The following is a 112339-nucleotide window of genomic DNA, read 5'->3' on the forward strand; positions in this document are numbered from 1 at the left end:
GGCGCCTTCGTGCTTTCGCCCACGCGCACCGAGCGCGCGGTGGCTGCGCTGGACTGGGCGCTGCAGCCCGGCCCGAGCCGGAGCGAGCCGCTGCGCTCCGAGGCCGCGCGCCGGCTGCCGCCCAACGCCATCGCCGACGCCTTGCCCGTCTTCGAAGCCCTGGCGCGGCTGGAGACGGGCGAGCCCCAGTCGCTCGCCCTGCCGCTGTCGGCCCAACTTTCACTGGTGTTGCGGCTTGCGCCGCTGGAGTAGCTGGAATGACGATGTCCCCCACGCACGACGTGATCATCATGGGTGGGGGCCTCGCAGGCCTGACCCTGGCCCTGCAACTGCGCCAGTGCTTCCCCGACATCGACGTGCTGGTGCTGGAGCGCCGCGCGCACCCCGTGCCGCATGCCACGCACAAGGTGGGCGAGTCCTCGGTCGAGATCGGCGCCCATTACTTCGACACGGTGCTGGGCCTCAAGGAGCACATGCAGCAGGCGCAGCTGCGCAAGTTCGGCTTCCGCTTCTTCTTCTCGGAAGGGCGGCGCGACCTGGACGGCGTGACCGAGATCGGCGTGAGCCACTACCTGAGCACGCCCAGCTACCAGATCGACCGCGGCATCTTCGAGAACCACCTGGCCGAACTCGCGCGCGAGCGCGGCGTGCGCTTCGTGGACAACGCAATGGTCAAGCAGCTGACGCTCAGCGAGGACGATGCGCCGCACCGCATCAGCTGGCGCGAAGGCGAAACCATGCGCGAGGCCCAATGCCGCTGGGTGGTGGACGCCTGCGGCCGGGCCGGGCTGATCAAGCGCAAGCTGGACCTGGCGCAACCCAACGACCACCACGCGCACGCCGTGTGGTTTCGCATCGGCGACCGGCTCATGGTCGACGAATGGAGCGAGGACCCGCAGTGGCGCACGCGCTGCGACCCGCAGGCGCGCTGGCTGTCGACCAACCACCTCGTGGGCGCGGGCTACTGGGTGTGGCTGATTCCGCTGGCCTCGGGCTCGCATTCAGTCGGCATCGTGGCCGACCCGGCGATCCATCCGCTGGACACCATGGACAGCTTCGACAAGGCCATGGAATGGTTCCGCCAGTACCAGCCGCGCCTTTTCGACGCACTGGACGGCCGGCGCCACCTGCTGCAGGACTTCATGCAGCTGCGCAAGTTCTCCTACGGCTGCAAGCAGGTCTTCTCGGACCGGCGCTGGGCGCTCACGGGCGAAGCCGGCCTGTTCCTGGACCCTTTCTATTCGCCGGGCAGCGACTTCATCGCCATCAGCAACACCTACATCTGCGACCTGGTGGCGCACGACCGGCAGGGCCATTCGCTGCGCGCCCGGGCCCAGGTCTACGACCAGATGTACCAGTCCTTCTACCAGAGCACGCTGGCCCTGTATGAAGGCCAGTACCCGCTGTTCGGCGACCCCGAGGTGCTGCCCGTGAAGGTGATCTGGGACTACACCTACTACTGGGGCGTGCTCGCGCAGATCTTCTTCCAGCATCGGCTCACCGACCTGGCGCACCTGGGCCAGGTCAGCGATGAGCTGCGCCACGCCCAGACGCTGGGGCTGGCGATGCAGCAACTGCTGCGCGAGTGGTCCGGGCACAGCGAGAAGAAGAACCTGCCGGGCATGCTCGACCAGGCGCGCCTGCCCTGGTTTGCCGCGCTCAACGCGAGCCTGCGCGAGCGCTGCGCCGACGGCCCGGCCTTCCTGGCCCGGCTGCGCGCCTGCCTGGGCCAGCTGCGCACGCTGGCGCACCAGATCCATGGCCGCGCCTGCGACGCCTACCCGGCCCTGGCCGGCAGCAGCGCGGCGCTGGCCGTGCAGGCGCTGCTGGAGAAAGAGCTGCCACACGCGCCCATCGACCTTGACGCAGAGCCCATGCTCTTTGCGTTGACCGAAACCGCGTAGGTTTACGCAACTTTACGAGGGCTACAACGGCACTTGCTGCCGTTGCGAGAGGATGGCCGAACCATGAGTACTCCCCAGCTCCTGATGATCGAGGACGATGCGCGGCTCGCGCAGATGGTCAGCGAATACCTCACGCAGTCCGGCTTTGCCGTGAGCCATGCCGGCGACGGCGCCAGCGGACTGGCTCAGTTGCAGGAACGCGCACCCGACCTGGTCATCCTCGACCTGATGCTGCCCGACACCGACGGGCTCGACGTATGCCGCCGCATCCGCGCACTGCCCGGCCCGCTGGCGAAGGTGCCCGTGCTCATGCTTACGGCCAAGGGCGATCCGATGGACCGCATCATCGGCCTGGAACTGGGCGCCGACGACTACCTGCCCAAGCCTTTCGAGCCGCGCGAGCTGCTCGCGCGCATCCGCGCCGTGCTGCGCCGCCGGGCCGAGGCGAGCGCGCCGGCCGCCGCCTCGGCGCACAGCGTGATGCGCTTCGGCTCGCTGGAGATCGACCGCGATGCGCGCTCGGTCACCGTGGCCGGCCAGGGCGCGGAACTCACCTCCTACCAGTTCGACCTGCTCGTGACCATGGCCGAGCGCGCGGGCCGCGTGCTCACGCGCGACCAGATCATGGAAGCCGTGCGCGGCCGCGAGCTGGAGGCCTTCGACCGTTCCATCGACGTGCACATGGGCCGCATCCGCGCCGCCATCGAGGTGGACCCCAAGAACCCCAAGCGCATCCTCACGGTGCGCGGCGTGGGCTACGTCTTCGCCAAGCAGCAGGACTAGCGCGGCGCCGGGGCCCGGGCTCTTTTCATGATCCAGCTGTTCATCCGGCACCTGTACCTGCGCATCTGGCTGGCGTCGCTGGCCGGCGTGGCCGTGGTGGTGATCGCGGCGGGCTGGGCCTGGCAGATCTCGGAGGAACAGCGCAGCACGCCGCTGCCGCGCGAAGTGACGCTGCGCGATGACAAGCACGAGATCTCGGGCCGCGGCACGTCGCTGCGCACCAGCCGGCCCGGCGAGGGGCTGGAGTTCGAGATCACGCTCGAGGACGGGCGCCGCTTCACGATGGAGTTCGGCCCCCGCTACGACCGGCGCAGCCCGCCGCCGTGGCTGCATCCGCAGACGGGCATCTTCTGGCTGCTGGGCATGGTGGGCCTGGCCACGGGCGTGGGCCTGTTCCCCATCGTGCGCCGGCTCACGCAGCGGCTCGAAAGCCTGCAGCGCGGCGTGCAGCGCTGGGGCGAGGGCGATCTTTCGGCCCGCGTGCCCGAGGACGGCGAGGACGAGGTGGCCGACCTGGCCCAGCGCTTCAACGACGCCGCCACGCGCATCGAGCAACTGATCCGTTCGCACAAGTCGCTGCTGGCCAATGCCTCGCACGAGCTGCGCTCGCCGCTCACGCGCATCCGCATGAGCCTGGAGTTGATGGCGCCCCCATCCGGCAGCCCTGTTGGCAGCGCCCAGAAGGCTGCGATTGCCGAAGTGGCGCGCAGCATTGCCGAGCTGGACCAGTTGATCGACGAGATCCTCCTGGCCAGCCGCCTCGATGCGCGCGAGGCCGACATGGGCACCGTGGAAAGCGTGGACCTGATGGGCCTGGCGGCCGAGGAATGCGCCCACACCGGCGCCGAGCTGGGCGTGGCCGAAGGCACGAAGCTGGAAGCGCTCACCGTGCCCGGCGTGCCGCGCCTGCTGCGCCGCGCCGTGCGCAACCTGCTGGAGAACGCGCGCCGCTACGGCGGTCAGCAGGGCGTGGAGGTGGACCTGTCCGCCGATGCGCGCCACGCGCTGGTGCGCGTGATGGACCGCGGCCCGGGCGTGCCCGAAGCCCTGCGCGAGCGCATCTTCGAGCCCTTCTACCGACTGCCCGGCGCCAGCGAGCGCGAGGGTGGCGTGGGCCTGGGCCTGGCGCTGGTCAAGTCCATCATCGAACGCCATGGCGGCCAGGTGCGCTGCGAAGGCCGCGAGGGCGGCGGCGCCTGCTTCGTGATCGCGTTGCCGCACTGAGCGGCGCGTTGGTGGCGGCAAGCCGCAATTCATCATTTCCACAATTATCGAACCGTGGATATGATGCGCCATGGACGAAACCCAGGTCATCACGGCGCTCGGCGCCCTTGCGCATCCGATGCGGCTGCGCGCCTTCCGCGCGCTCGTCGTGGCCGGCCAGGAAGGCCTGACGCCCGGCGTCATGGGCGAAGCGCTGGGCACGCCCAACGCCACCCTGTCCTTCCACCTCAAGGAACTGGCCCATGCCGGCCTGGTCACGCAGGAGCGAGCCAGCCGCAACGTGGTCTACCGCGCCGCCTTCGAGCGCATGAACGGCCTGCTGGACTACCTCACGCAGAACTGCTGCGAGGGCGCCGGCTGTGCCGTGCAGGCGCAGACCTGCCAATGCTGAGCCGGTAAGCCTGCGTCATCCCCACCCACTCATCCGGTGCGCGGTTCAGCCGTGCGCCTGTCTCAAGCTGCGCCCTCAAGACCATGACCACCCCGACCCCGCCACTGAACGTGCTCTTCCTGTGCACCCACAACTCGGCGCGCAGCATCCTGGCCGAGGCGCTGCTCAACCACATCGGCGCGGGCCGCTTCAGGGCGTTTTCGGCCGGCAGCAGTCCGCGCGAGCACCAGCAGCCCCACCCGCTGGCGCTGCAGGCCCTGCAGTCGGCCGGCGTGCCGACGAAAGGGTTGCGCAGCAAGAGCTGGGACGAGTTCGGGACGGACGCTGCGCCGCAGATGGACCTGGTCATCACCGTGTGCGACAACGCCGCCGGCGAGGCCTGCCCCTACTGGCCGGGCCATCCGGCCACGGCCCACTGGGGCTACCCCGATCCGTCCGGGGTCGAGGGCAGTGAGGCGCAAAGGCTCGCGGCCTTCCACAAGACCCTGCTGGCCATCCGCCAGCGACTGGAGTTCCTCATCGGCCTGCCAGCCGAGGGCCTGGACCGGCTCGCGCTGCAGCAGCACGCGCGCGCGCTGGCGCAACGCTGAGGGCGGCGAACATGCTGCTGGCTCTGCTGGTTTTTCTGGCCACCCTGGTCTTCGTCATCTGGCAGCCGCGCGGCCTGGGCATCGGGTGGAGCGCCTCGGCCGGCGCGCTGGCCGCGCTGGCGCTGGGCGTGGTGCAGCTCGCGGACATCCCGGTGGTCTGGGGCATCGTCTGGAATGCCACCGCCACCTTCGTGGCCGTCATCATCATCAGCCTGCTGCTCGACGAGGCTGGCTTCTTCGAGTGGGCCGCCCTGCACGTCGCGCGCTGGGGCCGGGGCAGCGGCGTGCGGCTGTTCGCCTTCATCGTGCTGCTGGGCGCGGCCGTGTCGGCCGTGTTCGCGAACGACGGCGCGGCCCTCATCCTCACGCCCATCGTGATGGCGATGCTGGTGGCGCTGGGCTTCTCGCCGGCGGCCACGCTGGCCTTCGTGATGGCCGCGGGCTTCATCGCCGACACGGCCAGCCTGCCGCTGGTCGTGTCCAACCTGGTGAACATCGTCTCGGCCGACTTCTTCGACATCGGCTTCAACCGCTACGCCTCGGTGATGCTGCCGGTGTACCTGGCCTCGGTGGCCGCCAGCCTGGGCGTGCTGTGCCTGTTCTTCGGCCGCGACATCCCTGCGCGCTACGACCTGCGGCAGCTCAAGGCGCCCGAGGCGGCGATCCGCGACCGGGCCACCTTCCGCGCGGGCTGGGCCGTGCTCGCGCTGCTCCTGCTGGGCTTCTTCGGCCTGGAGCCGCTGGGCGTTCCGGTCAGCGCGGTGGCCGCCGCATGCGCGGCCATCCTCTTTGCCGTGGCCGCCAGGGGCCATGTCATCGGCACGCGCAAGGTGCTGCGTGGCGCGCCCTGGCAGATCGTCGTCTTCTCGCTGGGCATGTACCTGGTGGTGTACGGGCTGCGCAACGCCGGGCTCACGGGCCACCTTGCGGCGGCGCTGGAGCGCTTCGCGGCGGGCGGCGTGTGGGGCGCGGCCTTCGGCACGGGCTTCCTGAGCGCGGGGCTGTCCTCGGTCATGAACAACATGCCCACGGTGCTGGTCGGCGCCCTGTCCATCGAGCAGTCGTCGGCCACCGGCCTGGTGAAGGAGGCCATGGTCTACGCCAACATCATCGGCTGCGACCTGGGCCCCAAGATCACGCCCATCGGCAGCCTGGCCACGCTGCTGTGGCTGCACGTGCTGGCCCGCAAGGGCACCACCATCGGCTGGGACTACTACCTGCGCGTGGGCGCGGTGCTGACGCTGCCCGTGCTGGCCGCCGCCCTGGCCGCGCTGGCCTTGCGGCTGGGCGCAGCTTAGGGGCGGCACGCGGGGCGGCGGCAGGGGCTTGCCTAGAATCCGGCCCCACATGCGAGCACTCTTTCCGACCCGCGCCGCAGCCTGCCTGTGGGGCGCGGTGGTGTTCATGCCCGTGGGGCTGAACTACCTTGGCTTCTTCCTGCTTCTGCTGGCCATGCTGCTGACGGGCGGCATGGGCGAACGCATCGCGCGGCTGCGCGCGCACCCCATGTGGTGGCCGCTGGTGGCCCTGACGCTGTGGCAGGCGCTGGTGCTGCTGGCGCGGCCGCACTACCCGGAGACCGGGCAGAACGCGGTGCACGGGCTGCGCATCTCGCTCACGGTGGCGCTGGCGCTGGCGCTGCGGCGCGACGAGCTGGTGTGGGCGCTGCGCGGCTTCGTCGCCATCACGGCCTTTAACCTCCTCTACATCGTCATCTTCTACACCCTGCTGTTGAAGTTCGGCATCTTCCCGCCCATGCCCGACGTGCTGCAGCCCATGATCATGCTGGTGGGCAACAAGTCCATCAACAACGCGCTGATCTTCACCATCGCCGCGGCGGCCACGGCGGCCGTGGGCCTGGCGCTGCTGGTGCGGCGGCGGCCGGCGGCGGCGGCAGGCGCCTTCGCCATCACGGCACTGGTGCTGGTGATCATCAACACCACCCTGCCCTCGCGCACCTCGCTGCTGGCGCTGCTGGTGGTGCTGCCGCTGCTGTGCGTGCACCAGTGGCGCCAGCGCTGGCGCGCGCTGCTGGTGGCGCTGGCCCTGGGCGGCGTGCTGGTGGGCGTGGCGGCCTGGAACGCGCCGCCCCATGTGCGCCAGCTGGTGAGCCTGGGCGTGCAGGAGCTGGAAGCCGCGCAGCAGGGAGCCGTGTCGGAAGGCAGCTGGGTGGTGCGCTATCACATGTACAAGCAGACGGCGCAGATGGTGGCCGAGAAGCCGCTGCTGGGCTGGGGCATCGGCGCCTGGAACAGCGAATGGCGCAAGCGCGGCCCGGCCCTGCTGGCCGACTACAACATGCCGCACAACGACTACCTGTGGATGGGCTCGCAGACCGGACTGCCCGGTGCGCTGCTGCTGCTGGCGCTGATGCTCACCGGCCTGTGGGCGGCCTGGCGGCGCACCGACCTGACCGGCCGCGTGGCCTTCGGCGCCATGCTGATCCTGCTGCTGGCCACGTCCGTGAACTCGGCACTGCGCGACGCGCAGATCGGCCTGTCGCTGCTGTGGGCGGCGCTGCTGTTTTTGCGCATGGCCGGCGAGAGCGGCTGCGCGTGGGCCGAAGTGCTGCCGCAACGTTGGCGAGGAACACTCCCAACGGCGTGAGCTCGCCGCCGCGTCCCGGCGGCCCCGCGGCCCGCAGGGCAAGGTGATGCGCCCCCAGGCGCAGCTCGCAGCAGGTGCTGAGTCAAGAAATCACCGCGGTTCAGTCAACTGCGGCGCCAGGACTGTCTCTACGATGAAGGCGCCCAACCGGTCTCGGCCGGTCACGCTTTCATCGACAACGATCGCCGGCCCCGGGCCGGCGCCTGGAGACAGACATGCCACGCCTTGAACTCACCCGCACGGCCCGTGCGGCCCTGTGCGCCGTCGCCCTCGCCAGCGGCTCCCTCGCCACCGCCGCAGACACGGTCAGGATCGCCTTCATCGAGGTGCTGTCAGGCCCCTTCGCGCAGACGGGCCAGGGCTCGCTGAACCAGTTGCGCGACGTGGTCAGCCAGCTCAACGCCACCGCCCGGGCCGACGACCCGAAGTTCGAAGTCGTGCCCTTCGACGGCAAGGGCACGCCGCAGGAAAGCACCAACGTGCTGCGCGCGGCCTTCGACCAGAACATCCGCTATGTCACACAGGGCGGCGGCTCCGGCGTGGCCTTCGCGCTGGTCGACGCGATCAACAAGCAGGCCCGGCGCGATCCCAACGGCGCGATGGTCTACCTGAACTACTCGGCCATGGACCCGGGCCTGACCAACGACAAGTGCAGCTTCTGGCACTTCCGCTTCTACCCGTCGAGCGAGATGAAGATCGAGGCGCTGACCACCTACCTGCAGGGCAAGCCCGAGGTGAAGAAGGTCTACCTGCTGAACCAGAACTACACGCACGGCCAGCAGACGGCCAAGGCCTCGCGCGCCTACCTGGCGAAGAAGCGCCCGGACATCGAGATCGTGGGCGAGCATTACCTGCCAATTGCCACCGTGCGCGACTTCGCGCCCTACATCGCGAACATCGCGTCCTCGGGCGCCGACACCGTGATCACCTCCAACTGGGGCAGCGACCTGGGTCTGCTGCTCAAGGCCGCACGCGACTTCGGCCTGAACATCAATTTCTACACGATGAACGCCAACAACCCCGGCATTCCCACACAGATGGGGCCCTGGGGCGTGGACAAGGTGGGCGTGATCTGGAACTGGGGCTCCAACGCGCCCACGCCCGAGCTGGAAAAGATCGCCGTGGCCTACAAGGAGAAGTCGGGCGAGGACTTCATCTATGCCGCCCACTGGAACAGCATGCACATGCTGCGCGACGCCATGCGCACCGCCAAGTCCACCGATCCGAAGAAGGTGGCCTACGCGCTGGAAGGCATGAAGTACAAGAGCCCGATGGGCGAGGTGGAAATGCGCAAGGACGACCACCAGCTGCAGGCGCCGCTGTACTTGGGCATGTGGGCCAGGAAGGGCAGCCCCGGCGTGAAGCACGAGGCCGAGAACACGGGCTACGGCTTCCGCTCCGAGAAGGTCTGGAGCCCGGCCGAAAGCGCGCAGCCCACCACCTGCCAAATGGCCCGTCCACCGGCCTGAGCCTGAGCCCGAGAAGACCCGCATGACGACGACGAAACCCTGGCTGAACGCCTATCCGCCCGGCACGCGCTGGGACGCGCCGCTGCGCACCACCGCCCTCACGGCGGTGCTGGATGAAGCGGTGGCCCGCTGGCCAGAGCGAACCGCGCTGCGCTTCGAAGGCGCAGCGTTGAGCTACGCGCAGCTCGACGCCGCCTGTGACCGCTTCGCGCGTGCCCTGGCGCGCCTGGGCGTGCGCCCGGGCTCGCATGTGGGGCTGTACCTGCCCAACACGCCACACTATGTGATCGGCTTCTTCGCAGCGCTGCGCGCCGGCGCCACCGTCGTCAACTACTCGCCGCTGGACGCCGGCGCCGTGCTGGCCCACAAGATCGAGGACAGCCGCACCGACCTGATCCTGACCCTGGACGTGCCCGAGCTGGCGGGCAGGATGCGCGGCTTTCTGGACAGCACGCGGCTGGCCACACTGGTGCTGGGCGTGGTGGATGATTTCCTGCCGGCCGCGGCCACCGCGCGTGCCCCTGCCGATGAGCCGGATGCGCGCTGCTTCCGCTTCGCCGAGCTGATGGCCGCCGAAGCCGCGGCCGAAGCACAGGGGGTCGCCGGCCTGCCGGTCCTGCCTACGCGCGTGGCCGACCTGCAGGCCCTGGCCGTGCTGCAGTACACCGGTGGCACCACCGGCCACCCTAAGGGCGCGATGCTCACGCACGCCAACCTCAGCAGCGCCCTGGCGCAACTGCGCGAGATCTGGCTGCACGGTGGCCTGGTGGCCGAGGGCGAGGAACGCTTTCTGGTCGTGCTGCCGCTGTTCCATATCTATTCGCTGGTGGCCAACATGCTGCTGGGCCTGAGCCTGGGCGCCGAGCTGACGCTGCACCAGCGCTTCGAGACGCAGAGCGCGGTGGACACGATCGCGGGCCAGCGCATCAGCGTTTTCTTCGGTGTGCCCACCATCTTCGTCGCGTTGGCCACGCACGAGACGCTCACGCGGGAGCAACTGGCCTCGCTCAAGTTCTGCAACTCGGGGGGTGCGCCCATCGCCATCGAAAGCTACAGGCGCTTCGTCGACAAGGCGCAATGCCGCCTGCTCGAAGGCTGGGGCATGACCGAGACCTGCGGCCTGGGCACGCTGTCGACCGGCTACGGCGAGCACCCCATCGGCTCGGCTGGCGTGCCGGTGCCCCGCGCCGACGTGCGCTTCCTCGACCTGCAGACCGGCCAGGAAGTGCCCCTGGGCGAAAAGGGCGAGCTGTGCATCCGCGGGCCCAACGTGATGGCGGGCTACTGGCAGCGCCCCGACGCCACCGCCGAGAGCTGCACGGCCGATGGCTACCTGCGCACCGGCGACGTCGGCTACATGACGCGCGACGGCGTGGTCTACCTCGTGGACCGCACCAAGGACATGCTGATCTGCGGGGGCTTCAACGTGTACCCGCGCAACATCGAAGAGGCGATCTACAGGCATCCCTCGGTCGAGGAAGTGATCGTCATCGGCATCCCCGACGCCTACCGCGGCCAATCGCCCAAGGCCTTCGTCAAGCTCAAGGCGGGGGCGTCGCCGCTGTCGCTCGACGATCTGCGCGCGTTCCTCAAGGACCATCTGGGCAAGCATGAGATGCCCTCGGCCCTGGAGCTGCGCGAGGCGCTGCCCAAGACGCCCGTGGGCAAGCTGTCGAAAAAGGAGCTGCACGCCGAAGTGGCGCAGGGCGCGGTGGCGGTGGTGGCCTGAACGCTGCGCCTCAGCGTGCGCGCGCCGGGTGTTTGAGCTCGGTGCGCAGCTCGCCCGGGGTCACGCCGAAGCGGCGCTTGAAGCGGCGGGAGAAATGCGCGGGGTCGTTGAAGCCGGCCTCGTAGGCCAGTGCCTGGATCGGCACGCGCCTGCGGCGCGGATCGCTCAGCAGGCGGCGCGCCAGCTCCAGGCGCTCTTCAAAGATCGTTTGCTCCACGCCCATGTCGAAGCCGCGGAACACCTCGTGCAGATAGCCCATGGAGATGCCGCAGGCCTGGGCCACGCGCGCGGGGCTCAGGTCCGGGTCGGCGGCCTGGGCGCGGATGTGCTGCAAGGCCCGCTGGCGATGGCCGGCGCGCATGGCGGACTCGGAGGACTCGCACGGGCTGGCTGCGGCGCTGCCGCTGCCCAGAAAGAGCGCCAGCAGGTCCAGGAACTGATCGGACAGCGTGCACACCTCGTCCGCCGACCAGTCCGCCGCGCCCTGCGCCAGGTGCTTGGCGAAGGTGTGGATCAGACCCAGGCCGCCTGAGCTTCCGATGCATTCGGTCAGCGCGTAGAAATGCCGCAGGTCGCGCACGCGCTGGCGCAGCAGCCGACCCGGAAAGGCGATGGTGCGCGTCTTGTACGCGCTGGGCGGCTGGGTGCGGTAGGTGGCAGCGTGGTTGAACAGGTAGGCCTGCCCGCCCTGCAGCGTGAGCGCACGTCCGTCCCGCTCCACATGCAGGCTGCAGGAAGGCAAGGTGAGCGAAAGCGCGAACAGCTCCTGGTTCATCTTCGCCACGTCCACGGGACGCCGCCACAGTCGCATGCCGCTGTAGCGCAGGTCGTAGAAGAAGAAGGAGCCGCGCCGGATGGAGCTCAGTTCGCCCGAGAAGTCCTCGCCGGGAATCGGGTCGACGTGAATGGGTCCGCCGACGCTGGAAAGCGCCTGCTCCCAGGCTTCGATCCGGTCGCGCTCCGGAAGGGTTCGGGTATCGACAGCCAAGTGTTCCACGAAGGCCATTCTTGTCCCCGCCCCCAGGGTCACTCCCCCGCAGTTACCCCAGCTTGGGGCGGCGCGTGTCGCCCAGGTGCCTGCCGCAGCGCGTCAGCGCGTGGGGTTGAACAGCCGCCCCAGCGCATCGCCCGCCTTCTCGCGCCAGGAGCGCGACGCGCCCAGTTCGGCGTGTTCGCGCCGCAGTGCGGCCAGCAGCGTGTCGCCCAGCGTCCTGGGCGGCAGGGCCAGCAGCGCCTGGTAGGCGGCGAGGGCCGCGTCGCGCTGGCCCGCCTCGCGGTGGCCGCGGGCGATCTGCACCCGCAACTTCTCGAGCTGCTCGGCGAAGTCCGGATGGGTCTCGTGCGCGAGCTGCGCCAGAGCGCCCTCGCAGCCCGATGCCGCTTCGGCCGCACGCCCGGTGCGGCGCAGCAGCACGCCCAGGTTCACCGCGGCCTTGGCGGCGGGCAGGCGCACGGTCATCTCGGGCGCATGGAGAAAGCGCTCCAGCGTCTCGCGGTAGGCCGCCTCGGCCGCGGCGGCATCGCTGTCGGCCAGCGTGATGCCCTTGGCCTGCAGGGCACGGGCCACGCGCATGCGCAGGTCGGCCACGGTGGCGTCGCGCCAGCGCTCGATGATGCGGTCGTAGACCACCAGTTCCTCGTCGTGCCGCCCCAGCCGGTCGAGTTCGACCGCGCTGTTCGCCAGGGCCAGGGCCACGTCCTTCTCGGCGGTGATGTTGCTTTCGTGGCCGTAGCGCTCCACCACCTCGCCGTACACCGCCAGCGCCTGTTCGGCCTGCCCGAGCCGGCCCAGGCAGAAGCCCTTGTTCACCATCGCGTCCAGGCACAGGCGGCGCAGCTCGGGGTGGGCCGAGGCCACATGCGCGCCCAGGATGCCGTCGTACAGCTCGATGGCCTGGCGGTACTGCTTCGTGCCGTGGTGCGCGCGCGCCTGCTCGATGCGCGCCCACAGCGCGTCGCGCTGCTCCAGCGGCAGGTCTTCCACGGCGTCGCCGTATGACACCGCGGCGCCGCGGCGCTGCAGCCGGTTCAGGCAGGTCAGCCGGCTGGCGCTGAGCTTGGCCATCACCTCGCGCAGGCGCGGCTCGGTGCGCGCGCCAAAGCGCTCCAGCATGCGGTCGTAGACCGGCAGCGCATCTTCCTCGCGGCCCATCAGCATCATCAGCAGATAGCCCAGGTTGAGCCCGGCGCTGGCCGTGCGAAAGACGATTTCCGGGTCCTCGTCGTCCAGGAAAAGGTCGATGCGCTGCTGGTTGCTGGCGCGGGCGGCCTCGTAGTGCAGGCGGTCGCGCTGGTGCACCGCCAGGTTGTAGAGCCTGTAGGCCAGCCGCTGGCGGATGCGCGGGCTGTCGTCCGCACCGAAGCGCTCGGCCATCACGGCCACGGTGCGGGCGCAGTGCGCTTCCGCGGGCGTGAGTTCGCCCACCTCGGCCGGCGGGTGCTCGCCATCAGCCACGGCACCAGGCGCGGGCGGGGCCTGCAGCGCCCACAGGTCGGCCCGGGTGTCCAGGTGCATCAGCTGCAGCCAGCGCTCGGGTTCTTCCTCGGCCGGCGCTTCTTCTTCGTCCGGCGTCTCGAGCAGCGCCAGCGCCTCGTCGAAGCGCCCGGCCTGGCCCAGCCAGTGGGCGCGGGTGCAGGCCAGCTCGCGCAGGGGGCGCTGCACGGCGGGCTGCGTGTCCTTGCCAAAGCGCTGCTGGGCGGCGTCCAGCGTGGCCAGGGCCTGCGGCGCCAGCCCCGCCGCGTGTTGCAGATAGGCGATGTCGATCCACACCTGCAGCAGGGGGCTTTGCAGGGGCGCGGCCGGGTCGTCGCCGATGCGCTGCAGCACGGCCTGCCAGGCGGCGAGCTGCTCGGCCGGCGCGGCGGCCTGCTGCCGGATCCCGTCGCAGTGGGCGAGCAGCGCGTGGCGCCGGGTGGGCGCGTCCGGGTGCTCGCCGTAGTCGGCCCACAGGCGCTCGGTCAGGGCGCGGGCCTGCGCATCCAGCGCCTGCGCAGCCGCTGCGCCGCCGGCCTCGCGCATCCGGCGGGCCTGCTCGTGCAGCAGGTCGGCGTGCAGGCAGACGCATTGGCTCAGGCAGCGGTCGACCAGGGCCGGCCGCGGCGTGCGCGCCAGCGGGAAGCGCGCCTGCATCGCCTCGCAGGCCAGGCCCAGCTGTTCCTGCGCGGTGCTGCCCTCGGGCGCTTCGGGCTCTTCGCCGTGCCACCAGAGGATGGCGTCGAGCTGGGCGAGCGCCAGGGTCTCGAGGCTGCCCGGGTGCTCGGTGGCCGCCAGCCGCTCGACCAGCGAGCGCTGGATCGCCAGCGCCTCGGGCCAGCGCTCCAGCGAGGCCAGCAGGCGCATCTGCGCCAGCCGCCCGTCGGCCGCCGCCTCGCGCACCTCGTCATGGGGCGATGCGCCGCCATCACGCCACAGCGCTTCCCAGGCCGCCAGCGCCTCCTCGGGGTCGTCCAGCTCGGCCAGCAGCGCGGCCTGGCGCAGGCGCAACTGCGCCACCAGGGTGCGGGTGGCGGGCCAGTCGTCGTCGGCAAAGCGCGTGGCGAGGCGGTGCGCGTGCCGCACCATGTCCACCTTGGCAAAGGTGGCGCCATGGTGGGCGCGCAGATTCACCTCCGCCAGGCCGGCGCGGGCCAGCCACTGGCGCACCGGCAGGGCCTCGGCGTGCTCGAAGCGCTGCTGCACCTGCGCCAGCACCGCCAGCGCGGCCTCGATGTCGCCCGTGCCGGACAAAGCCCGGCCCTTGGCGACCAGCGCCCGCGCCACCTGGGGCCAGCGTTCCAGCGGCAGGGTGCCCGGCGCGGCGTCGCCGTCGCCCAGGTGGCGCAGCCAGTCGTCGGCGGCCGCCACCGCCTCGTCGGCACGGCCTGCCCCGGCAAGGGCCTGGACCTGCTCTTCCCACGCGGCGCCGAGGTGGTCGAGCAGCTCAGGCTGGGCGGGCTGGCCGGCGCGCGTCAACGGGACCAGGCGATCAAGGACGGCTTGCGCGCGCGCCAGCGCCTCTTCGGGTGATGAAGCGATGTGTGACATGGGCGGATTGTGGGCCGCGCCCGCCCGCTGCGTCACCTGCTGCGGGTCAGAGCCCCGTCTCGACCATGTGCAGCAGGCGCTGCCCCAGGGCTGCGCGCATGGCCTGTGGCGCGCGGCGCAGCGGGCCGTCGATGACCAGCAGCGCCATGCCATGGACCGCGGACCAGGCCAGGAACTCGGCGCCCAGGCGCCGCTCGGGCGGCAGCACGCCGGCCTGCACCAGGGCGTCCAGCGCATGGGCCAGCAGTTCGAAGGGATTGAGCCCCTTGTCGCCGGTGCGCGCGGGGTCGGGCGGCAGCTCGACATCGAAAGGGCCCGAAGCGAAGGCGGCGCGGAACCAGCCGGTTTCGGACTGCGCGAAACCCAGGTAGCCGCGCCCCACCGCGGCCAGCAGGGCGCGCGCACGCTCGGGCGCGTCGGGCAGGGCCTCGGCCTGACGCATTTCCTGCTCGATGGCCAGCGCCAGCGCGCCCAGGGCCGACGCGCGCACGGCGTCGAACAGGGCCTGGTGGTTGGCGAAATGGCGGTAGGCCGCGTTGGGTGCCACGCCTGCGCGGCGCGTGGCCTCGCGCAGCACGACCGCCTGCGGGCCGCCTTCGCGCGCCAGTGCGAGGCCGGCCTCGATCAGGCTCGCGCGCAAGTCGCCGTGGTGGTAGGTCTTGCGGGGCGGGGGGCGGCGGGCCTTGGGCATCGTGCTCAGCGAAACAGAAATTCACAGCCAAAAAGGCCGTCGATGTGGACAGTGTCCATCTTAGCGCCTAGGATGTGAACACCGTCCACACAAACCCGCTGCGCGCGCTCTCGCGCAAGGCCCACCCGGAGACACCATGCAGTTCGTTCCCTACCTCAACTTCGACGGCAATTGCGCGCAGGCCATGGCCTTCTACGCCAGGCTGTTCGGCGGCCAGATCGTTTTTCAGTCCACCTTCGGCGAGATGCCGCCCGACCCGGGCATGCCCCCGCTGCCCGAGGAGGCCAGGAACCGGCTGATGCACGCGATGCTGCAGATCGGCAGCCAGAGCCTGATGGCCTCGGACACCATGCCCGCCATGCCGGGCGTGGACCCCGAGACCTGCGGCGGCGCCTACCGCCCGCCGCAGGGCATGTGGGTATCGATCGGCGTCGAGACCGAGGCCGAAGGCCGGCGCGTGTTCGACGGGCTCGCCGAAGGCGGCCAGGTCACCATGCGCTTTGACAAGACCTTCTGGTCGCCCGGCTTCGGCATGGTGACCGACCGCTTCGGCACGCCCTGGATGGTGAACGTCGCGGCGCAGCCCTGACGCGCCGGCAGCTTCGGCCGGCCTCCCTTCCTTTCTTTGCGCTCAATCACGAAACAAGGAGACATGCATGCATTACGTCGATGGATTTGTGCTGCCCGTGCCGCGGGCCAATCTGGATGCCTACCGCGCGCTCGCGCAGAAGGCCGGCGAGGTCTGGCTGGAATACGGCGCGCTGCAGTACTTCGAATGCGTGGGCGATGACGTGCAGCCCGGCAAGCTCACCTCCTTCCCGCAGGCCGTGCAGCTCAAGGACGACGAGGTCCCGGTCTTCTCGTGGATCGTCTACACCTCGCGCGCCGAGCGTGACCGCATCAACGCGCTGGTGATGAAGGACCCGCGCATCGACTGCAAGCCCGAGGACATGCCTTTCGACGGCATGCGCATGTTCTGGGGCGGCTTCACCGGCCTGGTGGAGATGGGCTGGGGCGCAGGGCCCAAGGGCTGAGGCCGGCATGAGCCAGCAGCAGCAACAGCAGCCCTACCGCTGGGTCATCGTCGCCGCCGGCGGCCTGCTGGGCTGCGTGGCCGCGGGCGCGATGTTCTCGCTGCCCGTCTTCCTGCGGCCCATGGCGCAGGACACCGGCTGGTCGGTCACCGGCATTTCGACCGCGATGACCTTCGGCTTCCTGGCCATGGCGCTGGCCAGCCTCGGCTGGGGCCATCTGTCCGACCGCATCGGCCCACGCCCCGTGGTGCTGGCGGGCTCGGTGGTGCTGGCGGGCAGCCTGGCGCTGGCCAGCCGCGCGCAGTCGCTGGCGGGCTTCCAGCTGCTGTTCGGTCTGCTGGTGGGCGGCGCCACGGCCGCCGTCTTCGCACCCATGATGGCCTGCGTCACCGGCTGGTTCGACACGCAGCGCGGGCTGGCCGTCTCGCTGGTGTCGGCGGGCATGGGCATGGCACCGATGACCATGGCCCCGCTGGCCGCCTGGCTGGTCACCGAACAGGGGTGGCGCAGCGCGATGCTGGTGATCGCCGGCGTCGCGGCGCTGCTGATGATCCCCGCGGCCCTGCTGGTGCGCCGCCCGCCTGCGCTGGAGGGCGATGCGGCCGCCTCGGGGCCCGTGGCCGGCGCGCCACCCGACATGGCGCTGGGCCAGGCGCTGCGCTCGCGCCAGTTCATCCTGCTCATGCTGGCCAACTTCTTCTGCTGCGCCACGCACTCGGGCCCGATCTTCCACACCGTCAGCTATGCCGTGACCTGCGGCATCCCGATGATCGCGGCCGTGACGATCTACAGCGTCGAGGGCCTGGCCGGCATGGCCGGGCGCATCGGCTTCGGCCTGGCCGGGGACCGCTTCGGCGCGCAGCGGGTGCTGGTCATCGGCCTGCTGGCCCAGGCCTTCGCCGTGCTGGCCTACGCCAGCGTGAGCCAGCTCGGCAGCTTCTACGCGGTGGCCGTGGTGGTCGGCTTCATCTATGCGGGCACGATGCCGCTGTACGCGGTGATCATCCGCGAGAACTTCCCGCTGCGCATGATGGGCACCATCATCGGCGGCACGGCGCTGGCCGGCAGCCTGGGCATGTCCACCGGGCCGCTGCTCGGCGGCCTGGTCTACGACCGGCTGGGCAGCTACACGCTGATGTACGTCGCCTCCTGGGGCATGGGGCTGGCGGCCATGGCGGTGCTGATGGCTTTTCGGCCCTTCCCGTTGCGCAAGATGGCGGGCGCACCGGCCTAAAGAAAAAGCCGCGCCGCTTTGCAGCGGCGCGGCTTGGGCTTGAGGCTGGCGCGCTCAGTGACCGCCGCCGAAGTGCTCGCCGGCCTTGAGGCGATACACGGTGCCGCAGTACGGGCACTTGGCTTCGCCGGTGCGGGCGACGTCGAGGTACACCTTGGGGTGGGTGTTCCAGAGCTTCATGTCGGCCTTGGGGCTGGGGCAGAACACGCCGCCCTGGTGGTTCAAGTCCTTGGCGGCCAGTTCCACGAGCGACCGGCGGTCTGCCGACTTCACCTGGTCCACGAGCGAGCTGTTGGAAATAGACATGATGGGGCTGCTCCTGCGTTTCAGACCGGCGTCAGCCAGTGGGCGTACTTGGGGTTGCGGCCGTTCACGATGTCGAAGAAGGCGCTCTGGATCTTTTCGGTGATGGGGCCGCGCGAGCCGATGCCGATCTGCACGCGGTCCAGTTCGCGGATGGGGGTCACTTCGGCCGCGGTGCCGGTGAAGAAGGCTTCCTCGGCGATGTAGACCTCGTCGCGCGTGATGCGCTTTTGCACCACTTCGATGCCCAGATCCTTGGCGATGTGCAGGATGGTGTTGCGCGTGATGCCGTTGAGCGCGCCGGCCGACAGGTCGGGCGTGTAGATCACGCCGCCCTTGACCACGAACACGTTCTCGCCCGCGCCTTCGCTGACGAAGCCCGAGGCGTCGAGCAGCAGCGCCTCGTCGTAGCCGTCTTCCGTCGCTTCCATGTTGGCCAGGATGGAGTTGCTGTAGTTGCTCACCGCCTTGGCCTGCGTCATCGTGATGTTGACGTGGTGGCGCGTGTAGCTGGAAGTCTTGACGCGGATGCCGCGCTTGAGCCCTTCCTCGCCCAGGTAGGCGCCCCAGGCCCAGGCCGCCACCATGGCGTGGATGGTGTTGCCCTTGGGGCTCACGCCCAGCTTTTCGGAACCGATCCACACCAGCGGACGCAGGTAGCAGCTCTCGAGCTGGTTCTCGCGCACCACCTGCTTCTGCGCCTCGTTGAGCTGCTCCTTGCTGAAGGGCATGGGCATGCGCAGGATCTTGGCGCTGTTGAACAGGCGTTCGGTGTGCTCTTCGAGGCGGAAGATCGCCGTGCCCTTGTCGGTCTTGTAGGCGCGCACGCCTTCGAAGGCGCCGCAGCCGTAGTGCAAGGTGTGGGTCAGCACATGGATCTTGGCGTCGCGCCAGTCGACGAGTTCGCCGTCCATCCAGATCTTGCCGTCGCGGTCGGCCAGCGAGGGAATCGCGCTCATGAGGGGTCCTTGGGGGTCTGTCGGGGGAAGGCGGCGATTTTACGGCGGCCGTTTTCCTGCCTGTGCTGACGGGCCGTTACAGCCCTGCGGCCCGCCACGCCCGCTCAGGCAACGCACAATCACCGGCTTTTGCTGCCGCTGCTGTCCGACCCGTGCCCCGCTTCAAGAACGCCCTCGCCTATCGCCTCGAACCCTCGTGGGTTCCCGACTTCAACGCCGCACAGGACGCGCTGGACGCCCAGCGCTTCGCGCCCTGCGGCCCCTCGCAGGAAAGCTCGGCCGGCTTCGTCGCGCCCCGGGGGCAGGAACATGGCCTGCTGCTCGAATCCGTGGGCGGCCAGTGGCTGCTGGAATACATGGTCGAGAGCAAGACCGTGCCGGCCTCGGTGATCCGCCGCAAGGTCGACGAGCGCGCGGCCGAGATCGAGAAGACCACGGGCCGCGCGCCCGGCAAGAAGGAAAAGAAGCAGCTCAAGGAAGACGTCACGCACGAGTTGCTGCCGCTGGCCTTCACGCGGCACGCGCGCATCTCGGTGTGGATCGACCCCGAGGCGCGGCGCCTGACGCTGGACACCTCCAACGCCGCGCGCGCCGACGGCGTGGTGACGGCGCTGGTGCAGGCCCTGCCGGGCTTCGCGGTGGCGCCCTTCCACACCCAGCAGGAACCGGCCAGCGCCATGGCCGGCTGGCTGGCCAGCTACGAGCCGCCCGCGGGCTTTTCCATCGACCGCGACTGCGAACTCAAGGCCAGCGACGAGTCCAAGGCCGTGGTGCGCTATGCCAAGCACCCGCTGGACATCGAGGAAGTGCGCCAGCACATCGAGGCCGGCAAGCGCCCCACGCGCCTGGCCATGACCTGGGAAGACCGCGTGAGCTTCGAGCTGACCGAAGGCTTCACGCTGCGCAAGCTGGCCTTCCTGGAAGGCGTGCTCGATGATGCCGGCGTGGGCGGCGACGCGAAAAAGGGTGAGGAAAACTTCGACACCGACGCCGCCATCGTGACCGGCGAGCTGCGGCAGTTGCTGCCGGCGCTGCTGGAGGCGCTGGGCGGCGAGATGCAGCTGGGCCAGGCGGCCGCAGCGCCGCGCGATGCAAGCCCCGCCGCCCCCAAGGCGGCACAAGCCAAGGCCGCAGCCGCCGTGGTGGAAGCGGCCGACGACGACCCACCGTTCTGACCCAGGAAAGCCAGACGCGCAGAAGCAAGAAGGCCGGCAATTCGCCGGCCTTTCTTTTCTTCCTTGCTTACTTGTTGAGCTTGCGCGGCCGACCGGCCTTGAGCGGCGTCAGCGCGTCCAGTGCCTTCTTGAGCTGCGCATCGCTCAGCTTCGCCAGCACCTGCAGGCCGGCGCGCAGCAGCTCGCTCTTCTTGGCCGGGCGCTTGAAGGCCAGCGCGCGTTCCTTCATCTGCGCGATCAGGCCGAAGTCCTGCGGCGGCATGGTGAAGCTGTCACGCACCAGCTTTTCCTTGGCGGGCTTGGCAAGCTTGACGGGCTTTTCGGCCTTCACGGCTTTCACGGCCTTGGGGCTCTTGCCCACTTGAGCGGGCGCAGCAGGCCGAGCTGGTGCGGCGGCCTTCTTCACGGGTGCCTTGGCAGGCACCTTCGTCGGCGCAGCCGCCTTCTTCGCTGCAGTGCGCTTGCGCGGTGCAGCGGCGGGCTTCCTGGCAGCCGGTTCAGGGGCAGCAGCAGCGGCGGCTTCAGCGGAGGCGTCGGTCACGGGGTCGGTGTGGAGGTTCATGGGCGGCTGAACGGTGCTGGGCATCGAATCGATGTAAATGATTTACACGATTTTATGGCCGCCCCGGCCTCCAGGTCATCCCCACGCGCAGGCGCGGGTTGGCGAAAACGGCTCAGGCGTCGCGGGCCGGCGCCTCGGCGGGCACCACCGCGCCCTCTTCCTGCGCAGGCGCCGCTTCGGCCGCCGGCGCAGGCCGCGTCAGCTGCCACTGCACCAGCTTGCCTTCGGCGAAGGTGGCGTCCACGTAGGACTCGCCGTTGTCGCGCCAGCGGTAGACCTCGGGCTGCGTGTCGGGCGGCGACTGCAGCTCGCCCAGCGAGCGCGTCATGGCCACCACGTGCAGCAAAGCCATCTTGGGCTTGAGCTTGGCATTGAGCATCACGGCGCTGCCCACGTAGCCGATGGGCCGGTCGGCCGCGCGGCGCATCACCTGCATGGTGCGCGTGAAATGCAGCAGCAGGAACATGAGCAGCCCGCCCGTCACGGCGAACACGCCCATCCAGCCCCAGCTGCGGTAGCCGAGCACAAGCAACACCAGGCCGCCCAGCGGCACCAAGACTTTCTGCAGATTCATGGGGCGGCATTGTCGCCGCGCCACGGCAAGGCCCGGCCGGGCTGCGCCCCGCGCCTCACTCCTTGACCATCTCGCGCATCTTGCGCCGCAACGCGCGCTCGCGCCTGTCCTCGGCCTGCCAGTCCTGCCGGATGGCCAGCGTCACGGAGACGGCCATCAGCAGCAGCACCACCGAAAAGGGCAGTGCGAAGACGATGGTGGCCGTCTGCACCGCGCCCAGCCCGCCGGCCAGCAGCAGGCTCAGCGCGATGGCCGCCACCAGCACGCCCCAGATGACCTTCACGCGATTGGGTGGATTGGGGTTGCCCTGCGTGCTCATGGTGCCCAGCACCAGGGTGGCCGAATCGCCCGAGGTGACGAAGAAGACGAACACCAGCACCGTGGCCACGATGGACAGCAGCAGCCCCCCGGGCATCGCCTCGAACATCACGAACATGGTGGTGGCGACGTTGCCGGCCACGGCCTCAGCCAGCGGGACGCCGCGGAAGATCTCGAAGTTCAGCGCCGTGCCGCCGAAGATGGAGAACCACACGAAGCCCAGCAGGCTGGGCGCCAGCACCGTGCCGGCCAGGAACTGGCGCACCGTGCGCCCGCGCGAGACGCGCGCGATGAACAGGCCCACGAAGGGCGACCAGGCCAGCCACCAGGCCCAGTAGAAGATGGTCCAGTCGCCGATCCAGGAGTTCTCGCGGAAGGGCGACATGCGCAGGCTCATGCGCACGAACTCGCTGATGTAGCTGCCCAGCGTGGTGGTCAGCGTGTCGACGATGGCGATGGTCGGGCCCAGGCACAGCACCACCAGCGCCAGCGCGCCGGCCAGCCAGAGGTTGCCGATGGACAGCCACTTGACGCCGCGCTCCACGCCCGTGACGGCCGAGAGGATGAACAAGGTGGCGGTGACCACGATGATGATCGACTGCGGCCACGGGCCCACCGGCAGGCCGAAGGCCGCGTTCAGGCCGCTGTTGATCTGCGTCGCGCCCATGCCCAGCGAGGCCGCCACGCCGAAGGCCGTGGCCACCACCGCCAGCACGTTGAAAAGCGGCGACAGGCGCTGCACGAAGCGCCACGGCAGGGCCTCGGTGGCCGAGCTGACCAGCGGCAGCGCCTTGCGCCGGAAGCGGAAGAAGCTGATGGCCAGGCCCACGATGCCGTAGATGGCCCAGGGGTGGAAGCCCCAGTGGAAGAAGGCATAGCGCATGGCGGCGTTGGCGGCCTCGGGCGTGCCGGGTGCGATGCCCGGCGGCGGCTTCATGTAGTGGGACACGGGTTCGGACACGCCCCAGAACACCAGCCCGATGCCCATGCCCGCGGCAAAGAGCATGGCGAACCAGGCGCCGACCGAAAACTCGGGCTCGTCGTCTTCGTCGCCGAGCTTGAGATTGCCGTAACGCGTGACGGCCAGGAAGATCGCCAGCCCCACCAGCCCCAGCACCACCCAGAGGTAGAACCAGCCGAAGGTGCGCGTGACGTCGGCCAGCAGGGTGTTGAAGAAGCTGCCCAGGGTGGCTGGCGAGATCAGTCCCCAGATCACCACGGACGCGATGATCGCGGCGGAGACGAGCAGTTGCATGGGCAGGTTCCTTGTCGGCGGCTGCTCGGCCCCGGGCGGCCGAAGCGCAAGCCGTGTTCAGAAAGAAAAGGCCGCGCAAGCATGCGCCACCTGGGCGGCTGCGGCAAGGCAGGGCTGCGGCGGATGCTGTAGGACCGCCGCCAGATCGGCGCGCAGGCGCCATGCAGCCCGTCAGTCGAAGCGCGCCACCACGCGGTCCGCGGCCCGCGCCTGGCAGCCCGCGTCCATCGGCGCCCAGCCCTCGCGCGCCAGCACCTGGTGCCGCTCCAGGCACAGCTCCACGCGCCGCGCCTGCGGCCAGCGCGCGTGGACGAAGGCTTCGAGGGCCGCGGGCAGGCTCACGTCCAGCGTCATGCCCAGCTGCGCATCGCTCGGGTGGTCGTCCAGGTGCAAAAGCGGCATGAAGCCGCCCGCGAACTTGGTCAGGTGCGAATCGATGTGCACCGGCGTGGGCCGGTAGTGCTCGGCGCGCAGCCAGTCCTGCGCGCGCTGGCGCAGGTCAGGGCCGTCGGGCAGCGCGCCCCAGGCCGTGGCCAGCAACTCGGCCACCCACTGGTTGCAGTTCTGGTAGCGCAGGCTGAAGGGATAGGCGTTGGCGCTGTAGGTGGCGGCCAGCAGGCGCAGCGCGCGCTGGCGGTCCTGCGCGGCGAGCAGCAGCGCATCGGCCGCCTCGCGCGGCAGGAAGACGATGGACACATGGGCCAGGTCGGGCGAATCGGCGCTCATCAGAAAGCCCGCCAGGCCTTGGTCGAACAGGCGCGGGCGGCCTTCGTCGCAATCGAAGTAGAGCTGGCGCACCGACCAGGGCACCTCGCCGCCGTCCTTGAGCATCACGCCGGCATGCGAGTAGCGCAGGCCGAAGCGCCGCAGGTCCAGCCCGCTGCGCGAGATCAGCGCCACCTCCTGGCCGCTGGCGGAAAGCACTTCCTGCACCGCGCCGGCAAAGCGCAGCACGCGGTCCTGCGCGCCGGGGCGCTGCGTTTTCGTGGGTTGGCAAAAGGGGGTGAGCAGGCCGCTGTGAAAGCCCACCGCCGTGCCGATGCCGCTGGCCTGCGCAGCCAGACAGGCGCCCGCGGCCAGGCCGGCGGCCAGCGCGCGCCGCAGGCTCAAGGCGTGACGGGGCGCGAGCGCAGTTGCTGGTCCCAGCTGTCGGCCAGCACGAGCAGGAAGGGCTCGGGGGCCGCCGCGCGCGTGAACTGCACGCCATAGACGCGCTGGCGCGACTGCACGATGTCGCCCACCGCGGGGGCCTGGCCACCCAGCGCCTTCAGCGGCACGTCCAGCGTGAACGGCCGGGCCTGCGCGATGCCCTGCGGCTCCAGGCTCAGGCGCAGCTTGTTGCCGGCCTGGTCGGGCACGGGTGCAACGGCAGTCACTCGCCAGTCGCCGTCCTTGATGGCGGCGGTCTTGTCGGCGCCGCTGCTGCTGTTGCTGGAGCTGGAGATCGAATCCGAGGAGGCCGAACCCGCGCTGCTGGCGGAGGAACCGGCGCTGGAGGCCGAGGCGGTGAGGCTGTCGGCCCGGGCCGGCAGGGTGAAGGCGCCGGCCAGGGCCAGCGCCGCGAAGAAGACAGGGGCTTTCATGGACATCGGGTCTGCGGGATGAAGGTGCAGCATACGCGAGCACCATGGCAGGGCCGCACGCCGCGCTGACCGATCAGTCCAGCCCGCGCACCACGTCCAGCGCCTGCTCGATGCGCTCGACGCCGTGCACCGTCAGGCCCTCGAATTCGCGGCTGCCCTTCTTGGGCATGTTGGCCTTGGGCACCACCGCCACCGAGAAGCCCAGCTTGGCGGCCTCCTTGAGCCGCTCCTGGCCGCGCGGCGCGGGCCGCACTTCGCCGGCCAGGCCCACTTCGCCAAAGGCCACGAAGCCCTTGGGCAGGGCCTTGCCGCGCAGGCTGCTGGTGATGGCCAGCAGCACGGCCAGGTCGGCCGCGGGCTCGCCGATGCGCACGCCGCCCACGGCGTTGACGAACACGTCCTGGTCCATGCAGGCCACGCCCGCATGGCGGTGCAGCACGGCCAGCAGCATGGCCAGCCGGTCGCGCTCCAGGCCCACCGACAGGCGGCGCGGGCTGGGTCCGCCGTCGTCCACCAGCGCCTGGATCTCCACCAGCATCGGCCGCGTGCCTTCGAGCGTGACCATCACCACGCTGCCGGGCACGGGCTCGGGGTGCTGGCTCAGGAAGATGGCGCTCGGGTTGGTCACGCCGCGCAGGCCCTTTTCGGTCATGGCGAAGACGCCGATCTCATTCACGGCGCCAAAGCGGTTCTTGATGGCGCGCACGAGCCGAAAGCTCGAATGCGTGTCGCCCTCGAAGTACAGCACCGTGTCGACCATGTGCTCCAGCACGCGCGGGCCGGCCAGCGCACCTTCCTTGGTCACATGGCCCACCAGCACCACGGCGGTGCCGCTGGCCTTGGCAAAGCGCGTGAGGTGCGCCGCGCATTCGCGCACCTGCGCCACCGAGCCCGGCGCCGAACTAAGCTGGTCGGAGTACACGGTCTGGATCGAATCGATGACCGCGATGGCCGGGCGCTGGGCGTCCAGCGTGGCCAGGATCTTCTCGAGCTGGATCTCGGCCATCACCTGCACCTGCGAGCGCTCCAGCCCCAGCCGGCGCGCGCGCAGCGCCACCTGCGCGCCACTTTCCTCGCCCGTCACGTACAGCGCGAGCTGGCCGGCGTTCTGCAGCGCGTCGGTGGCCTGCAGCAAAAGCGTGGATTTGCCGATGCCCGGATCGCCGCCGATGAGCGTGACGCCGCCCGAGACGATGCCGCCGCCCAGCACGCGGTCCAGCTCTTCCAGGCCGGTGGGCGTGCGCGCCACGTCGCGGGCCTCGATCTCGGACAGCACCGTCAGCTCGGTGGCGCCGGCCAGCGAGGCAAAGGGCATGGCGCCATAGCGGTTCTGGCCGCCCGCGGCCGCGGGCGCTGCACTCGCCTGTTCGATCAGCGTGTTCCAGGCGCCGCAGGCCGGGCACTTGCCCAGCCACTTCGGGCTGCTGCCCCCACATTCGCTGCACACATAGACGGTCTTTTCCTTGGCCATCGCTCGAGTGTAGAAAGGGCGCGGCCACGCGCGGCGCGCTTTCGCAGCACACTTGCGCCCTCCATCTTTCTTCTTGCCCCACGCGCCAGACCGGATACGCCCATGCAGACCCCCGCCAACCTCTTCAAGCAAGCCATGGCCGACGGCCAGACCCGCATCGGCCTGTGGGTCGGCCTGGCCGACGCCTATGTCACCGAACTGCTGGCCGGCACCGGCTACGACTGGCTGCTGATCGACGGCGAGCACGCGCCCAATGACCTGCGCCTGGTCCTGGCGCAGCTGCAGGCCGTGGCCAGCGCCTGCTCGGCCCTGCCGGCCGATGCGCCGCGCCCGCACCCCATCGTGCGCCTGCCCGTGGGCGAAACGCCGCTGATCAAGCAGTACCTGGACATCGGCGCGCAGACCCTGCTGGTGCCCATGGTGGACACGGCCGAACAGGCCGCCGCGCTGGCGCAGGCCATGCGCTACCCGCCCGAAGGCGTGCGCGGCATGGGCGCCGGGCTGGCCCGGGCCTCGCGCTGGAATGCCTACCCCCAATACATCCACGAGGCCAATGCCCAGGCCTGCCTGCTGGTGCAGGCCGAAACGGTGGAGGCGATGAAGAACCTCGATGCGATCGCGGCCACGCCGGGCGTGGACGGCGTGTTCATCGGCCCGGCCGACCTGTCGGCCTCCATGGGCTTCGTGGGGCAGCCCAACCACCCCGAAGTGCAGGCCGCCATCCTTGACGGCATCGCGCGCATCCGCCGTGCGGGCAAGGCGGCCGGCATCCTGGCCACGACCGAGGGCCCCGCGCAGCAGTGGCTGGCAGCGGGCGCGCAGTTCGTGGCCGTGGGCATCGACACGGCCCTGCTGACCAGCGCCGCCAAGGCGCTGCGCGCGCGCTTCCCGGGCGGCACGCCCGCAGGCGCGGCGGGCACCAGCGGCTACTGAAATTAGCCCCCACGCGCCCCCGCTTCGCGCGGTCCGCTGCCCCCCGAGGGGGCTTTTTCATCTTGGGGCGGCCCGGCGATGAAAAAACGCGCGCCCGACCGGCCCCGCGCGGATTGGCGTAAACGCGGGGGCGGCGGCAAGTCACTTTCAGAAACAATGGCGCCCTTTGTGCGCCGCACACCTGCGCGCGCCAGCAGCCATTCCGGAGACAAACGACCATGCATTTCACCCGCCGCCATCTGCTGCAGACCACGGGCGCCTCGGCCCTGCTGGCCAGCATCGGCCAGCAGGCCTTCGCGCAGGCCGCCGCGCTGGAGACCACCAACATCATCACCGGCTTCGCGGCCGGCGGCACCTCCGACACCATCTGCCGCCGCGTGGCGCAGAAGCTGCAGCCGGCCTTTGCCAAGGCCGCCGTAGTGGAGAACCGCACCGGCGCCGGTGGCCAGATCGCGATCAGCTACGTCAAGGGCCGCCCGGCCGACGGCGGCACGATCCTGCAGACGCCCACGTCGATGCTGACGATCTACCCGCACATCTACAGCAAGCTGCCCTACGACCCGGTCAACGACCTGACGCCGCTGTCGCTGGGCTGCGTGTTCGACTTCGGCTTTGCCGTCGGCCCGGCCGTGCCGGCCAGCGTGAAGAACATCGCCGACTTCCTGGCCTGGGCCAAGGCCAATCCGGCCGGCGCCAACTTCGGCTCGCCGGCCGCCGGCTCCACGCCGCACTTCGTGGGCGCGCTGATCGGCCAGCACGGCGGCGTCGAACTCAAGCACGCGGCCTACCGCGGCACGCAGCCGGCCATGCTCGACCTGCTGGGCGGCAACATCTCGGCCGTCTCGGGCCCCATCGGCGACATCACGCAGCATCTGGCCAGCGGCAAGATCCGCATCCTGAGCGTGTCGGGCGCCAAGCGCAGCCGCTTCGCACCGGAGGTGCCCACGCTGGTCGAGCAGGGCCTGCCCGACATGGCGCACAGCGAATGGTTCGCCTTCTTCCTGCCGGCCAAGGCCTCGCCCGAGCTGGTGACGCGCCTGAACGGCCACATGAAGACCGCGCTGGCCTCGCAGGACGTGATCGACGGCCTGGCCACCTTCGGCCTGGAAGCCATGTCCTCCTCCCCGCAGGAGCTGGCCGAGATCCTGAAGAAGGACACGGCCAAGTGGGGCCCCATCGTCAAGAAGGTGGGCTTCAAGGCCGAGAGCTGATCCGGCACCGGCCGACGTCATCGGGGCCGCCTGCGGGCGGCCCTTTTTCTGGCGCGCGCGGCCTTCTGCACAATGGCCGCCACGACCTTCACGCGCTCGACGCAACGCACATCCTCATGAAGACATGCATCTACGGAGCCGGCGCCATCGGCGGCTGGATCGGCAACGCACTGGCCCAGGCCGGTGAACGGATCAACGTGGTGGCCCGCGGCGCCACATTGCAGGCCCTGCAGCAGGGCGGCCTGCAGCTGCAGCGCCCCGACGGCGTGCGCCAGCGCACGCCGGTGCATGCCGTGGCCGACCCCGCCGAGCTGGGCCCGCAGGACCTGGTGGTGGTGGCCGTGAAGGGCCCCGCGCTCGAGGCCGTGGCGCAGCAGATCGCGCCGCTGCTGGGGCCCGACACGCTGGTGCTGACGGCGATGAATGGCGTGCCCTGGTGGTTCCTCGAAGGCGGCTTCGGCGGCCCGCTGGCCGGGCGCCGGCTGCATGCGGTCGACCCCAGGGGCGCGATCGCCACGGCCATTCCGGCCGCGCAGGTGATCGGCGGCGTGGTGCATGCCAGCTGCTCGCTGGATGCGCCGGGCGTGGTGCGCCATCACTTTGGCCATGGCCTGATCCTGGGCGAGCCGTCGGGCGAGGCCACGCCGCGCGTGCAGCAGCTGGCTGACAAGCTGCAGCGCGGCGGCATCGAGGCCACGGTGTCGCCGCAGATCCAGCGCGACATCTGGTTCAAGCTGTGGGGCAACATGACCATGAACCCCATCAGCGCGCTGACCGGCGCCACCACCGACCGCATCCTGGACGACGAGCTGGTGCGCGGCTTCATCTCTGCGGTGATGCTGGAGGCGCGCGACATCGGTGCGCGCATCGGCATCCCCATCGACCAAAGCCCCGAAGACCGCCATGCCGTCACGCGCAAGCTGGGCGCCTTCAAGACCTCGATGCTGCAGGACGTGGAGGCCAAGCGCCCGGTGGAGCTGGACGCGCTGGTGAGCGTGGTGCGCGAACTGGGCGCCGGCCTGGGCCTGGCCACCCCCTTCACCGACGCACTGCTGGGCCTGGCGCGGCTGCGCGCGCGCGAACTGGGCCTCTACCCGGCCTGATCGCCTGCCGCGGCCAGGGCGCGCCGCGCGCGCTTGACCTGGTACATGGCCTCGTCGGCCGCGCGCAGGGTCTGCACGGCGTCGAGCGTGCCGGGCGCGACGCTGACCACGCCCACGCTGGCGCCGGCATACGAAAGGCACAGCCCGCGGCCCAGCGGGTAGTCGCCCGCCGTGGCCTGCTCCACGCGCGCGCCAAAGGCCTGCTCGGCCGCGTGCCTGGCTTCTTCTGCCCGCTGCTGCGCCTGCGGCTCGGGGCCCCAGCCCAGCACCACGAACTCGTCGCCGCCGATGCGGGCCGCGACTTCGCCTGCCTGCAGCACCGCGCGCAGCCGCTCGCCCAGGGCGATCAGGAACTGGTCGCCGGCGTCATGGCCGTGGACGTCGTTGATGGCCTTGAAGCCGTCCAGGTCGACGAAGGCCAGCATCAGCGGCCGCCCCGACGGGTCACCGCCTAGCCGGCGGCCCAGCTCCTGCTGCAGGGCGCGGCGGTTGGCCAGCTGCGTGAGCGGGTCGGTGGTGGCAAAGGCCCTCAGCCGGCCATTGGCCTCGATCAGCTGCTGCAACAGCTGCTCGCGCTCCACCTGCTGCGCGATCAGGGTGGCGAACAGTGCGAGCATGCGCTGCGCCCGCGGCGACAGCGTGTGACGCGTGCCGCTGGCCGCGCACAAGGTGCCATACAGCGAGCCGTCGGCCAGGCGCACCGGCGTGCTCAGATAGGTCTGGATGCCCAGTTCGCGCGCGGCGGCCGAATCGCCCCAGCGCTCGGGCACGTCGTTGCAGAAACTCTGGCCTTCGTCGAGCGCGCGCCGGCACAGCGTGTCGCCCCAGGGCACCCACAGGCCCTCGGGGATCTTCAGCTCGCCGGCGTTGCGCGCGTACAGCACGTTCTGCACGCTGCGCTGCAGGTCCACCGTGGTCAGGTAGGTCGACTCCAGTCCCGTGACCGACTCCAGCATCTCCAGCATGGGTCGCGTCAGCTCCTCCAGCGTGCGGGCGCCGGCGACGGTTTCGGATATCTGGTCGAGCAGCTTGTCCATCGCTTCTATTCTGACCCGGCGTCTTTTCATGCGGATGAGAAGCAAGGGTGCTTTGCGTGACAGTTTCGTCGCGCAGGCCCCCTACCATGGGTGATCCGAACCCCTCAGCCACCCAGGAGCCCCGCATGAGCACCGCCCGCAGCTACGCCGCCACGGCCGCCGATTCGCCGCTTGCCCCTTTCACCTTCGAACGCCGCGAACCGCTCGCGCGCGACGTGCTCATCGACATCCTGCACTGCGGCGTGTGCCATTCGGACCTGCACACCGCGCGCAACGAATGGGGCGGCACGCGCTACCCCGTGGTGCCGGGCCACGAGATCGTGGGCCGCGTGCGCGCCGTGGGACCCGGGGTCTCCAAATTCAAGGTCGGCGACGTGGTCGGCGTGGGCTGCATGGTCGACAGCTGCCAGCAATGCAACCCCTGCAGCGAAGGCCTGGAGCAGTACTGCGACAAGGGCTTCACAGACACCTACAACGGCCGCGAGCAAGGCAGCAAGGCCAACACCTATGGCGGCTACTCCGACCACATCGTGGTGCATGAGAAGTTCGTGCTGCGCGTGACGCACGACGAATCGCAGCTGGCGGCCGTGGCGCCGCTGCTGTGCGCGGGCATCACCACCTGGTCGCCGCTGCGCCAGTGGAAGGTGGGGCCGGGCCAGAAGGTGGGCATCGTGGGCCTGGGCGGGCTGGGCCACATGGGCGTGAAGCTGGCGGCGGCACTGGGCGCGCATGTGGTGCTGTTCACCACCTCGCCGGGCAAGCGCGAGGACGCACTGCGGCTGGGCGCGCACGAAGTGGTGGTGTCGAAGAACGCCGACGAGATGAAGGCGCACCGCGCGAGCTTCGACTTCATCCTCAACACCGTGGCCGCGCCGCACGAGCTGGACCCTTTCATTCAGTTGCTCAAGCTGGACGGCACGATGACGCTGGTGGGCGCGCCGGCTTCGCCGCACCCTTCGCCCAATGTCTTCGGCTTCATCTTCAAGCGCCGCCGCCTGGCCGGCTCGCTGATCGGCGGCATTGCCGAGACGCAGGAGATGCTGGATTTCTGCGCCGGGCACGGCATCGTCTCGGACATCGAGTCCATCCGCGCCGACCAGATCGAAGAGGCTTACGAGCGCATGCTCAAGAGCGACGTGAAGTACCGCTTCGTGATCGACCTGGCGACGCTGCCGGCCGCGGCCTGAAGAAGGCCTCAGCCCAGGCGCATCAAACGCAAAGCCTCGGGCAGCGAGTTGGCCTGGGGCAGGAAGTGGTCGATGGCCAGGCCCAGCAGCACGGCGCAGGCCAGCGCGCCCAGCAGCGGCTTCCAGGTCAGGCGCACGGCAGCCGTGAGCCAGCCCTCGCGCGAGACGCGCACCGCCGTGCGCGCGGCGGTGTATGAAAAAGCCACCTCGATGGCCACGGCCAAGAGCGCATCGACGCCGAAATACATGACGACCAGCGAGCCGGCGCCAAACAGGATGGCCGCGCCGATCAGGAACACGGCCACCACGGGCACGACCACCACCGCGCCTTCGTCGGCGCTGCCCGCGGCATCGAGGGCGCCGCTGGCGACGTCGCCCAGGCCCAGGCCGCCTTCGGCTGCGTCCGTCGTCTGGCTGAGCGCCTGCACGGGCGCGCTGTCGAAATCGCCCGAGGCACCGCCGCCCGCGTAGTCCCCGCCCCTGCCGCTGCGCATGGGCACCGAGGCATCGGTGCCTGAGCCTGAGCCGTGCGAGCCCGAACCCTCAAAGCTGCCGCCGTCCAGCCCCGGATCGTCCAGGCCGTCGCGCCGCACCAGGTGCTGCGCCCACCAGCGCAGCACCAGCAGGTACGCCAGGTAGCCCACGCCCAAGGTCAGCGCGTAGCGCAGCGCCAGGGACTGCACGCCCAGGTGCATCTGCAGCGCCGCCACAGCCCACATCAACAGCAGCATCAAGGTGCCGATGACGAAGCCGTGGACGCGCAGGCTGTGGCGCTGGTGCAGCTCGCGCTCGAACTGCGTTTCCCACAGGCGCACGGCGCGCCAGCTGGACAGGACCTTCAAGTGCGCGGCTCCAGCGGCGGCTGATGCTGCTGCGCCTCGACCGCCACGGGCACGCGCGGCGCCACGGCGCACATCAGCTCATAGCCCACGGTACCGGCCGCCTGCGCCACTTCGTCGATGGGCAGCAGGGCGCCGCGCTGCGTGCTGCCGGCCAGCGTGCCGGCGCGGCCCCACAGCGTGACTTCGCTGCCCACGCCGGCGTCGGGCACGGGCGTGAGGTCCACGGTCACCATGTCCATGCTCACGCGGCCCACCAGTTGCGTGCGCACGCCGTCGACCAGCACCGGCGTGCCCGTGGGCGCCACGCGCGGGTAGCCGTCGGCATAGCCCACGGCCGCAATGCCGATGCGCATGGGCCGCTCGGCCACGAAGCGCGAGCCATAGCCCACGCTGTCGCCGACTTGCAGCTGCTGCACGCCGATCAGCCGCGTGGCCAGCGTCTGCGTGGGCTGCAGCTGCCAGTGCGCGGCGTCGTGCTCCGGGAAGTCGGGCGCGCTGCCGTACAGCACGATGCCGGGGCGCACCCAGTCGGCGCGCGTGCGCTCGGCATGGCGCAGCACGGCCGCGCTGTTGGCCAGGCTGCGCTCGCCAGAGAGGTCGCGCGTGGCCTCGTCGAAGGCGGCCAGCGCGGCGTCGATGCCCTTGGGCCCGTCGGCATCGCTGAAGTGCATCATCAGCGAAACCTCGTCCACCTGCGTCAGCGCATTCAGGCGCGCCCAGGCGCTGCGCAGCCGCTCGGGCGCGAAGCCCAGCCGGTTCATGCCCGAGTTCATCTTCAGGAACACGCGATGCGGCTGCTGCGTCTTGTGCGCGGCCAGCCAGTCGATCTGCGCGTCGCAGTGCACCGTGTGCCACAAGCCCAGGCGCGAGCACAGCTCCAGGTCGCGCGGCTCGAACACGCCTTCGAGCAGCAGGATCGGGCCGCGCCAGCCCAACGCGCGCACGCGCTCGGCCTCGGCCAGGTCCAGCAGCGCAAAGCCGTCGGCGGCGCGCAGGGCATCGAAGACCCGCTCGATCCCGTGCCCGTAGGCATTGGCCTTGACCACGGCCCACACGCGCGATTGAAGGGCATGGCGGCGCACCTGCGTGAGGTTGTGCTGCAGGGCGGCGGGATGGACGGTGGCGAGGATCGGACGCGGCATGTCGGAACTGTGTCCCAGTGTGGCTCACAAGCGGGGAAACACCCCCGCGGCCAAGGGAATGCAGGCCATTTTGGCACCTGGGGTGCGTGCTATAAACCACGGCCTCGCGCCTGTACGGCCGGGGGTGACCAGCCCTTTCAACCGCACCTGCAAGCCCTGCCCCACGGCCAGCCAGCCTATCGATGAAGCGCGGTTTCTACACCATCATGTCGGCCCAGTTCTTCTCGTCACTGGCCGACCAGGCGCTGTTCGTGGCCGCTGTCGAGTTGTTGCGCATCGCCGGTGCGCCGGAATGGCAGCGTGCCGCGCTGGTGCCCATCTTCGCGGTGTTCTACGTGGGCCTGGCGCCGCTGGTGGGTGCTTTTGCCGACGCCCTGCCCAAGGGCCGCGTGATGTTCATCAGCAACGCCATCAAGGTGGCGGGCTGCCTGATGATGCTCTTCGGCGGCCATCCGCTGATGGCCTATGCCGTGGTGGGCCTGGGCGCGGCGGCGTACTCGCCGGCCAAGTACGGCATCCTCACCGAACTGCTGCCGGCCTCGCAGCTGGTCAAGGCCAACGGCTGGATCGAAGGCCTGACCATCGCCTCCATCATCCTGGGCATCGTGCTGGGCGGCCAGCTCATCGGGCCGGCCGTCTCGCAGCATCTGCTGGCCTTCAATTTCCCCTTCTTCGACTTCGGCATCGACACCGCGCCCGAGGCCGCCATCCTGGTGCTGATCCTGGTGTACATGCTGGCAGCCTGGTTCAACACGCGCATTCCGCACACCGGCGTGGAGATGCGCCCGCTGCGCGCCGACCCGCAGCGCGGCCTGGTGCCCAGCCTGCTGCAGCTGCTGCCCGACTTCTGGACCTGCAACGCACGCCTGTGGCGCGACCGGCTGGGCCAGATCTCGCTGGCCACCACCACGCTGTTCTGGGGCGCCAGCGGCAACCTCAAGTACATCGTGCTGCCCTGGGCCGCGCTGGCGCTGGGCTATGACACGACCCGGGCCTCGGCCCTGACGGGCGTGCTGGCAGTGGGCACGGCGGTGGGCGCCGTGGTGGCGTCGGTGTACATGCGGCTGGACATCGCCACCCGCGTCATCCCGCTGGGCATCGCCATGGGCGTGCTGGTGATGGGCATGAATTTCGTCGACAGCGTGTGGATCGCGATCCCGTTCTTGATGCTGCTGGGCGGGCTGGGCGGCTTCGTGGTGGTGCCCATGAACGCGCTGCTGCAGCACCGCGGCCACAACCTGATGGGCGCGGGCCGCTCCATCGCCGTGCAGAACTTCAATGAGCAGGCCTGCATCCTGCTGCTGGGCGCCTTCTACGTGCTGTGCACCTGGGCCGGCCTGACGGCCTTCGGCGCCATCACGGCCTTCGGCGGCGTGGTGGCGGCTTTCATGGTCTTGATCTGGTGGTGGCACCGGCGCAACCTGCGCATGCATGCCGAAGAGGTGGAGCATCTGCTGCACATTGCCCGTAGCGATAAGCATCACTAACAACCCCCAGGCCGCTTCGCGGCTCCCCCTGCTGGTTCCCGAAGGGGGCGCACCCAGAGGCCTGGCAAAGCCAGTTCCTCGGGTGCCCTGAGGGCTTCGCTTCGCTTGCCGGCTGGGCTGAAGAAAAGCGCCAGCCACTTCCCCCTGTTTCCGTTCATGCCCGTCCTAGCAATTCTCTTCAACGCCTTCGTCTGGGGTCTGTCCTGGGTGCCGTTCCGTCAGGTGGGGGCGCTGGGCTGGCATCCGCTGTGGACGACGGCGATCGTCTATCTGTGCATCATCGCGGTGGTGCTGGTGTTGCGGCGCGGCACGCTGCGCGGGGCGCTGGGCGAGCCGCGGCTGTGGTGGCTGGGGCTGGCGGCAGGGCTGACCAACGCAGGCTTCAACTGGGGCGTGACGCAGGGCGATGTGCTGCGGGTGGTGCTGCTGTTCTACCTGATGCCGCTGTGGATGGTGCTGCTGGCCTGGGCACTGCTGGGCGAACGCCCCACGCGCGCGGCCCTGGCGCGCATGGCGCTGGCGCTGGCCGGCGTGGCACTGGTGCTCAAGACGCCGGGCAGCGAATGGCCGCTGCCCGCGAGCCTGCCGGACTGGCTGGGCCTGGGCGCAGGCTTCGGCTTTGCGCTGACCAACGTCTTCCTGCGCCGGGCCGCCCACGCGCCCGGCGAATGGCGCGCCATGGCCATGTTCGTGGGCTGCGCGGGCGTGTCCCTGGGCGCGGCGCTGCTGCTGGGCGGCCTGGCCGGCCCGCTGCCGCCGCCGGCGCTGACGGCCACCCTGGACTGGCTGCCCTGGGTGGCGATGCTGGCCATCGGCTTTGCGGTGGCCAACGTGGCCCTGCAATACGGCGCGGTGCGGCTGGCGGCCGGCACGGTGTCGGTGCTGCTGCTGTCGGAGGTGCTGTTCGCCACCGTGTCGTCCGTGGCCGCTGGCGCCGCGCAACTGACGCCGCGCGTGGCCGCCGGCGGGCTGCTGCTGATGGCGGCGGCACTGTGGGCCGCCATTGCCCGGCCGCCCGCACCGCGCGATCATGAGCCCCTTTCCGCCACCTGAGAGCGCCCCATGACCACCACCCTGCACGACTTCGAGGCCCAGCGCCTGGACGGCACGCCCGTCGCCCTGAAGGACTACGCCGGCCAGGTGCTGCTGATCGTCAACACCGCCAGCCAGTGCGGCTTCACGCCGCAGTTCGCGGGCCTGGAGGCGCTGTACCGCCAGTACCAGGGCCAGGGCTTTGCGGTGCTGGGCTTTCCGAGCAACCAGTTCGGCCACCAGGACCCGGGCAGCAACGCCGAGATCGGCGCCTTCTGCCAGAAGAACTACGGCGTGAGCTTCCCGATGATGGCCAAGGTCGAAGTCAACGGCCCCGGCGCGCTGCCGCTGTACCAGTGGCTGACGCAGGAGAAGCCGGGCTTTCTGGGCAGCACCGCCATCAAGTGGAATTTCACCAAGTTCCTGGTGGGCCGCGACGGTCGCGTGATCCGCCGCTATGCGCCGCTGGACAAGCCCGAATCGCTGGCCGCCGACATCGAGCGGGCCCTGGCCGCCACAGCCTGATACGCTGCCCTGCGCTGGAAGCAGGGACAATGGTCGCCTGCCTGAAGGGGGGCGCCAGGCCCCCGAAGATTGATGCGCTGCTGGAAATGTCCGCTCTTTCCTCTTCTTTTGCCCTCTCCGACATCGAAGCCGAGATCCGGCGCCTCACACGCGAACGCGAAGCGCTGCAGGAGCAGCGGCAGAAGCTGCGCGTGGAAGAACTCAAGACGCTGGCCGACGCCTATGCGCGCAAGCTGCAGGCCGCCGGCTTCAGCGTGGCCGAAGGCCTGGCCGCGCTCAGGCCCTATGCCAGCGTGCGCCTGCAAGCCGCGCCAGACGCAGGCGCCGCCCCCGCCGCGAGCGCAGCGCCCGCTGCGCCGGCCCCCGCGGCTGCGTCGCCGGCAGCTTCCGCCCAGCCCCCGCAGCGCGCCGCGCTGAGCCTGGGCCTGGACGCGCTGCACAACCGCGCCGCCCAGGTGCTGGGCGACGACGCCCACCGCTGGCTGCGGCGCGCGCATTCGCTGCTGGGCGGCCAGACGCCGCTGCAGCTGGCTTCCACCCCGCAGGGGCTGGAGCGCGTGCATGCGCTGCTGGCCGCCTACGCGCGCGGCGCCTGAGCCGGCCGGCACTGCGGCCCGCCGCCCTGCCCATGCGCATCGCCGACCTGAAGCAACGCCTGCGCACCGCCGGCGCAGGCCCCAGCCACGAGCACCGCGTGCTGCGCCTGTGGAGTCACGCACAGCCGCGCGACAGCGGCCGGCGCCTGCCGGGCACCTTCTTTCCGGCCCCGCTGCTGGCCGAGCTGCCGGCCATCGAGGCCGAGCTGGCGGCGCTCGCCCGCGTCCATTCGGCACACCCGGCGGCCGACGGCTCGGAACGCCTGCTGGTCCAGCTGCAGGACGGCCAGATGGTCGAAAGCGTGCTGCTGCCGCGCGGCGGGCTGTGCGTGTCCTCGCAGGTGGGCTGCGCGGTGGGCTGCCGCTTCTGCATGACCGGCCGCGACGGGCTGCTGCGCCAGGTGGGCAGCGCCGAGATCGTGGCCCAGGTGGCGCTGGCGCGCCTGCGCCGGCCCGTGCGCAAGGTGGTGTTCATGGGCATGGGCGAGCCGGCCCACAACCTGGACAACGTGCTCGAGGCCATCGACCTGCTGGGCACGGTGGGCAACATCGGCCACAAGAACCTGGTCTTTTCCACCGTGGGCGATCCGCGCGCCTTCGAGCGGCTGCACCGCCAGAGCGTGAAACCCGCGCTGGCCCTGTCGCTGCACAGCAGCGATGCGGCGCGGCGCCGGCACCTGCTGCCGCGCGCGCCCGACCTGAGCCCCGAGCAGCTGGTGGAGGAATGCGAGCGCTATGCGCAAAGCACCGGCCACCCGGTGCAATACCAGTGGACGCTGCTGAAGGGCGTGAACGACGGGCCCGACGAGATCGAGGGCCTGGTGCGCCTGCTCGCGGGCCGCAAGGGCATCCTGAACCTGATTCCCTTCAACACCGTGGACGGCGCCGGCTTCAGCCGGCCCGACTGGGCGCAGTGCGAGGCGCTGGCCCGGACGCTGAAGGCCCGCGGCATCCTCACGAAGCTGCGCGATTCGGCGGGGCAGGACGTGGACGGCGGCTGCGGCCAGCTGCGGGCGCGGGCCGAAAACCTGCGCCGCGGCGGCCAGCGCGTGGCGATGCCCCAGCCGCTCAATCAGGCAGGCTGAGCCGTCCAGTCGCCCGACTTGCCGCCGCGCTTTTCTTCCACGCGCACGCCGGTGATGGTCATGCCGCGGTCGGCGGCCTTGCACATGTCGTAGACCGTGAGCAGGGCCACCTGCACGGCCGTGAGCGCTTCCATTTCCACGCCCGTGGGGCCCACGGTCTCGACGGTGGCCGTGCAGTGGACGGCCGGCACGGGCTCCGGGCGGGTCTCGAAGGCCAGCGCCACGCGCGTGATGGCCAGCGGGTGGCACAGCGGGATCAGCTCGCTGGTCTTCTTGGCCGCCTGGATGCCGGCGATGCGCGCCACGCCCAGCACGTCGCCCTTCTTGGCACTGCCGCTGTCGATCAGCGACAGCGTCGCGGCCTGCATCTCGATGCGACCGCTGGCCACGGCCACGCGGTGCGTCGCGGCCTTGGCCGCCACATCCACCATGTGGGCCTGGCCCTGGGCGTCGAAATGGGTGAGCGGCGAATGGGGCATCGTGTGAACGTTCCGGTCGGTGGCGCATCATACGGGGCCCGACGTCCTCGTTCGGGGCGCCGCCGCGCCGGCGCCCCCTGCTGCCGATGCCTCTGCCACGCCTGTCGTCTTTCCCGTCCAGCCGCCGGCCCTCGCGCCGCCATCCGCGCCTGCGGCCCGCACTGCTGGCGGCCCTGCTGGCCCTGAGCCAGGCCCTGGCGCCCGCACCGGCGCTGGCGCAGGGCCTGCCCGGCCTGGGCGATGCCGTGGACATGGGCGTGGGCGCCGAGCGCCGGCTTGGCGACAGCATCGCACGCGAGCTGTACCGCGACCCCGACTACCTCGAGGACCCGGTGCTGGACGACTACGTGCAGGGCATCTGGCAGCCGCTGCTGGCGGCCGCGCGCACGCGCGGCGAGCTCACGCCCGAGCTGGAGGAACGCTTTGCCTGGGAGCTGATGATCGGCCGCGACCGCAGCGTCAACGCCTTTGCGCTGCCCGGCGGCTACTTCGGCCTGCACACGGGGCTGATCGCCATCACCGGCAGCCGCGACGAGCTGGCCTCGGTGCTGGGGCATGAGCTGTCGCACGTCACGCAGCGGCACATCGCCCGCATCATGACCAGCCAGAGCCGCCAGGCGCCGATGCTGCTTGCGGCAATGATCCTGGGCGCGCTGGCGGCCAGCAAGAGCGGACGCAGCAGCGGCGACCTGGGCCAGGCCATGATCATGGGCGGCCAGGCCATGGCGATGCAGAAGCAGCTGGACTTCTCTCGCGACATGGAACGCGAGGCCGACCGCATCGGCTATGGCGTGATGACCCAGGCCGGCTTCTCGCCGCAGGGCGCGGCCATCATGTTCGAGCGGCTGCAGCACGCCTCGCGGCTCAACGACAACGGCTCCTTCCCCTACCTGCGCAGCCACCCGCTCAACAGCGAGCGCATCACCGACATGCAGGCGCGCTTCCAGTTCAGGGCCGACGCGCCGCGCGGCGGCCTGCCGCTGCAGGCCGAGCACGCCATGATGGCCGCGCGTGCGCGCATCCTGGGCCGCCCGGGCGTGGATTCGCTGCGCGCCTGGGTGCGCGCGGCCGAAGGCGATCTGGCGGGCCAGAGCCCCGCCGCGCGGGCCGGTACGCTCTACGCGGCCGCCTTCTCGGCCGCGCAGCTCAACGACTTCAACGCCGCGCGCGCCGCCGCCACCCGGCTGCGCGAAGCCACGCAGGCCGAGCCCGCGGCCGCGCGCATGGCGCGCCTGCTGTCGGTGGAAGTGGAACTGCTGGGCCGCAACCCGCAGGCCGCGCAGGCCCTCCTGGCGCCGCCGACGGGCGCCGAGCCCGACAAGAGCCGCGCCCACCTGCTGTTGGCCGCGCAGGTGGCGCAGGCCACGCGCCAGCCCGGGCCGATGATCCCGCCGCTGCGCGACTGGGTGGCCGTGCATCCGCGCGATGCCTCGGGCTGGCGGGCGCTGGCCGGGCTGTACCACGCGGCCAACGACCCGCTGCGGGCCATCCGCGCCGAGGCCGAGGCCAACGTCGCCATCCTCGATTACGTGGGTGCGCGCGACCGCTTCAAGGCCGCACAGGATCTGGTGCGCAACAACGCGGGCGGGCGCGGGCCGGTGCGCATCGACCACTACGAGGCGTCGATCATCGACACCCGCGCGCGCGAGAACGAAGTGAAGGTCAGGGAGCAGGCCGAGGAGCTCAAGCAGCAGCAACAGCAGCGCTGAGCCGGGGCAAGTGCCGGACCTATCGCTTGAACACGTCGCCGACCACGCGGTCGATCAGCAGGTTCAGCAGCGAGTAGATCAGCGAACCCAGCAGCGCCGCCCAGAAGCCGTCCACATGGAAGCCGCCCAGCAGGCCCGAGGCGGACCAGAACATCAGCGCGTTGATGACGAACAGGAACAGCCCCAGCGTCACCACCGTGACCGGCAGCGTGAGCACCACCAGGATGGGCCGCACGACCATGTTGAGCAGGCCGATGACGGCGGCGGCGATCAGCGCACTCGTGAAGCTGTCCACGCGCACGCCGCTGTAGAGGTAGGTGACGGCCAGCAGCGCCAGGGCGCTCAACAGCCATTGGATGATCAGTCGCATGGCGCGCAGCATAGCCGCTGCGCGCGGCGCGGCCGTGTAGTCGCGCAGCCCGTGTGCGGCCTGGCGCCTATTCGGCCAGCGTCTGGGCCAGCACCATCAGGGCGCCCACGCCCAGCGCGCCGCCCGACAGCGCGCCGTTGTTGCGACCCGGCGCGCGCGGTGCGGCCTCGGCGGAGCCGGACTGCACGGGCTCCAGCACCGCACCCACCTTGGGCCGGCGCAGGTCGATGACACGCGCCGCCCCATGGGCCAGCAGGAGCTGCTGCGTGAGCACCAGCAGCGGGCCTTGCGCCAGCACGGCAGTGAACTCGGCGCCGTCCGCCTGCAGCGCGGGCGCCAGCGTCTCCTGCAGCCGCGCGAACCACTTCACGCGCCAGTTCTCGCGCGCGCTGTGGCTGACCCACTTGCTGATGCGGCTGGTCATGCGCGGCGCGCAGGCGGCCAGCACCCAGTGCGTGGGCCGCAGGCCCGAGGCGCGCAGCTGTTCAAGCTGCCCCAGCGCATGGGTCGCATCGTCCACATAGAGGATCACTCGTTCCATCGGAATCCTTGTCAAGGCGGCGTTTTTCATCTTGGGAAGGCCCCGCGATGAAAAAACGGCACCCCTGCACTGTGAGGCAAGGGTGCCGTCTGCTCAGCCGATCAACCGTGCGCTGCGGCGGGCTTCTTGCGCGAAGCGAAGAACTTGCCCAGCGCCAGCACCAGCAGGGCGCCAAGGATGTGCGAGACCCAGTAGGTGGTCGTGGAGATCACGGCCATGCCCTTCTCGTCCATCGTGCCGAACTTGGGCAGGAAGGTCCACTTGTCGGGGTTGACGAAGGCCGGGTCGGTGACCAGCATGCCACCGGCGATCCAGCCCAGCAGCATGCCTCCCAGCGTGATGATCAGCGGGAAGCGCTCCATGAGCTTGATGACCAGCTGGCTGCCCCAGACGATGATCGGGATGGAGATCAGCAGGCCCAGGATCACCAGCAGCAGCGAATGCTCGCCCGCATTCTGCGCGGCGCCGGCGATGGCGATCACGTTGTCCACGCTCATCACCAGGTCGGCCACGATGATGGTCTTGATGGCCGCGAACAGCTTGTCGCTGCCCTGGATGTCGCCATGCCCCTCTTCCTCGGGCACCAGCAGCTTCACGCCGATCCAGATCAGCAGGATCGCGCCCACGAACTTCAGGAAGGGCACCATGAGCAGCGTCATCGCGAAGGCGATGAGGATCACCCGCAGGACGATGGCGCCGGCGGTGCCGAAGATGATGCCCTTCTTGCGCTGCTCGGGCGGCAGCTTGCGGCAGGCCAGCGCGATCACGACCGCGTTGTCCCCGCCCAGCAGGATGTCGATGATGATGATCTGGCCGAGTGCGACCCAGAACGCGGGAGAAGTCAGGAAATCCATAGAATCCTCAGTTTCTTGTCATGAATGGGAACGTGGCACCCCGCCACATTCCAGCTTGACCGCCCGCTGAGGAGGATCGAGGACATTCGTTGGCCGCACACGACTGCGTCATGCGCGAAACGAAACCACGGCCTTGATCTGCCCGCAGGTGGGCCTATCAAAGGTCTTGCTCGGCCCCTGTTCTGCTGTTTGCCGTGGTGGCCAACGCAAGTCAGGTACCCCGGTCCGCCGGAAGCTCGCGCTTCGTACTGACGACGGACCAACAGCCTCTGGCCAGGCACGGCAGCAGGGCCGCCATGCAAAACCGGGCTGGGGCTACTCCCCCTCGAGAGCGCCGATTGGACCACATCGGGCAAGTCGCGCGCAAGACATCTGCGGCTGCAAGCAAACCCGTCGGTGGCCGACACCGGCGCATGACGGCAGGCGGCTAAGATCGCCGCCCCGCATTTGCATGCGTTTTTCCATCGTGTCTCGCTTTCATGGCCGGCATCCACATCACTGACATCGAAGCCGCCATCAACTTCTGGCGCGAGCGCAAGCCATCGCCCGACGGCGTGACGCTGGCGCCCGAAGTCCGCGCGCTCGCGGAAGTCTATGCATTGATGGTTTTCTACCGCGAGGACGAGGTGGAGGACCAGGGCTTCCCGCCCGCGGCCTGGCAGGCCTGGATGGCCTGGTACGAAAGCACGCCCGACACGCCCTGCATCGCCATCTGCTCGACCAGCCAGGGCGACGACCAGTGCAAGGGCTGCGGGCGCAATTTTGACGAAGTGCAGCACTGGCCCTCGATGAGCCCGGCGGAAAAGCGCCAGACCTGGCGCCGCATCACGATGGAAGACACGGCCTGGCGCTTCAACCGCTATGCGGAACGTGCGCGCGAAGCCACGCCGGCCGCCGAGCCTGCGCCAGACGACACGCCACCCCAGCCCTGAGCGGGCGCCCACATTCACGATCCACCGACTGCCATGCAGCGCCTGGCCCAAGCCCCGAACCTGGCCCTGGCCACGCTGTGGGCCGACGCGCTGCGGGCGCAGGGCATCGGCGCCAGCGTGCAGCGTGAATTCCTCGGCGCCGCCGTCGGCCATCTACCGCCCGACCAGTGCCTGCCCGAAGTGTGGATCGACGACCAGGCGCAACAGGCACGCGCCCTGGCATTTCTGGACGCGCTGCGCTCGCCGCCGCAACGCCTGTGGCATTGCAGTTGCGGCGAACGCATTGAGGGTGGTTTTGAGCAGTGCTGGCAGTGTGGGCGGCTGATGCCGGGGTCGGGGTCTGACACACCTGAGCGCTGATCCAGCTCCTGCCCAGCGCAGTCAGCCAAGGCGGGTGCTGAAGGGCGGCATCCATCCAGCATATTTCGGGCGGCCTAAATCCAAAATCACGGATGCTTTTGGCGATTGTGCAGGGCATCACAGGCAGCTGCGTTGACTTAGGCCGTGGGGGCTGCCCTGGATGCGTTGGACTAAATCTAGCTAGGCAGCGGCCCACGGGCCATATCGCACGCCAATCTGATCATTGCGGTCTGACAAAGTGCTGAGCCGATCGGCCCGCTTCGCGGCGCTTGGGCCAGTTCGCCTCAGTCCGGCACGAACCTCGTATTGAACCTCCCCACATCCGCCTCATCCTCCAGCGTCACCAGTTGCCCCATCTTCCCGTCCGACAACCGGCAGGCGGCAAAAAGGCTGTAGCGGCCCTTGAGGTCGTAGCTGGGCAGGTCGATCAGCGCATAGGGCTGCGGCACGAACACCTGGTGTTCGAACACGATGCGGTGCTCGTTGCGCGGCGAGGGGAAGAGCTTGTAGTCGGCGGTGTCGAAGGAGCGTGCGGTGGCCATGGCGGCATTGTCGCGGGCGCAGCCGCTTCAGCTTTGCTCAACAGCCCTTGAAGAATCTTCAAACCGCGGCCCGCGCCCAGCGCCTACAGTGCCGCACCCCTTCGCGACAGGCGCGCGGGGGCGGGGCCGTGCCATCATGGCGGCCCATGGGCCGGGCTCGGGGGTTGCCCCGCACCGGCCGCAGGAGACTCCCCCGATGAACGCCCCAGAATCCCCCACGCAGGCCCAGGCCCTGCAGCGCGCCGATCGCGCGGCCCGGCAGGCCGAGGTGGTGCGCGCCTTGCAGGCGCACCTGCCCGCGCATGCGCTGCTCTGGCATGCCGAAGACACCGTGCCCTATGAGTGCGACGGCCTGACGGCCTACCGCCAGCGGCCGCTGGTGGTGGCCCTGCCCGAGAACGAGGCCCAGGTCGCGGCGGCGCTCAAGGCCTGCCATGCGCTGGGCGTGCCGGTGGTGGCGCGCGGCGCGGGCACGGGGCTTTCGGGCGGCGCCATGCCGCACGAGCTGGGCGTGACCTTGTCGCTGGCCAAGTTCAACAAGATCCTCGAGGTCGATCCGGTGTCGCGCACGGCCACGGTGCAGTGCGGCGTGCGCAACCTGGCCATCAGCGAGGCCGCGGCGCCCTACAACCTGTATTACGCGCCCGATCCGTCGAGCCAGATCGCCTGCACCATCGGCGGCAACGTGGCCGAGAACTCGGGCGGCGTGCACTGCCTCAAGTACGGCCTGACCCTGCACAACGTGATGCGCGTGCGCGGCTTCACGGCCGAGGGCGAGCCGGTGGAGTTCGGCAGCAACGCGCTGGACTGCGCGGGGCTGGACCTGCTGGCGCTGGTGATCGGCAGCGAAGGCATGCTGGCCGTGACCACCGAGGTCACCGTCCGCCTGGTGCCCAAGCCGCAGCTGGCGCGCTGCATCATGGCCAGCTTCGACGACGTGCGCAAAGCCGGCGATGCGGTGGCGGCAGTGGTGGCGGCCGGCATCATCCCGGCCGGGCTGGAGATGATGGACAAGCCCATGACCGCGGCGGTGGAAGACTTCGTGCATGCGGGCTACGACCTGAATGCCGAGGCCATCCTTTTGTGCGAATCGGACGGCACGCCCGAAGAGGTGGAGGAAGAGATCGGCCGCATGAGCGCCGTGCTGCGCGGCTGCGGCGCCACGGCCATCGCCGTGAGCGAAAGCGAGGAAGAGCGCCTGCGCTTCTGGAGCGGGCGCAAGAACGCGTTTCCTGCGTCGGGCCGCATCAGCCCCGACTACATGTGCCTCGATTCGACCATCCCGCGCAAGCGCCTGGCCGACATCCTGCTGGCCATCCAGCAGATGGAGAAGAAGTACGGCCTGCGCTGCTGCAACGTCTTCCACGCGGGCGACGGCAACCTGCATCCGCTGGTGCTGTTCGACGCCAACGACCCCGACGAGCTGCACCGCTGCGAGCTGTTCGGCGCGGACATCCTGGAAACCAGCGTGGCCATGGGCGGCACCGTGAGCGGCGAGCATGGCGTGGGCGTGGAAAAGCTCAACAGCATGTGCGTGCAGTTCACGGCCGAAGAGAACGCGCAGATGTTCGGCATCAAGGCCGCCTTCGACCCTGCCGGCGGCCTGAACCCCGGCAAGGTGATTCCCACGCTGCAGCGCTGCGCCGAATACGGCAAGCAGGTGGTGCGCGGCGGCGTGCTGCCGCATTCCGACCTTCCTCGTTTTTGAGCACCACGCGATGCTGAATCACTACATCGACCGCATCCGCGCCGCGGGCGCTGACGGCACGCCGCTCGTCATCCGCGGCGGCGGCAGCAAGGATTTCTATGGCGAACCCGTGACGGCAGGCGCGCTGCTGGACACGCGCGCGCTCACGGGCGTGCTGAGCTACGAGCCCAGCGAGCTGGTGGTTACCGTGCGCGCGGGCACGCCGCTGGCTGAGCTCGAAGCCGTGCTCGCGCAGCAGAACCAGTGCCTGCCCTTCGAGCCGCCGCACTTCGCGTGGCAGGGCGAAGGCGCCGTTGCAACCGTGGGAGGCATGGTGGCGGCGGGCCTGTCGGGCCCCGCGCGCGCCAGCGTGGGCTGCGTGCGCGACTACGTGCTGGGCGCGGGCCTGATCAACGGCCGCGGCGAGCACCTGCAGTTCGGCGGCCAGGTGATGAAGAACGTGGCGGGCTACGACGTCTCGCGCGTGCTCGCGGGCTCGCTGGGCACGCTGGGCCTGATCACCGAGCTGAGCCTGAAGGTGCTGCCGCTGGCGCCGGCCGAGGCCACGCTGGAGTTCCACTGCACGCAGAGCGAGGCACTGGCGCAGGTCAACGCCTGGGGCGGCCAGCCGCTGCCGCTCAATGCCAGCGCCTGGATCGCCGACCCCGGCTCCACGGGCGGGCAGGGCGTGCTCTGGCTGCGCCTGCGCGGCGCGGTGGCGGCCGTCGAATCGGCCTGCCGCCTGCTGGCCGGCCAGGGCGGCAGCCTGCGCGCGGCGGACCAGGCCCAGCCCGTGTGGTCGGCGCTGCGCGATCAGCGCCTGCCCTTCTTCACCGACGCGGTGGCACGCGCGCAGGCGCTGTGGCGCGTGTCGGTGCCGCAGACGGCGCCCGTGCTGGCGCTGCCCGGCCAGCCGCTGGTGGAATGGCATGGCGGCCTGCGCTGGTACGCGCTGGGCCTTGACCAGGCCGAGGCAGTGCGGGCCGCGGCGCGCGCCGTGGGCGGCCATGCCACGCTGTTCATGGCGCCGCCCGGGGCCGCCCAGGAGGGCGCCGCGCCGCCGCGCTTCGACGCGCTGAGCGCGCCGCTGGCGCGCATCCACGAAGGGCTGCGCCGCAGCTTCGACCCTGCCGGCATCTTCAACCCCGGCCGGCAGCACGCCGTGGTCGCCACGGCCTGAGGACGCGCCATGCGCCGGCTGCGCCTGCTCACCGGCCGTCATCGCCAGGCGGCGTCCGACCGCACGCTGGGCCTGCTGCTGGCCTTCAATGCGGGCGCCCTCAACGCGGGCGGCTTCCTGGTGCTGCACATGTACACCTCGCACATGACCGGCTTCACCTCGCAGCTGGCCGATGCGCTGGTGCTGGGCAACGCCACGCTGCTGCTCAATGCGATGGGCGCCATCCTGGCCTTCGTGGGCGGCGCGGCGGTGTCGGCCATGCAGATCAACTGGGGGCGCCAGCACCGGCTGCGGCACCCCTATGCGCTGCCGCTGCTGCTGGAAGCGGCGCTCATGCTGCCCTTCGGCCTGATGGGCGCCATCACGCTGGGCTGGCACACCCCCTTCGCGGTGCCACTCACGGTGCTGCTGCTGTCCTTCATGATGGGCCTGCAGAACGCGCTGGCGTCCAAGCTCACGGGCGGCCGGGTGCGCACCACGCACATGACGGGCAACCTCACCGACCTGGGCATCGAGCTGGGCAAGATGCTGTACTGGAACCGGCGCGGCCGCGCATCGTCGTCATCAACAACAACGACGGCAGCGGCGGCGCCCGTGCGCCACAACAGCCAGCGGCTGCGCCTGTTCGGCGGCCTGGTGCTGATGTTCGTGGCCGGCGGTCTGGCGGGTGCGGCCGGCTTCAAGTGGCTGGGCTTCATCTGCGTGCTGCCCCTGGCGGCGCTGCTGCTGGCGCTTTCGCTGCCGCCCTTCCTGGACGACATGCGCCGGTCGCGCGAGCTGCGCGAGCGGCTCCAAGGCCTTGCGGTGCGCCTGCACCTGCGGCCACAGGCCGCCTCCCATGACCACGACAAGGCGCAGTCCGCTGCGCCCCCGGCATCCCCCTGAGCCTGAGCCGCACGCCCAGGCAAGAACATTCAAGCAGCAGCCCCCACATGCAGACCGAACTCGCCCCCGAATTCCAAGGCACGCCCGAAGGTGCCGAGGCCGAAGCCATCCTGCGCAAATGCGTGCACTGCGGCTTCTGCACCGCCACCTGCCCCACCTACCAGCTGCTGGGCGACGAGCTGGACGGCCCGCGCGGGCGCATCTACCTGATCAAGCAGGTGCTCGAAGGCGCGCAGCCCACGCGCGCCACGCAGTTGCACCTGGACCGCTGCCTGACCTGCCGCAACTGCGAAAGCACCTGCCCCAGCGGCGTGCAATACGGGCATCTGGTGGACATCGGCCGCAAGATGGTCGACGAGAAGGTGCCGCGCCCGGCCGGTGAAAAGGCGCTGCGCTGGGCGCTCAAGGAAGGCCTGCCTTCGCCGCTGTTCGCGCCCGCGATGAAGCTGGGCCAGTCGGTGCGCGGCCTGCTGCCGCCCAAGCTCAAGGCCAAGGTGCCGGCGCCGCAGGACGCGGGCCATTGGCCCACGCGCAGCCATGCGCGCAAGGTGCTGATGCTCGCGGGCTGCGTGCAGCCCAGCATGTCGCCCAACATCAACGCCGCCACTGCGCGCGTGCTCGACGCGGCCGGCATCGAATGCGTGCTGCCGAAGGCAGCGGGCTGCTGCGGCGCCGTCAAGTTCCACCTCAATGACCAGGAGGGCGGCCTGGCGCAGATGCGCGCCAACATCGACGCCTGGTGGCCCTATGTGGAGCGCAGTCACGAAGACGGCGGGGTCGAAGCGCTGGTGATGAACGCCTCGGGCTGCGGCGTCACGGTGCGCGAATACGGCCACATGCTCCAGCACGATGCGGCCTACGCGAAGAAGGCCGCGCGCATCAGCGCGATGACGCGCGACATCAGCGAGCTGCTGCCCGAGCTGGTGCCGGCCCTGCAAGCCCGCGTGAAGGCGCCCGAGGGCGTGATGGCCTACCACCCGCCCTGCACCCTGCAGCACGGGCAGAAGCTGCGCGGCGGGGTCGAGACACACCTGCGTGCGCTGGGCTTTTCGCTGCAGGTGGCGCAGAGCGAATCGCACCTGTGCTGCGGCTCGGCGGGCACCTATTCGGTGACGCAGCCCGAGCTCTCCTACCAACTGCGCGACCGCAAGCTGGGCCACCTGAAGCAGCTGCAGCCGGTGCGCATCGCCTCGTCGAACATGGGCTGCATCACGCACCTGCAAAGCGGCACCGAGCTGCCCGTGCGGCACTGGGTCGAATGGCTGGACGACGCGCTGCAGCCCGAAGAACCTCATCTCTGAGTGTCTTCCGCGCACGGCGCACACCCACCGTCGGCCTGCGACTACAGCCAGGCCGCAACCCGCCGGCCCACCATGGCAGCTTCCCGGAACGTACAAGCACATTCAAGGAGCCGCCATGCGCCAGTCCCGCACCGCCCGCCCGTCCTTCAAATCACTTGCCGCGTGGATTACCGCCTGCAGCCTTGCAGGCAGCGCACTGGCCCAGCAGGTCACGGTGCCGGCGCCGGTGGAAGTGGCGCCGCAGGGCGCAGCGCCCACTGCGCCACCGTCGCCGCCGCCGCCCGTCACCCTGCCTGCGCCTTCGGCCGCCCCCGCAGCGCTCGATGCAGGCCTGCCGCAGGCGCAGGGCAGCGGCTCCATCCAGTGGCGCTGCGGCGGCATCGGCAGCGATGAATCCACGGCCATGCGCGCGGCGATGAAGGCGCATCCGCTGTCGCTGCTGTTTGCGCGTGCCGACGGCGCCTACCTGGCGGACGTGCAGGTGGACATCCGCGCCGAAGCTTCGGGCGGGGTGAGTCAGTCGCTGCGCGCCAGTGGCCCCGTGTGTCTGCTGAGCCTGCCGCCGGGCCGTTATGTGGTGGATGCGAGCCTGGGCGGCGAGCGCAAGACCCAGAGCGTGCAGGTGGGCGGCGCGCCGCGCACGCTGGACTTCCGATTCTGAAGAAAAGAAAAGCCTTCTTTCTTGTTGATCAGCGCTGGCGCCTGAAGATCAGCCAGCGCGCCGACAGGAAGTTGATGCCCATGCCCGCCAGGCTGCCCACAGCCACACCCAGCAGGGGCACCCAGCCGGCAGGGGGCAGCAGCTGCAGCGCCAGCGCATAGCAGCCGTAGTTCACGGCCGCGCCGCCCAGCATGGCCAGCAGGTAGCCGCCGTATTCACGCCACAGCGCCGCCCCGCCGCGTGCGGCGCCATCGGCGAAGGTGTAGCGGCGGTTGAAGAGCCAGGTGGCCGTGGCCGCGGCCCAGAAGGACAGCACGCGCGCGCCGTACCAGCCCAGCCAGGGCGCCAGCAGGTAGAGCACGCCGGCATCGACCACGAAGCCCAGCACGCCCGCCACGCCAAAGCGCCACAGGCGCTGCAGCGTGCTCAGCGCTGCCGGGCCCCTTGCGGGTTCATCAGGCATCCTGGCGCGTGCCCTGCGGCCGCTGCTGCGCGGCGTGGCGCGGGCCCGGGTGGCTCAGGTAGTGCAGGCGCTTGCTCTCGCGCCGGCCGACGGTGACCATGCGCAGGATCATGGCGCAGGCGGTGGACATCATGGCCCCCACCATCATGCCGGTGACCAGCACGGCCGTGGGCACGCGCGGCACCAGCCCGGTCGCCAGCCAGGTCATCAGCAGCGGATAGGCCAGCAGCAGCGCGCTCAGCGTCAGCAGCACCGCCACCCACAGGAAGAACTGGCGCGGGCGCTCGCTGATGTAGAGCTTGCTGATGGTCATGAGGATGCGCCAGCCGTCCTTGTAGGTGGACAGCTTGCTGTGCGAGCCCTCGGGCCGCGAGCGGTAGCGCGTGGGCAGCTCGGCCCAGGGCAGGCGCAGCTCGAGCGCGTGCACGGTCAGTTCCGTCTCGATCTCGAAGCCCTGCGACAGCGCCGGAAAGGACTTGGCATAGCGGCGCGAGAACACGCGCAGGCCCGACAGCATGTCGCTGAACTGGCCGCCGAAGATGCTCACGACCGCGCCCGTGAGCATGCGGTTGCCCCAGCGGTGGCCCTGCCGGTAGGTGGCTGCGTCCTGCTGGTCGTCCTGGCGCGCACCCACCACCATGTCGAGGTTGCCGTCGATCAGCATCTCGATCATCTCGCCCACGCGCGAGAGGTCGTAGGTCGCATCGCCATCTACCATGACGTAGATGTCGGCCTCCACGTCGGCGAACATGCGGCGCACCACATTGCCCTTGCCGCGCAGCAGCACCTGCGTCACCTGCGCGCCCGCGGCGCGCGCCACCTCGGTGGTGTTGTCGCTGGAGTTGTTGTCGAAGACGTGGATCTGCGCCTGCGGCAGGTGCTCGCGGAACTCGGCCACCGTCTGGGTGATGGCCAGTGCCTCGTTGTAGCAGGGGATGATGGCCGCGATGCGCAGCGACGAAAGGCGATCGGTCATGAGGAAGCAGGCGAAGGTGCGAAGGCCTTGACGCGGTAGATGCGCGTGCCTTCCTTGTCGTAGAGCAGATCGAAGTGATCGCCGAAGCCGGCCTGGCCGTCCAGGATCGGCACCGTGCGGGTGTGGATGGCGATGGTACCGAAGCCGGCCGCGGCCAGCCGCCGGCCCATCTCGGCCGGCTTTTGCATCACGAAGTCCGCATAGCGCCACGGCCCGAACACGTCGCCCCAGGCCGGCTGGTGGGCGAAGTAGATCGCATCGCTCAGCGCCACGATGTAGAGCTTGCCGTGGCGATGCGCATTGGCGTACTGCAGCGCTTCATAGCCGGGCACATGCGTGCGCAGGAAGGCCTCGCGCGATTCGGGCGTGGGCGAGACCATGCGCGCATGCTGCGCAAAGCGCTGCGCACCGGCCAGCGCCAGCACGGCCAGCAGCGCCACCGTGGCCACGCGGGGCATTGCGCCGCGGGCCAGCACCGGCGCACGGCGCTGCACGGCCTGCGCGGCCCACAGGCCCAGCTGCCGCCAGCCCATGGCGCCCAGCCAGGCCAGCAGGGGGAACGAAGCCGTCATGTAGCGCGGGTAGCGCGAGGTCAGCACCCACACCACCAGCGACCAGGCGCCGAAGACCGTGGCGGCGCGCACCGCGGGCCGCGTGGCCGGGTTGCGCCAGAACAGGCCAAAGGGCACCAGCAGCAGCGGCCACAGCATGATGTTGGGCAGGCTGGCATGGGCACTGACGTCATTGACCTGGTTCACGTAGTCGGTTTCGTTCCAGTTGGAAAAGCCGAACACGCGCGCGCCGATGGGGTTGAAGGGGTCGCCGGTCTGCAGCCAGTTGCGCGCATACCAGTAGATGCAGGGCAGCAGCAGCACGGCCAGCGCTGCGGCCAGCCTGCCCACCCGTCGCTCGCGCCAGAGCACGAACAGGCCCAAAAGCGGCATGAAGGTCAGCGCCTGGTACTTGCTGCCGATGGCCAGGCCCATCAAAAAGCCGGCCAGCATCAGCCAGCCCAGCGGCCTGCTGTTGCCGGGCGCGCGGTGCCAGATCCACAAGGCCGTGCAGGCCGCCAGCACGAACAGCGCCACGCCCATGTCGATCAGCGCATTGCTCATCTCGCCCACGGCCAGCAGGATCACGGCGGCCATGCAGGCCGTGATGCGGTCGCTGTGCGCCAGGGCGAGCCTGAAGACGATGGCCGCCGACAGCCAGCCCGCCAGCGCATGCAGCAGGTGCGGGAACACGTCGCCCGCCAGCGGCAGCGCGGCCGCGTAGAGCAGGTTGTAGTTGTAGGGGAACCAGGGGTAGCGCAGCCAGTCGTGGATGCCGAGCGCGCCGCTGGTCGCCGTCTCGCGCGCCCAGGGCAGGTGGTACATCATTTCGTCGAAGGCGTGGGGCGGCGACAGCGGCTCGGACAGCGAGACGAGCAGCGCACCCAGGGCCACCCACGTCGCGATGCGCTGGGCGCGTGTGCCGGGCGCCGCCGGCAGCGCGCGCAAGCGGCCCCACGCCGCCCGCGCCTGCAGCGCGGCGGCCAGCAGGCCCGCGGCCAGCAGCCCCAGCACGGCCGGCGGGCGCAGCGCGCCCGCGATGGCCAGCAGTTGGAAGGCGCAGATGTACAGCCCCAGGCCCAAGGCTGCCGCCATGGCCAGGCCCAGCCACGGGTCAGCCGCGGCCGGGTCGGCGCCCGGGCCCTGCGGCGCGCGCAGGCGCGCCCACAGCAGTTGGCCTGCGCCCCAGGCGGCCAGCACACACAGGGCCAGCATCAAGTAGTGCTGGCCGGCGAAGATCAGTTGTTGTTGCAGCAGAAGAATGGCAGTTCCCGGGAAGTCAAAGCTGGATGTGCGCGTGGGCGGGCTTTTGCGCCCTCGCTCCCTGGAAGAGGGCCGGGGTGAGGGCAGCGCGACAGACGGCGCGACGCTTGATCACCTGGGCTGCGCGAGCCCCTCACCCAGCCTCTCCCCAGAGGGGAGAGGAGCCAGAAGGCTGATTACAAGTTCGGCGCCAGCAAGCGCGAGAGCGTGGCTTCATCCATCTGCCGCCGCGCCGCCTGGTCGGCCAGCTGGTCGGCGCCGATTTTGCCCACATTGAAATACTGGGCCTCGGGGTGCGAGAGGTAGAAGCCGCTCACGCTGGCTGCGGGCGTCATGGCCAGGCTTTCGGTCAGGCCCATGCCGATGTCGGCGCACTGCAGCAGCTCGAACATCGCGCCCTTGACGCTGTGGTCGGGGCAGGCCGGATAGCCCGGCGCGGGGCGGATGCCCTGGTACTGTTCCTTGATGAGCTGCTCGTTGCTCAGCGCCTCGTCGGCCGCATAGCCCCACAGGTCCTTGCGCACGCGCTGGTGCAGCGCCTCGGCAAAGGCCTCGGCCAGCCGGTCGGCCAGGGCCTTGAGCATGATGGCCGAGTAGTCGTCGAGGTCATCGATGAACTGCTTCTCCTTCTTCTCGGCGCCGATACCGGCCGTGACGGCGAACATGCCCACGTAGTCGGCCAGGCCACTGCCCTGGGGCGCGACGAAGTCGGCCAGGCAGCGGCTGGGGCGCATCACGCCATTGACGGCCTGCTTCTCGGTCTGCTGGCGCAGGCCGTGCCAGGTCAGCGCGCGCTGGCTGCGCGTCTCGTCGGTGTAGAGCACGATGTCGTCGTCATGCTCGGTGTTGGCGGGCCAGAAGCCCACCACACCGCTGGCCGTGAGCCAGCGGCCTTCGATCAGGCGCTGCAGCATGCGCTTGCCGTCGGCATACACGCGCACGGCCTCGGTGCCCACGACCTCGTCCTGCAGGATGGCCGGGAAGGGGCCGGCCAGGTCCCAGGTCTGGAAGAAGGGGCCCCAGTCGATGTACTGCGCCAGCTCGGCCAGGTCGTAGTTGCGAATGAGCCGCCGGCCGATGAACTTGGGCCGCGGCGGCTGGTAGCCCGCCCAGGCGATGGGCGTCTTGTTGGCGCGCGCCTTGGCCAGGGGCCACAGCGGCACCTGCTTCTTGTTGGTGTGCTGCTCGCGCACCTTGTCGTAATCGGCGTTCAGCTCGGCGATGTACGCGGCCGCCTGGTCCGACAGCAGGCTCTGCGCCACGCCCACGCTGCGCGAGGCGTCGGGCACGTAGACCACGGGGCCTTCGTAATGGGGCGCGATCTTCACGGCCGTGTGCACGCGGCTGGTGGTGGCGCCGCCGATCAAAAGCGGGATCTTCCGGATGCGGAAATGCTCGTCCTTCTGCATCTCGCCGGCCACGTACTGCATCTCTTCCAGGCTGGGCGTGATCAGGCCCGACAGGCCCACGATGTCCGCGCCCTCCACCTTGGCCTTGGCCAGGATCTCGTGGCACGGGACCATCACGCCCATGTTCACGACCTCGAAGTTGTTGCACTGGAGCACGACGGTGACGATGTTCTTGCCGATGTCGTGCACGTCGCCCTTCACCGTGGCGATGACGATCTTGCCCTTGCTGCGCACGTCGCGCCCGGCCGCCTCGTCGCGCTTCTTCTCTTCCTCGATGTAGGGGATCAGGTGCGCCACGGCCGACTTCATCACGCGCGCCGACTTCACCACCTGCGGCAAGAACATCTTGCCGGCGCCGAACAGGTCGCCCACGATGTTCATGCCGTCCATCAGCGGGCCTTCGATGACGTGCAGCGGCCGGCCGCCCTTGGCCAGGATGGCCTGGTACGCCTCTTCGGTGTCCTGCACGATGAAGTCGGTGATGCCGTGCACCATGGCGTGCGACAGGCGCTGCTCCACGGGCACCGGCGCCTCGGGCGTGCCGCGCCACTCGAGTTTTTTGCTCTCGTCCTTGGCGCCACTCTTGGCGCTTTCAGCAATCTCGACCAGGCGCTCGCCGGCGTCGGGGCGGCGGTTGAGCACCACGTCCTCCACGCGCTCGCGCAGGGTGGGCTCCAGCTCGTCGTACACGCCCACCATGCCGGCGTTGACGATGCCCATGTCCATGCCCGCCGCGATCGCGTGGTACAGGAACACCGTGTGGATGGCCTCGCGCACCGGGTCGTTGCCGCGGAAGGAGAAGCTCACGTTCGAGACGCCGCCCGAGACCTTGGCGCCGGGCAGGTGCTTCTTGATCCAGCGCGTGGCCTCGATGAAGTCCACCGCGTAGTTGTTGTGTTCCTCGATGCCCGTGGCCACCGCGAAGATGTTGGGGTCGAAGATGATGTCTTCGGGCGCGAAGCCCACTTCATCGACCAGCACGCGGTAGGCGCGTTCGCAGATCTCGATCTTGCGCGCGAAGGTGTCGGCCTGGCCCGTTTCGTCAAAGGCCATCACCACGGCGGCGGCGCCATAACGCTTGACCAGCCGCGCCTCCTGCTTGAACTTCTCCACCCCTTCCTTCATGGAGATGGAGTTGACGATGCCTTTGCCCTGGATGCAGCGCAGGCCGGCCTCGATCACCTCCCACTTGGAGCTGTCCACCATGATGGGCACGCGCGCGATGTCGGGCTCGCTGGCGATGAGCTGAAGGAAGCGCACCATCGCGGCCTTGCTGTCGAGCATGGCCTCGTCCATGTTGATGTCAATGATCTGGGCGCCGTTCTCGACCTGTTGGCGCGCCACCGACAGCGCCTGGTCGAACTCGCCATTGAGGATCATGCGCGCAAAGGCCTTGGAGCCCGTGACGTTGGTGCGCTCGCCCACGTTGACGAAGAGCGTGCCCTCGCCGATCAGCACCGGCTCCAGGCCGGAGAGCTTCATGGGGGGAACAGCGGGGGAAAGATCGGAGGGCGCGTCGGTCATGGGTTCACCTGCGGGCAGGGGAAAGACAGGCGAGCGTGGTTGCGGGAGTCCCAAGCCTGACGCGGACGAATGCCTGGCCGCGCTGCAACGCTCCTTGGAGGGAGCCGTGATTTTATGCCGCCCGCCGGCGCGCCACGCCCAGCGGGTTCTGAAACGCGGCAGGCCGGATCGTCCTGGCTCAGGACAACCTGTAATACCAAAAAGCAGTCAAGGAGGCCGCATGACCGACATTCGCTGGAATCTGTCGAGCGAGGGCTCGCTGGGGCCGCCGCGCTACCGGATCGGGCTGGTCGTGCGCGGCATGGAACGGCCCGGGGTCGCGCCACTCCTGGAGGGCCATGCGGACTGCGTGCTGTCCACGGGCGAACCCGTCGGCTTCTACGCCGATGAGGCATCGACCTCCGGGTCGGCGGAACTCTCCTCGCGTGGCGCGACCAGCACCATCGTCGGCAGCGTGTACGGCTACCGCGAAATGAGCGTGAGGCGGCCGCACTACGTCAGCGGGCGCTCGGGAGGCGGCTTCAGCATCTCGACCCTGCTGGCCATCGAGGTGTCCGATGACGAGCGCGGCCGCTTCGAGCGGGCGTGGCTCGCGATGCGCGTCAATCCGGGGCTGTTCGGCATCGTCGGGCTCAACTGCGCCACGCACGCCGGCTATGCCTTCAGCGCCGCGGGGCTGCTGACCGCGTCGAGCCTCTTCGGCGGCGACAGGGCGACCCGCGAGGTGCGCGGCCCGGACACGCCCACCCACCTGTTTCTTCAACTGCTCAGTGGCCCGGCCCATTCGCGCTGCGCGGTCTACACCGGCGGCATCAGCTTCACGCCCGGCCGCTCGGGTGGCTTCGACCTCGCCTACACCCCGCTGCTGAGCCCGGGCGAGGTCGCGGAACTGAGGGCGGAATCGGCAAGGCGGCACGCGGGCCGCCCGCGCTGAGGGGCAAGAACGTGCTCCCGGTCTCCCAGGGGCCGCGTTGGAGCGCAATCGGGATGAGTTCGCAGGCCGTTCGCGCCGCATGGACTTGTGTCCATGCAAGCGGACGGCCGAAGAAATCGCCCGATTTCGCTCCAACCCGAAGGGCAGTGGCCTTGCCGGGCGTCCTGCGGCGTTGCGCTGCTTGCTCGTAGATGACTACGAGCGGCGCAGCGCGCCTTGCAGGCCACCCGGCAAGGCCGCTGCGCGGCCCCTGGGAGACCGGGAGCACGTTCTCAGGCCGGCATCGGCCGGTTGATGCGCGTGAGCGCAAACGGCGGCAGCCCCTGCAGCAGCCGCTGGCCATAGCTGGTGCGCAGCAGGCGCCGGTCGTAGCAGTAGACGCTGGCGCGGTCGTCCTCGCTGCGGATGGCGCGGCCCACCCACTGCGCCAGCCGGATCGCGGTGGCCGGCACCACCAGTTCGGTGAAGGGGTCGCGCCCCTGCGTGCGCAGCCATTCGGCGCGGGCCTGGCCCACGGGCTCGTCGGGCGAGGCGAAGGGCAGCTTGGCGATGAACACGCTCTCGCACAGCTTGCCGGGCAGGTCCAGCCCCTCGCCGAAGGACTGCATGCCGAAGATGATCGAGGGCAGCCCCTGGGCCACGCGTGCCCGGTGCGCAGCCAGGAGCTGCTGGCGCGGCAGGGCCGTCTGCAGCAGCACGCGCGGCGCCAGCGCTGGTGGCAGCGCCTGGGTGGCCTGGCGCATCTGTTCGCGCGAGGTGAACAGCACCAGCGCGCCATGCGTCACCTCGGCCAGGTCCTGCGCCAGCGCGCGCCCGAGCTGCTGCACATAGGCGCTGCTGTCGCGCGGATCGGCGCCGCTTTCGGCCGCCAGCAGCCGCCCCTGGCGCGCATAGTCGAAGGGGCTGGGCACTTCCAGCGTGGTGGCGGCCTCGTCGCCATGCAGGCCGCTTTCATGAAGGAAGAAATCGAAGCGGCCGCAACTGGTGAGCGTGGCCGAAGTCAGCACCGCCCCGCGCACGCGCGTCCACAGATGCTGGCGCAGCATGCTGCCGGGCAGCAGCGGGCTGGCATGGGCCCGCAGCAGCGGCGGCGCGTGCTCGCGCGGCTCCAGCGTGAACCACTTGGCCGTGGGGGCTGAATGGGTTTGGGCTTCGGGCTCGCGCAGCAGCAGGCGTGCGGTCTCCAGCGTCTGCTCCAGCCGCGGCGCCAGCGCGCCGAGCTTGGCGTACATGGCCGAAAGCTTGCGCGCCAGGGCCGGTTGCTCGCGCATCTCGGCCCGCAGCGCGGTGGCGATGGTGCGCAGCACGCTGACGAAGCCCTCGGCATGGTGGGCCACGCGGCCCAGCGGGCCGTGCAGCGGCTCGGGCAGCCGGCCCTGGGGCACGCGTGCCTGCGCGGGGCCGCGCGCCAACGTGCCGTCGGCGACGGCGGGGTGCAGCAGGTCGCCATACAGGTCCTCGACCAGGCGCTCGGTCTCCTGCAGCGCCTCGCGCATGCGCATGGCATGGGCCGGGATGTCGGCCACTTCGCTGACTTCCATGCGCACGCCCACGCGCATGGCGCGCTGGGCCAGGCGTTCCACCCAGGCATGCTCGCCCAGGTCCATGCGGGCGCCGAACTGCCCCAGCGCAATGGCCGGCAGGTGGTGCGCCTCGTCCAGGATCAGCAGGCTGTTGTCCAGCTCCGGCAACTGGCGCGTGCCCAGGGTGGCCAGCAGCAGGTCGTGATTGACCACGATGACCTGGGCGCCCACCAGCGCCTTGCGCCGCTCGTAGTACACGCAGCTTCCGTAAGAGGGGCAGTGCTTGCCGCTGCACGAAGCCGCGTCGGCCGCCATCGGCGCCCAGGCCTGCGGGGCGGGCGGCGTGTCCAGCGTGTCGCGGTCGCCGTCCCAGGCGCCGCTGGCCAGGGCCTGGGCGATGGCGCCGTAGTAGGCGCGCTGGGCGGCCTGCTCCTGCGGCGCCACGCTGGCGCGCGGCGGGGCGTCGGCCCAGTCGGCAAACAGATCGTCTTCGCCGTCCTCGGCTTCCTCGTCGGCCTCGGTGGCCAGGCCCGTCAGGCGTTCGAGCTTGAGCTGGCACACATAGCGCCCGCGCCCCTTGGCCAGCGCAAAGCGCAGGGGCTCGTCCATCTGCGCGGCCAGTGCGGGCAGGTCCTTGTGGACCAGCTGCTCCTGCAGCGCCACGGTGGCGGTGGAAATCAGCACGCGCGTGTTGCGCGCCCGCGCCAGCGCGATGGCCGGGGCGCAATAGGCCAGCGACTTGCCCACGCCCGTGCCGGCCTGGATGACCGCGATGGCGCGCACAGGCTCTGGGCCGTCGATCATGCCCTCGCCGTCTTCATCGTCTGTGCCGGGAGGCTTGCCGAGATCGGCCGCTGCCAGCGTCTGCGCCACCTGCTCGGCCATGCGCCGCTGGCCCGGGCGGCTGCGCAGGCCCTCCCCGGCCTGCAGCACCGCATCAAAGGCTTGCAGGGCGGAATCGGCCCAGGCGGCCCTTTGCTCGGAAGACATGACCGAGAGTGTAGGGAGGCGAAGCCTCCCATCCGATGTGCGGGCTCTCCACCCGCGCCGCCTCAAGCCGCTTGCGCGACCGGGGTATTGGCCGATGCTGGCAAACCGAACACCCGATCAAAGCTCCAGTTGAAGACGAAGGTGTAGACCAGGAAGAAGATCAGCAGCGCGGCGTCGAAGAGCAGCGCTTCCCACAGGCCGATGCCCAGCCACCACGCAAACAGCGGCACCAGGATCGCGGCGAGGCCGCCTTCAAAACCCAGCGCGTGGGCAATGCGGCGCTTGAGCGAGCGGCCGCGCACGCGCTGGCGCGCTTCCCAGGCCTCGAACAGGGTGTTGAACACCAGGTTCCAGACCACGGCCACCACCGAGCTGGCCGTGGCCAGGGCCGTGGAGGTGCCGGCGCCCGCGCCCGACAGCGCTGCCAGGCCGATGCTGGCACATAGGATGGCGATGCCTTCATAAAGGCTCACGTAGACGATTTTTCGGCGAATGCCCTGCATGGAAAACCTGTACTTCTGCAACAACGTTGGGTGGACTTTATGGGTATGGCGCTGAAAGAAAAAGTCATCTCATTTCAGTTTTATTGATAGATTGAGGGCATGGCTTTCACTTCGGACAGCGTCAGCGTCTTTCTGGCCGTGCTGGAACAGGGCTCCTTTTCGGCGGCGGCGCGGGCCCTGGGCCGCGTGCCTTCGGCCGTGAGCATGGCCATCGCGCACCTGGAGGCCGAACTGGACCTGGTGCTCTTCGACCGCAGCGGCCGCGAGCCGCGCCCCACGGCCGCGGCACGCGCGCTGGAGCCGCAGGCGCGCCAGATCGCGCTGCAGCTGCGTGCGCTCGATGCCCACGCGCTGTCGCTGAACCAGGGGCTGGAAGAGCGGCTCACGCTGGCGATTGCGCCGGAGCTGATGTCGGCCCGCTGGAGCGGCCCGCTGGCGCAGCTCGCGCAGGAACATCCGCTGCTGGACGTGGAGGTGCTGGTGGCGCCGCAATCGGACGCGCTGGGTCTGCTGCACACCGGCCGCGCGCAGTTGGCGCTGGTGTTCGAGCGGCCCACGCTCGATGGCCGCGAGGGCTTCGTGCAGGTGGGCTCAGAGACGCTGGTGGCCGTGGCCGCGCCCGATCATGCGCTGATGCGCGAAGCCGCACCGCTGGGCGAATCGCATCTGGCGGCCACGCGGCAGATCGTGATCGCGGGGCGCGATGCCGGCGTGGCCGATCCGCGCGTGCTGTTCGGCCGCCACCTCTGGCACACCGACAGCCCCGAGGCGGCCTGCGGCCTGTTGGAAGCAGGCTTGGGCTGGGGCTGGCTGCCGCGCAGCATCGTGCAGTGGCGGCTCGATGCGGGCACGCTGGCGCTGCTGCCGCTCCAGGAGCTGGACAACGCCACGCCGCTGTGCGTGGACGTGGTGTGGTCCCACGAACGCGCGCGCGGGCTGGGCGCGCAGCGCCTGGTCACGCTGCTGGCCGCGCTGCGCTGACTGACTGACTGAATGATGATGAATGCGTGCGCGGCCGCCAGCCGGCCAAAGCAGATCAGGGCCGGTCGCCCAGTGGCGTGTTCTGGCCGGGCGAGGGCTGCACCGAGCCGCGCGGCAAGCCGGGCGCCAGGCTGGGCCCGCCATGGCGGCCACCGCCTTGCCAGCCACCGCCCTGTTGGCGATCAGGACGATCGGGGCGGTCGTGCCGGTCTGGACGATCAGGGCGGTCGTGTCGCTCATGCCGATCGGGCCGGCCTTCGGGCCGCTGCGGGCGGGGCCGCTCCTGGTTCCAGTCGGGGCGCTGTGGCCGATCAGGCCGTCCCTGCCAGCCGGGCTGCGGGCGATCCGGCCGGTTGTTCTGCCAGCCCGGGTGTGGCCGGTCCGGGCGGTCGGGCCGATCCTGCCAGCCCGGGCGCGGCGGGGGTGGGCGCCAGTCGGGCCGCGGCGGGCGCGGCTGCCAGCCGATGGACGGTGGCGGCGGCGGACGCCAGCCGGCCACGGGCGGTGGCGGCCGGCGCTGGCCCCACCAGCGTTGCTCGCGGTACCAGGGCCGGTCGCGGTAGTGGTCGGCCCAGTAGTTGCCCAGCGAGAAGGCGATGATGGGCACGCCGATCATGGCGCCGTACTGCGCCAGCGGCACGGCCGTGCCGCCGCCCCAGGGATAGTCGAGCAGGCTGGCGGCCACCCAGCCGCGCAGGCCGTCGGGCAGCACCACGTCGCACCAGCCATAGCCGCTGGTGCAGCCCACCACCTCCAGCGGCTGGCCCGCGGCCAGTCGCACCACCACCGGGTAGTCGGTGGAAGGCCCGGCGCGCAGGTTGACGTTGTCGCTCACGTAGGCGGGCTCGGCCTGCGCCGCCAGCGGCAGGCTCAGGGCCAGCGCGGTGGCCAGCCAGGCGCCGTGCAGGCGCAAGGACAAAGGCATGAATTTCATGATGACAGCTCCTTGGGGCGCGCTTCTTGTCTGGTGCGCGTTGCCGCCAGCGTAGGCGCTGGGGGCGCCCTGTCAATCAGCGGCGCGCCCGGCCCCTGGGCGCATTCGGGCGCATTCCTTCACGGCGCCTCAAGCCGCTTCGCGGTAGAAGCGCCCCTGCACCAGCCCGCGCGGCGCCAGCGGTGCCACGGTCTGGCCGATGGCCGCGATGTGGTCGGGCGTGGTGCCACAGCAGCCACCCACGATGTTGACCAGGCCCTCGGCCGCGAACTCGTGCAGCAGCCTGGAGGTGTCGGCCGGCGTCTCGTCGAAGCCGGTGTCGCTCATGGGGTTGGGCAGGCCGGCGTTGGGGTAGCAGCTGATGAAGGTGTCGCCGGCCACGCGGTTGAGTTCCTGGATGTACGGGCGCATCAGCGCCGCACCCAGCGCGCAATTGAGGCCGACGGCCAGCGGCTGCGCATGGCGCACGCTGTGCCAGAAGGCCGTGACAGTCTGGCCCGAGAGGATGCGGCCCGAGGCGTCGGTCACGGTGCCGCTGATGAGGATCGGCAGGCGATTGCCGCTGGCCTCGAAGTACTCGTCCACTGCGAACAGCGCGGCCTTGGCGTTGAGCGTGTCGAAGATGGTCTCGACCAGGATCACGTCGGCGCCGCCCTCGACCAGCGCCTCGGCCTGCTCGTAGTAGGCCGCGCGCAGGGCCTCGAAGTCGATGTTGCGCGCGCCCGGGTCGTTCACGTCGGGGCTGATGCTGGCCGTCTTGGGGGTGGGGCCCAGCGCGCCGGCCACGAAGCGCGGCTTGTCGGCCGTGCTGAACTTGTCGCAGGCCGCGCGCGCCAGCCGGGCGCTTTGCAGGTTCATCTCGCGCGCCAGGTGTGCCATGTCGTAGTCCTCCTGCGCCACGGTGGTGGCGCCGAAGGTGTTGGTCTCGATCAGGTCGGCGCCGGCCGCGAGGTAGCCCTCGTGGATGTCGGTGATCACATCGGGCCGCGTCAGCGACAGCAGCTCGTTGTTGCCTTTCACATCCTTGTGGAAGTCCTTGAAGCGCTCGCCGCGGTACTGTTCCTCGGTCAGCTTGAAGCGCTGGATCATGGTGCCCATGGCGCCATCGAGGATGGCGATGCGCTTGGCCAGGATGGCGGGCAGTTGCTGGGCGCGGGTGTAGGCGGGCAGGGGCATGGGGTGATTGTAAAAACGCGAGCCCGGGCGCGTCGGCAGCAGGGTCGGCGGCAGGCTAGGATCGGACTCGATTCCCCGCGCATGAACCCTTCCGCCGCTTCCCCCTCCCCGCTCCAGCCCGGCCTCATGGTCCTGCACGGCAACCGCCCGGAGGACCTGCGCGCACTGCTGATCGCGTGGCTGCGCCAGCACCCGCTGGCGCCGCTGGAAAACGAGGTGGTGCTGGTGCAGAGCAACGGCATCGCGCAATGGCTCAAGCTGGCGCTGGCGGCGCACCCCGACGACCCCGCTGGCGGGGGGCTGGGCATCACGGCGGCCATGGAGCTGCAGCTGCCCGCGCAGTTCCTGTGGCGCGCCTATCGCGCCGTGCTGGGCCGCAGCGACGTGCCCGAGCGCTCGCCGCTGGACGAGGCGCCGCTCACCTGGCGCCTGATGCGGCTGCTGCCCACCTTGCTCGACGAGCCCGGTTTCGAGCCGCTGGCGCGCTTTCTGGCCGGGGGGGCGCCGGGCGCGGGCGACGAGGACATTCGCGCGCGCAAGCGCCACCAGCTCGCGCAGCGCCTGGCCGATCTGTTCGACCAGTACCAGGTCTACCGCGCCGACTGGCTGCAGGACTGGGCCGAGGGGCGCGACCAGCTGCGAACCCTGCGCCATGGCGACCGCCCGCTGCCGCCCGACCAGCGCTGGCAGGCGCAACTGTGGCGCGCGCTGCTGGCCGAGGTGGGGCCTGCGGGGCAGGCCGGCAGCCGCGCGGGCGTGCACCAGCGCTTCATCGCCGCGCTGGCCGATGCGCAACAACAAAAAGACGCGCCGCGCCCGCCCGCGCTGCCGCGCCGCGTGGTGGTCTTCGGCATCTCGGCCCTGCCGGCGCAGACCCTGCAGGCGTTGCAGGCCCTGGCCGGCCACATGCAGGTGATGCTCTTCGTTCACAACCCCTGCCGCCACCACTGGAGCGACATCGTGGCCGACCAGGACCTGCTGCGTGGCGCCTACAAGCGCCAGGCGCGCCGCCCCGGCATGCCGGCCGTGCTGGACGAAGCGGCGCTGCACCAGCACGCGCACCCGCTGCTGGCCGCCTGGGGCAAGCAGGGGCGCGACTACCTGCACCTGGTCGACAGCATCGACGAGCCCGACCGCTACCGCGCGGCCTGGCAGGGCGTGGGCGCGGGGCGCATCGACCTGTTCAGCGATGACGAAGAAGCGGCGCCGGGCCTGCTGCAGCAGTTGCAGGACGACATCCTCAACCTGCGCCCGCTGGCCGAAACGCGCGCGCTGTGGCCGGCCGTGGTGCCGGCGCAGGACGTGTCGCTGCGCTTTCACAGCGCCCATTCGGCGCAGCGCGAGGTGGAGGTGCTGCACGACCAGCTGCTGGCCCGCTTCGACGCCGACCCCACGCTGCAGCCGCGCGACGTGATCGTGATGCTGCCCGCCGTCGATGGCTACGCGCCGCACATCGAAGCCGTTTTCGGCCGCCTGCCGCGCAGCGACCCACGCCACATTCCCTACACCGTGGCCGACCAGGGCCAGCGCGGCCAGGAGCCGCTGCTGGTGGCGCTGGAGCTGTTGCTGCGCCTGCCCGAAAGCCGCCTGGCCGCCAGCGACGTGCTGGACCTGCTCGACGTGGGCGCGCTGCGCCTGCGCTTTGCGCTGGCCGATGAAGCCCTGCCCACGCTCAAGCGCTGGATCGCCGGGGCCGGCGCACGCTGGGGCCTGGACGCAGCGCAGCGCGAAAGCCAGGCGCTGGGCGCGGCCGGTGAAGTCAACAGCTGGCGCTTCGGGCTGGCGCGCATGCTGCTGGGCTTTGCCGTGGGCGAGGGCGAAGCGTTCGAAGGCATCGAGCCCTATGGCGAAGTAGGCGGCCTGGACGCCGCCGCGCTGGGGCCGCTGGCGGCCCTGCTGCGCGCGCTGGAAGAAACGCTGAACGGCCTGCAGGCGCCGGCCACGCCCACACAGTGGGCCGAAAGCCTGCGCGCGCTGCTGGCGCGCTTCTTCGCGCCGGCCGAGCCGCGCGAGCAGCTGCGCGTGCAGCAGCTTCAGCAGGGGCTGGACGACTGGCTCGACGAATGCGCCGACGCCGGCTTCAGCGAAGCGCTGCCGCTGGCCGTGGTGCGCGAGCGCTGGCTGGCCGCGCTGGAACGCCAGGGTCTGCAGCAGCGCTTCATGACCGGCGGCGTGAGCTTCTGCACCCTGATGCCCATGCGCGCCATTCCCTTTCGCGTCGTCTGCCTGCTGGGCATGAACGACGGCGACTTCCCGCGCCCTTCGGTGCGCGCGGACTTCGACCTCATGCAGGGCGACTGGCGCCCCGGCGACCGCTCGCGCCGCGACGACGACCGCTACCTTCTGCTCGAAGCCCTGCTCTCGGCGCGCGAACAGCTCTACATCAGCTGGGTGGGCCGCGACGTGCGCGACCACAGCGAGCGCGCGCCCAGCGTGCTCATCGGCCAGCTGCGCGACCATGTGGCTGCCGGCTGGCGCCTGGCGGGCCACGACGATCAGCCCGGTGCGCTGCTCGATGCCCTGCACACCGAGCATCCGCTGCAGCCCTTCAGCCCGCGCTACTTCACGCCCGGCGCGCCGCAGGCCCCGGCGCTCGACGGGCTCTACAGCTATGGCCGCGAATGGCAGGCCGCGCATGGCGACCAGGCCGCGCAGGCCGACGACGCGCTGCTGCTCCTGCCGCCGCTGCAACCCGAACGCCCGCTCTCGCTGCGCCAGTTGGCGGACTTCCTGGCCCAGCCCGTCGATGCCTTCTTCGCGCAGCGGCTGCAGGTGCGCTTCGACCCGGGCGAAGACGAAGCGCCGGACGAAGAGGTGTTCGCGCTCGACGGCCTGCAGAACTGGCAGCTCGAAGCCGAGCTGCGCGCCGCGCTGCAAAGCTGGGCCGACGCCCAGCCCACGCCTGAAGCCGCGCGCACGCGCATCGCCGCCGAGCTGGCCGCGCGCACCGGCCCGCTGCTGCGCGCCGGCCGCCTGCCACTGCAGGCCTTCGGCACTCTGGCGGCCGAGCGCCTGCGCCACGCGCTGCAACGCACGATGGCGCACTACCTCGAAGCGCGCGCGCGCTGGCCGCAGCCCGAGGCCCAGCCCCACATCCTGCGCTGGCAGGACGCGGCCAGCGGCCTGGCGATCGAAGACAGCCTGCCGCTGCGCCACCTGCCGGCTGAAACGCTGGCGCAGGCCGAAGACGATGCGCCCACGCCCGCGTGCATCGTGCTGGCCAGCGGCCGCCTGCATCGCGGCGATGAACTGAGCTGGCAGCACATCGTCCGGCACTGGCCCGCGCACCTGGCGCTGCAGATCGCGGCAGGCCCCACGCGCACCGTGCTGGCCAGCGAAACCGGCCTGGTGCGCCTGGCCCCGCTGCCGCGCGCGCAGGCGCAGGCCACCTTGGCCGCGCTGCTGCAGGGCTGGGCCCAGGGCATGCGCCAGCCGCTGCCGCTGGCCTGCCGCACCGGCTTCATGGCCCTGAACGAAGAAGGCGAAGCCGGCCGCCGCACGCGCCAGGCCTACGACGGCGACTTCCAGCGCAGCGGCGAGGGCGCGCGGCCCGCGCCCGCCCGCGTGTACGAGGACTTCGCCCAGCTGCTGGCCGTACGCGCGCCGCAGGGCGAAGGCAGCGCCTTCTGGCACTGGACGCAGCAGCTCTACCGCCCGCTGTGGGATGCGCTCGAAAGCGCCAGGCCGCCGCTGGCCGAATCGGGCGGCGGCGATGCTTCGGGGGCCGATGCATGAGCACCGTCCAGACCCTGGACCCCCTGCGCTTCCCGCTGCACGGCCAGCGCCTGATCGAGGCCAGCGCCGGCACCGGCAAGACCTTCACCATCGCACTGCTGTACCTGCGCCTGGTGCTGGGCCATGGCGGTGATGCAGCAGCCCCGCGCGCGCTCACGCCGCCCGAGATCCTGGTCGTCACCTTCACCGAAGCGGCCACGCAGGAGCTGCGCGAGCGCATCCGCGCGCGGCTGGACCAGGCCGCGCGCGTGTTCGCCGACGAGGCCCAGGAGCCCGACGCATTGCTGCTCGCGCTGCGCGCCGACCACCCGCGCGAGCAATGGGCCGCCTGCGCGCACCGGCTGCGCGTGGCCGCGCAATGGATGGACGAGGCCGCGGTGGCCACCATCCACGGCTGGTGCTGGCGCATGCTGCGCGAGCATGCCTTCGACAGCGGCAGCCTGCTGCAGCAGCAGTTGCAGACCGACCTGCGCGCGCTGCAGCGGCAAGTGCTGCACGACCACTGGCGGCGCCACTTCTACCCGCTCAACGCCATGGCCAGCCGCGCGCTGCTGAGCTGCTTCAAGACGCCCGAGGCGCTGTGGCAGGCCGTGCAGCCGCTGCTGCGCCGTGCCGACGCCGCGCTGCGCCACCAGGGCGCGCCGCTGGATGTGGGCAGCGACCCGCTGGCGCAGCTGCAGGCCCTGGGTGCCGCGCAGCAGCAGGCCGAGGCGCTGGAAGACGAGGCACGCCGCCTGTGGCGCCAGGACCGCGCGGCGCTGGAGCAGCTGTGGTGGGCCGCGCGCGCGCAGCTCAACGGCAACAGCTACCGCGGCAAGGACGATGACGCGATCTTCGCCAGCTGGCTGCAGGCCCTGGCCGACTGGAGCGCGGGCGGCGAGGCGCCCGAGAAGGTGGCGCGCTTCGGCGCGGCCGGCGCCAGGCTCAAGAAGGGCCATGCGCTGCCCGATCACCCGGCGCTGCACGCCATCGACGCCTGGCAGGCCGCGCAGTCGGGCACGGTGGACGATGCGCTGCGCGCGCGCCTGCTGGCCCATGCCGCGCGCGAGATCGCCGCCGCGCTGGCGCAGGAAAAGGCGCGCCGCGCCGAGCTGGGCTTCGACGACCTGCTGCAGCAGTTGGACAGCGCGCTGCACCGACGCGGCGGCGAGGCCCTGGCCGCGCGCATCCGCACGCAGTTCCCGGTGGCGCTGATCGACGAGTTCCAGGACACGGACCCGACGCAGTACCGCATCTTCAAACGCATCTATGACCCACCCCCTCCCCCTCTGGCAGAGGGCAGGGGTGAGGACAGCGCGCTGATCATGATCGGCGACCCCAAGCAGGCCATCTACGCCTTCCGCGGCGCCGACATCCGCACCTACCTGCGCGCGCGGCGCGACACGCAGGGAAGTCACTACGCCCTGGGCACCAACTTCCGCTCCACCGATGCCGTGGTCCACGCCGTCAACGCCTTGTTCCTGCGCGCCGAACAGGGCCCGCGCGGCGCCTTCCGCTTTCGCAGCGACGACGGCGACGACCCCGTGCCCTTCGTGCCCGTGCAGGCCCAGGGCCGCAGGGAGCATCTGCAGATCGACGGGCAGAGCGCACCCGCGCTCACGCTGTGGTCGCAGCTGCCTGAAGAGGGCGAGGCGGTCGGCATGGGCGTCTACCGCGCGCAGCAGGCCGAAGTGGCGGCCAGCGAAGTGGTGCGCTGGCTGGCCGGCGCCGCTGAAGGCCGCACCGGCTTCGTCGAAGCACACAAGCCCTTCAAGCCTCTGCGCCCCGCCGACATCGCCGTGCTGGTGCGCAGCCGCACCGAAGCGCAGGCCATTCGCGATGCGCTCTCGGCGCGTGGCCTGCGCAGCGTGTACCTGTCCGACCGCGAATCGGTTTTCGGCACGCCCGAAGCCGCCGACCTGCAGCACTGGCTGCGCGCCTGCGCCGAGCCGGCCGACGAAGCCCTGCTGCGCACCGCGCTGGCCACGCGCACGCTGGGCCTGTCGCTGCAGGCGCTGCACCGGCTGCGCGAGGACGAGGCGGCCTGGGAAGAGGTCGCGCTGCGCTTTCGCGAACTGCATGCGCTGTGGCAGCGGCGCGGCGTGCTGCCCATGCTGCACCAGCTTTTGCACGACTTCGGCCTGCCCGCGCGCTGGCTGGCGCAGGCCGAAGGCGGCGAGCGGCGCCTGACCAACGTGCTGCACATCGCCGAATGGCTGCAGCGCCGCGCGGTGGAACTGGATGGCGAACATGCGCTGCTGCGCGCCTTTGCCGAGCGCCTGGCCGACCCCGAGGGCGAGGAAGACGTGCTGCGCCTCGAAAGCGACGCAGCGCTGATCCAGGTGGTGACCATCCACAAGTCCAAGGGGCTCGAATACCCGCTGGTGCTGCTGCCCTTCATCGCGGCCTGGCGCGAATCGCCCAGGCAAAGCAGCCGCGCGCTGGACTTCCATGACGAGCAGCTCGATGCGCCCGTGATCGAGCTCGACGGCAAGGACGGCCACGCCGCCGCGCGCGCGGCCGAGGCCCAGCTGGCCGAAGACATGCGCCTGCTCTACGTGGCCCTCACGCGCGCGCGCCACGGCCTGTGGCTGGGCGTGGCGCCGCTGTGCAGCGGTGCGGGCAAGGCGATCGCGCTGGAGCGCGGCGCGCTGGGCCAGGTGCTCTCGCCCGCCACGCCCCTGCGCTCGCGTGCCGAGTACGAAGCCGCCCTGCAGGCGCTGGCCAGCGACTGCCCGGCCATCGCCGTGCAGCCCGCACCCGCGCCCGATGCCGCGCGCTGGCAGGCCCCGCGCGCGCCGGCCACGGGCCAGGCGCGCCGGCCCCAGCGGCGCGGCCATGCGCCATGGTGGATCGCCAGCTACTCCGCGCTGGTGCAAACGCTGGAGCCCGCGGCCATGATGGGCCTGCCTTTGCCCCAGGCGGATGCGCGGCTGCCCGAGCCCGAAGATGCGCAGCAGGCGCGCGCGCTCGAAGATGGCGCACCACCGCCCCCAGAGCCGCAGGCGGCGCTGCTCCCGGCCGTGGCCCCGGCCGCAGGCAGCGTCCACGCCTTCCCCAAGGGCGCAGAGCCCGGCAGCTTCCTGCATGGCCTGCTTGAATGGTGTGCGCAGCAGGGCTTCGGGCGCGTGGCCGGGCCAGGCGCGCAACAGCAGCAGGCGCTGCGCGACCTGATCGCGCGCCGCTGCCAGGTGCGCGGCTGGCAGGCCTGGATCGAGCCGCTGTGCCAGTGGGTGCCGCGCTGGCTGGCCATGACGCTGCCGCTGCACGATGCCGATGCCGGCCCCGCCGCCCTGGCCACGCTCACGCACTACCAGAGCGAGATGGAGTTCTGGCTGCCCGTGCCCGGCGTGGCCGCGCAGCAGATCGACGCACTGGCCCAGGCCCACTGCCTGCCCGGCCTGCCGCGCCCCGCACTGGCGCCCACGCAGATGGCCGGCATGCTCAAGGGCTTCATCGACCTGGTCTTCGAGCATGAGGGCCGCTGGTGGGTGGCCGACTACAAGTCGAACTGGCTCGGCCCCGACGACGCGGCCTACGACAGCGCGGCCCTGCAGCAGTCGCTGCTCGCGCATCGCTACGACGTGCAGTACCTGCTCTATCTTTTTGCCCTGCACCGGCTGCTGGCCACGCGCCTGCCCGACTACGACTACGAGCGCCATGTGGGCGGCGCCGTGTATCTCTTCCTGCGCGGCGCCGATTCGCCCACGCAGGGCGTGTTCGCGACCAAGCCGCCGCTTGCCTTGATCGAAGCGATGGACGAACTCTTTGGCGTGGTGGGAACGGAGGCGGCGCCATGAGCCAGTTCGATCTGTTCGATGCGCTGCCTGAAGAACCGGCGCCACCAGAGGCCGGCGATGTGCCCGTCCTGCTGGCCGCCCTGGACCAATGGGTGATCGACGGCTGGCTGCGCGAGCTGGACCGCAGCTTTGCGCTCTTTTTGCAGCAGCTCGATCCGCGTGCCGATGTGCCGCTGCTCCTGGCCGCCACCTTGGCCAGCCACCAGCTGGGCCGCGGCCATGTGTGCCTGGACCTGGAGGCCGCGCTCGCGCAGCAGCAGTTGAGTCTGGCGCTGCCGCCTGAGTCGTCGGCGCGGCGCGATGCGCCCCCTGGCCCTGAGCCATGGCTGCGCGCGCTCAGCCTTTCGCGCTGGCGCGCCGCGCTGCTGGCCAGCCCGCTGTGCGCCGATGGCGACGTGCAAGGCGGGGCCGGCGCCACGCCGCTGGTGCTCAGCGGCCCGCGCCTGTACCTGCGCCGCTACTGGCAGTACGAGCGCGAGGTGCGCCAGGCCATCGCGCAGCGCCTGGCGCCCGCGCCCGTGGCAACAGCCCAGCGCATCCGTCCGGTGCTGGACGCGCTCTTTGGCGGCGCGGCCGAAGCAGGCAGGGAAGACTGGCAGAAGATGGCCTGCGCGCTGGCGCTGCGCCAGCGCTTTGCCATCGTCACGGGCGGGCCGGGCACCGGCAAGACCACCACCGTGGTGCGCCTGCTCGCGCTGCTGCAATCGCTGGCGCAGGGCGACGAAGCGCGCGGCGATGCGGGCGGTGCCCTGCGCATCCAGCTGGCCGCGCCCACGGGCAAGGCCGCGGCGCGGCTGTCCGATTCGATCCGCGGCGCACTCGACCGCCTGCCCTGGGAACGGCTGCCGCACGGCGCCGCCGTGCGCGCGCAGGTGCCCGACCAGGCCAGCACCCTGCATCGCTTGCTGGGCAGCCGGCCGGACAGCCGGCGCCTGCGCCACCATGCGGGCCACCCGCTGGCGCTGGACGTGCTGGTGGTCGACGAAGCCTCCATGGTCGACCTGGAGATGATGCATGCGCTGCTGCAGGCCCTGCCGCCGCACGCGCGGCTGGTGCTGCTGGGCGACAAGGACCAGCTCGCCTCGGTCGAAGCCGGCGCCGTGCTGGGCGAGCTGTGCCGCCGCGCCGAGGCCGGCCACTACGACGCGGACACCGTGCAGTGGCTGCAAGCCAGCAGCGGCCAGCAGCCGCCCGCCCCTCTGTGCGACGCCACGCAGGGCCAGCCGCTGGACCAGGCCGTCGCCATGCTGCGCGTGAGCCACCGCTTCCATGCGGGCAGCGGCATCGGCCAGCTGGCGCGCGCGGTGAACGAAGGCCGCGCGGCCGATGCACGCGCGCTGCTGAACCAGGGCCTGGACGACTTGCGCGTGTGCACGCTCAAGACTGCGCCTGCGGCCGGCCAGGGCGACGACGCGCTGCGCCAGCTGGTGCTGGCCGACGCGCTGCCCGGCGCTGCGAGCCCGGGCCCGGTCGGCTGCGCGCACTACCTGCGCCTGATGCGCGACACCCGTCCCGCGCCGCAGGCCCCGCGCGCGCACTGGGACGCCTGGGCCGCGCAGCTGCTGCAGGCCGCGGGCCGCTTCCAGCTGCTGGCGGCGCTGCGCGAAGGGCCCTGGGGCGTCAACGGTCTGAACCTTTGCGTGGCCGAGCTGCTGCATGCGGCCGGCTGGCTGCAGGGCACGCAGGGCTGGTTCGCGGGCCGGCCCGTGCTGGTCACGCGCAACGACCATGCGCTGGGCCTGATGAACGGCGACGTGGGCCTGGTGCTGGACCGCCCCGCGCGCTTTGTGGGCGACGCGCCCGACGCCCTGCCCGATGCGCAGGCCGGCCTGGCGCGCCGCGTGGCCTTCGCCGCGGCCGATGGCAGCGGCGGCGTGCGCTGGGTGCTGCCGGCGCGGCTGTCCTCGGTCGAAACCGTCTTTGCCATGACGGTGCACAAGTCGCAGGGCTCCGAGTTCGAGCACACGGCGCTGGTCCTGCCCGACCAGCCCAACCCCGTGCTCACGCGCGAGCTGGTCTACACCGGCATCACGCGCGCCAGGCGCTGGTTCACGCTGGTGGCCAATGCCCGGGGGCGCGCGGGCGTGCTCGAGGGCGCGATCGCGCGGCGGGTGCTGCGGGCCAGCGGGCTGGTGGATGACGCGCGCTGAGCGCGGCGGGCGGGCGCCGGCGCTCTGGAGTGCTCTTTCTTCAGGCGCCGGCCGGCTGCGGCGCGTGCGCAACCTCGATGGTGACGTGCGCCAACTCATGGATCGGCGCCAGCAGTGACTTGTAGTCGTCCACGCGGCGGGGCTGCGCCGCGCTGAGCGACACGATCGCCGCCAGATGCCCAGGCCCCACCTGCCAGACATGCAGGTCGTGGATGTCGGCGCCGCTGCCGGCCAGCGCGTCGCGGATCTCCTGCGCGACTTCGGCCGCCTCCGAGGGCGCGTCCAGCAGCACCCTGCCGGCATCGCGCATCAGGCCCCACGACCAGCGCAGGATCACCAGCGCGCCCACCACGCCCATGAGCGGATCGGCCCAGAGCCAGCCGTAGCTGCGGCCCAGCAGCAGGGCCACGATGGCCAGCACGGAGGTCAGCGCGTCGGCCAGCACATGGATGTAGGCCGCGCGCAGGTTGTTGTCGTGCCCATGCCCGTGATGATGATGATGATGATGATGGTGGTGGTGGTGATCGTGGCCGTGATGGGCATGCGAAGGCTCGCCGGCAAGAAGCCATGCCGAGACAAGGTTGACCGCCAGTCCCGCGCTCGCCACCGCGATCGCCTGGCCGAAGCGGATCGGGATCGGATCGACCAGCCGCAGCATGCTTTCGTAGCCGATCAGCAGCGCGATGAGCGCCAGCACCACGGCACTGGCAAAGCCGGCGAGGTCGCCCAGCTTGCCCGTGCCGAAGGCGAAGCTCGGGTCGCGCGCATGGCGCCGGGCGTAGCGGTAGGCCAGCGCCGTGATCAGCATGGCCCCGGCATGGGTGGCCATGTGCCAGCCGTCGGCCACCAGCGCCATCGAGCCGAGCAGCGCGCCGCCGACGATCTCTGCCAGCATCATGCCGGCCGTCAGCGCGATGACCAGCCACACGCGGCGCTCGTTGTGCCGGTGCCCGGCGCCCAGGTAGAGGTGTTCGTGTGGCGCCGAAAAGGGCGCGCGGTGCGCAGCGGTATCCATGGCAGCTCAGGCAGTCCGGGGAACTATATCAACCGTGCGTGCGCCTGCATGGCCCGCCCGGTCGTGGCCCTGGCGCAATGGCAAGATCGCCGGTCTGCGCGGCCCGACGCCGCGCCATCTGCCCTCATCTGCCCGGATGGCTTGCCCTTGTATGACGATGAACCCCAAGCTCACCCTTGAACTGCAGCGCCTGTTCCTGCTGCCCGCCAGCCACGCCGAGGGCGCGCCTCTGGCCCTGGCCGATGCCGGCGGCCGCGTGCGCGCGGCGGTGCTGGGGCTGCAGCGGGCGCCCGACTGGGGCGTGCTGGGCCGTGTCTGGCACGGCGTACAGGCCGAGCTGGGCCTGCCGGCGCCGGGCATCGCGGTTTCCGGCGTGGACCAGATGCAGCTGTGGTTCTCGATGGCCGCGCCCGTGCCGGCCGCGCAGGCCCAGGCCTTCCTGGAGCGCCTGTGCCAGCGCTTCATCGCCGATGTGGAGCCGCGCCGGCTGCGGCTGTGGCCCGCGGCGCAGGGCGGCGAGCCCCCTGCGCAGGTGCCCGCCCTGCAGGACACGGGCAACTGGTCGGCCTTCGTGGCACCCGACCTGGCGCCGGTGTTCGGCGACACGCCCTGGCTGGACATCGAGCCCAATGAGGAAGGCCAGGCGCAGCTGCTGCGCGTGCTGGCGCCCATCCCCCCGGCAGACTTTGAAGAAGCGATGACGGCGCTGCGCGCGCCGGATTCAAGCGCTGCGCAAGCGCCGGCACCGGCCGTCAAGGCCCCCACGCCGCCTGAGCCCGCGCAATCCGCCCAGGCCCAGGCGCGCGCCTTCCTGCTTCACACCATGAACGACGACAGCGTGGCGCTGGCCCTGCGCATCGAAGCGGCCAGGGCATTGCTGCTGCAGCAGCAAACCTGAATCGGCCGCGGCCGCTCAGGCGCGCCCGGGCACCGCCTGCTGCGGCATATCCGGCGGCTGCCCGCGCGCCGCATAGCGCCGCGCCACCACGGCGCACACCATCAGCTGCATCTGGTGGAACAGCATCAGCGGCAGCACGATGGCGCCGGCCACGTTGGCGGCGAACAGCACGTTGGCCATGGGCACGCCGCTGACCAGGCTCTTCTTGGAGCCGCAGAAGACGATGGCGATCTCGTCCTCCTTCGAAAAGCCCAGGCGCCGGCAGCTCCACATCAGAAGGCCCATCACCAGCGCCAGCAGCAGCGCGCAGATCAGCGCCAGGCCGGCCAGCGCCGGCAGCGGCATCGACGACCACAGCCCGTCGATCACCGCATGGCTGAAGGCCGCATACACCACCAGCAGGATCGAGCCCTGGTCCACCACCTTGAGCAGCGAAGCCCGGCGCTTGACGAAGCCGCCGATGCGCGGCTGCAGCAGATGGCCCAGGATGAAGGGCACCAGCAGCTGAAGCGCGATGCGGCCCACGGCCGACAGCGGGTCGCCCATGCCCGCGCTCTGGCCCAGCAGCAGGCCCACCAGCAGCGGCGTGAAGACGATGCCCATCAAGGTCGAGCCCGAAGCCGCGCAGATGGCCGCCGGCATGTTGCCGCGCGCCATGGAGGTGAAGGCGATGGAGGACTGCACGGTGGACGGCAGCGCGCACAAGAAGAGCACGCCGATGTAGAGCTGCGGTGTGACCAGCGGCGACAGCAGCGGCTTGAGCGCCCAGCCCAGCAGCGGGAACAGTACGAAGGTGGCGCCCACCACCATCAGGTGCAGCCGCCAGTGGCCGATGCCGGCCAGGATGGCTGGGCGCGACAGCTTGGCGCCGTGCAAGAAGAACAGCAGGCTCACCGCCACCGTGGTCAGCCAGCCCAGGCCCTGCGCCGCCCGCCCGTGGACGGGAAAGAGGCTGGCCAGGGCCACCGTGCCCAGCAGCATGAGCATGAAGTTGTCGGGAAGAAAGCGCGGTCTTTGCATGCCCCCGATTGGAACCAGCGCGCAGTCAAAAGAGAAATTGATTTGACTGATCTATTTATGATTCAAACTCATGAATGTGACCTTGCGCCAGCTCCAGGTGTTCCAGGCCGTGGCGGCCACGGCCAGCTTCACGCGCGCGGGGGCGCAGGTGGGCCTCACGCAGCCGGCCGTCAGCCGCTGCATGCGCGAGCTGGAACTGCAGATGGGCGTGAAGCTGCTCAACCGCAACACCCGCGAAGTGGTGCTGACCGAGGCCGGCCGCAGCCTGGCCGGCGGCCTGCAGGGCGCGCTGGACGAGCTGCACGCCGTGCTGCAGGGCGTGCAGGGTCTGGTCACGCAGCGGCGCGGCCGCGTGCGCGTGGCCAGCAGCCCTACGCTGTCGGCGCACCTGCTGCCGGCCTGCATCGCGCGCTGCCGCGACGAACACCCCGAGCTGCAACTGGTGGTGCTCGACCGCATCCAGCAGCAGACCTTGCACAGCGTGCGCCTGGGCGAAGTGGACTTCGGCGTGGTGGTGGACCCGGGCGAGCGCGAGGACCTGCATGCGCAGACCATCCTGACCGAATCCTTCTGCCTGGTGCTGCCGCGCACGCACCGGCTGGCGCGCAAGCGCCAGTTGCGCTGGGCCGAGCTGGCCGGCGAGCCGCTGGTGCTGCTGGACGCGGCCTCGGGCAGCCGGCGGCTGATCGACCGCGCGCTGGCCGAGCAGGGCGTGCAGGCCCATGTGGTGCAGGAGGTGGGCCATGCCACCACCATCTTCCGCATGCTCGAAGCGGGGCTGGGCCTGTCGGTGGTGCCGCGGCTGGCCATCGGGCCGGGCGACCTGGGCGAAGCGCTGGTCCAGCGCCCGCTGCTGCCGCGCGTGCAGCGCGAGCTGATGCTGGTGCACCGGCGCAACCGTGCGCTGGTGCCCGTGGCCCAGGTGGCCTGGGAGCTGATCGCGCGCGTGGCCGGCGAGCTGCAAACGCGCGAGCGCTGAGCGCGCAGCCACGACGTATGCTCACAGCCCGCCCATGACCCGCCTCAAGCTCGATTCCGCCACCGTCCAGCTGGTGCTGTGCATTGCCGAAGAAGGCAGCATCTCGCGTGCCGCCGACCGGCTCAGCCTGGCCGCGGCCGCTGCCTCCAGGCGCGTGAGCGATCTGGAGCAGCAGCTGGGCGCGCCGCTGTTCACGCGCGTGGCCCATGGTGTGAAGATCACCGAAGCCGGCAGCCGGCTGCTGGCGCACATCCGGCAGATCGACCACCTGATCGACCGACTGGAAGAAGACGCGGCCGTGCTCAGCAGCGGCCACGATGCGCGCGTGGTGATCGCGGCGCCCAAGGCCGCCATGATCCAGTTCCTCGCGGCCGACCTGGCCCGGCTGCGCCAGGCCTATCCGCAGATCACGCTCAAGGTGATCGAAGAGAACAGCCGCATCGTGCAGCAGCTGCTGCGCGACCGCGTGATCGACATCGGCATCTATGAGAAGACCAGCGGCTTTCTGGACCTGCCGCAGTTCGACTACCGGCACGACGAGCTGGTGCTGGTCTACAGCCGCGCGCACTACGCCTTCGGCGGCGAGGCGGTGGGCATCGACGCGCTGCTGGAACTGCCCATCGTGACCCTGGGCAAGGGCTCGGCCGTGCTCACGGCCATCCAGCGCGGCTTTCGCAGCCGCGGGCGCGCGTTCTCGACACAGCTGATCACCAGCGGCTTCGATTCGATGCTGGCGCTGGTGCGCCACGGCCTGGGCGTGGGGCTGATGCCGCCGGCCGTGCTGCACAGCCTGCACCCTGAAGCCGGGCTGGGCACGGTGGCGCTGGAGGGGGACTGGGCGCGCCGGGCCTATGTGCTGTCGGCCGCGCTGGGGCATGCCCAGCAGCAGGCGCTGCAGAACGTGCTGGCGCTGCTGCGCGAGCCGCCGCGCTGAACCTGGCCGCCGCGAGCCTTCGCGGTTTGCGAATCCAGGCATGTCCGCCGCGCCATTGCGGCGGTCGCGCTGCTGCCGGACAGTAGCGCCACAACGACCGGAGACACCCTTGAGACGCCGAACCTTCCTCGCCTGCAGCGGCGCCGCCGCGCTGGCGACTGCCCATCTGTCGCCTGCGGCTTCGCAGTTGCCCAAAGGCACCGTCAAGATCTATGTGGGCTGGGCGCCCGGCGGCGGCACCGACGTGTTCGCCCGCATCGTGGGCCAGAAGCTGTCGGAGTTGTGGGGCCGGCCCGTGGTGATCGAGAACAAGCCCGGCGCCACGGGCGCACTGGCGGCGGACTTCTTCGCCAGGTCGCGCTTCAACGACGGCCTGAACCTGCTGATGGCCCACGTGAACACGCACGCCATCTCGCCGCAGATCTTCAAGAGCATCACCTACGACCCGCTCAAGGACTTCGCGCCCATCGCGCTGGTGGGCGCCACGCCGCACCTGCTGGTGACGAACGGCAAGACCCCTGCGGCGTCGGTGCAGGAGGTGGTCGAGCAATGCCGCAGGAGCGCCGAGCCGGTGAGCTTCGGCTCCTCGGGCGCGGGCTCGGTGCAGCACCTGGCCGCCGCGATGTTCGGCCTTGCCGCGGGCGTGAAGACCCTGCATGTGCCCTACAAGGGTTCGGGGCCGATGCAGACCGACCTGATCAGCGGCCAGATCGACTACAGCTTCGACACCATGACCTCGGCCGCGCCGCAGGTCAACGGCAGGAAGCTGCGTGCGATCGCGCAGACGCGCCTGACGTGCGCCAGCGGCTTCCCCAACGTGCCGACCATGGACCAGCAGGGCTTCAAGGGTTTTGATGTGTCCAGCTGGTACGGCGTGGTCGGCCCCAAGGACATGTCCAGGGCGCTGGCGCAGCAGATCAATGCCGACATCGACAAGGTGCTGGCCATGCCCGATGTCGTCACCCGTTTCGACGGCTACGGCGTGGAGGGCGGCGGCGGCTCGGTCGACAAGTTCGCCGCCTTCATGGTGGACGAGTACAGGAAGTGGGGCGAGGTCGTGCGCGCCGCCAAGGTCACGGAGGAAAGCTGAATGAACGAAAGTCGTCAACTGCCGCTGCAGGGCATCCGCGTGCTGGACGTGAGCCAGGTCATGGCCGGGCCCTTCGCCTGCATGATGCTGGCGGACCTGGGCGCCGACGTGATCAAGGTGGAGCCGCCCGAAGGCGACCAGACCCGCGGCGCGATGGGCTTCAAGATGAAGGGGCCCGACAGCATGGGCTTCCTGAACATGAACCGCAACAAGCGCTCGGTGGTGCTGGACCTCAAGTCCGACCAGGGCCGCGCCGATTTCTACGCGCTGGCCAGGACGGCCGACATCATCGTGGAGAACTACCGCCCCGGCGTCGTGCAGCGCCTGCGCATCGACTACGAATCGATCCGCGAGATCAACCCGAAGATCGTCTACGCCAGCATCTCGGGCTTCGGCCAGAGCGGCCCGTGGGCGCAGCGCCCGGGCTTCGACCTGATGGCCCAGGCCATGTCGGGCGTGATGAGCGTGACGGGCTACCCCGGCGAAAAGCCGGTCAAGGCCGGCGTGCCGGTGGCCGACATCGGCTGCGCGCTGTTCGCCACCTGCGGCCTGCTGTCGGCCTACATCGGCGCGCAAAAGAGTGGCGTGGGCCAGCACATCGACGCCTCGCTGTTCGACGCGGCGATGGCCTTCTCGGTCTGGGACATGTCGGAGTACTGGGGCACCGGCAAGGCGCCCACGCCGCTGGGCACCAGCAACAAGATGAGCGCGCCCTACCAGGCCGTGAAGGCGCGCGACGCCTACTTCGTGATGGGCGCGACCAACCAGAAGCTGTGGTCGCGGCTGTGCACCTTGCTCGAACGCCCGGACCTGGTCGAGCACCCCGACTACGCCACCGTGGCGCTGCGCCTGCGCAACCGAGAGGCGCTGATCGATGCGCTGGAGCATGAGTTTGGCCAGCGCGACAGTGCCGACTGGATCGAGGCCATGCTCGCCGCGGGCATTCCGGCCGGGCCCATCCTGTCGTACCCGCAGGCTTTTGAAGGCGCGCACGGCACGCACCGCCGCATGAGCATGGAGATCGACCATCCCATCGAAGGCAAGGTCAAGAACATCGGCTTTCCCGTCAAGCTGCTGGGCACGCCGCAGCAGGTGCGGCGCCACCCGCCGCTGCTGGGCGAGCACACGCAGGAGATCCTGGCCGAGATCCGCGCCACCACGGGCGCAAAGGCCGCTGCATGAGCCAGGCCGATTGCGTGGAACTCACGCTGGGGCCGCAGGGCGTGGCGCAGATCGTGGTCAACCGGCCGCAGCAGCACAACGCGATGTCCATGCCCATGTACGGCGCGCTGCTGGCGCATCTGCAGCGCTGCGCGCAGGAGCCTTCGGTGCGCGCCGTGCTGTTCAAGGGCACGGGCGGCAAGTCCTTCATCTCGGGCACCGACATCTCGCACTTCGCCGACTTCGAATCGGGCGAGCAGGGTCTGCGCTACGAGGCGCACGTTGAGGAAGTGGTTGGCGCAGTCGAGCGCCTGGGCGTTCCCACCATCGCGGTGGTGCAGGGCTGGGCCGTGGGCGGCGGCCTGGCCATTGCCACGGCCTGCGACTTCCGCCTCTGCAGCGAAGGCTCGCAGTTCGGCGCGCCCATTGCCAAGACGCTGTCGAACACGCTGTCTGCGCGCAACATCGCGCGCCTGGTCGCGGCCTTTGGCGTGCCGCGCGTCAAGCGCATGCTGATGCTGGCCGAGTACCTCTCGGCGCCAGAAGCGCTGGCCTGCGGCTATGTGCTGCAGGTGTGCGAGGGCGCGCAGCTGGACGATGCGGCCCAGGCGCTGGCGCAGCGGCTGATCGGACTTTCGAGCGTGACGCAGATGGCCGTGAAGGAAAGCCTGCGTCGCCTGGTGCAGGAGCACAGCCTGGCCGACGATGACCTGGTGCAGCAGGTCTACGGCAGCCAGGCTTTCAGGGATGGCGTGGCGCGCTTCAACGGCGCCGCCGGCCGCTCCAGGAGGCCCTAGCCCAGCACCTTCCCCGGGTTCATCAGCCCCTTCGGGTCCAGCGCGGCCTTGATGGCGCGCATGGCGGCCAGCTCCTCCTGCGTGCGGCTGGCGCCCAGGTAGGGTTTTTTGTGCGTGCCGATGCCGTGCTCGGCCGACACGCTGCCCTGGAACTGCGCCACCTTGTCGTAGACGATGCGCTCCACCCCGGCCTCGTCATGGTCCACGGTCGCGCCATCGACCGAGAGGTGCAGGTTGCCGTCGCCCACGTGGCCGAAGAACACCGCCGTGTGGCCGGGCCAGCGCGCATCAAAAGTGGCGCGGCACTGCGCGGCGAAGCGGCCGATGTCGGCCAGCGGCAGGCTCACGTCGAAGTTGATGGGCGGGTGCATGTGGGTGGGCAGCTCGGCCGTGGCCTCGCGGATCTTCCAGAGCGTGCCGGCCTGGGCCTGCGACTGGGCGATCACCGCATCCTGCGCCAGTCCGGCTTCCATGGCCTCGCCCAGCAGTTCTTCCAGCGCGGCGCGCAGCCCCGCTTCGTCGCTGCCGGCCACATCGACCAGCGCCACGAAGGCGTGGGGCTGGTCGAAGGGTTCGCGCAGCGACTGCCATTTCAGCGAGGCCTCGACGAAGTCGCGCCACATCAGCTCGAAAGCCGCCACGCTGCCCGCAAAGCGCTGCTGCAGCCGGCCCAGCAGCGTGAGCGCGGCCTCGAAGTCGGCCAGCGCCACCAGCGCCGTGACCTTGGCGGCCGGCGCCGGGTGCAGGCGCAGCACGGCGCGGGTGATCACGCCCAGCGTGCCTTCGGCGCCGATGAACAGCTGCTTCAGGTCATAGCCGGTGTTGTTCTTGAGCATGGGCCGCAGCATGGGCAGCACGGTGCCGTCGGCCAGCACCACCTCCAGCCCCAGGCACTGTTCGCGCATCATGCCGAACTGCAGCACGCCGTTGCCGCCGGCGTTGGTCGAGAGGTTGCCGCCGATCTGGCAGGAACCGCGCGCGCCCAGGTCCACGCCAAAGAGCAGCCCCTGCGCGCCGGCTGCCTCCTGCACGGCCTGCAGCGTGGCACCGGCCTGCACCGTGAGCGTGGCGGCCGCGGCGTCCACGCTTTCAATCGCGTTCATGCGCTCCAGCGACAGCGCGATGCCTTGGGCATGCGGCACGGCCGCGCCGGCCAGGCCCGTGAGGCCGCCTTGCGGCACCACAGGCACGCCCTGCGCATGGGCCAGTCGCAGCACGGCCGCCACCTCGGCCGTGCTGCGCGGGCGCACCAGGGCCAGCGGCTGCACGGGTGGCGCGCCGCTCCAGTCGCTGTGGTGGCGCGGCGCGATGGCCTGGCCGGTCTGGACGGCATCGGCGCCCAGCGCCTCGGTCAGCGCCTGGAAGAAGGAAGAGGGAAAAGAGGACATCGTCGGTGCGTTCATGAAAGCGGCCATGCAGGTTCCGGGCCGCGCGAAGCGAGCGCGCAGTCTAGGGGGCCGCGGCCAATGCCCCGGGCTGAAGCTGCGTCTGACACCGTTCCGTCACAAGTGATTCCTAGACTGCCCGCGCCCGTCGACGCATCGACATCACACAACGCAAGCCCCATGAGCAAATCGATTTCGGACAAGATCGTCCGCAACCAGAGCGCGAACGAACCCTTCAGCGCGATCCTCGAACGCAACCTGTCGCGTCGCGCCATGGCCCGTGGCGGCCTGGGTGCTGCACTGGCCACCATGGGCCTGACGGCTTGCGGCGGTGGCGGTGGTGGTGGCGGCTTCCCCTTCATTCCCCCGGCACCCGCGCCTTCGCCGGCACCGGCACCTTCGCCCGCACCGGCGCCCGCACCGGCACCCGAAGTCAAGCTGGGCTTCGACTCGCTGCCCACCTCGATGACCGACGCCTGCGTGGTGCCGGCCGGCTACGTGGCCCATGTGCTGGGTGCCTGGGGCACGCCGCTGAACGACGACGCCGCACCCTGGAGCAAGGACGGCCTGAACTCGTCCAACGACCTGCTGAACTCCACCGGCATGCACCATGACGGCATGCACTTCTTCCCCCTGCAGGGCAGCTCGACCGAAGGCCTGCTGGTGGTGAACCACGAGTACATCGACCAGAACGCCCTGCACCCGGCCGGCCCCACCTCTGTCGACGGCAAGCGCCCGACCGAGGAAGTGCGCAAGGAAATCAACGCCCACGGCGTGGCCGTGCTGCACATCAAGCTCGACGGCAGCCGCTGGGACATCGTCAAGAACTCGCGCTACAACCGCCGCTTCACCTCGGCCACGCCGATGGAACTGGCCGGCCCCGTGGGCCGCACCGACTGGGTCAAGACCCCCTTCTCGCCCAGCGGCAGCAAGGTGCGCGGCACCAACAACAACTGCGGCAACGGCTTCACGCCCTGGGGCACCTACATCACGGCCGAAGAGAACTGGGCCGCCTGCTTCGTCAACAAGGGCACCCGCCCGGCGCACCAGACGCGCGTGGGCATCGGCTCCACGCTGGGCCGCTACCAGTGGGAAACCGCCGGCGAAGCCACCGACACGACGGGCGAGTTCCGCCGCTTCGACGTGACCCCCACGGGCGCATCGTTCCTGGAAGACTGGCGCAACGAAGCCAACGGCTTCGGCTACCTGGTCGAGATCGATCCCTACAACCCCGACAGCATCGCCACCAAGCGCACCTCCATGGGCCGCTTCGCGCACGAAGGCGCGGCCTATGGCACGCCGGTCGCGGGCAAGCCGCTGGCCTTCTACAGTGGTGACGACTCGCGCTTCGAGTACGTCTACAAGTTCGTCTCCGAAGCCGTGTGGGATCCGGCCGATGCCAACCGCACCGACCGCCTGGCCGTGGGCGCCAAGTACCTGGACAAGGGCACGCTGTACGTGGCGCGCTTCGACGACGCCGGCAAGGGCGTGTGGCTGCCGCTGACGCCCGAAGGCGCCGGCAAGGACGGCGGCAAGCTGGGCGACCAGTACGCCACCCAGGCCGAGATCCTGATCAACACGCGCGGCGCGGCCGACTTCGTGGGCGCCACGCCCATGGACCGCCCCGAGTGGACGGCCGTGCACCCGACCAACGGCGACGTCTACCTGACGCTGACCAACAACAGCAGCCGCAACGCCACGACGGGCACCAACCCCGCCAACCCGCGCCTGAACAACGTCAACGGCCACATCATCCGCTGGCACGACGATGCCGAGTCGAACGAGTTCCAGTGGGAAATCTTCGTCTTCGGTTCCGACGCTGCGGCCGATGCCGACACCAACCGTTCGGGCCTGACGGCGCTGAACCAGCTGGCCAGCCCCGACGGCATCTGCTTCGATGACCGCGGCATCCTCTGGATCCAGACCGACAACGGCATCGACGGTGGCCGCAACAACGCCGTGGCCCGTGCCACCAACGACCAGATGCTGGCCGTGGTGCCCAAGGCGCTGGCGGCCGACGCAGGCGTCGGCCCGGCGATCAACAAGGACAACCAGGCCGAGCTGCGCCGCTTCTTCGTCGGCCCCAACGAGGCCGAGATCACCGGCTTCGCCTACACGCCGGACCACACGACCATCTTCCTGAACATCCAGCACCCGGCCAACTGGCCGGCGTACGAGACGGAAGATGCCACGGCCCTGCCCACCGGCACCGTGCGCCCGCGCGCGTCCACCGTGGTGATCCGCAAGGCCGACGGCGGCCAGATCGGCGTCTGAGGCGACACAGGACAGGCGCAAGCGCTCTTCACCGCGCGCTTCTTTCCTGCATCAAGGGCCGTGCCTTCCGGGGCACGGCCCTTTGCTTTCTGGGGAAAAGGGGCCGGGCTGCTTGCGTTGGCCGCGGGGCCGGCAAGCCAGGGGTGGGATAACCCTCATTTAGTTGAGATTGCAACTGGTTGGTATATCAACCAAAATCAAGCCTCATCCAAGCCGCACCCCCGACGGCACCCAGAAGGAGACGACATGCCCCTGAATCGACGCGCCCTGTGCGGCGCCGCGCTCGCCGCGGCGGCTTTCATCCACCCTTTTGCGCAGGCGCAGGACGCGACCATCAAGGTCGGCATCGTCGGCCCCTTCTCAGGCCCCTTCGCGCACTACGGCTCGCTCTTCAAGGCCGGCGCTGAAGCCTATGTGGCCAGCCAGGGCGGCAAGCTCGCGGGCAAGACCGTGGAGTTGATCTACCGCGACACCGGCGGCCCGAACCCCGCGCAGACGCGCGTGCTGGCGCAGGAGCTGATCGTCAAGCACAAGGTGGACTACCTGGGCGGCTTCGTGTTCACGCCCAATGCGCTCGCGGTCGCGCCGCTGATCGAGCAGTCGAAGACACCGGCCGTGATCTTCAATGCCGCCACCTCTTCCATCACCGAGAAGTCCGAGTACTTCGTGCGCACCAGCTACACGCTGTGGCAGGTCACGGTGCCGCTGGCCCAGTGGGCGGCCAAGCAGGGCCTCAAGAAGATCGTGACGGCCGTGACCGACTACGGGCCCGGCGTCGATGCCGAGGCCGCGTTCAAGAGTGAGTTCGAGAAGCAGGGCGGCACGATCGTGGAGACGATCCGCATGCCGATCGCGACCACGGACTTCGGGCCTTTCGCGCAGCGCATCCGCGCCAGTGGCGCTCAGGCCGTCTACACCTTCCTGCCGGGTGGGCCGCCCAACCTGGGCTTCGTGCGGGCGTACAACGAGAACGGCCTGGCCAAGGCCGGCATCCAGTTCCTGGGCACGGCAGAGACCGACGAATTCGATCTGCAGAAGTTCGGTGACTCCGCGCTGGGCCTGACCACCGCCTTCCACTACTCGGGCGCGCACGACTCGCCGCAGAACAAGGCCTTCGTGGCGGCCCTGAAGAAGCAGGATGCGTCAGCCGTGGCGAACTACGCCTCGGTGGGCGCGTGGGACGGCATGCATGTGATCCACAAGATGATCGAAGCCACGGCCGGACGCAAGGACGGGGCGAAGGCGCTGGCGGCCGCGCGCCAGCTTCAGTGGGAGAGCCCGCGCGGGCCGGTGCGCATCGACCCGAAGTCGCGACACATCACGCAGAACGTGTACCTGCGCAAGGTCGAGAAGCAGGGCGGCCTGCTCGTCAACGCCGAAATGCAGAGCTTCGGGCCGCAGGTCGACTTCGGCCTGAGTCCCTGAAGCGGGCGGCGAGGCACAGGGGCGAGGCGTCGTGAACACCTTCTCCAACATCCTGATCGACGGCCTGGCGTACGGCATGGTGCTGTTCGTCATCGCCGTCGGGCTGTCGGTCACGCTGGGCCTGATGCGCTTCGTGAACCTGAGCCATGGCGCCTTCGCCATGGTCGGCGGCTACTGCGTGGCGCTCATGACGCGCGAAATGGGCTGGAGCTTCTGGCTGGCGGTGCCGCTGGCCGTGCTGGCGACCGGCCTGCTGGGCGCCCTGCTGGAGGCGACGGTGCTGCGGCATCTCTACCAGCGCAAGGAACTGGACCAGGTCCTGTTCACCATCGGCCTGAGCTTCGTGCTCATCGCCAGCACCAATGCGCTGGTCGGCCCGCAGGTGCAGATGGTGAAACTGCCGCCGTCGTTGGCCGGATCGGTGGACCTGGGATTTCGCACGCTGCCGGCCCAGCGCCTGCTGGTGATCGGTGCCGGCATCGCCGTGGCCCTGGGCGCGGCCTGGATGGTGACGCGCACGCGTTTCGGCATCTGGCTACGCGCCACGGTGGACCACCCGGGCACCGCTTCCTCGCTGGGTATTCCCATCCGCCTGGTGCAGTGCCTGACCTTCGCCGCGGGCGCGGCCATGGCGGGCCTGGGCGGCGTGCTCGGGGCCGAAGTGATGCCGCTGGAGCCCTACTACGCGCTCAAGTACCTGGTGCTCGTGCTGGTGGTCGTGGCCGTGGGCGGAATGGGCAGCATCCCCGGCTCGCTGTGCGCGGCCATCCTGCTCGGCCTCATCGAGACGGCCAGCAAGTACCTGGCCTCCGACTGGGGCAGCCTCTTCTTCTACGCCGCCATGGCCCTCGTGCTGGCCTGGCGCCCCAACGGACTGCTGAAGCGATGAACACCACCACCCTTTCCGATACGGCGGCGCAGGCCATTGCCGCATCGCCCGCGCAGCCGGCACCGCGCTGCGCCCCGGCCTGGCGCGCGCCGCTGCTGGTGCTGGCCCTGGGCCTGGCGGCCTGCCTGCTGATGCCCGAGCAGCTGGGCCTGCTCACGCGCATCTTCATCATCGGCCTGCTCGTGCTGTCGCTGGACCTGGTGGTGGGCGTGGCCGGCCTGGCCACGCTGGGCCACAGCGCGCTCTTCGGCGTCGGGGCCTACGCCGCCGGAATCTTCGCGCTGCATGTGATGCCCGACCCGCTGCTGGGCCTGGGTGTCGGCCTGCTGGCAGGCGCACTGCTGGCTGGCCTGAGCGGCGCCTTCCTGCTGCGTTATCACGGCTTCACCTTCCTGATGCTGACGGTCGCGGTCTCGCAACTGGTGCTGTCGGTGGCGCACAAGGCGCGCGACTGGACCGGCGGTGACGACGGGCTGTCGGGCTATCTGATGGCGCCGCTGCTCGGCCGCTTCGAGTTCGACCTCGAAGGCCGCGTGGCCGCGTACTACGCGCTGGCCGTGCTGGTGCTTGGCTTCTACGTGGCGCGCCGGCTCGTCGATTCGCCCTTCGGCCTGGCGGTGCGCGGCATCCACGAAAGCCGCGCGCGCATGGCGGCACTGGGCACGCCGGTGTATGCGCGGCTGCTGCTCATCTACACCCTGGCCGGCGCGCTGGCCGGCGTGGCGGGCGCGCTGTCGGCGCAGACCACGGCCGTGGTGGGCCTGGACAGCCTTTCCTTCGGCCTGTCGGCCGAGGTGCTGGTCATGCTGATCCTCGGCGGCGCGGGTCGGCTCAGTGGCGCACTCATCGGCGCAGCCCTGTTCCTGGTGCTGCACCACACGGCGTCTTCCATCAACCCCTACCACTGGCTGTTCATCGTCGGCGCGCTGCTGATGGGCGTGGTGCTGGTGCCGCCGGGCAGGGCCTGGGTCTGGCTGCGCGCGCGCCTGGGAGCCGCACGATGAGCGCGCTGCTGGAACTGCGCCACGTGGACAAGCGCTACGGCGGCCTGCACGTCACGCGCGATGTTTCGTTCCAGCTGGCGGCCGGCGACCGCCTTGCGCTGATCGGGCCCAACGGTGCCGGCAAGACCACGCTGGTGCACCAGATCAGCGGCGTGGTGGGCTCCGACGGCGGCGAAGTCTGGCTGCGCGGCGAGAACGTCACGCGCCTGTCGCAGGCCCAGCGCGTGCGCCGCGGACTGGCCCGCACCTTCCAGATCACCACGCTGGCACCGCACCTGCCCGCGCAGCGCCAGATCGAGATGGCGCTGTTCGAGCGCGAAGGGCTGGGCGGTGGCCTCTGGCGCAGCGTCGACAGCTACCCACACCTGAGCCAGGAGGCGCGCGAGCTGCTCGAGCGCTTCGGCCTGGCCGCACACGCCGCCACGCCCACGCAGGACCTGGCCTATGGCGAGCAGCGCCTGATCGAAATGGCGCTGGCCCTGGCCCTGCGACCGAAGGTACTGCTGCTGGACGAGCCCATGGCCGGCGTGCCCAAGGGCGACGGCGGGCGGCTGCTGGCGGCGCTGGATGCGCTGCCGCGCGAGCTGGGCGTGCTGATCATCGAACACGACATGGACCTGGTGTTCCGCCTGGCCAACCGCATCCTGGTGCTGTGCGAAGGCGCCGTGCTGGCCGACGGCACACCCGACGAGATCCGGCGCAGCCCGGCCGTGCGCGCGGCCTACCTGGGGAACTGAAATGACGCAAGGCATGCTGCAAGTGAAGGCGGCCCGCGCGGGCTATGGGCCGATGACGGTGCTGGACGGTCTGACTTTTGAGGTCGGGCGCGGCGAGCGGCTGGCGATGATCGGCCGCAACGGCGTGGGCAAGACCACCGCGCTGCGCGCCGTGATGGGCGTCATCCCGCTGCGTGGCGGCGCGGTGCTTTTCGAGGGCGAGGACGTGAGCCGGATGTCGGCCCACCAGCGCGCCGAGCGCGGACTGGGCCTGGTGCCGCAGACGCGCGATGTGTTCCCTTCGCTCAGCGTCGAAGAGAACCTGCTGGCCGGTCTCAAGCGCCGGCCCAGGGCTGCACTTCAGGAGGCCTATGAGCTGTTCCCGCGACTGGCCGAGCGCCGCCGCAACGGCGGCAACCAGCTGTCGGGTGGCGAGCAGCAGATGCTGTCGGTGGCGCGCGCCCTGCTGGGGCGGCCCAAGTTATTGCTCATGGACGAGCCGCTCGAAGGCCTGGCCCCGCTGATCCGCCAGGAGCTGCTCGCGGCCTTTCGCTACATGAGCCAGCAGACGGGCATCGCCGTGGTGATCGTGGAGCAGCAGGTGGAAGAAGCACTGGCCTACGCGAGCCGCGCGCTCATCCTGGACCACGGGGCCGTGGTGCATGACGCGCCTGCCGAGGCGCTGGCGCAGGACACCGGCACGCTGGAGCGCTGGGTCGGCCTGGCGGTGCATTGACATGGAAGGCCTACGCGCCCCGCTCGCCGGGCAGCCGCACGAGGATGGACCCACCGCTTATGTCGATCTGCAGCGCTACGTGCCGGCCTACCTGACCTGGACGGCCAACAAGCTCTCGCGCGGGGCCTCGGGCTTCTACCTCACACACTTCGGCGTGGGCATCGAGGTGTGGCGCTGCCTGGTGCTTCTGGCCGTGGACGGGGCATGTTCGGCGCAGCAAGTCTCGCGCGTCATCGGCCTGGACAAGGCCTCGGTCAGCCGCTGCTTCAAGCGCATGCAGGAAGACGGGCTGATCCGCATCGAGCTGGCGCCGCGCGACGGCCGCTCCCGCATCGCGGTGCTCACGCCGCGCGGTCGCGTGCTGCACGACCAGATCCGCGAGGTGGCGCTGGCGCGCGAGAGGGCACTGCTGGCCGTGCTCTCGCCCCAGGAGGCGCAGGCGCTGCTCGCGCTGCTGCAGCGCGTGCATGAAAACCTGCCGAACGTGGAAGCGGCCACCGCGCAGTTCCTGGCGGCGCGCGAAGCCGGACAGACCTTGTCGAAGGCTGCCGCAAGGGTGAAGAAATGACCGAACAAACGATGGTGATGGATGTGAGAGTGCGCGCACGGCGCGACGAGGCCGTGGGCATCTGCAGCTTCGAGCTGGAGGCCCTCGACGGTCAGGCCCTTCCGGCCTTCAGCGCGGGCGCGCACATCGACGTGCATGTGCCCGCCGGGCTGGTGCGGCAGTACTCGCTGTGCGGCGATCCGCAGGACGCCAGCCATTGGCGCATCGGTGTGCTGCGTGATGCGACCTCGCGCGGGGGCTCGGCGGGCATGCACGAAGGCGTGCAGGTGGGCTCGGTGCTTCAGGTGAGCCGGCCGCGCAACCTGTTCGGCCTGGCCGAGGCGCCGCACAGCGTGCTGGTGGCCGGCGGCATCGGCGTCACGCCGATCCTCGCGATGGCGCGTGCGCTGCATCGTCAGGGCGCCAGCTTCGAGCTGCACTACTGCGCCCGCTGCCCCGAGCGCATGGCTTTTCGCGACGAGATCGCCGGGGCCGGTTTCGCGCAGCAGGCCCGCTTCTACTTCAGCGAAGGCAGCGGCGATGCGCCAGCCTTCGATGCCGCTGCCGTGGCCGCGAACGCGCCCGCCGGCGCCCACCTCTACGTCTGCGGGCCGGCGGGCTTCATGGACCATGTGCTCGGCGCGGCTCGCTCGGCGGGCTGGACAGAGTCCAGGCTGCACCGCGAGCACTTCGCCGCGGCTGCTGCGCCGGACGGCGCGGGCGAGCAGCCCTTCGTGATCCGCCTGGCGCGCTCGGGCGCCCAGCTGCAGGTGCCCGCCGGCACGACGGCCCTGCAGGTCCTGCTGGACCATGGCATCGACGTCAACTTCTCCTGCGAATCGGGTGTCTGCGGCAGCTGCATCACGCCGGTGCTCGACGGCGTGCCGGAGCACCGGGACAGCTGCCTGATGGACGCCGAACACGCCGAGAACAAGCTTTTCACCCCGTGTTGCTCGCGCGCGAAGACGCCGGCCCTGGTGCTGGACCTGTGAGCAATCAACCCTGCCTTCCAAGGAGACCCACATGACTGCCGAATGCATTCCGATCCAGCCCGTGGCCAGTGAAGCCCGCAAGGCGAGCTTCCCGCTGGACCAGTGGTACATGGCCGGCTTCTCCACAGACCTCACGGACAAGCCCGTGGGCCGCACCTTCCTGAACCAGCGCGTGGTGATGTTCCGCACCGCCGACGGCCAGGTGGCGGCGCTGGAGGACCGCTGCTGCCATCGGTCGCTGCCGCTGTCCTGCGGCACGGTGGAGGCGCAAGGCGTGCGCTGCGGCTACCACGGCATGCTCTACGCGCCCACCGGCCAGTGTCTGGAGATCCCGGGCCAGGAACGCATTCCCGCCAAGGCCAGGGTGCGGGCCTATCACATGGCCGAGAAGAACCACATCCTGTGGATCTGGATGCCCCGGGAGGCCGGCGGCGCCCCGAGCCGCGAGGCGCCGGCCTACCCCTGGCACGACGACCCGCGCTACACCTTCGGCACCGGGGCCTATCACTACAAGGCGCCGTGGCAGCTCATTCACGACAACCTGCTGGACCTGAGCCACCTGGGCTACGTGCACCTGCAGACCATCGGCGGCGACGCGCGCCTGCACATGAACGCCGGAATGAAGGTCACGCAGGAAGGGGACACGGTCAAGGTGGTGCGGCAGATGCCCGGCTCGCGCCCGCCGCCGACCTACAAGGCCGCCTGGCCTTTCGGCGAGACCTGCGACCGCTGGCAGGAGATCGAATTCGACCTCTCGCACCTGAGGATCTGGACCGGCGCGATCGAGCCCGGCACGGATTCGATCGACGACCCGCAGCGCGGCGGCTTCCACATGCGCGGCCTGCACGGCATCACGCCGGAGACCGAGGAAACGTGTCACTACTTCTGGAGCATGTCCAGCACGCGGCATCCCGACAAGCCCGACAACAGCGCAGCCGTCATCCAGCAGACCGCCTTCACCTTCGATGAGGACCGCGTGGTCATCGAAGAGCAGTACCGCAACATGAAGGCCTTCGGCGGCAAGCCCGAATGGATCGACATCCATGTGGACGCCGGGGGCAACCGGGCGCGGCGCGTGGTGCAGCGGCTGATGGCAGAAACAGCCTGAGCGCGCCCGCGCCGGGCGCACGCAGGGCAGCACTCATCCGCGCGAGCGGCGCGCGCGTGCGTCCGGATAGTGCTGGGCCAGGAAGGCCGCCGTCGCCTGCTCGACGTTCGGCAGGTTGTCGTGCAGGCGGCGCAGCAGGTTCAGCAGCGTGCGTCGCTCTTCGGCTGACAGCACCGAAAGCAGCACACGCTCGCGTTCCTGGGCCAGCTCCAGGATGCGGTCGTGCAGCGCGCGGCCCTTGTCGGTGATAGTGGCCAGACGCAGCCGGCCATCCTTGTCGTCCAGGTCGAAGCTCACCAGGCCGTCGGCCTGCATGCTCTTGAACACGCGACTGACCGAGGCCTTGTCCATGCCGATGGTTCTGGAGATGGACTGCGCGGTCAGCCGGTCCTCGATGGCCAGCAGCACCAGGATGCGCCAGGTCTCAATGCCCACGTCGAAGGCGCGCAGGTAGGCGCTCGAGGCACCACCCGACAGCTTGTTGGCGATCCAGGTCAGGTAGGCGGGGGCGTAGTGCTCCAGGTCGACGACGGCCTTCTTGCGGACGGCGGCAGCCGCAGGCTTTGGGGTGGCCACGGGGGAGGGGGCTTTCGATGCCATGCGTGCGCCCGCGCCTCAGCGCCGCACGCTGGCGCCCGTCGGGTCCATGCCGCGCGGCCACAGCGCCCACAGGCGCAGCGGCTGCTTCATGCGCGCGGCAAAGCGGCCGGCCTCTTCGCCGGTGCCGGCGAAGTAGTCGGCGCGCACGGCACCGACGATGGCGCTGCCCGTGTCCTGTGCCACCACCAGGCGCTGCAGCTGCGCCGTCGGGCCGATGGACTGCAGCCACACCGGCGTGCCGTAGGGGATGGCCTCGCGGTCCACCGCGATGGAGCGGCCGGCCGTGAGCGGCACGCCCTGTGCGCCGCGCGGGCCGAAGGCCATGTCCACGTCGGCCAGCGACTCTTCACGGAAGAACACATAGCGCGGATTGGCCCACAGCATCTGCTGCACGCGATGGGGGTTGTTCTGCGCCCAGGCCTTGACGTCCTCGGGCCAGCGGCTGATGGGCGAAACGCCCTGGCTGGACAGCCAGGCCTGCACGCTGCGATAGGGCTGCTCGTTGGTGCCGGCAAAGGCCAGGCGCACCGTCTGCTGGCGCCCGTCGGCTTCGGTGATGCGCAGGCGCCCGGAGCCCTGGATGTGCAGCATCAGCGCGTCCACGGGGTCCGCCATCCATGCGATCTCGCGGCCGCGCAGCGTGGCCTGCGCTTCGGGCAGCGTTTCGAGCTGCTGGCGCGTGAAGCCCTGGCGGCCGCGCACCCAGCCCGCGGGCAGGCCGTACAGCGGCACGCGGTGCGTGGCGCTGGGCTGGCGCGCGGCGTCGAAGACCGGCTCGTAGTAGCTGGTCAGCAGGCCCTCGGCCTGGCCCGCGGGCGACTCCACGCGGTAGGGCTGCAGGTGCTCCATCAAAAAGACGCGCTGCTCGGCATCGGTGGCGATGGCCAGGCGCCGCAAGGGCGCACACAGCGGTGCGATGGCCGCGTTGGGCCGCTGGCAATTGGCCATCAGCGCGCCCCAGGCCTCGTGCACCGCGTCGTCCGAAAAGCCCGGCAGCTCGGCCCAGTCCACGGGCACCCAGCGGGTCTTGGGATGGGTCAGCGGCCCCGGCAGCACGCCCGTGGGCGGCGCGGCGGACGGGGGCGCGGAAGGGGTGGCGGAAGAGGCATCGGGCCCTGCGGTCTGGGGGCCGCTGGCGCAACCGGCCAGCAATGCTGCGATCATGACGGAGGCCCAGACTGCGGGCCCCCACTTGGCTTTTCTCATGCTCGTGATTTTGCTTGAAGCCCTTGCCGCGCTGGCCCTGCTTGCCCTGATCGTTTGGTGGACCATGTTCCACGGCCGCCGCCGCGGCGAACTGGGCGAAGAGGGCCAGGACGAAGCCGCGGCCCCGCCTGCCGAACAGCGCCCGCCCGCGGCCGCCGCACGGGCACCGCACGAGCCACCGGCGCACTGAATCCCCGCCCCGGCCAGGCCACCCTGCCGCGGTGCACCGAGCCCCTGTCGGACGCTGCGCCATGACCGCGTGCGCGCCCGGCGCGAGCTGCGCCGACGCAGTGCCCAGGCCATGGCGCTGCGTTAAGGTGAGGCCCGTTGCCTGTGCGGCCGCATCCCTGAGTGAACGGTGTCACACAAGTCGATGACTTTTGCGCAGTGCTCACACTCGGATACGCCGGCAACAAGCAGCAGACACGAATGGGCCCGGTTCTTCGGTTCTCATACGCAGCGCCGCAGCGCGGTCGTGGTCTTCATTCAAAGGATCGCAGCCACTGCGTTTGCAACGGCCCCGGTTTGCGGGCCTCACCTTCAGGAGAAAAAAGATGCAAAGCAAACTCGTTCTGAGCACCGTCGCCATCGCCGTGGCCCTCACCGGCTGCGCCGGCATGAGCGACACCCAGCGCAACACCGGCATCGGCGCCGGCGTGGGCGCACTGGGCGGCGCGGCCATCGGCGCTGCCACGGGCAACAGCCGCTCGGCCGCCACGGGCGCAGCCATCGGCGCCGGCGTGGGTGCGCTGGGCGGCTATCTGTGGTCGCAGCGCATGGAAGCGCAAAAGCGCCAGATGGAACAGGCCACGCAGGGCACGGGCATCCAGGTCTCCCAGACGGCCAACAACGAGCTGAAGCTGGCCATCCCCAGCGACGCGGGCTTCGACACCGGCCGCGCCAACATCAAGCCCCAGCTGGCCGGCGTGCTGGACCAGTTCTCGGGCGGCCTGCGCAACAACCCGAACGCCGAAGTGCGCATCATCGGCCACACCGACAGCACCGGCAGCGACGCGGTCAACAACCCGCTGTCGGTGGAGCGGGCCGCTTCCACGCGCGACTACCTGGTCTCGCGCGGCGTGCGCGCGCAGGCCATCCAGATCGACGGCCGCGGCTCGCGCGAACCCGTGGCCAACAACAACACCGACAGCGGCCGCGCACAGAACCGCCGCGTGGAGGTCTACGTGGGTGAGCGTCCGGCGCAGGGCTGATTCGAAAAAAAGCCCCCGGCGCAAGCCGGCTGCATGCCCCGCAATTGCGGGGTGCTCAGCCGGCTTTCTTGTTGCTGCAAAGGCGGTGCGGTCAGGCCTCACACCCCGCGCAGCAAATTCGCCAGCTCCACCGCGGACTTGACCGACATCTTGTCGAAGACCTTGGCGCGGTGGACTTCGACGGTGCGCACGCTGATGTTGAGCTGCTCGGCGATCAGCTTGTTGGGCAGGCCCTCGACCACGCAGCGCATCACATCGCGCTCGCGCTCGCTCAGTTCGGCCACGAGGTCGGTGACATGGGCGCGCGCCTGGCGCGCGGCGATGGCGGCCCGGGACTGCGCGAGCGCGCGCTCGACGCGGTCCACCAGGGCGTTGTCCGAAGAAGGCTTTTCGCAAAAGTCGAAGGCCCCGCGCTTGACCAGATCCACGGCCGTGGAGACGTCCGCATGGCCGGTCAGGAAGATCACGGGCATTTCCACCAGCCAGGCCTGCGCGCTGAGCCGGTCGAACAGCTCCAGCCCGCTGGTGCCGGGCATGCGCACGTCCAGCAGCAGGCAGCGCGGCAGGTCGCGCTCGGCCGGGGTCAAGGTGCTCAGGCGGGGCCAGAAGGCGTCGGCGCTTTCATAGTGTTCGCTGGGCAGGCGGCGTGAGCGTAGCAGCCAGGCCATGGCTTCGCGCACGCTGGCGTCGTCGTCCACGAGGAAGATCAGGGCATCGATGGAAGGCTGCATGGCGTTCAGGCGACAGGGAGTGTGAAACGGAACACCGTGCCGCGCGGTTCATTCGGCATGTGGATCAGTGCGCCGCCGTGCTGCTCGACCACGGTGCGGCACAGGCTCAGGCCCAGGCCCATGCCTTCGGCGCGGGTGGTGAAGAAGGGCGTGAACAGGCGCTCCTGCACGTCGGGCTGGATGCCCACGCCCAGGTCGCTGACGCTGAATTCCACCCACTGCCGCGAGGGCGTCGTGCCCTCTTCCTGGCCGGGGTGCGGCACGCGCTCGGCGCGCAGGGTCAGCACCCGTTCGCGCAGCTCGCGCCGGTCCATGGCCTGCATGCCGTTGCGCACCAGGTTCAGCAAGACCTGTTCGACCAGGGTGCGGTCGCAATGCACGGGCGGCAGGTCGGTGGCGGCCTGCACCACGATCTGCGCGCCGATCTTTCGCGCCTGCAGCCGGGCCAGCGGCATCACGGCCTCGAACAGGGCCAGCGGCACCACGGCTTCGCGCGTGCGGTCGCGCCGCCGCACGAAGTCATGCACGCTGCGGATCACCTGCCCTGCGCGCTCGGCCTGTTCGGCGATGCGGCGCACGGCCAGGCGCAGGTCCTGCTGCGCAGGCGCATCGGCCGGCGCGCTGGTGCCCAGCAGGTTCAGCGAGCCATTGGCATAGCTGGCGATGGCCGCCAGCGGCTGGGTGAGCTCGTGGCTCATCAGCGAGGCCATTTCGCCCACGGTGGCCAGGCGGGCGCTGGCCTGCAGCCGTTCCAGGCTGGCGCGCGAGATTTCCTCGATGCGCCGCTGCTCGCTCAGGTCGATGAAGGCGCTCATCCAGCCGGTCTGCACGCGCTGGGCATTGACCAGCGGGGCTTCGAAGATCTGTACCGGAAAGCGGCTGCCGTCCTTGCGCTGGAAGATCGATTCAAAGCCTTCCTGCGCCGTCACGCCGCTGGCCTGGCGCTGCCACTGGCGGGCGCGGTATTCGGTCTTGAGTTCGGAGGGCCAGTAGGGCACGTCCACATCGCTGGTGCCCACCAGCTCTTCGGCCGAAAAGCCCACCATGGCACAGAAGGCCGGGTTGACGTAGGTGATGCGGCCCATGAGGTCGCGCGCGCGCAGGCCCGTGATCAGCGAGTTCTCCATGGCCTTGCGAAAGGCCAGCGCGTCCGACAGCTCATGCTCGGCGCGCAGGCGCCGGCGCGTGTCGCGCGCCAGCAGCACCAGCACCGAGACCAGCGCGATCGACATGCCCGTCACCAGCGCCGTGAGCACGTTGGGGAAGAGGTCGGGCGCCTGGCGCCAGCCATTGACGCGGAACATGTAGCTCACGCCCGGCAGCTCCAGCGGCTGCTGGGCGCTGAAGACGCGGTTGCCCGCACGCCGCGCCGCGCCGATGCTGACCAGCCGTGTGCCGTCGAGTTCGTTGAGCGACACCTCCTGCCCGCGCGTCATGTCGGCCGGGATGCTTTCGGTCAGCAGCGCGCGCAGGCCGTAGGTGGCGACCATGAATTCGCCGTCGGGCGTGGGCACGCAGGCTTCCATCACTTCCAGCCCGCCCGAGGCATCGGCCACCGGCAGGTAGTGGCTGGCGGAGTAGGCGCCGCTGCGCTGCGCGCGCGCCTGCAGGCAGGCCTGTTCCACTTCGACCGGCAGCCCTTCGCGCCGCGCGGGGCTGAAGGGCGAGGGGCGATAAGGCGTGTCGGCGGCCGCGCGCGTGCGCAGTGCGGCATCGCGCCACTCCACGCGCAGCCATTCGCGTTGTTCGTGCAGCAGGGCCTGGGCGTCCTGCTGCCAGCGCTCGGTGCTTTCGCGGCTGGCCTGCAGCGCCAGCAGGCTCTGCTGGTTGCGCGTCAGGTCGGCGCGCATGTCGAGCACGGCCAGGTCGGTGTCGCGCTCGAGCCGGCTTTGCACCTGCTCGACCTCGTGCCGGCCCGCGAGCCAGACCACGGTGACCAGCAGGCCCAGCACCAGCACCGCCAGCAGCAGCCACAGGAACCAGCGCCGCCACAGCGAGCGCACGGTGCGCCACAGCGAAAGCCAGGGCGCCGCCGTCTCCTGCGCCGCCTGCGGGGCCGGCGGCGCGGGTTCGGGTTCGGGCATCGAGGTGTCCGAGGGCAGGGTGGCGCTCATCGACAAGGCGGTGGGCTCAGTCTCTCAGAGCACGCAGTGCGTGAGTGCGGGCAGCTGGTGGCGGCACTGCTGGAGGCGCGCGGGGTCCAGCTCGGCCAGCACCACGCCTTCTCCGGTGGCGCGCTGGGCCAGCACCTGGCCCCAGGGGTCGGCGATCAGGCTCTGGCCCCAGGTGCGCCGGCCGTTCTCGTGCGTGCCGCCCTGCGCGGCGGCGCAGACCCAGGCCAGGTTCTCGATGGCACGCGCGCGCAGCAACACCTCCCAGTGCGCCTGGCCCGTGGTGTGGGTGAAGGCGGCGGGCACCAGCAGCAGGTCGGCACCCTGGCGCGCCAGCGCGCGGTACAGCTCCGGGAAGCGCAGGTCGTAGCACACCGACAGGCCCACGCGCCAGCGCTGGCCGTCGCGCGCCTGCAGCTCGAAGCACACGGGCTCGCGGCCGGGCGCGATCACGCGGGCTTCGTCATAGCTTTCGCCCAGGCCGCTGTCGAAGCGGAACAGGTGGATCTTGTCGTAGCGCGCCACGCATGCGCCCGTGGGGCCGTAGACCAGCGTGCTGTTGAACACATGCGCGTCGTCATGGGCCTGCAGCGGCAGCGTGCCGCCCACGATCCACAGGCCCAGCGCGCGTGCCTGCGCGGCCAGAAAGTCCTGCACCGGGCCGGCGCCAGACTGTTCGCGCAGCGCCAGCTTGTCGCCTTCCTGGCGGCCCATGAGGCAGAAGTACTCGGGCAGCACGGCCAGCTCGGCGCCGGCATCGGCTGCCTCCTGCAAGAGCGCCTGGGCGCGGGCCAGGTTGGCCTCGCGCGAGACGCCGGACACCATCTGAAGCGCAGCGACTTTCATGGCGTGTGGTTCTCCGTCGGTGGGGTGCTGCGCGCGCCGCCGAGCATCCAGTCGGGCAGGCCGGGCAGCGAGGGAACGGGCAGCGAAGGCAGGGCCGGCAGGTCGGGCAGCAGCCGGGGCAGCGGCGTGACCGGCGCGGGCGGTGCGCCGCCCGCACTCGCGCCGGTGGTGCGCCGCGGCACCTGCGTGACGCGCGGGTCGGCCCAGGTGCCGGCGATCTCGAACTCGCGCGTGGTGGCGGCCACCAGCGGGCGGCTGAGCACGGCCTGCGCCAGGAAGGCGCCGATGCCGATGGCCGGGTTGATGGCCGTGGCCACCAGCGCCGCGGTGCCGGCGTTGATCTCGGGCACCACCACCACCCGCAGGTTCTGCGTCTCGTGCGCGATGTCGGCCGAGCCTTCCATCAGCACCGCGGCATTCACGCCCTTCATCTGCAGGTTGTTGGTCTGGGCCACGCCGTTGCTGATGCGCGCGTCGCCGCGGATGAAATCGAAGGCGAAGCCGGCGCTGAAGATGTCGCGGAAGTCCAGCGTGAAGCGGCGCGGCAGCGCCTGCAGGCTCAGCACGCCCAGCAGCTTGGCGATGCCGGGCTCGGCCTTGAGGAACTGGCCCGAGTTCACGTCCAGGTGCAGCTGGCCCGCCAGGCTGGGATGGTCGATGGCAAAGGGCGAGCCGCGCCACTGCACCTGGCCGGCCAGCGCGCCCTGGCCGCGCGCCAGCACGTCGGCCATGCCGAAGCGCCTGAGCAGCGCGCCCGCATCCTGAATGGCCAGGTGGAAGTCCAGCGCGGTCTGGCGCGGCCCGCTGGCGGCGCCCGGCACGGCCGACCACTTGCCCTGGGCGCGGAATTCGGCCTCGGGCGTCTTGAGGTTCAGCCGGTTGAGCCGCCATTCGTTGAGCGAGCCGCCCTGGTTGACGGCCTCGATCTCCAGCCGGCCCAGCTGGCGGCCGAAGAGTTCGAGCTCGTCCACCACCACGTCGAGTGCGGGCAGGGTGTGGGGCTGTTCGTCGAGCAGCGACTCCACCTGGTCGGCCGCGCCGGCCTCGATCTTCAGGCGCGCCAGCCGCGCGTGCAGCCGGCCGGCCTGGCGCAGGTTGTAGGCCACGTCGCCGCTGAGTTCGCGCGCGTCGATGCGGGCATGCCAGAGCTGGCCTTCGCGTGTGCCTGCCAGCGCCACCTGGCGCAGCGTGCGCCCGGCCACCACCAGCTCGTCGGTGTGCAGCTGCACGCGCGAGGGCGCCCAGGGGTGGTCCGCGGGCGCGGCCGCGGCGGCGCCCGGCGGCGTGCCGGCCGCCGCAGTGCCCGGGTTCATGAGCTGGCGCCAGGCATCCACGTCCACCCGCGGCAGCGCGACCTCGGCCATGGCGCCGCTGGCCGGCAGCCGGGCGGCCGTCACGGCCTCCTTGCCCAGCCGCACGGCGCCCTGCAGCAGCTTTGGCGTCTCTTCGCTCACGTCGCTGACGTAGTCGGCCGAGGCCACATCACCCAGCCGCGCCTCGAAGTGCTCGCGCAGCGGATGGCCGTCGGGGCGGCGCTCGCTGATCTGCTGGCGCACCAGCAGCGGCAGCGCGTCGGCCGCGGCCTTGTTCAGCGGCGCAGGCCAGGGCAGGCCCAGGCCCTGCAGGTCGCTGCGCAGCTCGAAGCTGGGCCGGCCCTGGCGCAGCGCCACCTGGGCGCTGTAGGCGGCGCCGCCTTCGGCACCGCGGGCCAGGCCGGTGAGCCAGGGCCATTCGTGCAGGCCGCGCAGGCCCTCGGCCGTGAAGCGGCCCTGCGCGCGCAGGTCCAGCTCGGTCTGCGCGCGGTCCCAGCGGCCCTGGCCCTGCACCTGGAAGGGACCACCGGCCCACTGGGCCTGCAGGCCGTCGAGCGAGAAGCCGCTTTCGGTGAAGCGCAGCGGGCCCTGCACTTGCGAGAACTGCGGCGTGCCCGGCGCCAGTTGCAGGGTGTTGCCGGCCAGGCCGATCTGGGCCTGCACCTTCACGTTGGCCGAATGGGCCAGCGGCATCTGCATCTGCAGCCGGTAGTCGGCCTGGCCCTCGCCGCGCACGCCGCTGGCGAAGGCATGGGCCTCGGGCAGGGTGCGCAGCAACGGCACGCCCAGGCGCGTGAGCTCGCCCAGCGGGCCGCGCATGCGCGCATCCACCGTCAGCAGGGCGTCGTGCACGGCCATGTTGGCGATGCGGGCCTCGCCCTGGAACACCTCCATCTGCGTCGCGCCGGCCAGGTGGCCGCGCGCGTTGCGCACCTGCATGCCCGAGCGCTCGAAGATCAGCTCGCCCGACACGCCGGCCAGCGCCGGCCAGGGCAGGGTGCGCACGTCGTCGGCCGGCACCTTCGCGGCCTGCGCGGGCGGGGGCGGCGGCACATAGGCGAACTGCACGTCGCGCACCTTGGCCGCGATGCGGAATTCGCCCTGGCGCGGGTCGTTGAAAGGCACGTCCCAGAGGTCGCCGCGCACGCGGAAGTCCACCGAACTGGCCGTGCCCTGGCGCACGGCCTGCTGCACGTAGTCGCGCGTGTCCTGCGGAATGCTCAGTGGCAGGTAGCGCCACACGCGGGTGCCGTTGGCGCGCGTGAGCGTGCCCTGCAGGTCCAGCACGCCCGGAAAGCGCGAGCGGCTGCCCGAGGTGGCCGCATCGGCCGTGTGCCAGCTGGCGCGCGCCGTGCCCGCGGCGTCGGCGTTGGCAAAGCGCAGCTCGGGCACGCTCAGCTCGATGCGCTCGCCCTGGATCTTCCATTGCGCGCGCGCCGTGGCGCTGTCCAGCGGCAGCACGGGCTGCTCGAACACGCCCGGGAATTCCAGCGCACCCTGGTCGATGCTCAGTTGCGCGTGGCCGCCGTCCTGGTTCAGCTCGAAGCTGCCGCTCAGGCCGCGGATGCCCGGCGTGCCCACGGGCGGGTGCGCGGTGGGGCCGGGGGCCGGCAGCGGCACATCGCCGGCCACGGCCAGCCCGGCCACCTGGCCCTTGGCGTGGTAGCGGCTGGGGGCATCGGCCGGGCCCTGCCAGCTCAGCTCGATCTGCTCGACCAGGCCCTGCGGCGCGCGGCTGGCCAGCAGCTTGCGCACGGCATCGCCCAGCGGCAGGCGGTCGGCGATCAGCGCCAGCGCACCCAGGTCCAGCCGGTCCGCGCGCAGCACGCCGGTCTCGGGCAGCTTCGCCTGCTCGGCCTCGCGCCGGAACCACAGGTTGCCGCCGGACCAGCGCTCGCCCTGGCCGGTGGTGAACTGCAGCGCCTGGGTCGAAAACTCGAAGAAGGCCGGCGACTGCTGCACCGACACGCGGCCGGTGAGGTCGCGCAGCACCAGCGGCTGCAGCTGGGCGCCCAGCACGGTGTTCACGCGCGAGAGTGCCAGGTCGGCCACGCCGCCCACCGGCTGGCCCTGCGCCACGTCGATCCAGGCGCGCAGCGCGCCGCTGCCCTCGCGGATGCGCGCGTCCAGCGTCACGTACTGGCCCAGGCGCGAGACGTCGATGTGCGGCAGCTGGGCATGGATCTGCCCCTGCCAGCGCTTCCAGTCGCCGGGGCGCGTGCTCAGCAGCGGCTGGCGGAACTGGGCGCTGAGCGTGAAGCGCTGGCCCCAGCCCTCGGGCGGCGTGGCGTCCAGCCGCATCTGGTGGCGCCGGCCGCCGTTGCGCGCGACGAAGCGCACGTCCGACAGCAGCAGCGGCGCCGCACCGCGGGCCTCGTCGGTCCAGCGCACGGTGCCGCGGGCCACCACGAACTCGCGCTGCGCGAAGAACCAGTCGGCGATGGCCGTGTCGCCGTCGATGCGGGCGCTGTCGCTGGACAGGTCCAGCCCGGCCACGTGCAGGCGCCCTTCGCGCGACAGCCGCATGTCCACCTCGACCTGCTCGATGTAGAGCTGCTCGAAGCCCAGGCGCCACACCGAGCGCGGCGACACGCTCACCACCACGCGCGCCAGGCGCAGGGCGTCGCGGCCGGCGCTGTCCTGCAGCGCCACGTCGTGCAGCTCGATGGTGGGGAACAGGCTGTTGGATTCGGCCTGGATCGCCCCGATGCGAACGGGAGCCCCTACGGCCCGGCTGGCCTGGGTTTCCAGCAAGCCGCGCCACTCGCCGATTCGCGGCACAATCCACGCGTGCAGGACCAGCAGCAGGATGCCGAACAGCAGCCAGGCCGCACCCAGCAGCCCGAGCAGCCAGCGTGCCATCACAGCCGTCGATCTGAGCAGTCGTGAAGGGATGGGCGTCGAGACATTCATGAGGGAGCGCGCGGTGTCGGAAATTATGACTGCCGGTTCGCCACCGGGTTCCGCCCGGCGATGCGCACACTTGCGCTGAACCGCGAGAACCTCCCAGAACGCCAGTCAGAACGCCGCCAGAACGCCTGTCTCGTCGCCCCGAACCGTCACCGTGCCTTCATCTGCCTACTCGCGCTTCGTTCAACGTCTGCGCCGCCGTTATGCCCAGGAACTGAGCCTGCTGCCGGCCGGTGCGCCCTTGCGGGAGCACATGCGCGGCGCCTATGCCGCGCTGCGCGAGAGCGGCCATGGCGCCGGCGATGCGCTGCGCATCGTGCGCCAGCTCGTCATGGAGCGCCTGGTGATGCTGGACTGCGACGAGCGCTGCGAGCTGGGCGTGGTCACGCGCGCCGTCACGCACCTGGCCGAATTCGCGCTCGACGTGGCCTGCACCGAGGCCTTTGCCGAACTCGACGCCGTCCACGGCGCCCCGCTCACGCCCGAGGGCGAGCGCGCCCAGCTCTGGGTGGTGGGCATGGGCAAGCTGGGCGCGCGCGAGCTCAATGTCTCCAGCGACATCGACCTGATCTACATCTACGACCAGGACGGCGACACGGCCGGCAATGCCGACGGGCGCGGCCGGCTGTCCAACCAGGAATACTTCGCCCGGGCCGTCAAGCGCATCTATGCGCTGGTGGGCGAGACCACCGAGCACGGCTTCGTCTTTCGCGTCGACCTGGCGCTGCGGCCCAACGGCAACTCCGGCCCCAGCGTGGTGTCGCTCGGCGCCCTGGAAGACTACCTGCAGGTGCAGGGCCGCGAGTGGGAGCGCTTCGCCTGGCTCAAGAGCCGCGTGGTGGCGCCGCGCACCAGCATCGCCAGCGGCTCGGCCCAGGGGCTGCGCGGCGTGGTGCTGCCCTTCGTCTTTCGCAAGTACCTGGACTACAACGTCTTCGAGTCGCTGCGCGTGCTGCACCGGCAGATCCGCGAGCAGGCCGCGCGCCGCAGCGCCGGCCGGCCCGAGCGCGCCAACGACGTCAAGCTCTCGCGCGGCGGCATCCGCGAGATCGAGTTCATCGTGCAGCTGCTGCAGGTGGTGCGCGGCGGCCAGTTCCCCGAGCTGCGCACCCGTCCCACGCTCGAAGGCCTGCAGCGCGTGGCCCGCGCGGGCCTGATGCCGCAGGAAACCGCCGACGCCCTGGCGCGCGCCTATGTCTTCCTGCGCCAGGTCGAGCACCGCGTCCAGTACCTGGACGACCAGCAGACCCACATGCTGCCCGTGGCCGACGACGACCTGCTGTGGGTGGCCGGCACGCTGGGATTTCCCGACTGCTGCGCCTTCCTGGCCGAGCTGGATACGCACCGCGAGCTGGTGGCCGAGGAATTCGACCGGCTGCTGGGCGGCGACAAGCGCTGCACGGGCGGCCAGTGCAAGGGCCCCAAGGGCGGCGCAACGCCGGCCATCGACCTGAACGAGCTGCTGGCCGAGCTGCCGCCGCGCTTTGCCGAACGCATGCAGGCCTGGTGCGAGCACCCGCGCATCCTGGCTCTGCGCGACGAGACCCGTGCGCGCCTGCGCCAGCTGGTGCGGCGTACCGGCCAGTGGCTGCGCCAGACCGATGAAGGCGACGAGAGCGGCGAACCCCGGCCCGTGGAGGCCGCGCTGCGCTGGGCCGACTGGATCGAGCCGCTGCTGCGCCGCGAGAGCTACCTGGCCCTGCTGGTCGAGCGCCCCATGGTGCAGGACCGCCTGCTGCGCCTGCTGGCCTCGGCCAAATGGCCCGCGCGCTATCTGATGCAGCACCCGGGCGTGATCGACGAGCTGGCCGGCCCGCAGATGCTGGCCGGCCGCTTCGACGCGGCCGAATTCGAGCAGGAACTCGAGGCGCGCCACGCCTCGCTCAGCCGCACGGGCGAGGCCGACGAGGAATCGCTCATGAGCCTGCTGCGCCGGGCTCACCATGCCGAGGTCTTCCGCACGCTGGCGCGCGACGTGGATGGCCACCTGAGCGTGGAGCAGGTGGCCGACGACCTCAGCGCGCTGGCCGACACGGTGCTGCGCATCACCGCGCGCTGGTGCTGGCCGCTGGTGCGCAACCGGCACCGCGAGACGCCGCAGTTCGCCGTCATCGGCTACGGCAAGCTGGGCGGCAAGGAGCTGGGCTACGGCAGCGACCTGGACATCGTCTTCGTCTACGAGGACGACGACGAGCGCGCGGGCGATGTGTATGCCGCCTACGTGCGGCGGCTGATCAACTGGCTCACCGTCAAGACCCGCGAGGGCGATCTGTTCGAGATCGACACCGCGCTGCGGCCCAACGGCAACTCGGGCCTGCTGTGCACCAGCTTCGACGCGTTCGAGAAGTACCAGCTCGGCCGCGGCAGCAACACCGCCTGGACCTGGGAGCACCAGGCCATGACGCGCGCGCGCTTCGTTCTGGGGGATGACCTGGCTCCCGCCACGCCCGCCACCGACGCGTCCTCGCTGCGGGCGCGCTTCGACGCCGTGCGCGAAGCCGTCATCACCGCCCCGCGCGACTGCGCTGCGCTGCGCGAAGAGATCATCGCGATGCGCGAGAAGATGCGCTCGGCCCATCCGGTCAAGCCGGGGCTCTTCGATTTCAAGCACAGCCCCGGCGGCATGATCGATGCGGAATTCGCGGTGCAATACCTGGTGCTGTCGGCCTCCGCCGAGCACCCCGAGCTGCGGCCCAACCTGGGCAACATCACGCTGATGCAGCGCGCCGAGGACGCGGGCCTGCTGCCCGCAGGCGTGGGCCGGCAGGCCGGTGCGGCCTATCGCGAACTGCGCCGCATGCAGCACCGCGCCCGCCTGGACGAAGCCCCGACCCAACTGCCGCTGGAGCGCGTGAGCAAGCAGCGCGAAGCCATGCAGGCCCTGTGGAATGCTGTCTTCAATGATTGAACTAAAGCGCACCCCAGGCCGCTTCGCGGTTTGTTTTTCGAGAACCTCGCTTGGGCTGAGCGCCGCTGCCATAGCCCTGCTGCTGGCAGGCTGCGCCAGCGGGCCCGGTGGGCGCATCGGCAGCGACGGCGCCGAAGCCCGTCCGCCGGCCGGACTGGACCGCGTGCCGTCGGCCGAGCCGCGCGAGGAGCCCATCCGCCAAAGCGGCAGCACCAGCAAGCCCTACACCGTGCTGGGCCGCAGCTACACGCCGCTGACCGACGACCGGCCCTTCAGCGAACGCGGGCTGGCTTCCTGGTACGGCCGCAAGTTCCATGGCGCCTCCACGGCCAGCGGCGAGCCCTACGACATGTATGCGATGACGGCCGCCCACAAGACGCTGCCGCTGCCCAGCTACGTGCGGGTGCGCAACCCGGCCAACGGGCGCGAAGTGATCCTGCGCGTGAACGACCGCGGCCCCTTCCACGAGGACCGCATCATCGACCTGAGCTACACGGCCGCGCTGCAGCTCGATCTGCTGCGCGGCGTGGCGCCGGTGGAGATCGAGCGCATCACCAATGCCGACATCCGCGCAGGCACCTGGCGCCGGCCCGGCGATGCGCAGCCGGTGCTGGCGCGTGCGGGCGCCACTCCCGCCGCCACCCCCGCCGCTGCGGCAGCGCCTTCTGCCGCGAGCACCGTGCCCACGGCCGTGTCTTCGCGCGATGCGCGCGGCGTGCCCGTGGCGTGGGTGGTGCCTGCCGTCGCCGGTGCCGGCGCCTCGCAGCCGCGCCGTGCTGCGCCAGCGGCCCCTGCTCCGGCTCCGGCCGCACCCGTGCTGCTGGCGCAGGCCGACATCCCGCCCATCCGCGTGCAGCCCACGCCGCCGCAGTCGCCCCAGGTGCTGAGCGACACCGCGCCGCCGCCGCGCTTTGGCAGCATGCAGACCAACGACCTGCCGCCGCTGGAGCCCGCGCCGGCGCCGCCAGCAGCGCCCTTGTCCACCGCGGCGCAGGCGCCGGCACCTGCGCCCGCTGCAACCGCCGCGCCCACCGCACCCACCGCGCCCGCCGCACCACAGGCCGCCGACACCCGCGGCTTCTGGGTGCAGCTGGGGGCCTTTCGCGAGCCCGGCGGCGCGCAGACGCTGCAGGCCCGCACCGCCCGGGAGCTGCCGGCCCTGGGCCCGCAGATGCGCGTGTTCAGCGAAGGCGGCACGCACCGCCTGCAGGCCGGGCCCTACCCCTCGCGCGAGGTGGCGCAGGACCTGGGCCTGCAATTGCGCAACGGCCTGGGCCTGGTGCCCATCGTCGTCGAGCGCCGCTGACAAGGTTTCGCCGCCAGCGCATGGCTGCGTTGGGGCACCCCGCCTCGCGCTGCGCTTGAGCGCCGAACGGAATGAAGCATGCGGCGCGTTGCGCCGCCTCTGAACTTGCCGCAAACTGGCCCGGCCCAGGACGGCGACGCGGCTTGTGCCATGCGCCGTCCGGGTGCCCGTGCGGAAGGTCCGCAGCGGGCCTTCCAGTGCTTCGGAGCAGACATGCCGACCTCCCCCTTCGATCGTTCCCGCTGGCCCGTGCTGTGCAGCACGCTGGGCCTGGCCCTGTTGCTGGGCGCCTGCGCCTCGCAAACGCCGCAGACGCCGCAGAACCCCGCCGCCGCTGCGGCCCCGCCCGCTGCGGCCGTCACGCCGCTGCCCGTCGACGCCGCGCTGCGCGCGCAGGCGCAGGCCGAGGTCGCGCCCTATCTGAAGACGCTGGAGTCGCTGGTGGCCATCGAGTCCGGCAGCCGCGACCTCGAAGGCCTGTCCAAACTCAGCGGCGTCATCGCCGGACGACTGCGCCAGGCCGGCATGCAGGTGGAGCTCAAGCCCACGCGCGCGCCGGACTTCCACCCGCAGCTCAAGGGCGCCGAGCTGGGCCAGATGGTGTATGCCACCAAGGCCGGCAAGGGCGCCAAGAAGGTGCTGCTGATCGCGCACATGGACACCGTCTATGCGCGCGGCATGGCGGCCAAGCAGCCCTTTCGCATCGACGGCGACCGCGCCTACGGACTGGGCATCGCCGACGACAAGCAGGGCGTGGCGCTGATCCTGCATCTGGTGGACCTGCTGGCGCGCAACGGCTTTTCCGACTATGCGCAGCTGGGCGTGCTGATCAACGGCGACGAGGAAGTGGGCTCGCCGGGCTCGGGCGCCTTCCTGACCCAGCTGGGCAGCGAGTACGACGCGGTCTTCTCCTTTGAAGGCGGCGGCAGCGCCACCGCCGACGGGCGCGACATGGTGCGCCTGGCCACCAGCAGCATCGCCATCGTCGAGATGAAGGTCACGGGCAAGGCCAGCCATGCCGGCTCGGCCCCGCACCTGGGGCGCAACGCGCTGTACGAGCTGTCGCACCAGATGCTCAAGAGCCGGCAGTTCGGCGACCCGGCCAAGGGCCTGCAGATCAACTGGACCGTGGCCAATGCGGGCGGCTCGCGCAACGTGATCCCGGCCGAGGCCACGGCCATCGCCGACGTGCGCTCCCTCACCAACGCCGATCTGGACCTGATGGAGGCCGCGCTCAAGAAGTCCATCGAGGAGAAGCTGATCCCCGACACCCGCATCGACCTGAGCTCCTATCGCAGCCGCCCGGCCTTCGTCTCCAACGCGGCTTCGCGCGCGCTGGCCGAGCATGCGCGCAGCACGTATGCCGGGCTCAATCTGCCCATGGACGTGCGCGAGCGCGCGACCGGCGGCGGCACCGACGCCGCTTTCGCCGGCCTGCGCCCCAAGGGCGGCGTGCTGGAGAGCTTCGGCCTGCGCGGCTTCGGCGCGCACTCCAATGACGACGAGTACGTGCTCGTGTCCAACATCGCGCCGCGCCTGTACCTGGCCACGCGCATGGTCATGGACACCGGGCGCGGCCAGGTGCGCTGGTAGCAGCCGCCCAAGGCCTGGCCGCTCCCGCGCTTCAGGCCTGCGCCAGCCGAGCCACGATGCGCGCCAGCTTGTCGGGGTTGCGCTGGGTGTGGATGCTGACGATGCGCTCGTCGGACCATTCGAAGGCCTGCACCGACTCGAGCTGGCCCTGCACGAAGCGCAGCAGCCCGGGCTCGCCATTGACCATCGCCACCTGCGTGCGCACCTCGCCCAGGAAGCGACGGCAGACGGCGTAATAGAGCATGGCCACGCGCTGGCCGCCCAGCAGCGGCCGGCCGAAGGAAGGCACCTTGCCGCCGCCGTCGCTGATCAGCACCACGTCGTCGGCCAGGGCAGCCTTGAGCCCCTGCAGATCGCCATGCTGGGCCGCTTCGGCAAAGGCGCGCAGCAGGCGCAGGCGCTGGTCCTGCGGCACGCTCTGGCGCGGGCGCTCGGCCTGCACCACCTGGGCCTTGGCGCGGTGCACCAGCTGGCGGCATGCGGCTTCGGTCTTGCCCAGCGTGGCGGCGATCTCGGCATAGTCGGCGTCGAAGACCTCGCGCAGCAGGAAGGCCGCGCGCGCTTCGGGCGCCAGCCGCTCCAGCACCGTGAGCAGCGCCACCGACAGCGCGCCCGCCCGCCCCACCAGTTCCTCGGGCGTGGGTGGGCTGTGTTCCACCAGTGGCTCGGGCAGCCAGGTGCCCACGTAGTGCTCGCGCTGCGTGCGCGCGGTGCGCAGGCGGTCGATCGCTAGGCGCGTGGTCACGGTGACCAGCCAGGCCTCGGCGTTGGCGATCACGTCGCGCGCGGCCTCGTGCCAGCGCAGCCAGACGTCCTGCACCACGTCCTCGGCCTCGGCGACCGAGCCCAGCATGCGGTAGGCGATGCCCTGCAGCCGGGGGCGCAGGCGTTCAAAGAGGCGGGTGGCTTCGTCCATGAGAGCAAGACGTCTGGCGGCGGCGGCCTGTGACAGGCAGGCCGCGCTGCGCGAAGGCGGCATCGTGACACAGCCCGGGGGCTTGCGCGGCGCTCTTCCTCCAGGGCAGCCTCCCGTGCCGATGGCCGGGTGCGTGACAGGGGCGGCGCCGGCGCGCGATGATGGGCGCCCGCGCCGCACCGGCGCATCCGTGCCGCAGCCGCCTCTATGCGCCTTCCTGCCGTTCTCGTTCTCTTTCTTCTTGCCGCCGCCAGCCTGGGTGCGTCGGCCGCCGACTTGCCCGCTGCGGGCACCAAGGCCGCGCCGGCGCCGGCCGGCTGCCCGCCCCTGCTGGACAAGCGCTTCGACCGCCTGCAGGACGAAAAGCCGCAGGACCTGTGCCAGTACGCAGGCCGCGTGCTGCTGGTGGTCAACACCGCGAGCTTCTGCGGTTTCACCAAACAGTACGCGGGCCTGGAGGCGCTGGAGCAACGCTACCGCGCCCGCGGCTTCACGGTGCTGGGCTTCCCGTCGAACGACTTCGCGCAGGAAAAGGGCAGCAACGCCGAGATCGCCGAGTTCTGCGAAAGCACCTTCGGCGTCAAGTTCCCCATGTTCGTCAAGAGCGCCGTGCGCGGCAGCGACGCCAACCCGCTGTTTCGCGAACTGGCGGCGCAGACCGGCACCACGCCCAAATGGAACTTCTACAAGTACCTGGTGGGCCGCGACGGGCGCGTGGTGCAGGCCTTCTCGAGCATGACGGCGCCCGACGACGCGGCGCTGGTCAAGGCACTGGAAGCGCAGCTGGCCGTGCCGGCGCGCTGAACCCCGCGCCGCAGGCCACGTTCATTCACAAAATTTAACAAGGACGAAGGGAACCGTCGGCAGCCACCTACGCTCTGACTGCCCATGAACGTCGATGATTCGACTTCACGGTTTTCATGTTGCGAAGCCTTCCGGCCTGGCCGGACTGAAATCCCGGGGCGACTCTTCTCCTCCTCCCTCCCTCCCTCCTTCGTTTCGGGGCGCTTCGCAGCATTTTTATCTTCAGGCCGGCGCCGATGCGCGACCCGCCGGGGCAAGACAAAAGGGCTTCCAGTTGGAAGCCCTTTGTCGTTTTGGCGTGGCGCGCTTCAGCTGGGCCGCGTGTCGGCGAAGCTGGGGCGCTGCAGCAGCTTGTCGTACAGGCGCTCCAGGTTGGCATGCGTGCCGCGCCAGTCCACCTCGGGGAAGCGGAAGGAAATCCAGCCCAGCGCACAGCCCACTGCGATGTCGGACAGGCTCAGGTGGATGCCGCTGCAGTAGGGCTTGTCGCCCAGCCCCTTGGCCATGGCGGCCAGGCCCTGCTCCACCTTGGCGCGCTGGCGCGCGATCCAGGTCTCGCTGCGCTGCGCGTCGCTGCGGCCGGGCCAGGTGGCTTCCAGGCGCCACAGCACGCCGGCGTCCATCACGCCGTCGGCCAGCGCTTCCCAGGTCTTGACCTCGGCGCGCTCGCGGCCGCCGCTGGGGATCAGCTTGCCCACGGGGGACAGGGTGTCCAGGTATTCGACGATCACGCGCGAATCGAACATGGCTTCGCCGCCGTCCATGACCAGGCAGGGCACCTTGCCCAGCGGGTTGGAGGTGGCGATCGTGGTGCCGTCGGCCCACACGTCTTCCTGGACGAACTGGTAGTCGAGCCGCTTTTCGGCCATGACCACGCGCACCTTGCGCACGTAGGGGCTGCTGGTCGAACCTATTAATTTCATGGCGGCGTGTCCCTCTCGAGAGTCGTACTTTTAACAAATGATTCTAGGGCGCGCAGCCGAAAGTAACAGGCAGCGCAAACCCAGTGGGCGACGGCTGTCGCCGATGCGAACCGGCGCTGCCCGCCGGCCCGGCACCTACAATTCCGGGATGAGTTTCTCCCCCGTTTCCGCCCTCTCCCCCCTTGATGGCCGCTATGCCGGCAAGCTGGCCGCGCTGCGCCCGCTGATGAGTGAGCAGGGCTACATGCATCGCCGCGTGCAGGTCGAGGTGGCGTGGTTCATCGCGCTGTCGGACTGCGGTTTCGACGAGTTCAAGCCCCTGACGCCTGGCGCGCGCAAGTACCTGATGGGCCTGGTGTCCAACTTCGGCGAAGCCGACGCGTTGGCCATCAAGGAGATCGAGAAGACCACCAATCACGACGTGAAGGCCGTCGAGTATTGGATCAAATCCAAGTTCGAGGCCCGGCCCGAGCTGCTCGCAGCGGCCGAGTTCGTGCACTTTGCCTGCACCAGCGAGGACATCAACAACACCAGCCACGCGCTGCAGATCCAGGGCGCGCGCGACCAGGTGCTGCTGCCGGCGCTGGACGGCATCCTGGCCACGTTGACGAAGATGGCCAAGGACTTCGCGGCGGTGCCCATGCTCAGCCGCACCCACGGCCAGACGGCCAGCCCCACCACCGTGGGCAAGGAAATCGCCAACGTCGCGGTGCGCCTGGCCAAGGCGCGCGAGCAGATCGCCGGCGTGAAGCTGCTGGGCAAGATGAACGGCGCCGTGGGCAACTACAACGCCCACCTTGCCGCCTGGCCCGACTTCGACTGGGAAGCCTTCAGCCGCAAGGTCATCGAGACGCCCGCGCCCCAGGGCCTGGGCCTCGTCTTCCAGCCCTACAGCATCCAGATCGAGCCGCATGACTACATGGCCGAGCTCTTCGATGCCGTGGCGCGGGCCGACACCATCCTCATCGACTTCTCGCGCGACGTCTGGGGCTACATCAGCCTGGGCTATTTCAAGCAGCGCCTGAAGGCCGGCGAGATCGGCTCCAGCACCATGCCGCACAAGGTCAACCCCATCGACTTCGAGAATGCCGAAGGGAACCTGGGCCTGGCCAATGCGCTGCTGCGCCATCTGTCCGAGAAGCTGCCCATCAGCCGCTGGCAGCGCGACCTGACCGATTCCACCGTGCTGCGCAACATCGGCGTGGCCTTTGGCTATGCGGTGCTGGCCTATGCCAGCCTGGCCACCGGCCTGGGCAAGCTCGAACTCAATGAAAAGGCGCTGGCCGAGGACCTGGACGCGAGCTGGGAAGTGCTGGCCGAGCCGATCCAGACCGTGATGCGCCGTTTTGGCGTGCAGGGCGCCTACGAGAAGCTCAAGGAAGTCACGCGCGGCCAGACGGTGACGGCGCAGGCGCTGCATGCGCTGATCCGCTCGCTGGAAATCCCCGAGGCCGAGAAGGAGCGCCTGCTCGCCATGACGCCGGGCAGCTACATCGGCAAGGCCGCCGATCTGGCCCGACGCATCTGACGACGACGCGA

96 protein-coding genes and 1 riboswitch (1 of these 97 only partly in view) are annotated in these 112339 nt (G+C 70.6%); of the genes, 58 read left to right on the top strand and 38 right to left on the bottom strand.

The window, feature by feature from the left end; genetic code table 11:
• The 10 genes from PGB34_RS18290 to PGB34_RS18335 form a co-directional block, all read left to right on the top strand.
• Positions 1 to 252, top strand: partial view of a beta-ketoacyl synthase chain length factor gene (locus tag PGB34_RS18290; RefSeq protein ID WP_271429538.1) — the 3' end only. The gene continues 564 nt to the left of window position 1, outside the view; the window shows 252 of its 816 coding nt (coding positions 565-816); the start codon falls outside the window, past its left edge; its stop codon occupies positions 250 to 252.
• 5 nt (positions 253 to 257) lie between these two features.
• Positions 258 to 1904 (top strand): NAD(P)/FAD-dependent oxidoreductase, encoded by a 1647-nt coding sequence (locus PGB34_RS18295; RefSeq protein ID WP_271429539.1) that lies wholly within the window; start codon positions 258 to 260, stop codon positions 1902 to 1904.
• Positions 1905 to 1967: 63 nt separating this feature from the next.
• The gene (locus tag PGB34_RS18300) at positions 1968 to 2687 is read left to right on the top strand and encodes a response regulator transcription factor (protein ID WP_271429540.1); all 720 of its coding nucleotides are present in this window, start codon (positions 1968 to 1970) and stop codon (positions 2685 to 2687) included.
• Between the two features lie 27 nt (positions 2688 to 2714).
• Positions 2715 to 3911, top strand: a complete 1197-nt coding sequence (locus PGB34_RS18305; protein ID WP_271429541.1) for a HAMP domain-containing sensor histidine kinase — start codon at positions 2715 to 2717, stop codon at positions 3909 to 3911.
• 70 nt (positions 3912 to 3981) lie between these two features.
• A complete protein-coding gene (locus tag PGB34_RS18310) occupies positions 3982 to 4302 on the top strand; it encodes an ArsR/SmtB family transcription factor (RefSeq protein ID WP_271429542.1) in 321 nt (106 codons plus the stop codon).
• 83 nt (positions 4303 to 4385) lie between these two features.
• Positions 4386 to 4892 carry an arsenate reductase ArsC gene (locus tag PGB34_RS18315; RefSeq protein ID WP_271429543.1) on the top strand — a complete coding sequence of 169 codons (507 nt, stop codon included), beginning with the start codon at positions 4386 to 4388 and terminating at the stop codon, positions 4890 to 4892.
• 11 nt (positions 4893 to 4903) lie between these two features.
• On the top strand, positions 4904 to 6190 hold the full coding sequence (locus tag PGB34_RS18320; RefSeq protein WP_271429544.1) for an arsenic transporter: 1287 nt from the start codon (positions 4904 to 4906) through the stop codon (positions 6188 to 6190).
• A gap of 49 nt (positions 6191 to 6239) precedes the next feature.
• The gene (locus PGB34_RS18325) at positions 6240 to 7499 is read left to right on the top strand and encodes an O-antigen ligase family protein (protein WP_271429545.1); all 1260 of its coding nucleotides are present in this window, start codon (positions 6240 to 6242) and stop codon (positions 7497 to 7499) included.
• A gap of 215 nt (positions 7500 to 7714) precedes the next feature.
• Complete coding sequence (locus PGB34_RS18330; RefSeq protein ID WP_271429546.1) at positions 7715 to 8968, top strand: branched-chain amino acid ABC transporter substrate-binding protein; 1254 nt, start codon at positions 7715 to 7717, stop codon at positions 8966 to 8968.
• 22 nt (positions 8969 to 8990) lie between these two features.
• A complete protein-coding gene (locus PGB34_RS18335) occupies positions 8991 to 10697 on the top strand; it encodes an AMP-binding protein (protein ID WP_271429547.1) in 1707 nt (568 codons plus the stop codon).
• A gap of 10 nt (positions 10698 to 10707) precedes the next feature.
• Here the strand turns inward: PGB34_RS18335 and PGB34_RS18340 are convergent, their stop codons facing one another.
• From PGB34_RS18340 to PGB34_RS18350, 3 genes are all read right to left on the bottom strand, one after another.
• Positions 10708 to 11694 (bottom strand): helix-turn-helix domain-containing protein, encoded by a 987-nt coding sequence (locus PGB34_RS18340; protein WP_271429548.1) that lies wholly within the window; start codon positions 11692 to 11694, stop codon positions 10708 to 10710.
• Between the two features lie 93 nt (positions 11695 to 11787).
• Positions 11788 to 14721, bottom strand: a complete 2934-nt coding sequence (locus PGB34_RS18345) for a tetratricopeptide repeat protein (protein ID WP_271429549.1) — start codon at positions 14719 to 14721, stop codon at positions 11788 to 11790.
• A gap of 46 nt (positions 14722 to 14767) precedes the next feature.
• Positions 14768 to 15412 carry a TetR/AcrR family transcriptional regulator gene (locus PGB34_RS18350; RefSeq protein ID WP_271429550.1) on the bottom strand — a complete coding sequence of 215 codons (645 nt, stop codon included), beginning with the start codon at positions 15410 to 15412 and terminating at the stop codon, positions 14768 to 14770.
• A gap of 136 nt (positions 15413 to 15548) precedes the next feature.
• Here PGB34_RS18350 and PGB34_RS18355 point away from each other — a divergent pair, with 136 nt between their 5' ends.
• From PGB34_RS18355 to PGB34_RS18365, 3 genes are all read left to right on the top strand, one after another.
• A complete protein-coding gene (locus PGB34_RS18355; RefSeq protein ID WP_271429551.1) occupies positions 15549 to 16001 on the top strand; it encodes a VOC family protein in 453 nt (150 codons plus the stop codon).
• Between the two features lie 67 nt (positions 16002 to 16068).
• On the top strand, positions 16069 to 16446 hold the full coding sequence (locus PGB34_RS18360; protein WP_271429552.1) for a DUF1428 domain-containing protein: 378 nt from the start codon (positions 16069 to 16071) through the stop codon (positions 16444 to 16446).
• A 7-nt stretch (positions 16447 to 16453) separates the two neighbouring features.
• Positions 16454 to 17680 (top strand): MFS transporter, encoded by a 1227-nt coding sequence (locus PGB34_RS18365; RefSeq protein WP_271429553.1) that lies wholly within the window; start codon positions 16454 to 16456, stop codon positions 17678 to 17680.
• Positions 17681 to 17734: 54 nt separating this feature from the next.
• On the opposite strand, the gene PGB34_RS18370 is transcribed toward PGB34_RS18365, so the two are convergent.
• Both PGB34_RS18370 and PGB34_RS18375 read right to left on the bottom strand, forming a co-directional pair.
• Positions 17735 to 17986 carry a zinc-finger domain-containing protein gene (locus tag PGB34_RS18370; protein ID WP_271429554.1) on the bottom strand — a complete coding sequence of 84 codons (252 nt, stop codon included), beginning with the start codon at positions 17984 to 17986 and terminating at the stop codon, positions 17735 to 17737.
• Between the two features lie 20 nt (positions 17987 to 18006).
• Positions 18007 to 18942 (bottom strand): branched-chain amino acid transaminase, encoded by a 936-nt coding sequence (locus PGB34_RS18375; protein ID WP_271429555.1) that lies wholly within the window; start codon positions 18940 to 18942, stop codon positions 18007 to 18009.
• Between the two features lie 152 nt (positions 18943 to 19094).
• Here PGB34_RS18375 and PGB34_RS18380 point away from each other — a divergent pair, with 152 nt between their 5' ends.
• Positions 19095 to 20117 (top strand): recombination-associated protein RdgC, encoded by a 1023-nt coding sequence (locus tag PGB34_RS18380; protein ID WP_271429556.1) that lies wholly within the window; start codon positions 19095 to 19097, stop codon positions 20115 to 20117.
• A 67-nt stretch (positions 20118 to 20184) separates the two neighbouring features.
• On the opposite strand, the gene PGB34_RS18385 is transcribed toward PGB34_RS18380, so the two are convergent.
• The 6 genes from PGB34_RS18385 to radA form a co-directional block, all read right to left on the bottom strand.
• Positions 20185 to 20703, bottom strand: a complete 519-nt coding sequence (locus PGB34_RS18385) for a hypothetical protein (protein ID WP_271429557.1) — start codon at positions 20701 to 20703, stop codon at positions 20185 to 20187.
• Positions 20704 to 20791: 88 nt separating this feature from the next.
• A complete protein-coding gene (locus tag PGB34_RS18390) occupies positions 20792 to 21253 on the bottom strand; it encodes a glycerate kinase (protein WP_271429558.1) in 462 nt (153 codons plus the stop codon).
• A 55-nt stretch (positions 21254 to 21308) separates the two neighbouring features.
• Positions 21309 to 22826, bottom strand: a complete 1518-nt coding sequence (locus PGB34_RS18395; protein ID WP_271429559.1) for a BCCT family transporter — start codon at positions 22824 to 22826, stop codon at positions 21309 to 21311.
• Between the two features lie 171 nt (positions 22827 to 22997).
• Positions 22998 to 23936 (bottom strand): DUF2145 domain-containing protein, encoded by a 939-nt coding sequence (locus PGB34_RS18400; protein WP_271429560.1) that lies wholly within the window; start codon positions 23934 to 23936, stop codon positions 22998 to 23000.
• Positions 23933 to 24409, bottom strand: a complete 477-nt coding sequence (locus tag PGB34_RS18405; RefSeq protein WP_271429561.1) for a hypothetical protein — start codon at positions 24407 to 24409, stop codon at positions 23933 to 23935. The genes PGB34_RS18400 and PGB34_RS18405 overlap by 4 nt, the downstream gene beginning before the upstream one ends.
• A gap of 73 nt (positions 24410 to 24482) precedes the next feature.
• Entirely contained in the window at positions 24483 to 25880 is a 1398-nt protein-coding gene (radA, locus tag PGB34_RS18410; RefSeq protein WP_271429562.1) for a DNA repair protein RadA, read from the bottom strand.
• 102 nt (positions 25881 to 25982) lie between these two features.
• Here radA and PGB34_RS18415 point away from each other — a divergent pair, with 102 nt between their 5' ends.
• From PGB34_RS18415 to PGB34_RS18425, 3 genes are all read left to right on the top strand, one after another.
• Positions 25983 to 26813: an aldolase/citrate lyase family protein gene (locus PGB34_RS18415; RefSeq protein WP_271429563.1), complete on the top strand. Its 831-nt coding sequence runs from the start codon at positions 25983 to 25985 to the stop codon at positions 26811 to 26813.
• Positions 26814 to 27031: 218 nt separating this feature from the next.
• Entirely contained in the window at positions 27032 to 28024 is a 993-nt protein-coding gene (locus PGB34_RS18420) for a Bug family tripartite tricarboxylate transporter substrate binding protein (RefSeq protein WP_271429564.1), read from the top strand.
• Positions 28025 to 28140: 116 nt separating this feature from the next.
• On the top strand, positions 28141 to 29127 hold the full coding sequence (locus PGB34_RS18425; RefSeq protein ID WP_271429565.1) for a 2-dehydropantoate 2-reductase: 987 nt from the start codon (positions 28141 to 28143) through the stop codon (positions 29125 to 29127).
• Here PGB34_RS18425 and PGB34_RS18430 read toward each other — a convergent pair.
• The gene (locus PGB34_RS18430) at positions 29115 to 30164 is read right to left on the bottom strand and encodes a GGDEF domain-containing protein (RefSeq protein ID WP_271429566.1); all 1050 of its coding nucleotides are present in this window, start codon (positions 30162 to 30164) and stop codon (positions 29115 to 29117) included. The genes PGB34_RS18425 and PGB34_RS18430 overlap by 13 nt on opposite strands.
• A gap of 125 nt (positions 30165 to 30289) precedes the next feature.
• Here PGB34_RS18430 and PGB34_RS18435 point away from each other — a divergent pair, with 125 nt between their 5' ends.
• Positions 30290 to 31351, top strand: a complete 1062-nt coding sequence (locus PGB34_RS18435) for an NAD(P)-dependent alcohol dehydrogenase (RefSeq protein WP_271429567.1) — start codon at positions 30290 to 30292, stop codon at positions 31349 to 31351.
• An 8-nt stretch (positions 31352 to 31359) separates the two neighbouring features.
• Here PGB34_RS18435 and PGB34_RS18440 read toward each other — a convergent pair whose 3' ends face one another.
• Both PGB34_RS18440 and alr read right to left on the bottom strand, forming a co-directional pair.
• Positions 31360 to 32193, bottom strand: coding sequence for a hypothetical protein (locus PGB34_RS18440; RefSeq protein WP_271429568.1), 834 nt, complete (start codon positions 32191 to 32193; stop codon positions 31360 to 31362).
• Positions 32190 to 33335, bottom strand: a complete 1146-nt coding sequence (gene alr / locus PGB34_RS18445) for an alanine racemase (RefSeq protein ID WP_271429569.1) — start codon at positions 33333 to 33335, stop codon at positions 32190 to 32192. Before alr ends, PGB34_RS18440 begins: the two co-directional genes overlap by 4 nt.
• A 182-nt stretch (positions 33336 to 33517) precedes the next feature.
• Between alr and lplT the strand changes: the two genes are divergently transcribed.
• The 5 genes from lplT (at position 33518) to PGB34_RS18470 (ending at position 38060) form a co-directional block, all read left to right on the top strand.
• A complete protein-coding gene (gene lplT / locus PGB34_RS18450; protein WP_271429570.1) occupies positions 33518 to 34822 on the top strand; it encodes a lysophospholipid transporter LplT in 1305 nt (434 codons plus the stop codon).
• 156 nt (positions 34823 to 34978) lie between these two features.
• Complete coding sequence (locus tag PGB34_RS18455; protein WP_271429571.1) at positions 34979 to 35875, top strand: DMT family transporter; 897 nt, start codon at positions 34979 to 34981, stop codon at positions 35873 to 35875.
• 9 nt (positions 35876 to 35884) lie between these two features.
• Positions 35885 to 36379, top strand: coding sequence for a glutathione peroxidase (locus PGB34_RS18460; RefSeq protein ID WP_271429572.1), 495 nt, complete (start codon positions 35885 to 35887; stop codon positions 36377 to 36379).
• Positions 36380 to 36465: 86 nt separating this feature from the next.
• Positions 36466 to 36975, top strand: a complete 510-nt coding sequence (locus PGB34_RS18465; protein ID WP_271429573.1) for an MbcA/ParS/Xre antitoxin family protein — start codon at positions 36466 to 36468, stop codon at positions 36973 to 36975.
• 32 nt (positions 36976 to 37007) lie between these two features.
• A complete protein-coding gene (locus tag PGB34_RS18470; RefSeq protein WP_271429574.1) occupies positions 37008 to 38060 on the top strand; it encodes an RNA methyltransferase in 1053 nt (350 codons plus the stop codon).
• Here PGB34_RS18470 and moaC read toward each other — a convergent pair.
• Positions 38048 to 38539, bottom strand: coding sequence for a cyclic pyranopterin monophosphate synthase MoaC (moaC, locus tag PGB34_RS18475; protein ID WP_271429575.1), 492 nt, complete (start codon positions 38537 to 38539; stop codon positions 38048 to 38050). The two genes, PGB34_RS18470 and moaC, sit on opposite strands and share 13 nt — an antisense overlap.
• A gap of 86 nt (positions 38540 to 38625) precedes the next feature.
• On the opposite strand from moaC, the gene PGB34_RS18480 reads away from it, so the two are divergent.
• Positions 38626 to 40248, top strand: a complete 1623-nt coding sequence (locus PGB34_RS18480) for a M48 family metalloprotease (RefSeq protein ID WP_271429576.1) — start codon at positions 38626 to 38628, stop codon at positions 40246 to 40248.
• Positions 40249 to 40267: 19 nt separating this feature from the next.
• Here PGB34_RS18480 and PGB34_RS18485 read toward each other — a convergent pair whose 3' ends face one another.
• The 3 genes from PGB34_RS18485 to PGB34_RS18495 form a co-directional block, all read right to left on the bottom strand.
• Positions 40268 to 40618 carry a phage holin family protein gene (locus PGB34_RS18485; RefSeq protein ID WP_271429577.1) on the bottom strand — a complete coding sequence of 117 codons (351 nt, stop codon included), beginning with the start codon at positions 40616 to 40618 and terminating at the stop codon, positions 40268 to 40270.
• 67 nt (positions 40619 to 40685) lie between these two features.
• On the bottom strand, positions 40686 to 41159 hold the full coding sequence (locus tag PGB34_RS18490; protein WP_271429578.1) for a hypothetical protein: 474 nt from the start codon (positions 41157 to 41159) through the stop codon (positions 40686 to 40688).
• A gap of 101 nt (positions 41160 to 41260) precedes the next feature.
• A complete protein-coding gene (locus tag PGB34_RS18495; RefSeq protein ID WP_271429579.1) occupies positions 41261 to 42013 on the bottom strand; it encodes a TerC family protein in 753 nt (250 codons plus the stop codon).
• Positions 42014 to 42492: 479 nt separating this feature from the next.
• On the opposite strand from PGB34_RS18495, the gene PGB34_RS18500 reads away from it, so the two are divergent.
• Together PGB34_RS18500 and PGB34_RS18505 are read left to right on the top strand one after the other, a co-directional pair.
• Complete coding sequence (locus PGB34_RS18500) at positions 42493 to 42945, top strand: DUF3717 domain-containing protein (protein WP_271429580.1); 453 nt, start codon at positions 42493 to 42495, stop codon at positions 42943 to 42945.
• A 33-nt stretch (positions 42946 to 42978) separates the two neighbouring features.
• Positions 42979 to 43305, top strand: coding sequence for a DUF2007 domain-containing protein (locus PGB34_RS18505; protein ID WP_271429581.1), 327 nt, complete (start codon positions 42979 to 42981; stop codon positions 43303 to 43305).
• 284 nt (positions 43306 to 43589) lie between these two features.
• Here PGB34_RS18505 and PGB34_RS18510 read toward each other — a convergent pair whose 3' ends face one another.
• Positions 43590 to 43847, bottom strand: a complete 258-nt coding sequence (locus tag PGB34_RS18510) for a hypothetical protein (RefSeq protein WP_271429582.1) — start codon at positions 43845 to 43847, stop codon at positions 43590 to 43592.
• 196 nt (positions 43848 to 44043) lie between these two features.
• On the opposite strand from PGB34_RS18510, the gene PGB34_RS18515 reads away from it, so the two are divergent.
• The 5 genes from PGB34_RS18515 (at position 44044) to PGB34_RS18535 (ending at position 49561) form a co-directional block, all read left to right on the top strand.
• Positions 44044 to 45555: an FAD-linked oxidase C-terminal domain-containing protein gene (locus tag PGB34_RS18515; protein ID WP_271429583.1), complete on the top strand. Its 1512-nt coding sequence runs from the start codon at positions 44044 to 44046 to the stop codon at positions 45553 to 45555.
• Between the two features lie 10 nt (positions 45556 to 45565).
• Positions 45566 to 46714 carry a glycolate oxidase subunit GlcE gene (glcE, locus tag PGB34_RS18520; RefSeq protein WP_271429584.1) on the top strand — a complete coding sequence of 383 codons (1149 nt, stop codon included), beginning with the start codon at positions 45566 to 45568 and terminating at the stop codon, positions 46712 to 46714.
• Positions 46715 to 46723: 9 nt separating this feature from the next.
• A complete protein-coding gene (locus tag PGB34_RS18525; RefSeq protein WP_271429585.1) occupies positions 46724 to 47599 on the top strand; it encodes a YoaK family protein in 876 nt (291 codons plus the stop codon).
• Between the two features lie 47 nt (positions 47600 to 47646).
• A complete protein-coding gene (glcF, locus tag PGB34_RS18530; RefSeq protein WP_271429586.1) occupies positions 47647 to 48900 on the top strand; it encodes a glycolate oxidase subunit GlcF in 1254 nt (417 codons plus the stop codon).
• Between the two features lie 115 nt (positions 48901 to 49015).
• The gene (locus tag PGB34_RS18535; protein WP_271429587.1) at positions 49016 to 49561 is read left to right on the top strand and encodes a carboxypeptidase regulatory-like domain-containing protein; all 546 of its coding nucleotides are present in this window, start codon (positions 49016 to 49018) and stop codon (positions 49559 to 49561) included.
• A 28-nt stretch (positions 49562 to 49589) separates the two neighbouring features.
• Here PGB34_RS18535 and PGB34_RS18540 read toward each other — a convergent pair whose 3' ends face one another.
• From PGB34_RS18540 to metH, 4 genes are all read right to left on the bottom strand, one after another.
• On the bottom strand, positions 49590 to 50024 hold the full coding sequence (locus PGB34_RS18540) for a GtrA family protein (protein ID WP_271429588.1): 435 nt from the start codon (positions 50022 to 50024) through the stop codon (positions 49590 to 49592).
• Positions 50017 to 51000 (bottom strand): glycosyltransferase family 2 protein, encoded by a 984-nt coding sequence (locus PGB34_RS18545; RefSeq protein WP_271429589.1) that lies wholly within the window; start codon positions 50998 to 51000, stop codon positions 50017 to 50019. Before PGB34_RS18545 ends, PGB34_RS18540 begins: the two co-directional genes overlap by 8 nt.
• Complete coding sequence (locus PGB34_RS18550) at positions 50997 to 52766, bottom strand: ArnT family glycosyltransferase (protein ID WP_271429590.1); 1770 nt, start codon at positions 52764 to 52766, stop codon at positions 50997 to 50999. The genes PGB34_RS18545 and PGB34_RS18550 overlap by 4 nt, the downstream gene beginning before the upstream one ends.
• A 224-nt stretch (positions 52767 to 52990) precedes the next feature.
• Entirely contained in the window at positions 52991 to 55705 is a 2715-nt protein-coding gene (gene metH / locus PGB34_RS18555; RefSeq protein WP_408647919.1) for a methionine synthase, read from the bottom strand.
• A 66-nt stretch (positions 55706 to 55771) separates the two neighbouring features.
• A riboswitch (S-adenosyl-L-homocysteine riboswitch) is annotated at positions 55772 to 55849 on the bottom strand.
• A 118-nt stretch (positions 55850 to 55967) separates the two neighbouring features.
• Here metH and PGB34_RS18560 point away from each other — a divergent pair.
• Complete coding sequence (locus tag PGB34_RS18560) at positions 55968 to 56681, top strand: hypothetical protein (RefSeq protein ID WP_271429592.1); 714 nt, start codon at positions 55968 to 55970, stop codon at positions 56679 to 56681.
• Between the two features lie 272 nt (positions 56682 to 56953).
• Here PGB34_RS18560 and dinG read toward each other — a convergent pair whose 3' ends face one another.
• Entirely contained in the window at positions 56954 to 59194 is a 2241-nt protein-coding gene (gene dinG, locus PGB34_RS18565; RefSeq protein WP_271429593.1) for an ATP-dependent DNA helicase DinG, read from the bottom strand.
• Between the two features lie 62 nt (positions 59195 to 59256).
• On the bottom strand, positions 59257 to 59697 hold the full coding sequence (locus PGB34_RS18570; protein ID WP_271429594.1) for a PACE efflux transporter: 441 nt from the start codon (positions 59695 to 59697) through the stop codon (positions 59257 to 59259).
• Positions 59698 to 59796: 99 nt separating this feature from the next.
• Here PGB34_RS18570 and PGB34_RS18575 point away from each other — a divergent pair, with 99 nt between their 5' ends.
• Complete coding sequence (locus PGB34_RS18575) at positions 59797 to 60678, top strand: LysR family transcriptional regulator (protein WP_271429595.1); 882 nt, start codon at positions 59797 to 59799, stop codon at positions 60676 to 60678.
• A gap of 55 nt (positions 60679 to 60733) precedes the next feature.
• Here PGB34_RS18575 and PGB34_RS18580 read toward each other — a convergent pair whose 3' ends face one another.
• Both PGB34_RS18580 and PGB34_RS18585 read right to left on the bottom strand, forming a co-directional pair.
• On the bottom strand, positions 60734 to 61612 hold the full coding sequence (locus PGB34_RS18580; RefSeq protein WP_271429596.1) for an SH3 domain-containing protein: 879 nt from the start codon (positions 61610 to 61612) through the stop codon (positions 60734 to 60736).
• 129 nt (positions 61613 to 61741) lie between these two features.
• The gene (locus PGB34_RS18585; RefSeq protein WP_271429597.1) at positions 61742 to 62788 is read right to left on the bottom strand and encodes a homocysteine S-methyltransferase family protein; all 1047 of its coding nucleotides are present in this window, start codon (positions 62786 to 62788) and stop codon (positions 61742 to 61744) included.
• Between the two features lie 81 nt (positions 62789 to 62869).
• Here PGB34_RS18585 and recC point away from each other — a divergent pair, with 81 nt between their 5' ends.
• From recC to recD, 3 genes are read left to right on the top strand one after another with little or no spacing between them, the layout of a single operon-like run.
• Positions 62870 to 66523 carry an exodeoxyribonuclease V subunit gamma gene (gene recC / locus PGB34_RS18590; protein ID WP_271429598.1) on the top strand — a complete coding sequence of 1218 codons (3654 nt, stop codon included), beginning with the start codon at positions 62870 to 62872 and terminating at the stop codon, positions 66521 to 66523.
• The gene (gene recB / locus PGB34_RS18595) at positions 66520 to 70302 is read left to right on the top strand and encodes an exodeoxyribonuclease V subunit beta (RefSeq protein WP_271429599.1); all 3783 of its coding nucleotides are present in this window, start codon (positions 66520 to 66522) and stop codon (positions 70300 to 70302) included. The genes recC and recB overlap by 4 nt, the downstream gene beginning before the upstream one ends.
• A complete protein-coding gene (gene recD, locus PGB34_RS18600) occupies positions 70299 to 72452 on the top strand; it encodes an exodeoxyribonuclease V subunit alpha (RefSeq protein ID WP_271429600.1) in 2154 nt (717 codons plus the stop codon). Before recB ends, recD begins: the two co-directional genes overlap by 4 nt.
• A gap of 40 nt (positions 72453 to 72492) precedes the next feature.
• On the opposite strand, the gene dmeF is transcribed toward recD, so the two are convergent.
• Complete coding sequence (gene dmeF, locus PGB34_RS18605) at positions 72493 to 73467, bottom strand: CDF family Co(II)/Ni(II) efflux transporter DmeF (RefSeq protein WP_271429601.1); 975 nt, start codon at positions 73465 to 73467, stop codon at positions 72493 to 72495.
• 151 nt (positions 73468 to 73618) lie between these two features.
• On the opposite strand from dmeF, the gene PGB34_RS18610 reads away from it, so the two are divergent.
• On the top strand, positions 73619 to 74365 hold the full coding sequence (locus PGB34_RS18610) for a hypothetical protein (protein WP_271429602.1): 747 nt from the start codon (positions 73619 to 73621) through the stop codon (positions 74363 to 74365).
• Positions 74366 to 74380: 15 nt separating this feature from the next.
• Here PGB34_RS18610 and PGB34_RS18615 read toward each other — a convergent pair whose 3' ends face one another.
• Entirely contained in the window at positions 74381 to 75385 is a 1005-nt protein-coding gene (locus tag PGB34_RS18615; RefSeq protein WP_271429603.1) for a bile acid:sodium symporter family protein, read from the bottom strand.
• Positions 75386 to 75455: 70 nt separating this feature from the next.
• Here PGB34_RS18615 and PGB34_RS18620 point away from each other — a divergent pair, with 70 nt between their 5' ends.
• From PGB34_RS18620 to PGB34_RS18640, 5 genes are all read left to right on the top strand, one after another.
• A complete protein-coding gene (locus PGB34_RS18620) occupies positions 75456 to 76364 on the top strand; it encodes a LysR family transcriptional regulator (protein WP_271429604.1) in 909 nt (302 codons plus the stop codon).
• A gap of 34 nt (positions 76365 to 76398) precedes the next feature.
• Positions 76399 to 77298 (top strand): LysR family transcriptional regulator, encoded by a 900-nt coding sequence (locus tag PGB34_RS18625; RefSeq protein ID WP_271429605.1) that lies wholly within the window; start codon positions 76399 to 76401, stop codon positions 77296 to 77298.
• 109 nt (positions 77299 to 77407) lie between these two features.
• Positions 77408 to 78388, top strand: coding sequence for a Bug family tripartite tricarboxylate transporter substrate binding protein (locus PGB34_RS18630; RefSeq protein ID WP_271429606.1), 981 nt, complete (start codon positions 77408 to 77410; stop codon positions 78386 to 78388).
• A complete protein-coding gene (locus tag PGB34_RS18635) occupies positions 78389 to 79570 on the top strand; it encodes a CaiB/BaiF CoA transferase family protein (RefSeq protein ID WP_271429607.1) in 1182 nt (393 codons plus the stop codon).
• Positions 79567 to 80346, top strand: a complete 780-nt coding sequence (locus tag PGB34_RS18640; protein WP_271429608.1) for an enoyl-CoA hydratase — start codon at positions 79567 to 79569, stop codon at positions 80344 to 80346. Before PGB34_RS18635 ends, PGB34_RS18640 begins: the two co-directional genes overlap by 4 nt.
• Here the strand turns inward: PGB34_RS18640 and PGB34_RS18645 are convergent.
• Positions 80343 to 81734: an FAD-binding oxidoreductase gene (locus tag PGB34_RS18645; RefSeq protein ID WP_271429609.1), complete on the bottom strand. Its 1392-nt coding sequence runs from the start codon at positions 81732 to 81734 to the stop codon at positions 80343 to 80345. The genes PGB34_RS18640 and PGB34_RS18645 overlap by 4 nt on opposite strands.
• Before the next feature lie 177 nt (positions 81735 to 81911).
• Between PGB34_RS18645 and PGB34_RS18650 the strand changes: the two genes are divergently transcribed.
• The 9 genes from PGB34_RS18650 (at position 81912) to PGB34_RS18690 (ending at position 91422) form a co-directional block, all read left to right on the top strand.
• Positions 81912 to 84005 (top strand): PhoX family protein, encoded by a 2094-nt coding sequence (locus tag PGB34_RS18650; protein WP_271429610.1) that lies wholly within the window; start codon positions 81912 to 81914, stop codon positions 84003 to 84005.
• A 246-nt stretch (positions 84006 to 84251) separates the two neighbouring features.
• Entirely contained in the window at positions 84252 to 85430 is a 1179-nt protein-coding gene (locus PGB34_RS18655; RefSeq protein WP_271429611.1) for an ABC transporter substrate-binding protein, read from the top strand.
• 31 nt (positions 85431 to 85461) lie between these two features.
• On the top strand, positions 85462 to 86319 hold the full coding sequence (locus PGB34_RS18660) for a branched-chain amino acid ABC transporter permease (protein ID WP_271429612.1): 858 nt from the start codon (positions 85462 to 85464) through the stop codon (positions 86317 to 86319).
• On the top strand, positions 86316 to 87323 hold the full coding sequence (locus tag PGB34_RS18665; protein WP_271429613.1) for a branched-chain amino acid ABC transporter permease: 1008 nt from the start codon (positions 86316 to 86318) through the stop codon (positions 87321 to 87323). The genes PGB34_RS18660 and PGB34_RS18665 overlap by 4 nt, the downstream gene beginning before the upstream one ends.
• A complete protein-coding gene (locus PGB34_RS18670; RefSeq protein WP_271429614.1) occupies positions 87320 to 88060 on the top strand; it encodes an ABC transporter ATP-binding protein in 741 nt (246 codons plus the stop codon). Before PGB34_RS18665 ends, PGB34_RS18670 begins: the two co-directional genes overlap by 4 nt.
• Positions 88061 to 88073: 13 nt before the next feature.
• Positions 88074 to 88775, top strand: a complete 702-nt coding sequence (locus tag PGB34_RS18675) for an ABC transporter ATP-binding protein (protein ID WP_271429615.1) — start codon at positions 88074 to 88076, stop codon at positions 88773 to 88775.
• Position 88776: 1 nt separating this feature from the next.
• Positions 88777 to 89343, top strand: a complete 567-nt coding sequence (locus PGB34_RS18680; protein WP_271429616.1) for a MarR family winged helix-turn-helix transcriptional regulator — start codon at positions 88777 to 88779, stop codon at positions 89341 to 89343.
• Positions 89340 to 90314 carry a PDR/VanB family oxidoreductase gene (locus PGB34_RS18685; protein WP_271429617.1) on the top strand — a complete coding sequence of 325 codons (975 nt, stop codon included), beginning with the start codon at positions 89340 to 89342 and terminating at the stop codon, positions 90312 to 90314. Before PGB34_RS18680 ends, PGB34_RS18685 begins: the two co-directional genes overlap by 4 nt.
• Positions 90315 to 90345: 31 nt before the next feature.
• Positions 90346 to 91422 carry an aromatic ring-hydroxylating dioxygenase subunit alpha gene (locus PGB34_RS18690; protein ID WP_271429618.1) on the top strand — a complete coding sequence of 359 codons (1077 nt, stop codon included), beginning with the start codon at positions 90346 to 90348 and terminating at the stop codon, positions 91420 to 91422.
• Positions 91423 to 91455: 33 nt separating this feature from the next.
• Here PGB34_RS18690 and PGB34_RS18695 read toward each other — a convergent pair whose 3' ends face one another.
• Both PGB34_RS18695 and mltA read right to left on the bottom strand, forming a co-directional pair.
• On the bottom strand, positions 91456 to 91998 hold the full coding sequence (locus PGB34_RS18695; RefSeq protein WP_271429619.1) for a MarR family transcriptional regulator: 543 nt from the start codon (positions 91996 to 91998) through the stop codon (positions 91456 to 91458).
• Positions 91999 to 92037: 39 nt separating this feature from the next.
• Positions 92038 to 93186, bottom strand: a complete 1149-nt coding sequence (mltA, locus tag PGB34_RS18700) for a murein transglycosylase A (protein WP_271429620.1) — start codon at positions 93184 to 93186, stop codon at positions 92038 to 92040.
• Here mltA and PGB34_RS18705 point away from each other — a divergent pair.
• Both PGB34_RS18705 and PGB34_RS18710 read left to right on the top strand, forming a co-directional pair.
• Entirely contained in the window at positions 93185 to 93418 is a 234-nt protein-coding gene (locus PGB34_RS18705) for a hypothetical protein (protein WP_333909037.1), read from the top strand. The two genes, mltA and PGB34_RS18705, sit on opposite strands and share 2 nt — an antisense overlap.
• 364 nt (positions 93419 to 93782) lie before the next feature.
• Entirely contained in the window at positions 93783 to 94439 is a 657-nt protein-coding gene (locus PGB34_RS18710; RefSeq protein ID WP_271429621.1) for an OmpA family protein, read from the top strand.
• A gap of 98 nt (positions 94440 to 94537) precedes the next feature.
• Here the strand turns inward: PGB34_RS18710 and PGB34_RS18715 are convergent, their stop codons facing one another.
• Genes PGB34_RS18715 through PGB34_RS18730 form a run of 4 tightly spaced genes read right to left on the bottom strand, consistent with a single transcriptional unit; the run spans position 94538 to position 102302 of the window.
• On the bottom strand, positions 94538 to 95170 hold the full coding sequence (locus PGB34_RS18715; RefSeq protein ID WP_271429622.1) for a response regulator transcription factor: 633 nt from the start codon (positions 95168 to 95170) through the stop codon (positions 94538 to 94540).
• Between the two features lie 5 nt (positions 95171 to 95175).
• Positions 95176 to 97254 carry a two-component system sensor histidine kinase NtrB gene (locus tag PGB34_RS18720; protein ID WP_408647921.1) on the bottom strand — a complete coding sequence of 693 codons (2079 nt, stop codon included), beginning with the start codon at positions 97252 to 97254 and terminating at the stop codon, positions 95176 to 95178.
• Between the two features lie 54 nt (positions 97255 to 97308).
• Positions 97309 to 98127 carry a carbon-nitrogen hydrolase family protein gene (locus tag PGB34_RS18725; RefSeq protein WP_271429624.1) on the bottom strand — a complete coding sequence of 273 codons (819 nt, stop codon included), beginning with the start codon at positions 98125 to 98127 and terminating at the stop codon, positions 97309 to 97311.
• Entirely contained in the window at positions 98124 to 102302 is a 4179-nt protein-coding gene (locus tag PGB34_RS18730) for a YhdP family protein (protein ID WP_271429625.1), read from the bottom strand. The genes PGB34_RS18725 and PGB34_RS18730 overlap by 4 nt, the downstream gene beginning before the upstream one ends.
• 202 nt (positions 102303 to 102504) lie before the next feature.
• Between PGB34_RS18730 and glnE the strand changes: the two genes are divergently transcribed.
• From glnE to PGB34_RS18745, 3 genes are all read left to right on the top strand, one after another.
• Positions 102505 to 105258 carry a bifunctional [glutamate--ammonia ligase]-adenylyl-L-tyrosine phosphorylase/[glutamate--ammonia-ligase] adenylyltransferase gene (glnE, locus tag PGB34_RS18735; protein ID WP_271429626.1) on the top strand — a complete coding sequence of 918 codons (2754 nt, stop codon included), beginning with the start codon at positions 102505 to 102507 and terminating at the stop codon, positions 105256 to 105258.
• Entirely contained in the window at positions 105251 to 106564 is a 1314-nt protein-coding gene (locus tag PGB34_RS18740) for a septal ring lytic transglycosylase RlpA family protein (RefSeq protein ID WP_271429627.1), read from the top strand. The genes glnE and PGB34_RS18740 overlap by 8 nt, the downstream gene beginning before the upstream one ends.
• A 213-nt stretch (positions 106565 to 106777) precedes the next feature.
• A complete protein-coding gene (locus PGB34_RS18745) occupies positions 106778 to 108157 on the top strand; it encodes a glutamate carboxypeptidase (RefSeq protein ID WP_271429628.1) in 1380 nt (459 codons plus the stop codon).
• Positions 108158 to 108188: 31 nt separating this feature from the next.
• Here the strand turns inward: PGB34_RS18745 and PGB34_RS18750 are convergent, their stop codons facing one another.
• Complete coding sequence (locus PGB34_RS18750) at positions 108189 to 109073, bottom strand: RNA polymerase sigma-70 factor (RefSeq protein ID WP_271429629.1); 885 nt, start codon at positions 109071 to 109073, stop codon at positions 108189 to 108191.
• Between the two features lie 207 nt (positions 109074 to 109280).
• Here PGB34_RS18750 and PGB34_RS18755 point away from each other — a divergent pair, with 207 nt between their 5' ends.
• On the top strand, positions 109281 to 109877 hold the full coding sequence (locus tag PGB34_RS18755; RefSeq protein ID WP_271429630.1) for a glutathione peroxidase: 597 nt from the start codon (positions 109281 to 109283) through the stop codon (positions 109875 to 109877).
• A gap of 308 nt (positions 109878 to 110185) precedes the next feature.
• Here PGB34_RS18755 and PGB34_RS18760 read toward each other — a convergent pair whose 3' ends face one another.
• Entirely contained in the window at positions 110186 to 110800 is a 615-nt protein-coding gene (locus tag PGB34_RS18760) for a glutathione S-transferase N-terminal domain-containing protein (protein ID WP_271429631.1), read from the bottom strand.
• A gap of 148 nt (positions 110801 to 110948) precedes the next feature.
• Here PGB34_RS18760 and purB point away from each other — a divergent pair, with 148 nt between their 5' ends.
• Complete coding sequence (purB, locus tag PGB34_RS18765; protein ID WP_271429632.1) at positions 110949 to 112328, top strand: adenylosuccinate lyase; 1380 nt, start codon at positions 110949 to 110951, stop codon at positions 112326 to 112328.
• Positions 112329 to 112339: the final 11 nt, after the last annotated feature.

It is taken from the genome of Xenophilus arseniciresistens (assembly GCF_028023875.1).
In the GTDB taxonomy this organism is placed as follows: Bacteria; Pseudomonadota; Gammaproteobacteria; order Burkholderiales; family Burkholderiaceae_C; genus Xenophilus; species Xenophilus arseniciresistens.

Bases quoted from the DNA above. Each gene is read 5' to 3' on its own strand.
- PGB34_RS18295 (WP_271429539.1), top strand. From the start codon at position 258: ATGACGATGTCCCCCACGCACGACGTGATCATCATGGGTGGGGGCCTC.
- PGB34_RS18300 (WP_271429540.1), top strand. From the start codon at position 1,968: ATGAGTACTCCCCAGCTCCTGATGATCGAGGACGATGCGCGGCTCGCG.
- PGB34_RS18305 (WP_271429541.1), top strand. From the start codon at position 2,715: ATGATCCAGCTGTTCATCCGGCACCTGTACCTGCGCATCTGGCTGGCG.
- PGB34_RS18310 (WP_271429542.1), top strand. From the start codon at position 3,982: ATGGACGAAACCCAGGTCATCACGGCGCTCGGCGCCCTTGCGCATCCG.
- PGB34_RS18315 (WP_271429543.1), top strand. From the start codon at position 4,386: ATGACCACCCCGACCCCGCCACTGAACGTGCTCTTCCTGTGCACCCAC.
- PGB34_RS18320 (WP_271429544.1), top strand. From the start codon at position 4,904: ATGCTGCTGGCTCTGCTGGTTTTTCTGGCCACCCTGGTCTTCGTCATC.
- PGB34_RS18325 (WP_271429545.1), top strand. From the start codon at position 6,240: ATGCGAGCACTCTTTCCGACCCGCGCCGCAGCCTGCCTGTGGGGCGCG.
- PGB34_RS18330 (WP_271429546.1), top strand. From the start codon at position 7,715: ATGCCACGCCTTGAACTCACCCGCACGGCCCGTGCGGCCCTGTGCGCC.
- PGB34_RS18335 (WP_271429547.1), top strand. From the start codon at position 8,991: ATGACGACGACGAAACCCTGGCTGAACGCCTATCCGCCCGGCACGCGC.
- PGB34_RS18345 (WP_271429549.1), bottom strand. From the start codon at position 14,721: ATGTCACACATCGCTTCATCACCCGAAGAGGCGCTGGCGCGCGCGCAA.
- PGB34_RS18350 (WP_271429550.1), bottom strand. From the start codon at position 15,412: ATGCCCAAGGCCCGCCGCCCCCCGCCCCGCAAGACCTACCACCACGGC.
- PGB34_RS18355 (WP_271429551.1), top strand. From the start codon at position 15,549: ATGCAGTTCGTTCCCTACCTCAACTTCGACGGCAATTGCGCGCAGGCC.
- PGB34_RS18360 (WP_271429552.1), top strand. From the start codon at position 16,069: ATGCATTACGTCGATGGATTTGTGCTGCCCGTGCCGCGGGCCAATCTG.
- PGB34_RS18365 (WP_271429553.1), top strand. From the start codon at position 16,454: ATGAGCCAGCAGCAGCAACAGCAGCCCTACCGCTGGGTCATCGTCGCC.
- PGB34_RS18370 (WP_271429554.1), bottom strand. From the start codon at position 17,986: ATGTCTATTTCCAACAGCTCGCTCGTGGACCAGGTGAAGTCGGCAGAC.
- PGB34_RS18375 (WP_271429555.1), bottom strand. From the start codon at position 18,942: ATGAGCGCGATTCCCTCGCTGGCCGACCGCGACGGCAAGATCTGGATG.
- PGB34_RS18385 (WP_271429557.1), bottom strand. From the start codon at position 20,703: ATGCCCAGCACCGTTCAGCCGCCCATGAACCTCCACACCGACCCCGTG.
- PGB34_RS18390 (WP_271429558.1), bottom strand. From the start codon at position 21,253: ATGAATCTGCAGAAAGTCTTGGTGCCGCTGGGCGGCCTGGTGTTGCTT.
- PGB34_RS18395 (WP_271429559.1), bottom strand. From the start codon at position 22,826: ATGCAACTGCTCGTCTCCGCCGCGATCATCGCGTCCGTGGTGATCTGG.
- PGB34_RS18405 (WP_271429561.1), bottom strand. From the start codon at position 24,409: ATGAAAGCCCCTGTCTTCTTCGCGGCGCTGGCCCTGGCCGGCGCCTTC.
- radA (WP_271429562.1), bottom strand. From the start codon at position 25,880: ATGGCCAAGGAAAAGACCGTCTATGTGTGCAGCGAATGTGGGGGCAGC.
- PGB34_RS18415 (WP_271429563.1), top strand. From the start codon at position 25,983: ATGCAGACCCCCGCCAACCTCTTCAAGCAAGCCATGGCCGACGGCCAG.
- PGB34_RS18420 (WP_271429564.1), top strand. From the start codon at position 27,032: ATGCATTTCACCCGCCGCCATCTGCTGCAGACCACGGGCGCCTCGGCC.
- PGB34_RS18425 (WP_271429565.1), top strand. From the start codon at position 28,141: ATGAAGACATGCATCTACGGAGCCGGCGCCATCGGCGGCTGGATCGGC.
- PGB34_RS18430 (WP_271429566.1), bottom strand. From the start codon at position 30,164: ATGGACAAGCTGCTCGACCAGATATCCGAAACCGTCGCCGGCGCCCGC.
- PGB34_RS18435 (WP_271429567.1), top strand. From the start codon at position 30,290: ATGAGCACCGCCCGCAGCTACGCCGCCACGGCCGCCGATTCGCCGCTT.
- alr (WP_271429569.1), bottom strand. From the start codon at position 33,335: ATGCCGCGTCCGATCCTCGCCACCGTCCATCCCGCCGCCCTGCAGCAC.
- lplT (WP_271429570.1), top strand. From the start codon at position 33,518: ATGAAGCGCGGTTTCTACACCATCATGTCGGCCCAGTTCTTCTCGTCA.
- PGB34_RS18455 (WP_271429571.1), top strand. From the start codon at position 34,979: ATGCCCGTCCTAGCAATTCTCTTCAACGCCTTCGTCTGGGGTCTGTCC.
- PGB34_RS18460 (WP_271429572.1), top strand. From the start codon at position 35,885: ATGACCACCACCCTGCACGACTTCGAGGCCCAGCGCCTGGACGGCACG.
- PGB34_RS18465 (WP_271429573.1), top strand. From the start codon at position 36,466: ATGTCCGCTCTTTCCTCTTCTTTTGCCCTCTCCGACATCGAAGCCGAG.
- PGB34_RS18470 (WP_271429574.1), top strand. From the start codon at position 37,008: ATGCGCATCGCCGACCTGAAGCAACGCCTGCGCACCGCCGGCGCAGGC.
- moaC (WP_271429575.1), bottom strand. From the start codon at position 38,539: ATGCCCCATTCGCCGCTCACCCATTTCGACGCCCAGGGCCAGGCCCAC.
- PGB34_RS18480 (WP_271429576.1), top strand. From the start codon at position 38,626: ATGCCTCTGCCACGCCTGTCGTCTTTCCCGTCCAGCCGCCGGCCCTCG.
- PGB34_RS18485 (WP_271429577.1), bottom strand. From the start codon at position 40,618: ATGCGACTGATCATCCAATGGCTGTTGAGCGCCCTGGCGCTGCTGGCC.
- PGB34_RS18490 (WP_271429578.1), bottom strand. From the start codon at position 41,159: ATGGAACGAGTGATCCTCTATGTGGACGATGCGACCCATGCGCTGGGG.
- PGB34_RS18495 (WP_271429579.1), bottom strand. From the start codon at position 42,013: ATGGATTTCCTGACTTCTCCCGCGTTCTGGGTCGCACTCGGCCAGATC.
- PGB34_RS18500 (WP_271429580.1), top strand. From the start codon at position 42,493: ATGGCCGGCATCCACATCACTGACATCGAAGCCGCCATCAACTTCTGG.
- PGB34_RS18505 (WP_271429581.1), top strand. From the start codon at position 42,979: ATGCAGCGCCTGGCCCAAGCCCCGAACCTGGCCCTGGCCACGCTGTGG.
- PGB34_RS18510 (WP_271429582.1), bottom strand. From the start codon at position 43,847: ATGGCCACCGCACGCTCCTTCGACACCGCCGACTACAAGCTCTTCCCC.
- PGB34_RS18515 (WP_271429583.1), top strand. From the start codon at position 44,044: ATGAACGCCCCAGAATCCCCCACGCAGGCCCAGGCCCTGCAGCGCGCC.
- glcE (WP_271429584.1), top strand. From the start codon at position 45,566: ATGCTGAATCACTACATCGACCGCATCCGCGCCGCGGGCGCTGACGGC.
- PGB34_RS18525 (WP_271429585.1), top strand. From the start codon at position 46,724: ATGCGCCGGCTGCGCCTGCTCACCGGCCGTCATCGCCAGGCGGCGTCC.
- glcF (WP_271429586.1), top strand. From the start codon at position 47,647: ATGCAGACCGAACTCGCCCCCGAATTCCAAGGCACGCCCGAAGGTGCC.
- PGB34_RS18535 (WP_271429587.1), top strand. From the start codon at position 49,016: ATGCGCCAGTCCCGCACCGCCCGCCCGTCCTTCAAATCACTTGCCGCG.
- PGB34_RS18540 (WP_271429588.1), bottom strand. From the start codon at position 50,024: ATGCCTGATGAACCCGCAAGGGGCCCGGCAGCGCTGAGCACGCTGCAG.
- PGB34_RS18545 (WP_271429589.1), bottom strand. From the start codon at position 51,000: ATGACCGATCGCCTTTCGTCGCTGCGCATCGCGGCCATCATCCCCTGC.
- PGB34_RS18550 (WP_271429590.1), bottom strand. From the start codon at position 52,766: ATGCTGGCCCTGTGTGTGCTGGCCGCCTGGGGCGCAGGCCAACTGCTG.
- metH (WP_408647919.1), bottom strand. From the start codon at position 55,705: ATGAAGCTCTCCGGCCTGGAGCCGGTGCTGATCGGCGAGGGCACGCTC.
- PGB34_RS18560 (WP_271429592.1), top strand. From the start codon at position 55,968: ATGACCGACATTCGCTGGAATCTGTCGAGCGAGGGCTCGCTGGGGCCG.
- dinG (WP_271429593.1), bottom strand. From the start codon at position 59,194: ATGTCTTCCGAGCAAAGGGCCGCCTGGGCCGATTCCGCCCTGCAAGCC.
- PGB34_RS18570 (WP_271429594.1), bottom strand. From the start codon at position 59,697: ATGCAGGGCATTCGCCGAAAAATCGTCTACGTGAGCCTTTATGAAGGC.
- PGB34_RS18575 (WP_271429595.1), top strand. From the start codon at position 59,797: ATGGCTTTCACTTCGGACAGCGTCAGCGTCTTTCTGGCCGTGCTGGAA.
- PGB34_RS18580 (WP_271429596.1), bottom strand. From the start codon at position 61,612: ATGAAATTCATGCCTTTGTCCTTGCGCCTGCACGGCGCCTGGCTGGCC.
- PGB34_RS18585 (WP_271429597.1), bottom strand. From the start codon at position 62,788: ATGCCCCTGCCCGCCTACACCCGCGCCCAGCAACTGCCCGCCATCCTG.
- recC (WP_271429598.1), top strand. From the start codon at position 62,870: ATGAACCCTTCCGCCGCTTCCCCCTCCCCGCTCCAGCCCGGCCTCATG.
- recB (WP_271429599.1), top strand. From the start codon at position 66,520: ATGAGCACCGTCCAGACCCTGGACCCCCTGCGCTTCCCGCTGCACGGC.
- recD (WP_271429600.1), top strand. From the start codon at position 70,299: ATGAGCCAGTTCGATCTGTTCGATGCGCTGCCTGAAGAACCGGCGCCA.
- dmeF (WP_271429601.1), bottom strand. From the start codon at position 73,467: ATGGATACCGCTGCGCACCGCGCGCCCTTTTCGGCGCCACACGAACAC.
- PGB34_RS18610 (WP_271429602.1), top strand. From the start codon at position 73,619: ATGACGATGAACCCCAAGCTCACCCTTGAACTGCAGCGCCTGTTCCTG.
- PGB34_RS18615 (WP_271429603.1), bottom strand. From the start codon at position 75,385: ATGCAAAGACCGCGCTTTCTTCCCGACAACTTCATGCTCATGCTGCTG.
- PGB34_RS18620 (WP_271429604.1), top strand. From the start codon at position 75,456: ATGAATGTGACCTTGCGCCAGCTCCAGGTGTTCCAGGCCGTGGCGGCC.
- PGB34_RS18625 (WP_271429605.1), top strand. From the start codon at position 76,399: ATGACCCGCCTCAAGCTCGATTCCGCCACCGTCCAGCTGGTGCTGTGC.
- PGB34_RS18635 (WP_271429607.1), top strand. From the start codon at position 78,389: ATGAACGAAAGTCGTCAACTGCCGCTGCAGGGCATCCGCGTGCTGGAC.
- PGB34_RS18640 (WP_271429608.1), top strand. From the start codon at position 79,567: ATGAGCCAGGCCGATTGCGTGGAACTCACGCTGGGGCCGCAGGGCGTG.
- PGB34_RS18645 (WP_271429609.1), bottom strand. From the start codon at position 81,734: ATGTCCTCTTTTCCCTCTTCCTTCTTCCAGGCGCTGACCGAGGCGCTG.
- PGB34_RS18650 (WP_271429610.1), top strand. From the start codon at position 81,912: ATGAGCAAATCGATTTCGGACAAGATCGTCCGCAACCAGAGCGCGAAC.
- PGB34_RS18655 (WP_271429611.1), top strand. From the start codon at position 84,252: ATGCCCCTGAATCGACGCGCCCTGTGCGGCGCCGCGCTCGCCGCGGCG.
- PGB34_RS18665 (WP_271429613.1), top strand. From the start codon at position 86,316: ATGAACACCACCACCCTTTCCGATACGGCGGCGCAGGCCATTGCCGCA.
- PGB34_RS18670 (WP_271429614.1), top strand. From the start codon at position 87,320: ATGAGCGCGCTGCTGGAACTGCGCCACGTGGACAAGCGCTACGGCGGC.
- PGB34_RS18675 (WP_271429615.1), top strand. From the start codon at position 88,074: ATGCTGCAAGTGAAGGCGGCCCGCGCGGGCTATGGGCCGATGACGGTG.
- PGB34_RS18680 (WP_271429616.1), top strand. From the start codon at position 88,777: ATGGAAGGCCTACGCGCCCCGCTCGCCGGGCAGCCGCACGAGGATGGA.
- PGB34_RS18685 (WP_271429617.1), top strand. From the start codon at position 89,340: ATGACCGAACAAACGATGGTGATGGATGTGAGAGTGCGCGCACGGCGC.
- PGB34_RS18690 (WP_271429618.1), top strand. From the start codon at position 90,346: ATGACTGCCGAATGCATTCCGATCCAGCCCGTGGCCAGTGAAGCCCGC.
- PGB34_RS18705 (WP_333909037.1), top strand. From the start codon at position 93,185: ATGACGGAGGCCCAGACTGCGGGCCCCCACTTGGCTTTTCTCATGCTC.
- mltA (WP_271429620.1), bottom strand. From the start codon at position 93,186: ATGATCGCAGCATTGCTGGCCGGTTGCGCCAGCGGCCCCCAGACCGCA.
- PGB34_RS18710 (WP_271429621.1), top strand. From the start codon at position 93,783: ATGCAAAGCAAACTCGTTCTGAGCACCGTCGCCATCGCCGTGGCCCTC.
- PGB34_RS18715 (WP_271429622.1), bottom strand. From the start codon at position 95,170: ATGCAGCCTTCCATCGATGCCCTGATCTTCCTCGTGGACGACGACGCC.
- PGB34_RS18720 (WP_408647921.1), bottom strand. From the start codon at position 97,254: ATGCCCGAACCCGAACCCGCGCCGCCGGCCCCGCAGGCGGCGCAGGAG.
- PGB34_RS18725 (WP_271429624.1), bottom strand. From the start codon at position 98,127: ATGAAAGTCGCTGCGCTTCAGATGGTGTCCGGCGTCTCGCGCGAGGCC.
- PGB34_RS18730 (WP_271429625.1), bottom strand. From the start codon at position 102,302: ATGGCACGCTGGCTGCTCGGGCTGCTGGGTGCGGCCTGGCTGCTGTTC.
- PGB34_RS18740 (WP_271429627.1), top strand. From the start codon at position 105,251: ATGATTGAACTAAAGCGCACCCCAGGCCGCTTCGCGGTTTGTTTTTCG.
- PGB34_RS18745 (WP_271429628.1), top strand. From the start codon at position 106,778: ATGCCGACCTCCCCCTTCGATCGTTCCCGCTGGCCCGTGCTGTGCAGC.
- PGB34_RS18750 (WP_271429629.1), bottom strand. From the start codon at position 109,073: ATGGACGAAGCCACCCGCCTCTTTGAACGCCTGCGCCCCCGGCTGCAG.
- PGB34_RS18755 (WP_271429630.1), top strand. From the start codon at position 109,281: ATGCGCCTTCCTGCCGTTCTCGTTCTCTTTCTTCTTGCCGCCGCCAGC.
- PGB34_RS18760 (WP_271429631.1), bottom strand. From the start codon at position 110,800: ATGAAATTAATAGGTTCGACCAGCAGCCCCTACGTGCGCAAGGTGCGC.
- purB (WP_271429632.1), top strand. From the start codon at position 110,949: ATGAGTTTCTCCCCCGTTTCCGCCCTCTCCCCCCTTGATGGCCGCTAT.